Below are 115,343 nucleotides of genomic sequence, written 5' to 3'. Positions count from 1 at the left end.
TTTGGAGCCAGGTTCAATAATGGCGTTACGCCATACCCAACCGAAGTCAGGTAGTAGTTTTGCATTTCTTTCAGGCTTATCACCGGAGTGTTATTATGAAACCAGTTTCCCTGCCAGATAATTGAAGGTTCAGCAGGATACCAACGCATGACACCATCAATTTCAACCCGGTAATTCTGATCAGGGGAAATCCCGCCATGAGCTCCAGGCCAGCTAATGCATCTGTCTGGAAGGAATTCCACCATTGTGCCTGAGTCATAGACGACAGCATCCGGTTGATTTTCCTTGATCATTTCGGCGATTTTCTTATAGTCAAGCTTCAGTCCATCGGCTTTATAGCCATCAAACCAATACTCATCAATTGTGCCGTACTGTGTACTCAGCTCGGTAAGTTGCGCAAAATAATAATCTCCATAATCGGAATATTTATCCGAACCTGAATTTTCAAAATGCTTATCAATTATCGATACATAAATTCCAAAATAAATGCCTCCCTTGTGACAGGCTTCACTCAATTCTTTAATAACGTCTCCTTTTCCCTCTTTCCATGGCGAAGACTTTACAGAATGATCTGTTGTTTTGGTTTGCCAATTGCAAAAACCATCGTGATGTTTTGCAGTAATTACAATCCCTTTAAATCCGCCCGCTTTTGCGGCTTCTACCCACTGCTCAGCATCAAAATCTTTAGGGTTGAATTTTCCTGGATCTTCCAAGCCATACCCCATGTGATCATCGCTAGGGTAAAAAGTCTTCATTCCGAAATGAGCAAACATGATATACTCGGCTTTATGCCATCTCAACTGAGCCTCATGGGGAACCGGCAAAAAAGGTTCTGGTGGAGACACACTCTTTTGACATGCCGCTATGCTTAAAATACTTATTAGGATAATAGTAAGTCTGATTAGTTTAATCATGGTCTTTAAATATTTAATTTGCTTATCGGATACGGCTATTGTAAAACTGTAAATTCACCATTCAGGCGGATATCATCCGATGAACTGCCAATTTGAATTTCAAAACTACCCGGTTCTACGACTTTTTCCATCTCCTGATTCCAAAGGCTCAACTCTTCAAAGTCAACGGAGAACTCGACTAGCTTAGATTCTCCAGGCTGTAACTCAATTTTGCTAAATCCCTTCAGTTGCTTCACAGGCGTGGTTACAGAACTAATCTTATCGCGCAAATATAACTGCACCACCTCTTTTCCTGCTCTATCGCCTGTATTTTTAACCTTAACAGAGAGCTCTACAGATTGGCCATCCTTCACCTCTTTGGTTTTAATAGTAAGATCAGAATATTCAAAATCAGTATAACTTAAGCCATGCCCAAAGCAAAACAGCGGCTCGGGTGATGAGAAAACATAATCGCGCCCGGGATCTTCCGGAGTCCCTCTACGACGGTAAAGCCCTCTTCCTGATGGTTTATAGTCATAAACCGTTGGAATATGGCCGGCACTTCGAGGTACTGATACTGGCAATTTCCCCGAAGGATTTACCTTCCCAAATAAAATATCTGCGACTGCATGTCCTCCCTGCTCTCCGGGATACCAGCCCTCTACGATGGCCGGAATGTGTTCTTTTTCCCATTCAATGGAATAGGGACGACCGTGAATCATAACTAAAACCACTGGCTTTCCTGTTGCTTGAATGGCTCGAATCAGCTCTTGCTGAACCCCTGGCGGATTCAATGAAGCACGATCCATACCTTCACCACACGTATTGTGCTTATCCAATTTCTCATTGCCCCAGCCAACTCCAGAGTAAATTAAACTGGTACCACCAATGGCCAAAACCACCACTTCACTATTCTTTGCCGCAGCAATCGCCTCTTCAAATCCGCTTTTATCCAAGTCTGTAATGCCGCAGCCTCGGGCATAATTGATCTCTACTTCATCTCCAACCAACTGTTGTATCCCCTGCAAAAGAGTCACTCCATAGTCATTACTTTTAGTAACGGTGTAATCACCAAATTGTACCTGATCAGCATTAGGCCCAATCACTGCGATGGATTTGATCTTATTCTTATCCAAGGGTAACAGCTGATCCTCATTCTTTAACAATACGACAGACTCTTCAGCCATTTTCCGGGCATGAGCGATGTATTCTGGAGTATGGATTTGTTCCTCACGTTTTTTCGACACTTTAAACGGCCGATCGAACATACCGGCTTTGAACTTTGCCAATAAAATGCGCCTTACAGCAGTATCTACAACCAACTCATCCATTTCTCCGCTTTCTACAAGCGTTTTTAGTTCGCCATAAGCAGACCTTCCAGGAGCTTCCAGGTCAACCCCCGCTGTAATGGCACGGCGAGCAGTTTCTTTCTTATTGTCACTTACCTTATGGAAATTCTGCATCATATTGATGGCCGTGTAGTCAGAAAATACATACCCCTTAAAACCCCACTCTTCTCTGAGAATATCGGTCAATAGCCATTGGCTGCCATGTACTGGCACTCCATTCACCTCATGATAACCCGGCATTATGCTGTAAATATTTGCTTTCTTTATCGCATCCTCAAATGGTTTGAAATGCAGGCTTCGCAATTCGTGCTCTCCCATCACGGCTGGCGCAATAAAAATACCGGATTGAGGAATTCCACAGCCCACAAAATGCTTTGCGGTACACATCAACCTATTCTCAGGTATCTCTGTTTTTGTCACTTCTGGATCTCCTTGCATCCCGGTTACAAATGCCACCCCCATTTTAGATACCAAATAGGCATCTTCACCATAACACTCTTCAATTCTGCCATAACGCGCATCGCGTCCTAAATCGAAAAGAGGAGAAAGAGCCTGGTCAACGCCGGCCAGTGAAGCTTCCTTCGCTATAATCTCGGCCATACGGTAAATCAAATTTGGATTCCAGGTACTGCCTTGCCCTATCGCCTGAGGAAAGATAGTGGCCCCCAAGGCCATCTGCCCATGCAAGCATTCTGCAATCTGAATGGCAGGGATCCCCAGCCTGGTATGCTTACGTAGGTAAAGATCTGCAGCTTCTGAGAATTTAGCAATCTTTTCGTGCTCCACAAAAGGACTCTCAAGACAACCAATACTTTGTCCACCAAACAGTTTCTCCAGCGATTCTTCGGTTACTTCTCCCTTCTCATCCAGCTTAAGCTGATTGAGACTTTTCATGGATAACTGATCGATTTTCTCGTCCAGTGTCATCCGGGAAAGTAGATCGGTTACTCGTTGCTCTGCCGGAACCTTAGGATCCTGGTAAGGATATTTGTTTTTCTGAGCTGATGTGTACAAAGAAAATATGCATAACATCCACAGAAACAATATTGTCTTAATTCTTTTTTTCATCTTATTTAAATTAATTCTTCTTTTACTCCAACTAGTTTTCATTCCAAAGGACTATATCCTTTTTCCGGCTTTCAGGCTCTACATCTAATTCAATCACTGCCCCATTCCTAATCACTCCTGTAACAGTCGTATTTTTAGGAGCATGGAGTTTAAATTCAACATTCCAGTCTTTCGGCCATGCCGGAGTTATAATAATCTTTTCCCCTACAGACTTAATCAACATCTGTTGCAATGCCGTTGAAGCCGAACCACCATTATCATAATCAGGAACCCAATCATTTTCAGCTTTCCAGAAGTAAGGATACCGCATAGATTCATTACCATTCGTAAAATGAGCAACAACATCCTCTTGGGCATCCTCTGCAAAACCAACATTAGCCGCATGAATTGCATCCTGATACCAACACTTATTGCTTTTAATGCGACGTGTAAGATACGTATTCCGAGCAAGCTCTAATTCAGGTTGCCCGACACCATACAAAGCATATGGAAATACGGGATAAAGACTTGGATTTTCCTGATTAGATGCTTTACCGTACTCTTGAGCCGGTGCAATTCTCCTCACTCCGTCAATAGTATCAAATGGTAATTCGATCAGTTCTGTCAATGTTCTCCCCCATTGTTCCCGCATCTTTTTTGTGGTTAAGGTTTCCGATAAATTGACTAGGCGGGGTAAAACATAGCGTAAACCACCTATAATTGTACTCGGATTTCTCGCCCCCCAATATGTTTCAACTGCATGGGTTGGATAATATTGAATTTTACCATCTTTTCTTTCCCAATGTTGGTCAAAAAAAGTCATTATCTCAGAGGCGACAGGAACCAGGTATTCTTTTGCAAAACAACTATCTTGAGTATAATCAAAGTAGTCAAGCATCATAGCGCTTAGTTCAATTCCATTGTCCCAATAATTTTTCATGTAGGGATTATTCGGATTTGGAAACGATGCACTCTTTGGAAGCTCTCCTTCCGCAGGCTTTTCTTGTTGATAATAGAAGCAAGTATTACTATAAGTCCCCCAAAAGTATTGCGTTTCAGGGAAAAATGCCCCCTCGTGCCCATAGTAAGTTTGTGTTCTGTATTTTGCCAGTTCAAGGGCATTTTTATACATATCGAAAAACGGCATGATTAAATCTTGATCGCCACTTGCTAGCATTGGCCAATACAAATGACGATTGTTCTGAAACCAATATGCACCTCCCCATCTACGATAATCCGGGTCAAATGAGCCTTCCGACTGTCCAACAGTAAAGATTCCACCATTGAATTTTACAGGCATCGTTCCTCGTCCCGACGCAGCCAACTGATACCGTTGATGAATATATCCAGCCGTTACGGCTTCTGCTTCTTTATTGCCTGAAATAAAAATACTACTACGCTTCCAGAATGAGTGCCACCAGCCACAATGCTCTTCATAGGCATCGCTTAAATCTTTGGCTTGAATTTCTTTATCCAAAGACTTAATATCATTAATCCACTCCTCTTTTGTATGAGTTACTTTTGTCAGGCAAGTGATCGAAACATGATGTTTTTTCTGTGCTGTAACAGATTTGAGTTTATTCTTCTCCCGTTTCATATTTTCGCCTGAAATCAAAGCTCCAAAAGTCCTGTTCAAAAGCGGATCTTTATTCTTCTCCAGATAACCTCCGAGTTCTTGCCCTTTCAACGTAACCGGGTAGATTGATTCGGCATTACGGTGAAACCAAATCAAATCGTCCATTTCCGAGGACTCTGGCACAATTTCATCGGCAAAAAGCTTTGGGTTGAAATATTTGAAAGTTCCCATATCTGAGAAAGGAATAAGATCAGCTCCTGATCCTTGGCGGTTCTCTTTTCTCCATAAATCCAAATTAACCTCACACTCTGATGCATCACTTCCCTGAGTTTCTATATGAATAACCGGATTGTTTGCATCTATCCAAACTTTCAAGCTGGTAAACTTCTCATCATTTCCTAAACGAACTAAAAGTTGACCATTAACAATATCTAACTCTTGCTTAAAAGGGGTGTTCAAGCTCACCTCCTCAGGAAAAGCTTGAACACGGACCATCCCCAACTTGAGCAAACGTCCTGCTTCATCCCAGGAGTCGGTATGGCTCAATAGAAGGACCAATTCTCCATTTTTTTGTATCCAAACATTGGCACCAATCTGGCCATTTCCAATCGGCACTGAACCCAACTCATTCATCCCCGGGGAGTCCCATAAAACATTGTACGATCTGTATTTCTCAAGAGTCACATCTTTTGCTTTCTTATGAGAGCACCCTGAGATAAACATTACAATGCAGAAAAGGACTAACTTTATCGATAGCACTTTTATAAAATTCATTGTCTTATTTCTATTTAATTTTTATATCCAAAAGCCTCAAATTCAGCCAGACTAAATGAAGCTTTGTTTTTGCCAATGATCCGTAAATAACGATACGGCTTGGGATGATTCAAAAACACTTCCCACATATTGCTGCACTTTGTATCTGTTTTATAAAAAGATACAACTTCATTTTTAACTGCTAATACCGTGTAATCTTTGAATGAAGGATCGTTGGACGCCTGAACCTCATAACTTGAGCGGGATGCCGGCTCAAAACGATCTTTGACCGGAATAATCACCAATTTTTCCAGCACATATTCTGATTCCAGATCTACCTGGTACCAAGATTTTCCCTTGGCATCAGCTGCCGTGTGCCAATACGTGCCCCAATTATTATCATTGCCATATTCTGCAAGATTGTCATCTTCCTCAGAAGAAACTGTTACCGGCTTATTTTTTAGTAAACTTTCATGTCCGTAGCTATGTGCAGCCAAATCCTGATAATCTTCTTCCAATCCGGCATTTTCCATAATGGCTAAAGCGGAATCGGGCCATGCGTTATTTCCAATGTAATGATAATTGATCAACTGCGCACCTCCAGCACTGGTACATGGAGCATCACCGTAATTACTGTCAAAAATCACCCGATCAGAGCTTGACATCCAGGCCCTGCAAACATGCTCGGCATGAGAATCTTGGCTTACATTGTGCTGCCAACGCGAGTCGTTGCTCCAGTTATCAGCATAGAAAACATCCATCACATTACGACTGGAATACACCACATAATTTTCTTCAACCAGGCAATTCGGATAGTAGCCATGAGTGTATAGTGTTCCTCCATCACGAATACCCCACTTGTGCATAGCCGAAGAACGCGAAAGTAAATTCCTGCGGTAAGTCAAACGTCCAATTCCGGGATGATGCGTGGGCTTATCTCCAATACGAGCATGAATTCCTGCATAAGCAATATCCGAAATGTCGTTGTTTTCAATGATCACGTCGTATGCTGCAAAGGTATTGATAGCGCTGGCCTGGTAATAATCACGTCCAATGTTGCGCACTACATTATTTCGTATCAGGGTATGCTTGCAGATTGTATTATTAGGACAAAGTAATTTGTTAGTGTACCACTTTCCAGTGGATATGGCTGCTGCGCTCAAATCGTAGAAGTAATTCCCTTCAATTCTTGTTCTATGTGCCCCTTCGTAAGGCTGAATACCACACGATCCCAGATGTCGAAAAACTGAATTTAACACCTGCACATCGTCAGTGTAGTTTAAAATAAGCTGGCCTGGCACTTCAGAATCATACTCACCTGTAATTTCAGCCTGCGATCTGCCCAGCATGTGCTTTTCAGGGTAAGTCCAGTTTCCATGCTGAAAAATGAGGCCATCAAATACAATATTTTTAATTCTTGCTTCGGGAGTTCCATTTAATTCAATAAGGCCTTCCACTACTGGCACATAGGCTTCTACCTTTTTCATATTTTCCCATGGCTGAGGGAAATAGTATAGTTTGTTTTCGGTGGTGTTCAAACACCACTCCCCGGGCTCGTCAAGCTCCTCAATGGCATTTACAATGTAATGCCCCATTGCGCCCGATGCATCTTGCCAGGTAGTCCACCACTGAAAATCAGGATTTGGCAAACGAAAAATATAGGAACTGTCTGTTTCAATTATTTCTTCGACTGAAATTTGCATCATTTTAAAAACAAGCAAGGCATGCAAACTAATATCTTTTACATTTGAATAAGATTTCGGCATGTCGACTTTACTAAACTCAATACCATCCAGCTTTTCTTCAGTTTCCGGGTCATTCCACCAATGCCTTGTGGGATGATTACTGATTTCGGAACGCACTTTACCCTTCTGGATATCGCCAGACTTAGGAGCCGTTATGGACCTAAACGGCTTGTTCGAGATAGCCTGCTGTGCACGAATGCCATTGACATATAGCTGTTTAAAATAGGGAGCATAACCTTTTTCTTCAGAAACATCTGCAACAAAGTAGTCTTTTCCTGAAACCTTTTTCCAGCCCTCTACTTTGCGACCTCCACAAATCACCGGTTTTTCATTAGTAAGGTTCCGGTAAATTATCCGGTAGCCATTTGATCCTGAATCCTCTGAACGAAATATCACAGTTTCATCCAGCTCATAACGTCCCGCAGCAAGATAAACATAGAGGTCCGACTTCATGTTTTTATTCAGTTGGTGCTTACGGATATAATCTCTTGCCCCTTCCAATGTTCTTAGGGCCCTTTCAGGGGTTAATCCATCAGCAGAATTATCTCCTTCCGGGCTAATGTAAATGGCCCTCTGCTTAATAAATTCAGATTCTGCTTTTCTGGCATTTAAAGCATTACAAGTCAAACTTGTGGTTAAAATGCTCAGTCCCAAACAGACCAAATATTTGCAATAATAAAATTTCATATACTTCATTCTTTTTCCTTAGATCAAACTTGATTAGGTTAATCATAAACAACAAGAGTTTACCTCTTAAATTTTGCTCTTTGTTGACTGTTGGATTTTTATTGTCTATTACTTTTCTTATTCTAAAAATTATTATTTCCAGCTTCTTTCGGCTTAGGAAAAGCCCTTATTGAACTATAGCGTTTATAAGTCTCAAATATTCCTTCGTCAGATCCAACCATGCGAGGATCTCCGGTTCGTATCAACTCTTTCCGAAGCTCTTGCTTGAGTTTTGCTCTGATTGAACTATAATTCTTATCTTCAATTAAGTTATTCAAACAAAAAGGATCTTCTTTGATATTATAAAGCATCTCTTCCGGCTGCTTCTCAAAGGCTAAATCAAAAAAAGGCCTGACCTCTTTTTCTTCAAAATGCTCAACTATGTAGGATTTTGCAGGACTTCCGTCCACATCAGTAAAAGCCCAATCACTATGATGTTTTCCTTGCTCATCAATACCATATAAAGGAAGAAGCTCATTTTCCTGGTCGGGATTCAAACGCTGTGGAGCACCAGCTGGCCAACGATCCGGTTTCATATTCCAGACATATAAGAAGTCGTTATTGCGAATAGCTCTTTGCGGATACCCCAAGTTTTTCCAACGTGACGAAGAGTGCCTTTCTCTTCCAGAAAATGCAAATTGTCGAGAACGATCAACCATTCCATCCTTATCTGAAGTCAATACTTCTACAAGGCTTTTACCTGTTACAGGCATCATCCCGTCTGCAGTGGTTTCAGTCAGTTCAAGTATAGTAGGTGCAAAATCGATGAATGAAACGACATCTTCCACCACGCGTCCTCCTGGAAATTTCTGAGGATACCGAATAGCCAAAGGAACATGAATACCGTATTCAACACATAAAGCTTTAGCCCGGGGAAAAGGCATACCATTGTCTGATGTAACAATAATGATGGTATTTTCAAGCTCGCCAATCTCTTCCAAGTAATTTATCATTTTTAGCAGTTGCTTATCAAACCATTCTATCTCCATCGCATAATCAAGTATGTCTCCACGGATTTCTTCCGTATCTGGCAAGAATCCGGGAACCTGCACATTCTCAAGCTTTTTGCCTGATCTTTTCCAAGCCCCCTTTTCATACACACGATGAGGTTCATAGCCACCATACCAGAAATAAAAAGGCTGGTCATCTTTTCGGCCTGACATAAATGCTTTGAAATTGGCGTAATAGTCTATTGATGACAGTCCAGTCGTTTCTTTTTCAGTCGCATCATAAGCAAGCTGATTAAATCCCTTTCCTGCAGCATTTTCAATCCGAAAAGAATCTTCTTCTATATGATTACGATGATACTGAAAAGGCGCAACTCCTTTACCGGTGTAGCCTGTCAAATATCCATTATCCGAGAGTAAATCAACAAATGGGACATACTTATCAAGCCATCCGGAAAAATGCTGACCGGATTGTTCATTTTGCCAATGATGCCGGCCTGTCACCAGCGAACTCCTTGAAGGCGCACATCCCGGAGAACCGGCAATGCAATTAGAGAAATAAATCCCCTCTCGAGCCACTCGATCAAATGCCGGAGTTCTTACAAAAGTGCATCCTGCAAAGCTTGTATGAGCAAAAGACTGATCATCACTAATCGCAATAATAATATTTGGTCGCTTCGCCTTGCATTCCTCAACTGTTGTTGTACAAGCAACCATCAAAAGCATTCCTGATATTCCTATCGTTCTTTTCATTTCCTTTTATGATTAGATCTCCATTATTCCAAAATCCATTTTAAAATCCTTAGAGCTCACCTTTTTCTTGATACTTAAACCAGTCATAATACGCCCAAGCTGTTGACTTTTCGCCATTGCCTGATGCAAATAATCCCACATAAGGACCGGTATAACCACCACTTACATCGGCGCTCATAAACCGACTATCCACCGAAGCTATCGTGTGATAGTTTGAAGAACCGTTTTCTGCATAACTGAATTCATAAAAGGTTTTCTTACCTCCGATTTTTAGTTTGATGGATCCACCTTCAACAGGTATTTCCGCTTCACGGTGAGTAATGCTTCCGATACGGTACTCCAGAACGAGATATTGTTGATTATTCCTTTTTTGAAGAAATAAATCGTAATGGTAATTATTGCGCGACATAATGCAAATACCGGCAGTTTCATTGTCAGCTTTTGGGGCAAATACCAGTTCCGTTTCTGCACTAAAAGACCAATGCTGAATGCGGCGTCCCACAAATGTGATTTCACCTAATGCATCGCTTAATGTCCATTTTTCGCCCTTCAGAGCCAGAGATCCTTGCTTGTTATCCAGCGAGTAATTTGATGCCACAGGATTTCGAATGTAATTCCATTCCAGACCAAGCTCTTTTTCATCAAATTCAGTCAATGTGCTTTTTTCAGGAAACGGTTTAAGAGGCAGTGTGGGTACATCCATTTGTGCGGTGGCCACACCTGTCTCATTCACCACCGGCCAGCCATTTTTCCATTCTACAGGAACCAGGCTGGTTTCTCGTCCCAGCACCGGACAGTTACCAACTGTTGGCCGGATACAAAGAAAAACCATCCACCAGGATCCATCGTGAGCCTCTATCAGATCACCATGCCCGGTACCCTGGATCACGTCATAACTATTCCGCGCAGTCAGGATGGGATTATGCGGACAACCTTCATAGGGACCCCATATATTTTTACTGCGGGCAATGGTCACCTGATGATTATAAAACGTTCCACCCTCGGCCGTCATCAGGTAATAATAGCCGTCTTTTTTATACACATGAGGAGCCTCGATGTACTGGGCTCCACTCCCGGTCCACAGCATTTTTATTTCAGAAAGGATTTCTCCTGTTTTAATATCAATTTCTGATTGATAGATAGCCCTTGCATCGTCAAAAGAGGTTGCCCGGTTGGACTGAAAATACACTTTACCATCGTCGTCCCAGAAAAGAGAGGGATCAATACCTGATTGATCCACATATATTGGATCAGACCAGGGACCTGCCGGATTAGTGGCTGTTACGTAAAAATTGGCATTTTCATTTCTGGAAATCATTAGCGTGGTCACCATGTAAAACACACCATTGTGATACCTTAGTGTGGGTGCATAAATTCCTTGAGAAGGCGTCACCTTTTCAAATGGCAATTGGCTCTTGCGCGTGAGGCAATGCCCGATCTGGTTCCAGTTGATCAGGTCTTTACTATGAAAAACAGGCACCCCCGGAAAATATTCAAAGGTGCTGCTTACCAGATAATAGTCATCGCTCACTTTGCAAATACTGGGATCGGGGTAAAAACCTGGAATCACCGGATTTTTATAGCCCTGCCCAAACGTTAAATAGGGAAATATTAACGCAAAAAAGACGATAGTAATAAGTGTTATATTTTTCATTGTTTCAATACTGATTTATAAGGTGCTTTTATGCCAGCCTCTTTCTTAATTTGCTCAAAATCGACCTTTGCACCGGAAAGCTGAGGCTGCTCCCATTGAAAAGTCAAATTTGTACTTTCAGGGTTTAGTGCACTCATTTTTTTATCTTTGATGGCTTCATCAAAAATCAGCAACTGATCAACACTGTATCGAAGACAGTTCGCTCCCAAATGTGCCACAACTAACTTTCCATTACCAGGCTTTCTTGTTTTTGCAATTTTCTTTTCTACCACAGCGCCATTAACATAGAAGCGAAATATTTTACTATCATAGCTAATGGCAAAACGGTTTTGCGCATCTTCTTGCAAATCATTTTCGACAACCAATTGGTGATTGTTTTCTTTACCTCCTCCCACATTGAGATATGCAATAGCTTTGCCTCCTTCAACGAGCATTCCGTAATAACCATCAGCATCTGACTTTCCATTTTTACTGAGTACCCATTGTCGTTCGGTCCATCCACTCAAATCCAAAAAAGTAGATGGAAGCTTAAAATCTGCAACAATCGTAAATTCGCTATGATCGAGTTCTGGGCTATGAGCAAAAACAGGACGTTCTATATCCCAGTTAAAGTTGTTATCTTTCCATGTGAAATTCCATGGACCTGTTTGGCGGGCAAAACTAGTTACCTTACCACTCGTTTTCCCAATTACATTACGTTCAAAATAAATATATCGGCTATGAGAGTCCATGCCCATGCCATCCACCACACCATGTACATCTGGGCCTTTTACAATCTGGTCAATAAAATTCTCCTGTAATATGGTTCCCCGGCTAGCTCCATTGTTGTAATAACCTGCAGCATCTCCCATCGTTTGAGATGTATGGTGGATGTAATTACCAATAAAGCGGTTATTAAAATTATAAGTCTCCACATGATCTGTCCAACACCAACCGTTACTGATACCACTGTTCCCGGTATAGCCAATCTCACAATGCTCTATCAAATTATTGTGACTTTGCATCACACACAATCCAACAGCTGCCGGATGTACCTTGCCGCCATCGTGGATGTAACAATTGGAAATGATATTGTAACCTGGAGCCAGGTCAAAAGGAATACGATCTTTCACCACATTCCGATCGGGGCGTCCCAATAACAAACCACCACCTCCAAGATCAAACATCTCACAACCTTGCAGTTTGATATTAAAGCAACGTTCACCAATTCTCATTGCATAGGCACCCACATGATTGAAACGACAGTTCTCAAACTGAATGTGCTCAGCGTTCACCAATTCCACCGCCTGACCTGACCTCGGTGCCGCCTGTGCATCCGTATAGCCGCCTCTTGGATGATCGGGGAATTGTGGCAGCCCTTTTTGAATCTCTTGGGGCCATTGCGGAGTCATATCGTAAATACCTAAATTGTAACGGGCATATTTAAAGCTGATGTTCTTAAACGAAAGGTATTGTACTTTCTTCAATGAGTCCCCTTGGAATGACATAAACTCATTCAGGTAGGGAGCATAAATTTCCATCGTATTCGGGTCTTCGCCTTCGGCAGTCAGGTAATGCACTTCTCCTTTCTTCCCATCGAGGTACCACTCCCCCGGCTGATCCATAGCTGCCGGAATATTCTCAACGCGGTAGCGCATCTCCTTTCCGAAGGTGCCGATGGGATAACGACAAGGTGAATTAAAATAGACGTCCTGCTTTTCTGTATCTATTTCGCGTATGGTTTGCCAGGAACTCTCCCAACTGTGATAAGTTAAGATTTCAGCCTCATCCCAATTTTCCCACTGTTGAATATCGCCTTTCCTAAACTGAAAACCACACCGGCTTTCCCAATATTGACCTGGCTGTTCTTCTCGCATTTTCTGATTCCAGGTATATTTCCCAACACTATCAGCATATTTAGTGAGTGGACCTTTTGTTTTTAAGAATCCTGCATTGGGAATCCGGGCGCGAGTCAGCCGTTTCTCTCCCGCAAACAACTGTCTGAAATACCAGTCACCACTTCTTACTTCTGGCACGGAGGCTACCCAGTGATTATTCTTCACCTTTCTCCAATTAGTGATTTTTCGCCCGGCAGTGATGAGCACACCGTCTGGTTCAGCTCCCTGAAAAATGACCGGTCTATCTTTTTCACCATTATCCTCTGGAGTAAAAACCAGGGATTCATCTAAGGTATATTCACCCGCTTCAATCATTATACGGACACCTTTATCAGGCAAACCATCTTGAGCTTTTAACTCCCTCACTAGTTCCTGAGCCCGCTTAATGGTAGCCACTGGTTGTTCCTTACTGCCTGCAGCATTGTTATTGCCAACAGGTGACACATAAATATTAACCTGCGCGATAACGCTCAAATTAATTAAAAACAATAGTGCAAATCCTACTATCTTTTTCATAGACTTTTATTATATGAATATCTGATATCCCTACTCTAGAACTTATTTACATAAAAAACGATCCTCAATCAGTCACCCGTGCATATACTTCACAAGGCTTTCCTGTTGATTCCGGAGCCAGCTTAATCTTTATCTGCATGGCTCGTATTTTTTTAGCCCAAGGTTCCTCCAGCCATATATTCTCCACCACAAAACAATCATGATCTTCACATTTTTTATCAAAACGAATATGCTCTTCTCCATGTTGACCAATACCACATCCATCGATTAAAATAAACTGTGGGGTATCAGCCAATATGGCTTCAAGTACATGCTCATCTAAAAACGTTTGTGCTTCGCCATATTCCTTTGTCCCATAATTGTACTTCGCCATAGCTCCAGTATAAAGCACTAACGCTTTATTCTTGAAACTATCAAGAGCCAGATCTTCTTTTGCTGGCATGTGCTGGCGGCAATCAATTACTTCTGCAGCCACTTTGTATTCTTTTTTCTTAGGTTCCTTTGTATAACCGTCGATATGTGTACCTACATGCCCGATGGCATTCACAGCATCGGACTGATTTTTTGCCCATTGCATGGCTGGGTGATTATCTGATAGCTTAATATCTATTTTTATTGTTTTTTCCATTAACCTAGCCTTTATTATTATCGACATCTTCCTTCATTTCTGCTCCCAATCAGCCATCTGAAAGACCTCAAAATACTTGAGCGAATCCTTACCTGTGATCTTCATCATCATCCAAGCACCTTCCAGCCAAGAAGATGATTCACTAATAGGATTGAGCTGATTTTTCAGATCGAATTCTATACTGTACAAGGGATTCATAGGCCCCCAACAGTAGTAAAATACTAAACCTGCCCATCTTTTGCCGTTTTCTTTATTTATTATGATCCAGTTTTTGTTTTGTCCGCTCTACTACTCAGCACTACCGGGCCCCCTGAACTACTTTATTCTAAAGTTTTGAATAACCACATCTTCTCTTCTACTTTCAGGAGACACGATTAACTCAACTATTTTCCCATCTTTCAGTATTCCTTCAATCGTAGTATTCCGGGGAGCATGCAATTTAAAACTCACATCCCACTCTTTTGGCCAAGCGGGGAACAGGTATATTTTATCTTCAAAACACTGCATGAGCATCTCCTGCAAGCCAATCATTCCACTTCCGCCCCAGTTATGGTCGGGTACCCAGTCGTGCCCGGGGCCCCAGAATGTGGGAAACCGGCGTTGGGAATCCTGCAGCTTCTTCACGTTGTACTCCGCGGCTTTTTCCGTCATTCCCATCCGCGCATAGAAGATGCCATCCTGATGCCAGCTGATCACCATATCCTTGGGAAACTTGCCATGTTTCCAGGTATTTTGGAAAACCGTCATATCATCTTTTGCCAGGGAAAAACGGTTAAACGGGAAGAGAGGATAAAATTGAGGGCATTCCACGTTTTGATACCTGCCCCATGACTCAGCCGGTTTTAATACCAGGTCACCTTCAATATCATCGTAAAAATAACCCGGCAACCGCTTCAGGTATCCCTGGAAGTACGCTTTCTCTTCACTGGAGAAATAATTGCCTTCCAGCTCCAGGATTGAACTAATACAGGCGTGCAATCCAGACTCCAGATCGCTTGGATTTTTGGCACCACGGTACGATTCACAAGAGGTAGACGGGTAAATCACCAGCTTCCCTTTCTCATCCAGTGATCTTCCATTGCGTATCTGTTCCCGTTTTTGGTAGTGCTCATCAAAAAACACCAGGGCAGATTTGATGAACGGAATATAGTCAGAGATGTCATTCCCGGAATACCGGTGATATTCCAAGATCATATAGGCGTGTTCGACCTGCGACTCCCAGTGGTAAGAGATGGCTTGATTAGCCATGACACCGATTTCTACGAAGTCATCATAACCTCTTAACGCATTGGCACGGGGATCTCCAAAAGGGATTTCCTCCCCTCTTTTGCGATGACTCTCCCCCTTCCATCCATAACCGGCTCCAAGCGCCAAACCGGGCACATTCATGTACTCCGAGAAGACACCTCCCCCGTGTCCAAAATGTTTTTTCACACGGGCTTCTGCCCCGCCGAGTCCTTTGCGGTACAACTCGAACTGTGGAAGCATCGCCTCAAAGTCGCCGGTTTTTAGTAGCGGCCAATGGAGTAGTCGCTGGTTTTGGGCAGTGAACACTGCTCCACCCCAGGCCCGCCAATCGGGACCATAAGCCCGGCTTTTGTCCACCAGCGAAGGATCGAAGGTGAAATTGCCACCATTGAATTTGCTGGGATACTCGCCATATGCATTACACCCCAGCTGATAGCGGAAGAGCTGGTAATTTCTTCCGGTCTGCCACTCCCTGTTTGCCGGGTCCGGATTATCCGGAAATAGCCGAATCCAGCTTCGTTGCCAATACTTCTGCCACCATTGTACAGTCGACCGAAACGCTTCCTGATGGTCATTTTCGACCTCTTTTACTAATCCTTGTAATTCTCCGGTCCATTGATTTAGGTTCTCTGCCTGATCTATATGAGTGGCAATCATCAGACGATGCTGAGTTTCGGGGGTAGTACTTTTCAGTTTCCAGGCCCTAAAAGGCGTAAGGGCATAGATCCCATTCTCTGTCCCGGCAGGCGCAAATCCCTTACCAGTCATCATTCCTCCAAAAGTACGGTTCTTCAGATCATCCACAATCTCATCCTGATACTCTTCCAACTCCTGTTGTTGAATCAGTATCTCCGGTACCAGCTTCTTGTTAGGATTACGGTGATAGAACAGTACCCCTTCATCCTTAAAAAAGATATTGTCCTTATGGCGAATGATTTTTCCGGGATAACCTTCCAGGTTGAAACAGGTAAATCGCTCACGCGAGGGAGCTGGTTTCAGTTCATGATCTTCGGTACGCCAATTTTCGTACGAGGCTGTCACATCAACCGGCACATTGGCATCTACATCCACCCTGACAACCGGACGCAGCACTTCCACCCAAATTCGTATCACCGCTTCAACCATCCCCTCATCCGTTTGCCCTTTTGCGTTAATCTCAACATAACCATCTTTGAGTTTGAGCTCCTGAGAAAAGAAGGTAGCATTTTTAAAGGGATTGGGCTCAAGCCGCAAGCGCACGCGACCCAACTTCAGGTATTCACCATTCTCGCTAAAACTGCCGCTACGCTGCATGTAACAGAGCACATCACCATCTTCCACCCAAACATTACAACCGATGTCTCCGCCCCCAACGGGCATCGATTCACTACTATTCCTGCTTTGTTCTGTCCAGGTAATGTTATAATCGTCCAGACTGCCTGATTGGCATTGTCCTGTTGTCCTCCCCAAGCCTACATACAAACAAACCAGTACTAACACTTTAAGTATTTTCATCAATTATGTTTTTTAAGGGTAATACTTTCAAATATACTTGTAGTAAAAAAGAACCTCTCCCCTTCAAGTGTTTCTGCCTTCTTCCCGTTCCGGGAAACCTGCACTTTGTTTCCGGGCCAGGGATTTAGGACATTACAGATCCTTCCCTTTTCGCTTAATATGTCGATATATAAAACCTCACCGTTTTTAACTTCACTGGATACAAGGAAGGCTCCCCAGATTCTCAAGTTATAAAACGAAGCATCTTTCTTTTCGGGCCAAACCGAAAATACGCGCAATACTCCACCATGCCCCATGCACAACATTTCGTTAATGGTATTTGGCACAGTACTGAAGTTTTCAATTCCGTGTGGGTTGTTCTGCTGGAAACCATTGGGATAAGTATTCTCAATATACTTATGCATCTTGTTTATAATCGTATCTGGGTTATAGCCGACTCTCACTGCGGCCGGAAAGAAGCTGTTAGATCCATTAAAATCAATCCAGCGCTGCATTACATCAATCGTATTGTGAGCAACCTGAAGCAATTCAGGATCACTGTCTAATCCGATCTGTCCGGCAGGATAAATATGCTGAATACCCAGAGTATTGCCTCCCCACCAGGCTGTACCTTTTTCTGTGTAGCGAAAAACCTTTTTTCCTTGTCGTTCCTGGTAAGTATAATCTGACAGATGATCCTTAACATATTGCCAATTGTCGGTGCGTTCAGCATCAACTTCCAACTCTCTGCTCATATCTATGGCCGTTTGCATTACCATTCTCACCATTCCCAATGAGAGAATTGGATTCATTGTCCCAACAGTGCCTTCATGAATTGCATCGTTATAAATCACATAGCGGCCGTCCTCAAAAGTTAGGTAGTTCTCCCAGAAAGTGGCGACACCTTTCACAAATGGATATACCATTTTGGTAAACTCCAGGTCATAGGTGTAATAAAACTGCATGGCCATGTTTACAACACAGTAAGCGGAGTTACTTCTTTGTCCGAAGAATAATCCACCTTCTTCTTCATTTCCATCTTTAGTATAATGTCTAAATTTCTCCATCAATTCATTACGCCTGGTGGTCTCAATCCCAAGGGGACCTGCTCCTACTGGCAACATGATTCCCCCGTCAATCCCGCAAATTTTTTCAGAATAATATTCACCCCTTTCTTTTTGGGCAAGAAGCGGGATTATACAAGGAGTAGCCTGCTCAATGTGATTGGAAGAAAACAAGCCATAGAAAGGTGCAAAATGATTGTAGTTTAAATGATAATCACCATTCCAATACGGGCGTTCTTTGGTGATAGTAGTTCCAAAGATGGAAGGTGGAAAGTCTTTATCGCGGCTAAAACAAGCCATGCTATAATTCGACAAGTAATATTGCTTTTCAATTAAATCATCATGGATGTCCACGTAAGACTTTGACCAGAAATCCCGCCACCACGCATGGTGTTTTTTTTCTATTTCTTTTAATGCAGACTTATTGATAACTGCAACACGATCAATAACTGTCTTAACGCAATTATCGCTTTTAAAATTGCTGGAAAAGGCACAGGCGATGATTACCTTTTTACCCGGGGCAAGTGTAAATGTGTTGGAAGGTTCATTCAGAATGTTCATGGAAATGGCTGATTGTGTAGGGATATCTACATCCTTTTCAAATGCACGGGATATCCACATAATGCCATCTTCCTCAATGCCAGTCTCTTCTTTCGCAGGAAATTTATTATCCAATGGTGGGTTGTCAATGATCTCATTCTTTCCAGGCAATAAGAGGTTAATTTTTCCATTTACCTTCTGATTCCCTTTCAGACTTAATTGAATAATCATCAAATCTTCGGCTGCCGAAACATAAGTACAGTAATTCAATTCTGCATCATTCTTTTTAAAGATAGAATAAGTTTTAGCATCATAAAGGTTTTGTTCCAGATGATAAGTAGCTCCGGTAAGCTCTGGAATATCGATTTCGATCTTTCCTAATACAGCAGGGAATGACTCATTATATCCATTTTTTAACCTCCAGAAATCATTCTTGGCAATATAATAAACTTGCTTTTCCGGTCTACCGGAAATGGCCACACCGGTATATCCGTTTCCAAGTAGCGGAGCATCTACGGAATACGGAACTGGTATTTTTCGGGGTGGGTCAGTAAAGACTATGCGGTAATTTGCGTCAAATTCTTTTGCTTTCTTATTTTCTACCGACTTCTGCCCAACGCAAAAATTGCAAAAAACTAATAAAAGACCACCTATAAATAAACTCTTTTCTATCATTATTAAAAAAAACCAAAATCAATAAAATAAAAGTCTTGAAACCTCAAGAAAACTAGGTTTCAAGACTTTAGTTCTACAAGTATCAATTAGTTTACATAACCCGGATTTTGCTCTAAAACAGCTTCCGAGTTACGTTCAATTTCACTGTAAGGAATTGGATATAACCCATTATGATCTTCAATGGTCTCACCACTATACGGATTATATTCTCGGGTACGCTCTACAAGCATCCCTAAACGAGATAATGTAAGTCTGCGCTGTTCAAAAAAGTCTAGTTCACGCATCCGCTCATCCAAAATATAATCAATATCTACATCTCCTTCAGCTACCGGTGTAGCATTGGCTCTGCCGCGCACCTCATTGATATCATCGGCCGCCTTATCTTTTTGACCTTTTCCCAAGTATGCCTCTGCACGCAGCAGGTACGTTTCGGCTATACGAATCATGTAACGATCCCGGTAAGTTGCCCCTGCAGAACCAAACATGACACCTGTTGCAGGGTCCTGAATCACCTCTACGGGATGATCTCCTTTAGTGGTCAACTTTGTTGGATAAGCAAAAAACCATCTTAACGTGTCATTTTTACTTAGATCGAGGTTTTCACTGACTTTTAGACCATAATAAGCTGAATTGGGATTATCAAAGACCCAATCGCGCTGTATATTGCGGCTATGGTTTCGAAGGTCGTTGTTCCAATCACTTTGCCAGATTTCATAGATATAGTGATCTGTAGGTCTGACATTCCCAATTCCACGTCCACCATTCTTAGATGTTGGGCCAACAAACCCATTGACCCCGTCCGGGTCTTTTAAATACCAGTAAAGGGGTACAATAAAGCGTTCGAATTGAGATGCTGCATTCCAGTGATTCTTGGAGCCACCACCACCTGGTATATCAAATTCAATCTGAGTGACCCATATACCTTCCTTGTTCCCTGCTGAGCGATTCTGGTTGTTCCGCTGAAATAAATCCCAATAAGGATCTCCATCCTGATCAGCTTTAATACCAAAGCGTTCTGTCATCAAGGAAAAATTAGGATCATCAATCACTTTGGATGAAGCGGCAATGGCGTTATCCCAATCTTTTTGAGCCAAATAGATCTCAGTGAGCATGTGATTGGCGGCTGCCTGACACAAACGGCCTTCAGCAGACACATTCGATATTTTGGGCAAGTTAGTCGCTGCAAATAGAAAATCTTTTACGCATTGAGCCAGAACCTCTTCTTTACTATTACGCACAAAGTCCCTTTTTGGAGAGCTGATTTCTTCCGTTACAATAGGCACTCCACCATAAAAGAAAGCTAAAGTACGATAAGCCCAACCACGGAAAAACCGTGCTTCTCCAATATGCTCGTTTTTCTCATCTTCCGTTAGATACTCAATATCTGAAATGCGATTCAAGATCACATTACTTAGATAAATTACCCGGTACATATCTCGCCATCTGCTAGATACAATTCCTGAAGTAGGCGTTAACGAGGAAGGGTAATCCCCAAATGCCCTTGTTGCGGGATTAATTCCTCCCATAGCCAAGTCCGTCCCAAGATGAATATCTTCTCTACCTTCATGCCCATTATAAAACCCCCTTACAGAACCATATATGCCATTCAGCGCAGTTTCTATGTGTACTGGTTTAGTATAAGAGTTCTCAGGACTGTAAAAATCCAATGGCACCTCTTTAAGCACCTCCATCTCATCACAGCTAAACAATTGCAACGAGATTGCAACAACAAATAAAAACTTTAAATATTTCATGCTATTTTTTTTCAAAAGATTAAAACTGCAGGTTTACACCTATAGAATAACTTCTCAATACCGGATTAACAGCCTCATCACTGATTCCTTTTCCTAGTTCTGGATCATTTCCTTTCCACTTGGTCCAGGTGTGCAGGTTCTTTCCACTGACATACAGTTTCAGACCTTTGATATATCCTTTAAACAGGTGTTTGTCGAACTTGTACGACAACGAAATATCCTGCAAACGTATAAAGCTTCTCTGCTTATAAGTATTGGGGCGTATTTTGGCAACATATTCCAATGCAGGATATTCAGCTCCCGGATTCTCGGGTGTCCAATAGTCCCACTCTTTAACAATATTCCAGTTGGTGATATTGTCACCACCAGACCATGCTCCAACATAAGGGGTATTCTTGCCATAGTAATAGTTCTTACCCCCTTGAATTGAATTGACGAATACACGCAACGACCAGTTTTTATATCTAAACTGGTTTTGAATACTGAATCGATACGCGGGTACGGTATAACCAATGATATCCCGGTCATGAGCTGCAGACACTTCTCCATCGGGAACTCCATCGGGTCCGGAAAGATCAACCAATCGGTACCCACCCACATTATAGCCACTGGGTACCTCATCTCCAAGCTGGTAGATACCATCAATCACGTAATTATAGATGGCTCCTACTGATTTTCCAATAAATAAGCCACTATCAATCAGGTCATCTTCTTTACCATCGCCATCATCATCTTTACCTAAAATAGAGACTACCTCATTACGGTTCAGTGCAAAATTTACAGTTGATTCCCAGGCAAAGTCAGAGGTTTTCACATTCAGCGAAGTAATGGATGCCTCAACTCCCCAGTTAGCTATTTCTCCAATATTTGTAAATACCTCTTCAAATCCGGTCATATAAGGAATCCGGATTTTATAAAGCTGATCTGTTGTATTTGTATTGTAATACTCAATATTACCATGCAGGCGCTGATTCAATACACTAAAATCAAGCCCCAGGTTCAGACCAGTAGTTGTCTCCCATTTTAGCTGACTGTTGGCCAACCTTCCGATAGCAATACCAATTGCCGAAGGACCGCCGTCTCCAAACACATAGGAATTTTGAGAATTTACAGTCGCCAATGTAGAATACCTGCCGACGGTACGGTTTCCGGTTTCACCATATGAAGCTCGCAACTTCAGGAAATTGATCCAATTGGTGGACTGCATAAAATCCTCTTCACTAATGACCCATCCAAAGGCTGCGGATGGAAAGACGCCAAACTTATTGTCCTCACCAAAGCCGGAGAACCCATCCCGGCGAACGGTTACGGTAGCCAGGTAGCGGTTATTCAACTTATATTGTAAACGTCCCATGGAGTATAAACTGTTTTCCTCCCAGGCTCCCGAGTTAACCCTCATTTTATCAACTGAACCTGCTTCCAGCTTATTGTATCCCAAATCAGGATTCACAAATACACCGGAAGAAGATGCTGTCCCTTCATATTCACGTGACTCGCGTCCATACACCAATGTTGCAGAAACATCGTGAATATCGTTGAATACCCTGGAGTAGTTCAGGATATTATCAAAGGTCCAGTCATAGGCCGTACCGTAATCCTTGTTTCCACTGCCGGCAAAACTCTCTCCTGCCGGATTAAATCCAAACTTACGACTGGAACGGTAGTTATGAGAGAAGTTAAAACGGTATTTCAATCCTTCTACAAATGGCAATTTGATCTCTCCATTGAAATTTGCAAACAGGTTTAAACGTTTGTCAAAATTGGTCACCTCAAGACGCTGCAACGGATTCGTAATGGAACCAGCTTGCGGGAAATAATCCAATTCGCCTGTTTTCGGGTCGTATGGGGTTACCACTGGAGAGTGCAGATAAGCGGTACGCATATCAGGAGATACGCCACTGTTATCTGCAGAGGTAACATACGACTGTAATCCCAGCTTCATCCAGTCGGTAATCTGGTTTTCAAAGTTAGCCCGAACGGTCCATTTCTTGTACTTGTCGTTAATAATATACCCTTCTTGCTCAGTAAACGAACTTGACAGGTAATAGTTGGTAAGCTCAGTCTGACCGCTAACGCTCAGGTTGTGGTTCTGGATATGGCCGTGATCGTTGGCGATCAAGCCATACCAATCGGTATCATAACCGTCGTCAAAATATTTTTTCACACCTGAATGACCAAGCTTTAACGCCACGTCAAAATCGGGATTTACTTGTAAATAGTCATCTCCCATGCGACTTTCCTGCCAATACACATCTTTTATTTTCTGAATATATTCAGACCGGTTAAGCGGTGTCATCCGGCTTGCGGCTTTTTGTATCGTATAATAAGAGGAGTAGCTAAACTGTGGTTTTTCCCCTTTTTGGCCTTTTTTAGTAGTGATGATCAGTACCCCATTGGCTGCCTCAGAACCATAAATAGCTGCAGAACTGGCATCTTTCAGAACATCTACCGACTCGACATCGTCGGGGTTGATCTCCCCTAGTGGACCACGATAGATCACTCCATCTAGCACAATCAGAGGAGAGGAACTGCCACTTAGTGAGTTTGTTCCACGAATACTTATTCCTGGATTTTCCCCAGCATCATTGGTAATGCCAACATTCAAGCCAGGAACAGAACCTTGTAAAGACTGCACAATATTAATGTTGGGCTGCTCGCGAAATGCTTCAATATTGGCTTTCACAACCGCTCCTGTAAGGTCACTTTTCCTAGCGACCCCGTAACCAATAGCCACGACTTCTTCAATTCCAATGGCATCCTCTTCCATCGTAATATTGAAAGATGATTGGTCTGCAACCTTTTTTTCGACGGTTCTCATTCCAACAAATGAGAAAATCAATGTTGAATTAATCGGAACCGTTGACAGATTAAAATTACCATCAAAATCAGTAATCGTTCCCATTGTTGTTCCTTTTATCACAACAGAAACTCCAGGCAAAGGACCTCCCGAGGCATCTTTGACCTTACCTTTTACATCGATTTCTTGTTGCAAAAAATTATCGAGATTAGCATCTGCTTTTGAGATTGCAATGTATTTATCAAAAGTCTCATACTTCAGGTTTAGTTTAGGTAAAAAAGCATCCAGAATTTCGTCTACGGTTTTATTCTCAACATCAATACTCAGGAGTTCTTTGTTGTCAATATCTCCACTTTGGTAGAAAAAGTGAATGTCAGTCTTATTCTCTATTTGCTCTAAAAGTTCAGCAACAGACATATCCTTCATACTAAAACTCAGCTTCGTTCGCTGTGCTAAAGCGTTTCCTGCAAGTGTTTGCATGGTCGCCAGTAAAAGCAGAAAAACGGTAATTCTCATAATGCGTAAGAATTTCGACAACCTATACAGGTTGCAACAATTAAAAGTTTTTTTCATAAATTTGAGATGTTAGAAATTAATACAAATCTTCGGGCAGAAGATTAAACTCTAATTAACAGGGTCGGGAAATACTTCCAATATTTTCCGATCCTTTCTAGTTCACATAGGCTTCTTTTTTAAATGAATAATATTCGGTTTTTCGTGTCTTATTGTAATTGTATACTCTAAGTTTGACGTAAATTTGAGGATATCCAAAATTTGATTAATTGGCTTGTTTCTCAATATTGATCCAGAAAATTTGATTTCTTTTGAAGCTTCATCGTCAAACTCAATAAAGACATTATAACAACGCTCTAAACGATCAGCAATATCAGCCAACTTTTCATCTCTGAACAGCATAATTCCTTTTGTCCAAGAAGTATAGTATTCAACATCAACAGATTGCACATCCAACTCGTTGCTTTTTGAATTGTAAACGGCATTCTGATTAGGTTTTAATTCCACGATAGATTGACCTTTATTGGTCTGCAAATTAACCTTTCCCTCAATCAGCGTAATATTCACTTCGTCCTTATCATTTAAAGCTTCAATATTAAACTGAGTGCCAAGGACTTTCACAGTAAGATTTTCAGTCATTACACGAAAAGGACGACCCAAGTCATGTTCTACATCAAAATAGGCTTCTCCGAACAACTCGACATCTCGATTCTTTCCAGTAAAGTTTGACGGATATTTAAAACGAGTGCCTGAATTCAACCAAACATGTGTTTGGTCTGGCAATATTACTTGGGCATTTTCTCCTAAAGGAACAATTACTTCGTTAACGGCAAGTTCTTGATGAGAACCTTCTATGAAGTAGATGGACATTCCTCCTAGAATAAAAGCCAATGTAAAAACAGCGGCATATCTGAATACCTTTAACGAAAGCATTCGTTCAACAGATCGCTTTCTTATACTTTTCTGTGGTAAGTCATCATAATTGCAGAAAGAGGCATAAGCCCAACAATTCTTAAGTCGATTATACTCACTTCTATTCTCGGGAGTTGCTTCAATCCATTGAATGACTTCTTCTAGTTCTGACGGATTTGAAATTTGATTTAGTGTATATTGTTTTAATTTTTTGTTGTCCATGAACAGGTGTTTGTAAGTAAGTACGGTTAATGGTTATTTACCCTATCAGAAAAGAAGATTTTTTTTCATCTACACACCAATGAACTAATAGTCTGCACACTACATGCAATAAAAATTATCATCTAATTTCAGTGGCTATATTAGAAAGAGTAAGAATGGAAGGTAATGGTGAAGAGATTTTCGAAGCAATTTGAGTGCTTTTGAGATATTGGCCTCCACTGTTTTCTGAGAAATATTCAACTCTTTTGCAATCTCTCGGTTCTTTTTATTCTCATTGCGACTCATCTCAAATATCAGCCTTGTCTGCTTCGGAATCTGTCTTAGTGTTTTATCTATAATCTCACTAATTTCGTTAAAGGCAACCGGAGATGTATCTAAGTCACGAAGTGCTCCTTGGGCGATAAGTAGTTCCCTATATTTTAATGACCTTTCATGTTTCTGCATCACCTTAATATGATCAATCTTCTTTAAACATTGATTTTTACATAAAGTATGTAACCAAGAGGAAAGATTTCTCACCTTGGAAAATTTATGATGATCTTCCCATATATCAGAAAATACATCTTGCACAACATCCTGAGCCACCTCATGATCATTCAAATAGTGTCGTGCAAAATAAAATAGACGGTTATAGTACAATCTAAATATTACTCCGTAAGCCAGTTGGTCGCCATTAGATAACTTCAGTAATAACTCCCTTTCTTTAAGAGTACTCAAATTGATTCAAATTTTGCATCAAAAAAATGAAGCTGATTGATAAAAAACGCAATACAATTAAACAGTATCTTCATCGCTGAAGCATAAAAGCATAGTATTAAACACAACTTAGTTTAGTCTACTTTTCCTGTTGCTTTTATAGCATCCATGCAATCCTATTTATAGACGAACAAACTTAAAGGGGCAGGTATTTGAAATCAAGTAGGATTTTTTCGATTTATAATACTATTTTCACATTCAAAAACGCAAAAGAATGGTATGAAAATGCTATATGAAAAAGTTTCAATTACTCCTGAAAGTTTAATTATCACTCGTTGGAATAAAAGTCAGCACTTTATGATGCCCATGCATTTTCACGATGAGTATGAGCTTATCTATATCGAAAAGAGCTTTGGAACAAGATATGTTGGTGACTCTATAGAACCTTTCAAGGAAGGAGATTTGGTATTGGTAGGGAGTAAACTTCCGCATACCTGGCAAAACAATGAAATTTTCATAGAAAATCCAGCGACGCACCCTGTCAGAGCTGTAGTTATTCAGTTTGGATTGGATTTTGTTAGCTACATCAATTACTTTCCGGAGTTTCAGCATATTTCAAGCATGTTGGAGTTGGCCCAACGGGGGATTTCTTTTTCGGATGAGGTAGCCCAAAAGAACAGGAAAGCTTTAACTCAGTTACCTGATGCGAAATATGGATTTCACCGGCTAATTTCCATCTTAACAATACTGCATAATCTTGCAGCCGATCAAAGTTCAAACTTGTTAGCTTCATCTTCTTTTCAAAATATCGATAAAAAAAGCTCTCTCAATCGAATTACTCAAACCCTTGATTATATAGCCCGAAACTATACTCAAAAACTAACGCTAGATGATATTGCAAGCAAGTTTAACATGAGTATTTCTGCTTTTTCTAACTTTTTTAAGCGCAAAACTGGAAAATCAGTCATCAACTACATCAATGAATTAAGAATATCAGAAGCCTGTAAATTGCTTTCGCAAACAGATAAGAATATTGCAGAAGTGGCTTTTGAATGCGGATTTAACAATCTCTCAAATTTTAATCGCACTTTTAAAGGAATTACAAGTAAAACGCCAAAAGAGTATCGACAGCTTTGGTCCAGCAGTAGTTAGCAGGCAATAACAGATTGCAACGAAATCTAAGGGGCAGCTTAAGAGTGGTGGTGATCGGTGGTCAGAAAGTAATTAAGAGGTCGCCTCACGTTGTTCGCGATGATGGTAAGCAAGAGATGGATAATGTAAACTACTTACTGACACTTTCCGAAACAAGTTCGGAAAGACGCTTAATTATGGGTAGGTAGCATTAGAAAATCAAGTCCCCACTTCTCCGAAGGTGGGAACTCTACTTTGGGAGCTTTTCTGAGTTCTAATCTAGTAGGGAGAGAAAAGGAACTACAAATTACAATCTTGCAATAAGATGGTGATTTCGCGAATGCCTTTTACGATTGAACTTGCCGATAAAGTTGCTCCTGAAATGGCCTGTACTTCGTCGCCATAGTCTAGATCTCCGCCATCGTAACCATTAAACTGCTTTAGCCAGCGTTTTGAGGTAATTTCATTTCCGTGATCAGAGAAGTAGGCTGTAACGTTCACCAGCTTGACTTCCCGGTCTTCGTTGTAATAAACCAAGTAGTTAAACTGATCATACCGGCCTTTTCCAATTGCCGACACGACAAAGCCAGTTGGCTTTCCTGCTTTGTATACCCGCAAAACAGACTCGACTTGTTCTGTTTGGAGGCACTCTGCTGTTGATACTTTCTCGAACTCCAAGTCTGAGCGGTCAACATGTAATTCTTTCGACAACAGTTTAACCAACTTCTTGGATGTTGCATCGTCAGCTCCAAAAAGCTGAGCTTGACTCGTTGTCATCAACAACAAGCCAAGCATTGCTATCATTATCTTTTTTAGAACCATATCCCAATTCCAAGGTTCAATTGTGTTTCAAAATCATCGGTGGCTTCATTGCCAAACCACTGCATGTCTGCTTTTAGGACAGCGCCTTGTGCCAACCACCAACCAATACCAGCGGTGATATCAGTACGGTCATAAGCCAGGTTCTTCTCAATTCCATCTACTGCTTTGTGCGTATTGTACTTTTCGTAGCGAACAAAAGGAACCAGTTTTTGCTCTGTCTTTTGGCCATTCAACAAATCGTAACCAGCTTCCAAATAGTAGCCAAATAATTCGCTGCCAACGTCTTTACCCGTAAAAGCATTGTACTGATTGGTATTCGATAAAGAAGCATAATTCAATTGTCCACGGAATACCCAACCATCGATTGAATAACGTCCGTCCAATCCAACCATGTTCATCCCAATAACTGAGGAGTCAGCCTTGGCTTCTAAAGCACTGTCATCTTTAGCAATGCCGTCGTAAAGACTGGTTTGTGTTTCGCCAAAGTAACCACTCAATCCCAATTTCAACCCCGGAACTCCGTAGTAGTCAATCTTGGCTGATAAGTTTGGATGTGTCAAAATAGACTCAGCTCCTTTTTGGCGTCCTTTACGGAAAGCATCGCTCCCCCGCAAAATACCTCCATCATCATAGCTCTTAAATCCATTCACCACATACAGTTGGTATTTCAAGTTCAGGTTCTGCACATTTCCAGTGAATCCAGCACCAATTTCACGCCAGGTTGAAGGAACAATTTTGCTATCCAAATTCGGACGCTCTACCCCATTATAAGTAGCTGGTTCATGGTATTCATTAATGATCCCCATTGGAATCAGCAACAAACCTCCTCTGAAGTTTAACCAAGGATTAATGCGGTAATTCAGGAAAGCTTGCTCAACATACACCTCTTTTACGTGTTCGTATTCAACCTCAGTAACAAACTGAGTCCGGTCATTAAAGCGATAAGCAAACAACATGACCAAACGATGAATGTCCATCTTACCATTCTGATGAACATCTGACGAAAGCGGCTGATTATAATCAATTTGAGCATATCCGCCAATGCTTAGTTTACTTTCAGAGTTCAACAACGACTCGGCTGCATTCTGCCCGTTTACATACGATGCTGTTATCCCAGCCAGCATCAGGATAAGTAATAATCTCTTTCTCATAGCAACACATTAAATAATAAATGATTAATGTGCGCAAAAATAAATTCACAGGTGCTGCCTCACAATCCCAAGATGTTGGTATTTTTTTATTTGGAATGAGTTAAGCACCGCCCCAGAAATACTCATTCAAAAAGCTGTATACGAATGACTGATTGGGTTTCAGGCATAATTTTAAATCGGTTGTCTATGCGGTGGCCAACTACCCAAACAACCTTTCCTCCACTGTATAAAATCCAACTGTTTTCTTTCTCCGGAATGGAGAATTTTTGATCGATGAAGAAATCACTTAACTTTTTAAAACCAGTCATTCCCAAAGGTTGAAAATACTCGCCCTGCTCCCACTTTTTTATGACTAGCGGAAACTCCAGACAGTCCAGGTCAAGATCTGCAATTAAACGATTCTTTGAGAACTGAAACGATGAATCATTGGTCAATTGCTGAAAACTTAATCTTATAGGAGTAGCAATTTCTAAGCAATCTTTTTCGATGTAGTAGCGCGATAGCGACTCCTCTTCACGCGGAGTCAAAATAAAATAGCTCCGGTCTTTCACCAGGCGATGAGTTGTTGAGTAAAACACTTTTCCTGGCTCAGCATAAAGTGCTTGGTTGATTTCCTGCACCAAGTCAGCTGTAAACCCGAAAGACTTTAAAGTCTCGAACAGCAGGGTTTCCGGGTAAGAAGAGGCTTTTAAATAATCGATTGCTAAAAAGCAATGCTTTCCCTCTCTGCTTAAAAACTGGCTTTGTTCTTCTGCTATTCGGGCATTAAAAACCAGTTCCGTTTCTTTTAAAATAGCCGCTGTTTTTGCGGCATTCACTTTAAAAGCTGGATTAATGGTTTCCAGTAAAGGCAGCACTTGATGGCGAATCAAATTCCGTTGGTGAATAAACTCTTTGTTACTTGAGTCTTCACGATAAGGAACTTGCTTTTCATTGGCGTAAGCTACCAAATCATTTCTCGAGGCAAATAGCAAAGGACGTACCAATCGTCCTTTCCGGGGATGGATACCAGATAAGCCTCGAATCCCTGTTCCCCTACTTAAATTAATTAGCATGGTTTCAACCAGATCATCTTGGTGATGTGCCGTTAACAGGTAATTGTATTGAAGCGAATCAAGTAGTTCATAAAACCATTGGTAACGCAATTCCCGGGCCGCCATTTCAATTGATATCCCCTCCTGAACGGCGAATTCACGTGTCTCAAATGTTTGGACAAATAGCTCGATGCCGTGTTCTCCACAATAGTCGCGCAAAAAGGTTTCATCGCCATCCGATTCGGCACCACGCAATTTAAAGTTACAGTGCGCCACAACAAAGTCATGCTCCATTTGACGAAACAAATCGAGCATGACCATTGAATCACAACCTCCACTAACCGCTAGTACCAGCCGGTCAGTCGAGGTCAGCAATTGTTCGTGGGCAATATTGTTTTTAAGTTTTTCAAGCATCTTTTAAGTAAACCACTTTTTCGCAAATCCGGATGACTACTTCAACAGCTTTAATCATTGATCGAACCGGAACATATTCGTACGGTCCGTGAAAGTTATGTCCCCCGGCAAAAATATTAGGACAAGGCAAACCCATGTAGGACAAGCGAGAACCATCGGTCCCTCCGCGAATTGCTTTGATCTTTGGCGAAATACCCAGTTCAGTCATTGCTTCTTCTGCCAAATCAACAATGTATTTAACGGGTTCAACCTTTTCGCGCATGTTGTAGTATTGGTCAACTTGCTCTAAAACAACTGTCCCTTGACCAAATTCTTCATTTAAGAAACGGCAAGCCAGCTCCATTTGAAGCTTCCGTTTCTCAAATAGATCTTTGTCGTGATCGCGTATAATGAAAGTCAAAACGGATTGTTCGACACTTCCTTGAAATCCGACACAGTGGAAGAATCCTTCATATTTCTCGGTGTATTCCGGACGCTCATGCGCCGGCAACATTTTCATTAGTTTTGAACCAACTTCAATGGCATTAATCATCTTGTTTTTAGCAGCCCCCGGGTGAACGCTTCTTCCGTTGATGGTTACCTTAGCCATGGCAGCATTGAAATTTTCATATTCTAATTCGCCAATCTCACCACCATCCAAGGTGTAAGCAAACTTTGCTCCAAATTTTTCAACATCGAAATGGTCAGCACCTTTCCCTACTTCCTCATCGGGCGTAAAACATATGCGAACTTTTCCATGTCTGATTTCCGGATGAGCAACCAAATAAGCCATAGCAGTCATAATTTCAGCTAATCCGGCTTTATCATCGGCTCCCAGCAAGGTTGAGCCATCTGTAGTAATAATTTCCTGTCCAACGTAATTCAACAAATCGGGAAACTGAGCTGGTGACAAGGTTACTTTTTCATTTAATACAATATCTCCACCTTCGTATTTCCGAATTTGAGGTTTAACGTTCTCCCCGGAAAAATCAGGACTGGTGTCCATATGTGCAACAAAACCAACCACAGGGCATTTTTCTTCGGTATTGGCAGGTAAGGTAGCCGTCACATATCCATTGGCATCTTTCTCAACTTCCTGCAAACCTATTTCCTTCAATTCGGCAACCAGTTTGTCTGCAAAATCCAACTGCCGTGCTGTACTCGGAAACGTCTTACTTTCCGGATCCGAAGTGGTATACTCTTTTGCGTACCTAATAAATCGATCAATTACTTTTTCCATATCTTAAACATCATCTGAGTTAAACTTAAAACCGACGCGTTTGCCAGTTCTTATTTTAGAATGGCTGATTTCAACCTTCATTTGTTCCACTGAGGCAATTTTCACCTGATCGTATGGTGGAACAAGTAGGTCAAATTCAACCGTATATTGAATGGCAGTTTCCAGTATCTGCCTTAAAACCTTCTTGGTAACTTCATCAATTCCAAAATCTTTAACCAACTCACCAGACTGGCGTTTTCCTTCAACAAAGAAGTGGTTTTCCTGATTAATGAAAATGCGGGCAATCAAATACCCTAAGTCCTGCAAACGGTTGTACTTAAAGGAATCTGACAAAAAATTATAAATATGAATGACGCCACAGTATCCGTTTAATGGAGCTTTTTTGATATAATCTAATTTCCAAATGGGGTGTTCCCGGTTGAAAACAAAAACATTGGAGTGCATGCTAAACACCAATAAATCTCCAGCCAAACGAAATTCAGCCTCGAATAAACCTTTCTCATGAAATTCGGGAAGAATCTCCTCGGCTACCTTTCCATCCAAAGCGTCCCGGAATTCATCAGCCAATTCTTTCAATACCTCTTTTAGTAAATTAAAGGAACTTAAGGTATTGGTATAAGCCAGCTGCTTGACGTTTGATTTTGTTACAAGTTGTTCGTAGTGCTTCTCGTTGTTTGATTTTCCCATTGGGTTAGATTTTCCATAAAAATAAGAAAAGCAGCCAAAACTGACTGCTTTCATTTATCATGTTATGCGAAAAATCTAGTAAGCTAAAGCAAATAATACGCGTTGGCTTGAAGGTTTTCCTGAGTAAATACAAGTTCCCTCTTCTTTTTCCCCATCAAATGGGATACAGCGGATTGTTGCTTTCGTTTCTTCTTTAATCCGTTGTTCAGTTTCAGGAGTACCATCCCAGTGGGCTAAAATAAAGCCACCTTTGTTTGTCAGTACTTCCTTAAACTCATCGTACGTATCTACTTTCGTTGTTTTCTCGGTTCTAAAATCGAATGCTTTTTGGAAGATTGTCTTTTGGATTTCTTCCAGTAGGTCTGCAACATATTGATCAATGTTCTCCAGGTTAACAACCTCTTTGGTCAGCGTATCGCGGCGGGCAATTTCAACCGTGCCATTCTCCAAATCGCGCGGTCCCAAAGCCAGTCTTACAGGAACGCCTTTTAGCTCATATTCAGCAAACTTCCAACCTGGTTTTTTGGTATCCGAGTTATCATATTTAACCGAAATTCCTTTAGCTTTCAGCTTATTAACGATCTCTTCAACTTTTTCATTGATTGCTTCCAGCTGCTCTTCTTTTCTGTAAATTGGAACAATAACCACTTGAAAAGGAGCTAACTTTGGAGGCAACACCAAACCATGGTCATCAGAGTGAGCCATAATTAAGGCACCCATCAAGCGAGTAGAAACTCCCCAACTTGATGCCCAAACATAATCTTCTTTTCCTTCGCGAGTCGCAAATTTAACATCGAATGCCTTAGCAAAGTTTTGACCCAAAAAGTGCGAAGTCCCCGACTGTAACGCTTTTCCATCTTGCATTAGGGCTTCGATGGTATAGGTTTCCAGAGCACCGGCAAAACGTTCGTTAGCTGATTTTGCACCCTTAATGACGGGAACAGCCATGAAGTTCTCGGCAAAGTCGGCATAAACATTGACCATCTTTTCAGTTTCTTCCAAGGCCTCTTCACGAGTTGCATGCGCAGTATGGCCTTCTTGCCACAAAAACTCAGCAGTACGCAAAAACAAGCGGGTACGCATTTCCCAACGAACAACATTTGCCCACTGGTTACACAAGATAGGCAGATCGCGATATGACTGAATCCAGTTTTTATAGGTATTCCAAATAATGGTTTCTGAGGTCGGACGAACAATCAGCTCTTCTTCCAAACGTGCATCGGGGTCAACAACAACACCTTTCCCATCCGGGTCATTTTTTAATCGATAATGAGTAACTACGGCACACTCTTTGGCAAACCCTTCAACATGGTCGGCTTCCTTGCTAAAAAACGATTTCGGGATGAACAACGGAAAGTAAGCATTCACGTGTCCGGTTTCTTTAAACATACGGTCCAACTCGGCTTGCATTTTTTCCCAAATGGCATAGCCGTAAGGCTTAATTACCATGCATCCCCGCACAGCAGAATTCTCGGCCAAATCGGCTTTTACAACCAATTCATTGTACCATTGAGAATAATTTTCACTTCTAGGAGTTAATTCTTTAGCCATATCTTTTCTTTTGGTATGGTATTTGCTTCTTTTGTATTGAAATTTTGAAGCTACAAAGTAAATAATTTATTTTTAAAGATACAGGAGGTCTAGTTATGAAAGCAAAAGTTACACTCTTCTCAGCATTAACACTACTGCTGGGAGCATGTTCTACCGGGACATATGTAACCGACAGGTACGATGACATCTATTTTACTCCCGGTGATATTCCACCTCCAGCTGTAGTTGAAGAACCCGCAGCCAATGCACGAAACACCCAAGTGATTTCGCAACAGCAGGTAATTACTGAATTGGAGGAGAATGAAGATGGTTCAAGAACCCTTAAAAATTACGTTTTTGAGAGTGACGAGCCAGAAGCTGATCATTTGGTCTACGATATGGATAACATGGAGTTATTGGGTTCTGATACCACGATGTATGAAAATGATGGAGACGTTGATTACGTAATTAACAATTATTACGATGCGGATGAGTTGGATTATACGTATCGCATTCGTCGTTTTCACCGCCCTTATTTTTACGGGCCTTATTACAGTAGCTGGGGATATAATTCATTTTATTACGATCCATTCTATTATGATCCTTGGTATGATTCATTTTACTATGGTGGTTATTACAGTTACTACAACCCTTGGGGATCTAGTTGGTATAGTCCTTACTTCTCTTTTGGGTATAACTGGTACAGTCCTTATTACTCATGGGGACATCATCACTATTATGACCACTACTGGGGACACAACCACTCCTACCCGATTTACGATTCAAGCCGATATGAGTATGGTCATCGACGCTCAAGCTATAGTAATGTAGCTCGACGCGATGGATCCTATTCTTCAGGAAACCGGATTTCATCCAACAGTGGTAATCGTAACAAAAGCACTTCGACCAATGTTGGTAGTGGAAGACGTCCTGGATCATCCGTTGTAAGCAATAGCGGACGACGCACAACAGGTCAGGATCGTAACACCAAAAATGCAACAATTGTCAATAAGCGAAGAACAACCGGAAGCCAGGTTAGTAACTCTGGACGCAGAAGTATTACCAACAGTTCGGTCAATAATAACAGGATAAAAAGTACTCAGCGTACTTATCAACCCAGAACCACGACTACTTCTACACAGCGTCGGTCGTATACACCGAGTTACAGCAAACCACGCACGGTAACCCGTTCTAGCTATAATAGTAATAATTACAGCAAACCAAGAACTTCAACTTATACCAAGCCGAACACAACAAAAAGCTCTCGGACCAGAAGTTCTTACACGTCACCAAGAAATTCATCGAATAGCTACAAGAAAAGCTACCGATCAAACTCAAGCTATAATAAAGGGTCCAGCCGAAGCAGCACTCCAAGCTATCGTTCGACCTCACCTAGTAGAAAAAGTAGCGGTAGTAGCTACCGGTCATCTTCTCCAAGCAGAAGCAGTAGCAGTGGAAGCTTCCGTTCAAGTGGAAGTAGTTCTTCGAGAAGTAGCGGCAGCTCATCAAGTGGCAGTGGCAGTTCACGTTCAAGCAACAGCGGACGTAGATAATTGAAATAGAAACACAAATTGTTTATACAAATTTGATTCAGCTATGATAAGAATACAGTATATGGTTGTTGCCTTATTATTACTAGGCTCAACAGCAATGGGACAGAATTTGGTGGATGGACTTCGCTATTCTGATTATAGAATTAAAGGAACTGCCCGCTCGGCAGCAATGGGAAATGCCTTTGGTGCTTTAGGTGGTGACTTTACCTCGGCAAGCATTAACCCTGCAGGCCTTGGAGTTTATCGCAGTAGTGAGTTTGTTGTTACTCCTTCGTTTGGCAAAACAGATGTTGATGCCACCTACTTGGGACAAACAACCAATGATTCGAAATACAACATCGGATTACCCAATGTAGGTTACGTGGCTACTCTGAAAAATAATTCAGGAGGTTCCGTTGTTGGTTTGAGCTTTGGGGTTGGTTACAACCGATTAAACAATTACAACATGAAACGCATGATTAGTGCCAGCAATGCAACATCTTCAATGTTAGATGAATTTGCTCTTAATGCTGATGGATATCTTGTTGATCAATTAGATCCATATTATGAGCAACTAGCTGCTGATACAAAATTGATTTATACAGAAGATGATGGTCCCGAAGGAATTTATAGACATGATATGCAAAAGTTTCCTTATACAGATGATTTGACAAATTATGAACATGATCAGCGCAAATCTTTTTCTCAAAAAGGAGCTATTGATGAGTTTTTGCTGTCTTTTGCAGCTAACTTTAACCACAAATTTTACTTAGGGGCAACTGTTGGTATTCACGATGTGAATTTCAAAGAAAATACAAGTTTATCTGAATATGGCAATGCACAAATCCCTATATTCAATAACTACTCATTCAACACCTATTTAAACACTACAGGTACTGGATTTAATTTCAAAATTGGGGCTATCTACAAGCCAGTTGATGCACTTCGCTTAGGCGTTGCTTTGCATACCCCAACATTCTATAATTTGCATGATGCTTTTGACAATGCCATGTTCTCTGATATTGATTTTGGAGAAAAGAACTATTCTGCTTATTCTCCTCTTGGAGATTATGACTATGATTTGACGACTCCGATGAAAGCTATATTCAGTGCAGCTTATGTTATTGGGAAATCGGCCATTATCAGTGTTGACTATGAATATGTTGATTATTCAACCATCAAACTAAGCGATGGCGGTAATGGGTATGACTTTTTTGATGAAAACCAAGAAATCAAAAATGCCTACCGATCAGTTGGAAACCTTCATTTGGGTGCTGAGTATCGGGTGAACTCGCTCTTCAGCCTTCGAGCTGGATATGAGCACTTCCCATCTCCTATCAATGCGGAATATCAATCGGCTGATGGAAGAACGGATGACGCTGTAGCATCAACGATTTCTGCAGGACTAGGTTTTCGTCAAGGGGGCTTCTTTATGGATGCTGCCTATAAACACGGATTTGACCGCAACTATGCAGAAGTATACTCAGGCTCAGATTTGGCACAATATGAAATTACCAAAGACCAATTACTGTTAACTATTGGGTTTAGGTTTTAAAAGATAAACAAAAGAATAAGAGTACAAACGCCGGATTTTTTCCGGCGTTTCTTTTCTTTAAGAATAGCATAAAAGAGCGTCCCACCTTAGCTGATTAACCTGGTTATTCTTGCCCTGATTTCGATTTCTGCTACAGCAAATTCTGAATAGAGACTAAAAATAGTTATCAATATATTTAACGAAATTGTTTATAAAATTTGACATAGGATTCCCCTTTTGCCGTTAAAATGTTGTAACTTGTCTTCACCAATTAAATAAGAGAATGGTCAATTTTAAGCAAATAAATTATCATCAATCGTTACTGCTTTTCAAACAAGCAGATCATGCTGGCAGACGCCTAAAACTTGGTGAATTGACGACTTCTCAATGGTTGCAAAAAGAGAATATTAACCTGGATCAGATCAAGGATATTTCCAGAAACTACCCCGATCTTAAAATTTTCATTATTGGCGAAGGAGAATCAGAAGGCTTTTATATTTATTCGCAGAAACAAGAAACTTGTTTTAAATTTGAAGGCGAATTATCTCTTTTAAAATAGCCAATGACTGATATTAAATTCCCGGGAGAAGATCCCATATCACAAGGAGTATTTAACTACCATTTTCATCGCGACAATTCCCCAATTCTTATTCATTCTGACGGTTTTGATACCGACGAGGTGCTTCCCTCCTACTTTTTCCGAAGTTACAATCAAATGCCCAAGCTGGAACAGAAAGCGCTGGATTTGGCTTATGGGAAAGTGCTTGACGTAGGAGCCTGTGTTGGTTGCCATTCAAACTACTTACAAGAAAAAGGACTTGATGTAACAGCCTTGGAGCGCTCTTCTCTTTGTTGCCAGGTTATGAAAGATCAAGGCATTAAACAAGTACTTCAGAGCGATTTTTTCCAGCTTGAACACAACCAGTTTGATACCATCTTACTTTTAATGAATGGAACAGGCATTGCCGGGACTTTGAATCGCCTGGGCGATCTGCTTCAAAAATTGAAAAGCTTGCTAGCTCCCGGAGGTCAAATTCTTATTGATTCCTCCGACTTGATTTTTCTGTATATGGAAGATGATGGTTCGGCAGTTGTTGACTTGGCCGCAGAAGAGTATTATGGCGAATTAATTTTTCAAACAGAGTACAAACAGCATAAAGGGTTATCCTTCCCATGGTTATATGTTGATCCTGATTTGCTAAAAGAATACGTTCAAAACAATAAGCTAAAGGTAAAACGAGTTTTTAGAGGTGACCATTACGATTATTTAGCTCAAATAACCCATTAAAAACAGAATTTATGACCAGTAAAAGCTATCGAAAACTTACTCAAGCAGAAATACAACAACTCGAGATAAACAATTCATCAGCTGATAACTGGGATAACATTCAAGTGAAAGATGGCTTTGATACTAAACGTGTCTATGCCTGCCATTTTAGTGGCGAAAATCGCATTGGAGTGCTTGCCGGATCGATGACTTTCTTCGGACAACTTGAGCGCCCATGCGGACTTTACCATGCTCATTTTCACAATTGCACAATTGGTGATGATGTTTACATCAACCAAGTCAAGAACTACATTGCTAATTACGACATTGAAGATCATGTATTAATTGATAACATTGATCTTTGTGCAGTCGATGGAGAATCAAGTTTTGGGAATGGCATCGAGATTTCTGTACTAGATGAGACTGGCGGCCGCAAAGTTATGATGTACGATAAACTATCGGCACATATGGCTTATATCATGGCATTTTACAAGCATCGGACAGTTTTTATCGAGCGTATTGAGCAAATGATTCTCCACTACACGCAAGGTGTTTGCTCCGCTAGAGGTTTTATCGGGCACCATGCCAAAATCACCAATTGTCGGGAAATCAAAAACGTAAGGATCGGGGCTCATACGCTTGTTGATGGAAGCAGTCAAATCGAGAATGGCACGATCAACAGCAATGAACATGCGCCCGTTCGTATCGGTCACGATGTAATTCTGAAAAACTTCATTGTTTCGTCGGGTGCTGTAGTTACAGGAGCTGCCCTTGTCGCCAACTGCTTTGTAGGACAAGGCTGTGTTTTAGGCTCTCAGTATTCAGCAGAAAACTCCCTGTTTTTTGCCAACTGCCAAGGGTTTCATGGCGAAGCATGTGCGGTATTTGCCGGGCCTTACACGGTAACCCACCACAAATCGACCTTATTGATTGCCGGCATGTTCTCATTCTGTAATGCCGGAAGTGGTTCAAACCAAAGTAACCACATGTACAAACTTGGCCCCATTCATCATGGGATTGTGGAGCGGGGATCAAAAACGACCAGTGATTCCTACTTGTTGTGGCCAGCCAAAATCGGTGCATTTACTCTTGTTATGGGGAGACATTATAAAAACTCCGATACCTCAGATATGCCTTTCTCCTATTTGTTAGAGAATGATGATGAGAGCTGGTTAGCTCCGGCCATCAACCTGAAAAGTGTAGGCACTATTCGTGATGTCTTGAAATGGCCGCGACGTGATAAACGCACTGATCCACACAAAATGGACTGTGTAAATTTCAACTTACTAAGCCCATTCACCATTCAGAAAATGGGCAATGCCATTCATAAGCTAAAAGAAATCAAAGCGATATCGGGTGAAACCACTGCAGTTTTTTCTTATAACAATACCAAGATAGAGCGCCACGCGTTAAACCGGGGATTGAAGCTGTATCACCTGGCAATCATGAAGTTCATTGGTAATTCAATCATCACCAGATTGAATACCTGTTCTCTGAATACAGCGAATGATGTCAAGGCCTGCCTGCAACCCGACTCTCAAATAGGACAAGGAGACTGGATTGACCTTGCCGGATTGATTGCTCCCAAGCATGCCATCGTTGAGCTTTTAAACCAAGTTGAACAAGGCGATATTCAGGAGTTACAGCAGGTTGAAGATTGCTTTTATTCGTTACACGATAACTACTACAATTACGAATGGAACTGGACAGCCAACTTTGCAGCAACATATTTCAATAAACCGCTTACAAGTATGTCCATTGAGGAAATCATTCAAATTATTGAAGAGTGGCGTAAAAGTGTAGTCGCCATTGATAAAATGCTTTATGAAGATGCTAAAAAGGAATTTCGATTGGAAGCGATGACTGGATTTGGGATGGACGGAGATCACAAAACCAAACAGTTGGATTTTGAAAGCGTCAGAGGAAAGTTTGAAAGTAATGATTTTGTCAAGGAAATTCTAACGCACATTGAACGAAAAACAGCTTTGGGAGAACGTGTCATCAAGCAATTAGAACAGGCCAATAAGAAGGCTTAAGTCATCACACATCAAATCGCTATATCCTTCTACTAATAAGTTTACTTCTGATACAATTAATAGAAGCGCTTGGGAGCACAACAAATTTCCTTTTTGTCGTATTCCTAAAGTCTTTGAATTCTTTTCTATTTTCATATACGAATTTTCGTCGCTTTTAACCATAAAAAAAAGGACCTGCAATTTTACTTGCAGGCCCTTCAAATTTACCTAAAACATAACTCTACTTTGAGAACTAAATTTTTGCTTTCTATTTTGCTAGATCTTTGATTCTAATGTTGCGGAATTTCAATTGAGAACCGTGTCCCAAGAATCCGATGTAACCAGAATTACGTTTCAACCCAGGGTGGTTTTTGCCGTCAAGCGTACCGTTTTTACTAGCTTCTTTGAAGTTGCCATCAACGATCACTTCGCCATTCAGGGTAATTTTCACATCATCACCTTTTACAATCACTTCCTGGTAGTTCCATTCGCCAAGAGGCTTTAAAAATCCACGTTTGGCAGTGATAACACCATAAACTGAACCGTGGTATTGATAAGGCTTCAAGTTCGCATAAATAGCAGCCGTATTATCTAAAATTTGCAATTCTTTTCCGAGGTAAGCAACGTCACCTTCCAGAGGTGCATGAATTCCCAAACCATTGTTGGCTCCTTCTGTTAATTGGAATTCAAAGCGGAAAATGAAATCTGAGTATTCCTTTCCTGTATACAGGTTACCACGGCTTCCCTTTTGTGGACGAACAACCAATTCCCCGTTTTCTGCAACATAGTCGATTTTGTTACCAATCCAGTTATCCAGGTTTTCACCGTTGAATAGCAATTCAAAGCCGTCAGCTTCTTCTTCAGCAGTTAGCGTAACAGTAGCAGGACTCAACTCACGAACATAAATGTTACGGAAAGCCAGGTCAGTACCGTGTGCTTGAAGCTCAATTGCTTCTTCTCTGAAGATTGGTAAGCTACGATCCCAATAGTTTTCCAAAGTAACATTGTCAACCACTAACTGCCCATTTAAATAAACAGTTACTTTGTCATCAACCATTTTGATGTAGAATGTATTCCAGTCACCGATAGCATTGTCAGCTAAAACCAATGGCTTGCTAGGGTTCTTTTGGTTGTTGTACAAACCTCCACTACCTACTTGAGCACCAACATCAACACGAGCTGTATCCCAAATCTGAACTTGAGGAGTTCCACGAAGATAAATTCCACTGTCACCGTCTTTGGTAATTCTCCAGTCGACAATCATTTCGAAGTCGCGGTACATTTTTTTAGTACACAGGTTAGCGCCTTTGCCATTGAACACGATTGATCCATCTTTTACTGACCAGTTTTCGTGCATCTTTTTATCAGCTTTAGCTTGCTCTTTTGCCAATTGGGCAGGAGTCATTTTTGAGCGGGCAATTGGATTTTTCACCAAACCTTGCCAGCCAGAAAGGTCTTTTCCATTGAAAATAGACACATAGCCAGTTTCCATAGGCATTTTATCCAAGTATTCCTGAATGTCAATTTTGAAATACTGGCTATCTGGTCCAGTAATCTCAGCTTTTACTTTCTCCAATACTTTGCGAACAAATTCTCCAGTCAGGCCATTGTTTTCACCAGCTGATGGCAAGGCAATTCGCATAGCCGACATGGATGCTACGCCAGCCAATTTGCTATCATCCAAATACTCTGAAACAAAAACTAACGACAAGAATGTCTTTACAGAACCAACAGCACGAATAATCATTCCTTTTTCCTGATCATTATTTGCTTGTTCCATTGCTTTCTTCAACCAGAGTAAACGTTGGTCAGCAGGAATTTGACCGTTCTGTGCCAATTTTACGTAGGCTTTAAACACATCGTCGTGCTCAGCTTTGAAGCTATTGCTTATTAAGACATCAAACATCACTGGCAAAGCGGCTGGCGATGTCCAGTTAATCAATGCAGCAAAAGCAGCCTCTTTCTCAGATGAGCTTCCACTTTTTAGGATTGAGGTTACGTTTTTCAACGCATTTTTATCTTGCAAGAAAGGAAGAACAGGAATCAGCTTTTCTTTAGCTGCCCCTTTCATTTCATTCAATACATATGAAGTCGCTGGCTTGTTATCAGCTTGATATAAGTTAACAATTGCTTGCTGTACGGCCGTAACTTCCGATTTATTGTTTGTTGACTTTATCAAGCCAATCAAATCCCCAATATTGTTATTGGCTGCAACCAGTTTCAATGCGGCATAGGCTTCTGCTTTTACATCAGACGAGGCTGATTGGCATAGCTTCTTAATTTCATCAAAGTGTGCTGAAGCTCTGCGAGCGCCCAATACTTGAATGGCTACAATTTTAGCCTCACTATTTAACTCGCCCATGGCATCAACGACCAAATTGGTTTCATCAGCAGAACAACTATTCAAAAGTGATGTTTTCACTTGAGCCAATTCTGCTTTGTCGGTTGCTTTTGCTAACTGAGCCAATAATGCAGGAACTGCTTTTTCCTCCTGGTTCAGTGCCAAAGCTTCGATTGCTGCCAGACGAACGACTAATTCTGATGAATTAAGTGAAGGCTTAATGGCTGATTCCAATACGCTATTTTGATCAGCATCAGCTAAAAAGTTCAACAATTCAGCTTGTGTTTCAGGAGCAGCTTTGGGCAAGTAAGCAACCCAAGCATCAACTTGAGAAGCCGTACGGCCATTCTGTGCTAATGTTAAAACCGCATTACGGTAGGCTTTGTCACTATTATTCAGTTCTTTTTGAAGCAATTTTAAAGCACCTTCTTGCTGGTTGTTCTGCAGCACTTTCAAGGCTGCTGAACGGAAATGCAATTGGTCTGCTTGTGTTGCGTCTTTCAAAATTTTTGAAGCAAATGAATTACTCAACTTTACTTCGCCGTTAGCAGCTAGTTGAGTGGCGTAATCCAAATAAGCCATTACACGTTCGGCATTTGGTACCGTATAGGTAAAACCTTTAGCAGCATTCTTAAATACTTTAGCCGATGCTTTTCCGCCAATCTGTGCCAATGCCCAGTAAGTTTGATCTAAAGTCTCGCCTTCGGCAGCACCTACCAAGTTAATCAACTTTGCTTCTGCTGGTTTATAAGCCAACGTTCCAAGTGCTTTAACCATGACAGCTTGCTGCATGCCACTTTTACCATCCAAGTTATTCAAAACAACAGCTGCAGCCTCATCTGTTCCCAGTGAAGTTAGTGTTGCTATGGCAGGACCGTAAAGGTCTGCATCGTTTACGTATTGTTCAAGTGCTTTAATTGTAGCAGACTCTCCACAATAAGCTAAGCGGCGAATAAAGAAAGCTTTAACTTCCCGATCATTAGCTTTATCGATGGCTTTTAGCAATGCTTTTTCAACCATGGCTTGCACGCGGGCATTGCCTGGAGCACCTGCATATTGAGCAAGTTCAGCAACAGCGTAGCGTACCTGCGTATCATTGCCAGTGCCAGGAGGAATAATCATTCCGCAGAAATGATCAACGCCTGTAGCGCCCAGCTCCAGGATTTCAAGCATCAGGCGGTTGGTTTCCTTTGTATTTTGTGCTGGAAACTGAGCCAAAAGGTCAACTACTTTTGTATCCAGCGTTCTTTTATCCTGAGCAAAAGTCGGTACTGCCAGCCAAGCGGCTAACAATACGGTGATAATTATTTTAAAACGATGTTTCATTCTTTATTTTATTTAAAATCAGAAGGGTATAAACAAACGCCCTTCCTTGAACGATGTTTTTAAATTACTCCTTCATTGAATTAAATAGACCACTCTCCTCGCATTGGTTGGTTGATCAGTCTATTGGCTTCATCATCGTTGATGAACTCCTGTTTTACTGGATCATATTCCAAGGTACGTCCTAAGCGCAATGCAATGATTCCCATGTTCACAATGGTTGCCGAACGGTGTCCGTTTTCTTCGTTCAAAGCAAACTTCTTACGCGTCTTCACAGACTCAGTGAACGTGGTAATTTCAGGATCTGGATCAGGTAAAGTATCAATCAATCGTTTCAAATCTGGAATGTCTGATTTGAATCCTTTGTAAATTTTACCGTTTGGTCCTTCAATGTAAGGGGCATTTTGGTCTTTGTTTTCACCGTCCAAAATGATTTGGCAACCATCGTCATAAGTAAACGTGATTTTACGCCAAGTACCGATTGCATCGTAATGCTGTTGTGGTGCATCCACTTCAACTTTTACCGGGCTGGTGTTATCTTTTCCAAGGAAATACTGAACAGGGTCGATGTAGTGCTGTCCCATATCTCCTAAACCACCACCATCGTAATCCCAGTAACCACGGAATGTTTGGTGAACACGGTGACGGCTGTAAGGTTTGTAAGGAGCAGGTCCTAACCACATGTCGTAATCCAATTCTTCAGGAACCGGTTGTGGCGGAAGATTGGTCTTTCCAACCCAGTAGAATTTCCAGTTAAAGCCAGTAACACCACTAATGGTTACTTTCAATGGCCATCCAAGAACACCGCTTTCAACGGCTTTTTTAATCGGTTTAACAGGCGTGTTCAAACCATAAAAATTGTCTTTGAAACGGAACCAGGTATTCAAGCGGAACATACGTCCGGTTGCGTTGATCGCTTCAACAACACGCTTTCCTTCTCCAATGGTGCGTGTCATTGGTTTTTCACACCACACATCTTTACCAGCTTCAGCAGCCATTACCGACATAATTCCATGCCAGTGCGGAGGTGTTGCAATATGCACGATATCGACCTCAGGAAGTTGCAATACATCGCGGAAATCGGTAAATGTTTTCACATCATGCTTAACCAGTTTTGCAGCATCAGCGAGGTGCTTCTTATCAACATCACACATCGCGACCACACGAGTTCCTTCGTAACCGATGTGCCCACGTCCCATACCTCCAACTCCAATAATGGCTTTGGTTAATTGGTCACTTGGAGCAAGATAGCCCGGTCCTCCAAGCACGTGTCTTGGAATAATTGTAATTCCAGCTGCTGCAATCAAGGATTTCTTAAGAAAATCCCGGCGATTCTTCATTTCTTTTCTCATTCGTTAGATTATAGAATTTGGTAATTATTAAATCATCTGAATTTCAGGAGTCCAAATAAAGGCATTGGGGTATAACAACAGGGGTAATAAATGGGGTAACACGAGAGAAAAAAGGTAAAAACATGCTTCTACAACATGTTTTGATCAAGATAAGCGAAGCTGGTCAAGCTAAATTTTCAAAATAGCCTTTAGCATATTCTTCTTCAATCGGACGAAAAAGCTCTCCTTACAAAACAGAGAAACCGTTTCTTGATTGAAGAGCTCATTGCATTCTTTTAGCTGAACGAAAATGCTTATCGACTGGTTAAAATTTTGAAGTCTTTAGGGTAGTCTTCCTGGTACATTTCAAAATACAGTTTTTTGAAATGATCGTAAACGGAACGAGCCAATCCCAGCTTGCCGTCCTGAGTTAGGATATTCAATTTTTTCTGCAGAGCCGGTTCGTTTAGTGGATCGTGCAAGCTAATGACCTCGGCCACCTCGTAGATTAAATCGGCATGTTTTTTCTGATCCAGTAGTTGGAAAAGTTTTATTCCTAAATCAATAATCCGATCGCTTGTTCTACTGATGTACGGATCCAGCCACGACTCGTTCATATTTGGTAGCAAGGAGCCTTTTTTCAGAATGGCCAGCAAACGAGGAAGTTCGGTTTCTATTGCACTCAAGTCGTTTGCTTGTTCCAATCTTCGTACGCGACACAATGCATCGGCATAATCTGAATAGCAAGGCTCATCAATTTCCAAAAACCAAAGTTTATTTTGAAAAACCAGGCGAATATGAGAACAGGATGCCAATACGGTTTTCAGGTTTTGGATATTGGTTCCACGGGTATTCTTGGCTTTTTGCGGGCTCATCCCTGGCCATAAAATACCGGAAAGCTGTTTGGTTGAGATTCCTTGCTGTCCATCAACACTATGCAAAAAGATCAGGATAAATAGCTGCTTAAGCTTGGGCGATAGTTTTAACGCAAGGTTTTCATTGGTTTCATTGATCAATTTCAGTCCGCCAAAAAAGCTAACTTTTTCCTGAAACGTCTGGGATGGTTCAGGTATGACCAACTGGGGTTCTTCCTTGCTGTGTTTTTCTCTTCGTTTTAGTAATTGTTGGCGTACCCGAATATAGTTGCGGAATAAAATCCAAAGAACCAGGAAAAACAGGGCCGCCCAAGCCCAATAATAGGCATATCTTTTTGGTTCAACCTGAGTTCCCGTATATTGTTCCAACATCTCAGCATCACTCAACTCACGCTCCCATATCTTTACCTCATCCATGTATCCCACAAAGAATTCTTCCCACAAATTATTACCAATCAGTAACGTGTAATCCGATTCTTTATATGGATGAACCAATTGTTCTTGCCCCACCAATTCCCCATTGACATAGAAACTGATTTGATTGTTGTATTCTGAATGAACCAAGCCGATAAAAGTCCATTGATCTACAGGAATCTTCACGTTTTTATTCCAATAGTCTTTTACTCCTTGCATGGTATAAGTTAAACCGCCATCATGGAGTTTCATGACAAAATCACGTCCCTTCCCTAAGATACTGTTGTTATTATCCAGCTCCGTTGGTTTAATCCAAGCTGTAATCGTGAAGTTTGGATGCAGAATTGTTCGACTTTGAATACCGGCATCAAGATAAGCCCGATCTTCAAACCAGGCGACTCCTCCCCTTTCCGGGTCTTCAACAAACCGAACACCATGATTCAGAATGTCTTCATTATCTGGGCGCTTTGTGTTGTAGATCTCCCCATTTTTGAAAATGAAATGATCCGTTAAGCCGTAATCGGCCGCTAATTTTACAGCTTTAAAAAGCTTTGGAAAATGCAAATTGACCGGAGAATCCATAATGATATCTGGAGAAAACTGATACCCCGCTTTGTACGGAACCAGATTGTTGACTCCACCTGCTGGAATTGGGAAACTAAAACAACCATTGGTATTCCGTCCTGGATATCCTTTCCAGTTGACATTTTCCAGCGGCTTTTCACCATCTAAAACAACACCGAAAATCTTTGGGTGTTTATTTAATGCTGTCACCAAGTCTGCCGTTTGTTCCCAATCAGCATAGTTCGCTGAAAGGAAGTTTGGCATTTTCCCGGATAAACGCCACAGTTTCATCAAACTAGCCAACGCCCCTTCTGTTTGATGATCGATTCTTAATTGGAGCAGTTCATGTATTGTAAAGGCCTTTTGATGTGTTAAGGTATCTTTTTCCCATTGTTTTAAACTCATTTGATCCAACTGATCAGGAGTGATCACAACAAGCTTGTTCGACGTTGAAAAAGAAAGTTCAAAATCCGCAATAACCGGGATTAGCTTCTGTTGTGGGAGCGAACGGCTAAGCTTGTTCTCCAAAAAAGAGCTATTCGCACTGTCGATTTGAAACGCCAACGGTATTTGGGCGGCAAAGAGTTTATCCATGTCGCTTTCTTCAAAAGCATGATGATCAACTAATAAGAATGAATTCAGCCTGAGGTCTCGGCGTAAACTGTCCGATAATGCATCGAATTTTACAATTTCAGCTTTTAGAACTAGTGGTAGTACTAAAAACAATAGGCTGAGAAGGTTTTTATATGCTGGTATTCTATGGTTCAACTGTTCCAAGTCTAGTTTATTCTAAAGAAATCTGTTCGCCTCGATTCGCTGATCCGCTTTAAAAAAATCAGAAAAAAGGCATTTCTTCAAATTAAACTGTAAATATAATAAAAGGGAACATTACCCACAGCCCAAAAGCTGCGAAAACAGGAACAACTTACTAACATCAACTTTTGAAAGTTTTTTGGACAGAACCAATTGAGCTTTCCTCTTCTCAGTAAAATCATAAACACTCATCCTCTGTGGAAATCAAGAAAACAAAGACAAAAAAATCCGACTAACCGTAAACGTGTTAGCCGGACTCTATAAAGAAATCTTATTTAGATTCGAAAAATTAACCTTTCGTTTTTAATCTCATCAAATCTTTGGTTCCTGGAAATCGTAAGAACCTGATTCGCCATCTCCTTTGTATTCCAAAACAAATACTGCGATCGAATCCGTATTCTTTTCATTCAGGCGGACGAAATAATCATACTTGCCTGTTTTTTCCAACTTCAGTGATTGATTGGGCGAAGCAAGTGGGTAAACCTTCGCGATTTCCTTGTCTTTAGGAACCTTTACCGTTAAACCACCTGTAACCGGCACATTGGTAACCAACAGGTAAGTTTTACCACTGGTTCTGCTTTTAGTAAAGTATCCCCAATTCTGTTCATCCAAGCCAGCATAACCACAATCGTGAATTGCCTCCCCGTTTTTCTTCATCCATTTGCCAATATCGGCAGCCCGCTCAGTTTCTTCCGGGCGAATGTTGCCAAGTCCATCGGGGCCAAAGTTCAATACGAAGTTTCCATCCATTGATACGCAGCGAATAAGCATTTCCAACAACTCATTGCTACTTTTCACATGTCCTTTCCAATTTGAATTATAGCCCCACTGGTTTTCAGGGATGGTCATGACACAATCCCAGTCATTACCGTTCAAAACATCAATATTTGCCGGGATCTTACGCTCCCATCCTTGCTCATAATCTCCCATCATGTCGCCATTGGCATCAAAGTGGCGATTGCCTTTTTCATCAGCCCGAAAGCGACTGCCGATAATCAAACCGGGAATCATTGAGCGCAGTTCTTTTCCTAGCTCATCGGCAAATTCTGCTTGTTCAACCCAAGCTTTATCCCAAGTACCGTCAAACCACAAACCTTTTGTTTCAGGATACATGTCGAGCAGTTCCACCAATTGGTTGCGTGTAAACTGTTTGAACTCTTCGTAAGCCGGACGTTCATCATCGCTTTTAATTTTGCTGCGATAGCCCGGATGATTCCAGTCGATAATTGAAAAGTACAAATAGACATCAATTCCTTCGGCAGTATAGGCTTTTACTAAATCACCTACAATATCTTTTTTATAAGGTGAATTTTCAATAGTATAATCGGTGTATTTACTTGGCCACAAACAAAATCCATCGTGATGTTTTGTGGTAATAAGCATATATTTGGCTCCCATCTCTTTGGCTTGACGGGCCCATTTTTTTGCATCAAAATCTTTGGGATTGAATTGTTTGTACAACTGATCGTACTCATCGCGTGGCATCTCATTCCACGCACGAATCCACTCTGCAGCGCCCGGATAAGCTTTTCCGTTCCATTGTCCTCCGGGAATGGCATAAACACCCCAGTGAATGAACTGCCCCAGCCCATAATTGCGCCAGGTTTCCATCATCGCATCTGTGCGTCGCCCCAATCGGTGTGCGCCATGCTCCAATGCAACAGAAGCTCTTTTGGGCTTTTCATAAAATTGACTGTAGCTCGGAGTACTTAATCCAATTAAAAAGATTACTAAAAAAAGAATAACGTTTTTTCTCATAACTAAAATTTTACAAGCGATCTATCTATTTGATTAATTGATTATTTATTTTAGGTTATCGACTATTTCCTGATGTTGCACAGGCTGTTATTTAGCCAAGTTTGTCATTTCAAAATATCAAGCCGAATCAATTGCTAAACTAAAAGCAAACGAAGCAATTTCGAGGTGGTTAATACAGGCTCAACATTGCTTCGTTTGTGTTTATTCATGATGAAAGTAAGGAATTGGGTTACTTCTCTAATTTTATTTTACGATTCAATGCTTCTAAAAAATAGTAATCAGCATAGTTCAGAGGAACGTCAATTTCAGCTCCATGAGGAATACTTCCAACTGAATGCATTAAAATAAAATTTCCGTTTTCGCCTAGTGGTGCACGATAAGCATCACTTCCCAAGCTATGCATAATTTTGTCAGCCCAACCTTTGTAAAAGTCATAGTCGGTATAGCTTGCCATTTCGTACAAAGCCGACGCCATAATAGATGCGGCAGATGCATCACGCGGCGTATTTGGAATTTCTGGCACATCAAAATCCCAATATGGAACGAAGTCTGTTGGGAAATTCTTATGGTTGATTACGAAGTTAAATGCTTTCTGTGCTTGCTCCAGGTATTTAGGATCTTTTGTTTCGCGATAGCAAACAGTGAAACCATAAATTCCCCAGGCTTGGCCACGTGCCCATGCTGACTCGTGGGCATACCCTTGAGCAGTTTCCCTGGCACGTACCGAACCATCTTCAAGACTGTAATCCACAACGTGATAACAGCTGTAGTCCGGGCGGTAGTGGTTTTTGATCGTGTTGTCGGCATGCTCTACAGCCAAATTGTAGAAGCTTGAATCGCCACTTAACTTGGTTGCATTAAACAACAGTTCCAGGTTCATCATGTTATCAATAATTACAGGGCACTCCCATCCTCTTTGGGACTGCCAGCCACCAGTAACATTCCACGATTGAATGACTCCCGCTGTTGGACGGAAACGTGTTGCCAATGATTTTGCAGCCTGAACAATTACATCAGCATATTTGGGGTTTTTAGTCAAACGATAGCCATTTCCAAAGCTACATTCAATCATAAAACCAACGTCATGGTGCCAAGTCAAGTATTTTACTGAGTCCAATGCTTCCGTATATTTTTGGGCATAAGGCAACCAATAATCATCACCTGTTAACTCATACGTTTGCCACATGGAGCCTGGGAAAAAGCCGCTGGTCCAGTCTTCCCGGCGGATGTAACGAATCTTGCCATCTTTAATGGTCCTTGGATTCAGTACTTTGCCGGAAGCTTCAATTTTTTCAACTTGTAATTTCTGTTGAGCGGTAGCAAACTCAATATTTTCATTGATAAAGTTCGACTCTTCACCTTTCTGCGGTTGACATGCAACTATGGCAGCTCCAAGCAGTAAGGCAGCAATACTGTTTTTCAATTTCTTCATTTGTTCGTATTTATATATTTCAGTAATAAAAAAATCCTGAGCTTTAATCGCTCCGGTTGATCTTCCGAAGCATCAAAACTCAGGAAAATATTTTTGTTGTTATTCTTCTACTCGTCCAGGCTGACGTCTGCCAGTTCCTTCTGAGTTGGTTAAATCATCGCCCAAATCTTTTCTGGCTTCTTCTGCTAAAGCTTCCAATTCAGCAAGCTTTTCCGGATAAAATTCCATGACATTGTAGCGTTCACCCGGATCACAACGTAGGTCATACAAGCCTTTTTCGATCAAGGCATTTTCAGGTGTTTTCCCGGGTTGTCCGTCACGCCCTGGGATATTGTTCTCATAAGTACGTCCGTGGTGCTCAAACACCAGTTTCCAATCACCTTTACGAACAGCTTCCAGGTTATTTCTTCGGTAATAGTATAAGAAGCTTGTTCTTGGGTTAGTGCTAAAATCACCTTGAATTAACTGGCTTAAATTAACTCCATCAATCTTTTTCTCAGGCATTGGGCTTTCCGCCAATGTTGCGATGGTCGGTAAAATATCAATTCCCGAAGTCAGGTAATTGCATACCGCCCCTTCTGGAGTTACGCCTTTCCATTTCATTACACAAGGTACGCGCTGGCCTCCTTCAAAAGTAGTTCCTTTACCTTCGCGCAAACCACCAGAGCTTCCGGCATGGTTTCCATAGGTCATCCACGGTCCATTGTCCGAAATCACAATGACCAACGTATTTTCGGCTAAATTAAGCTGCTCCAAGGTCTTATTAATTTGACCAATACTCCAGTCAATTTCCATGATCACATCGCCAAACAAGCCTTGCTCTGATTTACCTTTGAACATGTCTGAAACAAAAAGCGGAACGTGTGGCATGGGATGTGCCAGATACACAAAGAATGGATTTTCTTTATTCTTTTGAATGAAATCAATCGTTCTTTTGGTAAAGTTCTGAGTAAATTGTGATTGATCCGGATTTTCCTGAATCACTTCATTTCCTTCAAACAAAGGAAGTGGCGGATAATAGTTCTTATTAACCGGATGATTTGGCCACATATCGTTGGAGTACGGAATTCCAAAAAACTCGTCAAATCCATGCTGAAGAGGCAAAAACTTTTCGCGGTGTCCCAAGTGCCATTTCCCAAAAGCAGCTGTCGCATAGCCTTTTTCTTTTAGTAACTCAGGAATGGTTTGCTCATCTGGATTTATGCCGATCGTAGCGCTGTGGTCCAGAGCTCCATGAAACCCGACACGGTTCGGATAACAGCCGGTCAACAATCCAGCCCGCGATGCGCTACAAACAGCCTGCGGAGAATAGAAATGTGTAAAAACAATCCCCTCGCCTGCCATTTTATCAATGTTTGGAGTCGTAAAACCTGTAGCTCCATTCAAAGAGACATCTCCATACCCCATATCGTCCATGTTGATAAGGACAATATTGGGAAGACGATCGGTTTTCGGTTTTTCGGTAGTTGCACAAGAAGCCAAGCCTGCAATGGCCACGCAACCAGTAATAACTGCTCTCATTCGTTTATTTTTTGTATGATATTTAGATATTCAGACATTTTTGATCTTATCAACAAGCTTATTCAGGTTGAACAACAAAAGAGTAAGTTCCTTTTGAACGAAGTTTTGTTGCCGTAAAAGTTAATCGATAAAGGCAATCACCCCATACTTTCGACAATCTTGGATCGTCCAACGAGATCCGTTCAATCGTAGGCTTAAAGCCTGCTGCATCATATTTCAAACTTACGTCTCCTCCTTTTGCATGAATCAAGACAAGGCCCGACTCATCAATCTGAGGTCTTTCACGTGTCAAAAAATTGACTTGGTTATAATCTTTAGCTTCTTTCAATTCAAAACGATCAGTTATTAAAAAGCGCTCTTTGCCTTTGAAAGAATAAGCCCGATTCCAGCTTTTTACGGCAGCTTCGTCCGGATAAGCTTGTTCCAGATTGGCTGAGAATTGTCGTTTCCCTGCATTAAACTTAACCGAGCTTGCTTTATACTTACTTCCATACTTTTGCGGAACACCATTGATCACTGGCAAGTTGTGGTAGTTACTTTGCATGGTCCAAATGGAGTACCGCTCGCTACTAAACGTTTGGCGGGTGTATGTTCCAACTCCTGCATCAACCAGCACCGGCTCGTTGTTGTAGTACAAAATGAATGTTCCCGCATCGTTGTGGTTGTGACTTTCATTATTGAATCCGCCTTTTCCAGCAAAAAAGAATCCGTTACTTTGGCGCATGTAGCAAAACTCCGTTTGTGGATACCACACTGAAGCTTCAGTATCTAGTGAGGCTGTTGTTGCTTTCAAGTCTTGGAAGATGGTTAAATTCTCCAAGGTGCGAAAAACATCTCGCCCATGTGATAGACGGGAAGGATTGTTTTCCCTTTGATAGAGGTAAGCAGCAAACTGCTTCAGCAAATCGCTGTCAACTGCCTGCCCATAGCGAAAGATGGTTCCCATAGGACCTCCACCTTTGGCTGATGCATCCGCAAAGTTGACTACCCAGCCGTTGCCAATATAGGATTTTGCAATGTACTCGCCCATATTGCGGATTTCAGGCTCATCAAAAAGTGTTACCTCTCCTCCGGTTGCTGTAGTCAGCAAGTCAAGGTAGTCAAATAGTTTGCCGGCAGCATGTCCCCAGTAGGAAGGACCTTCTTCACAAGCACCATCGGCATTGACATAGTTGATGAATTTATCGACAGAAACCATGGTTCGGTGAACGGCTTCAGCTAATTTTTGTTGATCATCTTCAATCAGCAAAAAAGTAGCCAGCACATTTGAATTACACCATGGATTCCAATTATTTACCATTGTTTTTGGAGTGGCATGAAAAGCTTGCCACCAATAGTTGTCTCGTTCCATATAAGGAACCATAATGCGCTCACGCAAGTTGTCAACCAAACGCTGATCAACCAACGGATTTACTTTATCCAATTCATCTTTTAAGAAATAATGAACCCAGGCCAACATCGAGGCAACATCGCCAGCAGTTAGGTCAATCACCTCTTCTTTATAAGCAGGAAGCGATGTTTTAATCGACTGAGCTCCATAAAAGTGCGCCGAAAGTGCCCACGATGTCATTTCACAAGAAAGCCAAACTCCATTGACAATCTGATCAACAAAACGCCCTTCTCCTTCAGCAAGTTCAGCTAGAAAAAGAGCTGCCAAAGCGTTGTTATTTTCGCCAAATGGTTTTTGCATAATATTGCGGTTACCACTTCTCTCAAATTCGAGATAAGCCGTAGCAGGAACAACGTTCCACTCATAATCCAGATAAGTCTCACCTTGGCGAATCAACTCTTCTTTCAATCCGGTGGTTAGCTTGTCCCATCCGGCACGGTCAGCATAATCAGGATAAGTGACCCACTTTTTAGCAGGGAGTATGCTTTGTTTTAGTTGGCTCACGCCAGCTTCTTTTTGTAATAAATCTTTCTGCTCCCATGCGCTGGCTGAAAAGACAGTTAGAAGAAAGCAAAGTAGTAAGGTAGTTGTAGTATATCTCATCAGTTAATGAATTAAAACCAAGATATAAGAAACAAAGTTAAATCACTTATAATTCTCACATCATAAATATTAAGAGTATTGTTTATTATTTTTTCATTAGAGGTTCTGGATGCTCATTAATGTCAAACGGATTGAAATAATATAATCCAGCTTCTTTGTACTGTTTGAGGTGCGGCTTCAAACGTTCCAGAAAATCGGTGTAATCCTTTTGACCTTTATCGGACCATACCGATTCGGCCATTGCAGCCAAACGTGGAAACAGCAAGAAATCAAACCGCTCAACCGAATCCACCGTTTCGGTCCAAAGGTTAGCTTGAAAGCCAAGCACTAAATCCTGATCTTTTGCTGCAACCGGAAGCTGGTCAATCGAAAAGCTATAAACACTTTCCAACTGGTTAAAGCCTCCAGCCCAGCGTCGTCCTACTTTATGATCGGGGTGTTGTACAAAATCAAAATAGAGCGGAAGACGAGGACAGATAACTGTTTTATGTCCATTTTTCAAGCTCAACTCCAATTGTTTGGGTTGGTCGTGTCGCCACCAGAAAATAATGCTGTTATCCTTTGGTAAGCCTGCATTAGCCATCTCATCCCAAACCAATACCTGGTTATTCATATTTAAAATAGAATCGGACATCCGACGCATGAATAAGTCTTCAACGGCTTTCAAATCAGCCAGTTTTTCAGTCTTCATCAATTGTTGAACGGCAGCGTCAGTTTTCCACTGTTGATTTCCGAAACTTACTTCGTCTCCGCCAACATGAATCATTTGCGATGGAAAAAGAGCATCTACCTCGCGTAAAACGTTGGTTAAATATTGGTAAGTCCCCTCTTTGGCTGGGTGAAAAGTAAACTCAGGGTATCTTTCGGAGCCGCCACCACTGAACTCTGGATAAGCCTTGTTGGCTGCAGTGGCATGTCCCGGCATATCGATCTCCGGAATAATCACAATGTGTCGTTCAGCGGCATAAGAAACAATCTCTTTAATCTCTTCCTGTGAATAGTATTGGCAAGCAGCATTTTTATCAGACTTATTGCCAATTCCACCAACTTCTCCTAGTTTCGGATAGTTGAGAATTTCCAAACGCCAACCGGGCTCATCTGTCAAATGCCAGTGAAAGCGGTTTAGCTTGTAGTAAGCCATCCAGTCGATTAGTGATTTGACTTTCTCCGTTCCAAAAAAGTGTCGGGATTCGTCCAACATAACACCACGCCAACCGAAAGCTGGCTTATCTGAAACGCTTACACAAGCAATTGATTTACTTTGACTGTTGTTAGCCAGCTGCAGCAATGAGATTATGCCGTAAAAAGCACCTTCTTTTGTTTCTGCCTGAATCTTTATCTGTTCCGGAGTAACATCCAATGTATACAACTGATCATTATTCAATTTCGTTTTCTCCAGTACAATTTCGGCATCCCGGTTATTTTCAACGATGGTGCTCGAAAGCTTCTGATAACGGAGTAATTCTTTTTGCAAGAAGTAAATCTCCTCGGGAAAATACGTTGAACTCAGAATACGTAAGCCTGCATGCATTTTAAACTGGCCTTGTCCCATCGTTGATGAAGTAGGTGCAGGAATTATATCGGCTGTTTTTTGAGCCCAAAGTGGCTGAATTATAACTGATAGAAGTAAAATGAGAAGTAGTTTTTTCATTGGTAAAATGTTTAGTCGTTTTAATAGGCAAAAGAGCTTAGGTCGCTCCCATAAAATCAAAATCAATTATTTACTTTTTCTTGACTGTTCGAAGATAATTAAAAGAAGTGAAATCGATTGCACAATCACTGTATTTTTTAACCAGAATCGTTCAATAGCACTTTTCAAGACATTCGATGTCAACATAATAAATGAATCTACTCAAGGAACTTTCTTAGAATGTTATTTGGCTAAAATTGGGGTGGATGATGGGGCTTTAAACACAATTGCTCCCTGATTCAAATAATTTAAGAATCAGGGAGCAATCAAGCAGGCAGAGATTAGTCTGGAATAAAACGAGTTTTATAAATTCAAATCGTTTGTTCTAACCTCCTGAAGTTTATGTTTTAGCTTTTCTTTGAAGTCGTCAACAACCGTTGCGTAAGCTGGATTTTCAGCTAAGTTGGTGAATTGTTGCGGGTCCTTTTCCATATCGAACAACTCAATGCCCGATCCGGCATCTTCATCGTATTGAATGTATGCCCATTTATCGGTTCTAAGAAGAAATGATTTTCCTCCTTGAGTCACCGAAAAGGCCATATCCCGAACCGCATGCTCCGGATTGTCGAGTGTTTTGGCCAAGCTTTTTCCTTGCAAATGCTCGGAGTATTCCAAGCCAGCTAATTCTGCAATGGTTGGATATAAATCAACCAATTCAGCAAAGGAGTGACAAACTGCTGGTTTTTTTCCTGGCACTTTAATGATCATAGGAACACGAACTGACTCCTCGTGCAAACTCACTTTCATCCAAAAGCTGTGTTCTCCTAAATGGAAACCATGATCAGACGTAAATACCACAATTGTGTTATCCTCGAGTCCTTCTTCTTCCAGCGTTTTTAAGACTTTTCCTACCTGGGCGTCCATGTACGACACGGAAGCATAATAAGCAGCAACAGCTTTCTTCTCCTGTGTTTCGTTCATCTGTCCATTCACGCTGGTAACATAATTGATGCCTCGCTTTGGAATATCGTCCCAGTCTCCTTCAACTTTACGGGGCAAATTGACCTCTTCATGTGGGTAAGGATCAAAATAGTTTGCCGGAGCAACAAAAGGCACATGAGGCCTTACAAATCCAACGGCCAGGAAAAAGGGATCATTCTTGTGCTCTCGTATTAATTGGCAAGCTTTCTCTGCAGTTCGTCCATCAGAATGCACCAAGTCATCACCATCAGCTTTAACAATGGTCATCACATTCCCTCCTTTGATGGGAAGCGTTCCATCTGGATTTCCTTGGACAAGCTCACCTTCACCTGGCGCTTTCCATTCTGGCCCTTTGCTATTGAATTTTTCAGTCCATGAAGCTGGATCATCTTCTCCGTCACTCCCCTTTTCAATGTCAATAGGCACTCCCATATGATAGATTTTACTCACCCTTGCCGTGTAATAACCGTTATCGCGAAATAACTGAGCCCAGCTTTTCCGGTCCGGTCCAACATTCTCCCTTCCGCTAACGTAACCATAGGTCCCTGTTGCACTCGGGTAATAGCCAAACATCATGGAAGCCCTTGACGGACCGCAGACAGGATATTGTGAATAAGCCTTGGTAAAGCGTACTCCTTCAGATGCCAGCTGATCAATATTTGGGGTCTGGCATGCTTTATTTTCATAGGACGAAGCAGCTGTTGCCGTCAGGTCATCGCTGATAATAAAAAGGACATTTGGTTTCTTCTCCGTTTTTGAGCAACTGCCAAGCAATAGCGCAAGGCCAACAAAAGCAAGCTCTCTTTTCATTTTGTATGACGTTATATGTTTATAATAGATTTTTAGCTATTCGAATGATTTCCACTTTGACAACTGTATAGAAACTGGCCAATACTGAATCTTCAAACACACTCTTTTTGCACCGAAACATCCTCATGAACTCCTGCTTACTTGAATGATAAAAGCAGATTCAGGAGGAAAAATTCAAAATTACAGAATTATCTGAGTTGTTCAAGCTAATAAAAGTTCAATATCTGGGCAGATTAATAATATGCCTCCATGTAGCGTTGAATTCAACTTATAGAAAGGTGATTACTAAAATTATCCAATACGAAAAAGGTAAAAAAAATGAGTACTACTTGAGGCTTCTATTTTTTTGACACCCTCTAGTAGTACTCATTATAAATGGCTTATAAATCTAAAACTTCCTGTATTTGAAGTCTAACAATTGATTAGCCTCGGGTTCAACAAATTTTGCCGATGCAATATCCCAATGCAAAATCTGATTAGGGAAACGGTTGGCAATAACTCCCAACAAAATAGACTCTGTTAACCGTGCAGCATAAGTAAACGGAGCACTGCACTCATCTTTTCCTAAGCACGCATCAACAAACTGGTGATAGTGGTCGGCTTTAGGGATGTCCGGGAAGTCGATGGGTTCGTATTTTCCATTGACAATCAATTTCGGGTAATCCCAGTGAGGCAAGAGCAAGTTTCCTTTTTCACCGATAAACATGGCCCCCTGTTCCGGGAGCTTTTCATTGTTGGGCAGCTCCAGATCTTTGTGTTTCTTAGGCGCTCCAGGACCATCATACCACACCCACTTTAAACTTTCAGTGGTGTATTTCGTTCCCGGAAATTCGTATTCAACCACATTGTGCTCGGGATGCCCAAATCCGGTTGGCTTACGACATTTGGTTTTAATGGTTCTTGGTACATCCAACTCCAGTGCGGTATAAGGCGTATCAAAAATATGAACTCCCATATCGCCTAAGGTTCCACAGCCATAATCCAATAACTTACGCCAATTCCCCGGATGGTAAATTTTGTCTTTATACGGGCGTTCAGGCGAAGTGCCTAACCACAAGTTCCAGTCCAATGTGGATGGAACTGGATCGCTTCCTGTTGGAGCAGGTCCGTCGTATCCCCAGTTTTTAGGAGACCAGGCTCGTACGGTATTTACCTTTCCAATAATTCCGGATTTAATTAAAAGAGCCGCTTTTAAATACATGTCACTGGAATGGCATTGAATCCCCATTTGAGTGATCAGCTTATTGTCTTCGGCATATTTACGCATCGCCCGAGCCTCTGAAACATGGTGTGTCAAAGGTTTCTGACAATAAACAGGCTTACCCATCTGCATGGCCAGCATCGATGCCGGTGCGTGTGTGTGGTCCGGTGTTGACACAATAACCGCATCAATAGCATCTCTCATCTTGTCAAATAGCACCCGATAGTCGCTGAATGTTTTGGCATTGGGATGCAATTTTTTGGCAGCAGCCAACCGAACAGAGTCAACATCGCAAAGGGCCGTAACTTCAACCTGCGAATGCGAAGCAATAGAACCCAAATCGGAATTCCCCATTCCGCCAACACCAATGTGGGCAGTTCTTAGTTTACCATTTTTGGCCAGTGCCCAAACCGATGAAGGCAATAGGGTAATTGAGCCGAATGCGGCCGCTCCTTTTAGAAAATCTCTTCTTTTCATGTGGTTTAATTTATAGTTTTCTGATTTTGATGTTTCTGAACTGTGTTAGTCCACCATGGTCTTGTAAACCAATATGGCCTTTTTTTGCCATTCCATAAAGCGGTTTATCCTTCCATTTGCACTCGCTTTTTAAAGTTTTCCACTCATCAGTCCATAACTCATATTCAACCACTTTCTTACCATTCAAAAAATGCTGTACCTGGCTTCCTTTTACAACGATGCGCGTTGTGTTCCACTCATCAATGGGATTAACTTCAGCCCCTTGAGGCGTATGCATCGCATAGTTGGCTCCGGAGTATTGGCTATCGTCCAATTTGGTTGGCCATCCCTTATCGTCAAGTAACTGGTATTCTGGCCCTGTTTCATAAATCTTTTTGGTGTCGCCTTCCTGCACACGAATAAAAACACCGCTGTTGCTTTTCGGAGCAATTTTCCATTCCAAGTATAATTCAAAGTCTTTAAACTGCTTTTTGGAAATAATGTCGCCACCATGGTCACTTCCTACTCCTGAGTTATTTAAAATACCATCAATGACTTTCCATCCTTTAACGTCACCTCCTTGAAAAATTTTCCACCCGTCAAGGTTTTTTCCGTTAAAGAGTAACTCCCAGCCTGCCTTCTTTTCTTCTTTTGTTAATGTGTTTAATCCTTGCGCATTGCTCAAGAATGTTACAGATAGCAGGACTGCTACTAAAAATACTTTTTGCTTCATTTAGTTTATAATTTAGTTTTATTGATTAGAGGTTTATTGCTAAAACCTGTTAAATACTTCACACCAGGCGGTGTTTAACTGCTAAAAGTATTAATCTTTTTTTTGAGTATTAAATTTTTAATCAAATAGATTTTGGTCAAAATTTATTTACCAAGGTCTTAATCCTCCAATTTCAAACCAAATTCGACAAATTCCTCAGCCATTTTAAAATGACTTATATACTTCTTTTGTAGCAAGAAACAGCACTTACGGGCTTGGAAAATTAAACGAAGAACGAATATGAACTCCCAAAATGACAAAAAAACTGCAAGGCTTTTGAATATCAAACCTTGCAGTTTCTGAAAAAGCAACACCTAACTATTGCTTAAGTTATTTGAATCGATTGCACCAAACCCCTGCGAACAGCTATTCCCAATTAGAGTTTTGTTCAATTGCTGGATTCTTTGAAATAACATTTACAGGAATTGGGTGATAATAGTGTTTGTTTTCATCAAAAACACGGTTCTCAAAGTCGGTTCCTGCAAACACATCAATGTAGTTTTTTCCATCAACATTGACTGTTTTTACCCGATCACTAATATCTGCAAAATGAGGATCGTTGCGATCTGACTCTTCGAAACGCATTCCAAGAACTGGCAAGGCCAATCGTTTTCCCCATTTCCAGCGCATTAAATCGGTGTAACGTAGTTGTTCGAAAGAAAGCTCAACACGTCTCTCACGACGAATTTCAACAAGCAACGAAGAGATGCCTTCATCAGCATACTTTGGATCCATTGGAGGATTCAGTGTTAAAGCAGGCATAGCCGCCCGTTCGCGAATAACATTAATCGTCCGATCCAAATCAGCTTGAGTAATTGTTCCTAACTCAGCTTTAGCCTCAGCAAGGTTTAATAAAACTTCTGCATATCGGAACAATGGAGCATCATGGTCTTCTTTGCCATAGCCTTTTTTATCTTGCTCGGCAATGTAATACTTAATCGCATGATAACCAGTTGTTGACTTATTCCCTTTCATTCCATCAAGAATTGGGTATTCATATTGATCCTTGTTAAAGAAGATGTCATGCGCCTGACGAGGATCTAAAACTGTTTGTGTTAAACGCGGATCGCGATTAGTTAATACATCCTCAATGCTGTTGTCGTTATATACAGCGCTTAATCCAGTAGGAAGAGCTGTTCCATCTGCCTCAAGACACAAATAATCATCCACTAAGTCTTTGGTAACACCAACAACATTAGCCATAATATATCCGCACAAACGATGCCCTAAGACTCCTGTTTGATACTTACGATAGAGGATAACTTCATCGTTTGATGCTAAGTCTTCGCTGGTAAACAAAGTCGTATAATCCGTCGCTGGATTTCCGGTGTTGTGTATTGCGTACTTGTTTAGTGCCATTAAGTCTTCAGAAGCTTTTATAGCTTCATTTAGGAATTTCTCATGATCACCTAAATTATGATATTTACGGAAGGTTCCTTCGTATAAACAGATACGTGATTTCAAGGCCAAAGCAGCTCCTTTGGTAATACGACTAGGACTATCACTATCCCAATCCAAAGGCAAGTATTCGCAAGCTTTATTGATATCTCTCAACACAGAATCCATTACCATCTTCCGAGGCATCCGCTCACCGTACAGCTCAGGAGAATCAGTGTTTAGAGGTTCTGTCAAGTAGGGTACATCTCCATACATCTGAACTTTATCCAGATAAAACCAAGCTCTAAAGAAATAAGCTTCTCCAGCATATTCATTGATGATTGTTTCATCAGCATTTACCTTCTGATAATTCTGAAAGAAAACATTGATTCTTCTTAATACACTCCATTTCCAACCACCACGACCTGCATCATTGGGAACAACTTCTTGCCCAGCTGCAATTTTTGTTGCCCATTGATGTCGCGATGACATTGAAGCCATGTTATCAGATTGTGCTTCAAAAGCAAAAACACTGTGGGTATTACTGGACCAAGCTCCGTTGGTAAATCCCAGCAAAAACATGTAGTCGTTGTTATTGCCGGCTTCGTTGTAAATCCCGTTATTATACGTCTTCAAGTCATTTGCTGTCGTCCAAAAGCTATTGTCATTCAGGTCATGAGTTGGCGTGCGATCTAAAAAAGAATCGTTGCAAGAGCTCAATACTGCTAAGCCACTCAATACTAATCCTATATTTTTTATTATTTTCTTCATCTTATTTGAATTGCTTGAGTAATTTAAAATGTTACGTTAACACCAACAGAGTAAGTTCGTTGAAAAGGATAAAGCATCGCTCCGTTACCTTTTGCTGCTTCAGGGTCATAAGGTCCTTTAATGTTAGAGTGTTCCCAAAGATTTTCGCCACTTACAAATACTGAAGCTTTAGCGACGCGAATTACGTCAAGCCAATTTCGAGGAATGTTATACCCCACAGAAATACTCTTTAAGCGGATGTAAGAAGCATCTTGCATGTATTTGGATTGCTTTTGTCTGTTTTTTGTTTCCCGAGCAATTGGACGAGGGAAATAGGTATTTGGATTATCTTCAGTCCAAGTGTCTGTCAAAAACCAAGTTTGCGTATTGTAGTATTGTGTAGCAACAGGCCAAAACTCTTCAGAACTTGGCCAGAAATCACGTTTCCCAACTCCTTGCAAGAAGAGGTTCATGTAAAGATTTTTGTAGGTAACATCGGCTGTAATACCATACTGATAGCGAGGAGTTGTATTCCCAACAACTTTTAAGTCGCCATGATCCTCAAGCGTATTTTTACCATTATTCACAAAGCCATCGTCATTTCTATCAACATATTTGATATCACCGGCTTTCCAGTTAGCTCCTAACTTTGATTGGTCGGCATGACTAGCAATATCTTCTCCTACAGCAAAAAAACCTTCTGTCTCATATCCCCAAACTTCACCAATCTTTTTCCCAACATAATGATCGCCTAAACTGTTGGTTGGATTATCGTACTTGGTAATTTCAGCCTGTGAGTCAGACAAAATTACACCTAGTCCGTATGAGAAATCCTTACCAATACGATCTTTCCAGCTTACAGATAGTTCCCAGCCAGTTGTCTGAAGTTCAGCCTTATTGGCAGGAGGAGCACTTGTTCCTAGTAGTTCAGGGTATTCTACCTTAACCAACATATCAGAAGTGGTTCTTCGGTACCAGTCAAAAGAGGCATCTAAACGCTGATTAAGCATAGTAACATCGAAACCAAAGTTAACAGTAGAAGCTTTTTCCCAAGTTAATGAATTGGATACCAAACCAGCAGGATTAATTAACAAGTCTTGCTCTGTTCCGAACAAATAATTACCTGCAAAACCTGATGCCATAAATGGGATATAAGGGTAGTACTTGGTATTGCCACTCCATGTTTTAGCTGTTAACAGTTGGTTTCCTAGCAAACCATACGATCCTCTGACTTTCAGGTTATCCAGCCAACCTCTGGTCGATTCCATAAAAGCTTCCTCGGAAAGTCTCCAAGCCAGTGAAAATGAAGGAAGAAAAACAAAACGATTATCTTTGGGGAACCGAGAAGTTCCATCGTAACGTCCGTTAACCTCGACTAAGTAACGATCATCGAAGATGTAGTTTGCACGGAAGAAACCTCCGCGTAAAGCCCACTCATAACCAGACTCGGCAACCTGCTGATCGCCTACTCCCAGGCTTAAAGAAGGCAAGTTTTGAGATAGCAATTCCCGACGCAAAGCAGAAAAAGAGCTATATTGTGTTAACTCTTGATTGAATCCAACCATTCCCTTCACATAATGCTTTTCTCCTAATGTTTTTTCATATTGAGTCCATGCATTAAACGAAGAATAGCTTTTATCCCGACTGATTTGCTTGTAAGAGTTGTTGTTCGTATTTCCTTCTGTTTCAACGAAACTTGTTGTGATCATGTCAATCCGTTTGCGATGCTCTGAAAAACGGTCCATTTTCCGGTTATAGGTAAAATCAATCCGAGCAGTCCAGTCTTCCATAATATCCAAGTCAGCACTAACGCTTGCCCAAATATCATGCGTATTACTCATATCACGTCCTCCCTCTTTCAACAAGGAAATTGGATTTTGATCATCAAAATATTTACCGATGAATGGATCATACTCAGGGAAATTAGGATCGCCGAGGAAAGGTGTTGCTATACGAACAGGAGAAGAGAATACCATTTGACGGAAAACATCGTCTTTATACTTATGAGGTTCATCCTCTCCTACATAATTATATAACAATTTAAATCCAAGCTTCATCCAATCGTTTGTTTGGTTCTCAACACTCAACCGTGTATTTAAACGTTGATATTTATCTTCTGCATAACGAATGATTCCTTGCTGTTCAACAAACCCAATTGAAGAATAAAAACGAGTTTTCTCACCTCCGCCCGAAACATTGATGTTGTGTCGATGTGAAAGTGCCGAATTCTTCATCATTAAATCAACCCAGTTGGTATGACCATAAAAGCGATAGGTTCCTTGGATAATTTCGGACTCAGGATTGTTTGTTGGGTCTTGTGCCCAAGCCTTCATCCCTTCAATATGATCATCTTCGAACATGACACCGATGTTAGCATTCAGCAAGGCCTTATTGATAAACTCCGCATGCTCATAGCTTGTTCCTACCATGTCTGGTAAAACCGTTGGTTTCGAAAAAGCCACATTCCCTGAATAAGAAACCGTTGTTTCTCCTTCTTTACCTGCACTTTTTGTGGTAATTAATACGACTCCATAAGCAGCACGAACACCGTAAATTGAAGAAGCTGCCGCATCCTTTAAAACGGATACATTGGCAATGTCGTTGGGATTTACCAAGTCCATGCTCATTTCAACTCCATCAACCAAAACCAAAGGACCTCCTCCGTTTATTGAAGTTGTACCACGAACATTAATGGAAGCTGAATGACCAGGTTTTCCACTTTCTGGGGTAATTTGCAAGTTTGGAATGGCTCCCTGAAGTCCACTGGAAGTTGTCGTAACAGGACGTGATTCAATTTCGTTTGCGAAATCGATTGTACTCACCGAACCGGTTAAGTTGACTTTTTTCTGTGTACCATAACCAATGGCAACAACTTCCTCAATTCCAATAGACTCTTCAGCAAGCGTTACATCAATTGTCGAAGTGTTACCAACAATTACTTCTTGTGGTTTCATTCCAACAAATGAGAAGAGTAAAGTACTTCCTTCAGCTACATTTGACAGGACGTAATTTCCATCGAAATCAGTGATTGTTCCGGTTGTCGTTCCTTTAATGATAACAGTAACGCCAGGTAGTGGCGCTCCTGATGCATCGCTAACGTTCCCCTTCACTTCCATACTTTGCTGAACATCAGCGGCTGTCTTTGCAGGAGACAAAACAATTTGCCTGTTATAGATTTTGTAAGTTACATCAGCATCTTTAAACAAGGCTTGCAGCGTTGCTTCCAGACTTTGATTTTCCAGTTTAACGTTGATCTTTTGCGAAACATCAATCAAACTTCCATTATACAGAAAATAATAGTTCGACTGATCTTCAATCGCTTTCAGTACGTTTTCAAGTGTCGTATTTTCTTTCGCTAAAGTGAAGCCTTTGGTTTGCGAGTAAGCTCCTGTGGCAAGCACCTGAATAGCTGAAAACAAGACAACAAATAGTGTGACTTTCATTTTTAGGAAAATTTTTTGAGGAGAAACCAAGGTCGCTCCTCCCCCATAATGGGAATGATTTTTTTTCATAAATTTGTACCTATTAGATTATTAAATTGATTAATCCTGTGCTACCAGGATTTTTCCAAAAGGGAAAGTGTCCAGCTTTCCCTTTTTTCGTTATTTGTTTATTTTCTTCCCTTTCTTATAATTACTTTTCGCTTGGCAAACGACGAATCGTCAAGCTGTTTATTATTGATTATTTGATATTCGATTGGTGAACTAAATTTAAGCAAGCGGAGTGCTTCTTCCAGCGACTCATTGGTAAATGTCGCTGTAAAGAAATACTTGTTTAAGCTCTCATCATCGATAATAATCTCAGCATTAAACCAATGTCCCAATCTACGGGCAACATCTCCAATACTATCTTTATGGAATAGAAGTTTTCCGTCAATCCATCCCAAGTGTTTTTTACTGTTTGCTTCAGTATAAAAAGTTACCTTATTACCCGATTTATCTGCCACTATTTTTTGCCCTTGGCTTAACTTTCCATAACTCATTTCTTTTCCCCCCTCTATGGCAATCAAATCCACTTTTCCAGACTCAAGAAAAGTTGTCATCTCACGATCATCCGGATAATTACTGATGTTAAAACTGGTCCCCGTTGCTTTAACAGCATAATTTCCAACTTCTACATAAAAGGGATGACTCTTATCGGACTGAACTTGAAAGTAAGCTTCGCCTACCAGTCTTACTTCCCGTTTTTTGCCGGAAAATTCTTCAGGATAGAATAACTGACTTCCTGAATTAAGCCAAACTTTGGTGCCATCACTCAGCTGAATTTGAGAACGTACACCAAAGGCCGTCTCTGTTGATTTTATAATTTCTTGATTAAATTTCGGCTGTCCCATGAAGATCCAGATGCTCGCTAGTAAAAGCGGGACTACCAAGACTGCGGCTACACGCTGAAATCCGCTATAAAGCTTTCGGATAGCGCTCGTTTTCCCCATTCGCGACTTTAGCAAGGCTAAATCTTTGGATGTGTCAATCTTTTTCATTGCCTGCAAGCGCTGCGAATAGCTGTAGACTTTGCGTACTTCCTGGTATTCTGTTTCGTGCTCTGTAGATTCTTTGCGCCAACAATCCAGTTCTTCTTGCTGCTCCTTACTCTGGCTTCCAGAGTACTCCAACTCCATTAAACGGTATATCTTGTTTTTCTCTTTCAACGAATCGTGCTTTTATCTGTAATGACGACAACTCTTCGATTTCCCCCTACGCCCAAACAAGAAAAATTGTTCTTTTTTATTTATAATCGATCGTCTGATTTTTAGATGTCAGAATATCAGATATTTGTTATACCTATATTTAGACCGGTTTACTTAAGCATCTCGATGAAGTAAAAACACCTAATCATCAAACGAATACAAAGTCAATGAACGACGATCGTTAGTAGTCTGCAAGTAAATTCATTTATTGCAAAGACTATTTAAAAAAATGAAAAGCTTCGAACAAAAGGAATAATGGCAGATAATCTTTTAACTCAACCTTCAATATCCGCAAAGCTTTTGTCATTTGATTTTCAACCGTTTTCTCAGAAATATCCAGTCGCTGCGCAATCTCCCGGTTTTTAAGCCCTTCGAAACGGCTTAACTCAAAAACTTCACGACATCGGGCTGGCAATTTTCCTAAACTTTCATCAAAAAGCGTTTGCAGTTCCGAATAGATGTACGCATCAATAGACTCTTCGGGGAGCTCTTTTCCTTCCAATTCAATATTTTTCCCTTGAGATTTATTCTTCTTCAAATAATCCAGACTCTTGTTTTTTACGGCGACAAACAAATAGGACCGCACCGAAGAGTTTATGCTAATTTTCTTTCGATCGTTCCAGAACTTTAGAAAGACATCCTGAACAACATTTTTAGCTTCTTCTTCGGGCAGTGAAAACATATTTTGTGCATATACACAAAGCCCTGGATAGTAATAATTGAAAAAGAAATCAAAGGCATACTCCTTGCCTTGGCTCATTTCTGCAAATAGAAATAGCTCTTGAGTATGTTCTTTCATCTCCATCGTACAAGCAATTTAGGGCGTTAAAAGTAGGTTTATTTTAGCGAAGACACAAAACGAAGTATCATGACCAGTTTGTTGTCAATGCTTAAGCGCTTTTTAATTCATTCCCATAGTTCTCGTGAAGTCCTTAATCTGACTTTAGCAGATTATCTTTCAAGTATCGTTTTTAAGGGGCTCCTTGTTTTTGATTTGACTCTATAATCTGAGTTACTCTTTTTTTACTTAAACAGAAATTCTATGAACTCTATTTATTCCAACCCACATTATTTTTTATGTTTTTCAAAATATAGAACCAAGTTGAATATTTTGTTTTAAAGACCTATTTTTATCTATAAAAGAACAACTTACAAGACGAACAAATAAAAAAAGTTAACTAACATAGGAATTACGAAACAAATAATACTTATTTTTTCAATAAGGAAACTTCTTCTTTAAACAAAAAAACCGGCAAGCTCTGCACAAGCTTACCGGTCAAGTTCAATAAAGCCCAATAGGGCTCCATTATTAACCATTCAAATATAACAAACTATGGCAAATGTTGATGATTACAACCAAAAACTGGAAGCCATTCAGGCCATTCCAGATGAAGAAACTCAAGTCCCAACAATTCCTGTTGATGTTTACTTACAGGAAGCCGAAAACCTCTACCACTGGAGCCGTGACGACCAGGAGCAACTGGCAACAATCGGAATTACTTCGGAGCAAATAGAGGATCTCCCGGTCAGAACAGGTGCCTGTCGAGAAACTCAATCCATCTGGTTTAAAGACCGTTATTCACAACAAGAAGCCCAACGTGATTGGTCACGACTCTCTCCGCAAGCCTATGATCTTCGCAATGAACTGCTCCATACTTTCCGCTATGCTTATCGTAAAGATCTGGTAATTTTGGGGCGTATTTCGGCTATTGCTGAAGGTGATGGACATGCTGATATGATCCAGGATTTAAACGACTTGGCTGTGCTTGGCCGTGAAAACCAAACTCCACTGGAAGCAATTGGCTTCGACCTCTCGAAATTAGACCTTGCAGCAACTAAAGCCGACGAAATGGGGAACCTATTGGGCTTGGCTAACGGCGATAAAGCCGATCAAAATCAATCGAAATTATTGCGAGACAAAGCCTATACTTATTTGAAAGAATTGGTTGATGAAATCCGTGATGCCGGGAAATATCTATTTTGGCGAAATCCCCAGCGTTATAAAGGGTACATTAGCCATTACCGAAAAAACCGACGTTCAACAACAGCCGATGAAGAACCGGCACTAGGCGAATAACACTAGTTTACAATTCTATTTTGAAATAGTCTAAAATACTGGAAGAAAGCAACAAAAGCCAATCCGAACAGTCAAAAGATGAGGAATGATTCCGTTTTTTTCAGGAATGATACCCCACCTGGCTGGAAAGATTGGCTTTTTAGCTGGAAGAATTGACAAAATGTCTTGGAAAGCCCCCTCCCACCCCTGGAAGAACACCTCACACAGCTGGAAGAAGGCGAAAAAGATTAGGAAGAGAGCTTTTAATAAAAAAGCTCAGAATTAAGTTAGTGCTTTCTGATGAAACTTACCTGATGCCCTGTCCACAATTTCCAGAATAATTACAAAAGGCTTCTTGTTATTTATCTTATCAGGAATAATAAAGTAATCAGTAGGGCTTATTTGCTTTATTTCAAGTGACTCTACCTGCTTCGTAATTAACGAAGCTTTCTTCAGTGTATGGCTTTTGGGTAGTCTTATTTTGTATTTTCCTAATACGGGGTTATTAAACACTGTCATGTAAACTTTTCCATTTTTTTCATTATAGGTATAATAGCCCCAGTCTTGTTTTTCAAGGTCAGCAGGGCCACAACCATATATAGCTTCGCTATTTACCTTCATCCATTCTCCAATCTCTTTGGCAACTTCACGTTCTTCTGGCCGAATATCACCATTACCCATAGGTCCAAAGTTGAGCAAAAAATTCCCGTTTTGAGAGGTACACTGCACCAACATCTCGATCAATTCCAATGGTGACTTAACATGACTGATACTCCAGTCTTTATGATATCCCCACTGGTTTTCAGGAATGGTCATGCAGCACTCCCAGTCACGGGTTAAGACTTCCTTGTCTGTCGGATTGGGCAAGCGACGTTCATACCCAGATTCATAATCTCCCATTAAAATCCCATTACTGTCAAAATGTCGACTGCCGTGTTCATCAGCTCTCATTCGACTGTTTACAATCAAACCTGGACGTTTGTTTTTCAACAATTTTTCCAACTCATACGAAAACTGCCCACTCTTTTTCCAAGAATTATCCCATGTTCCATCGAACCACAAGCCTTTCACTTCTGGATAGCGGGTAACGAGTTCAACTAACTGGTTTTTAGTAAACTGTTTTAACCGTTCAAATGCGGCTCTATCTTCATCACTTTTAATATCGTAACGCCAATCCGGATGATGCCAGTCTAACACCGAGTAATAAAAATTTACATCTATTCCAACTGCGGTATAAGCATCAACAAACTCACGTAATAAATCCTTCTTATATGGCGTATTCTCGATGTCAAAATCAGTATACTCGCTGGGCCATAAACAAAATCCCTCGTGGTGCTTAGTAGTAATGGTTACATACTTTACCCCCATATTCTTAGCTATTGCAGCCCACTCTTTGGGATTGTATTTAGGAATATCAAACTGGTAAATTAAAGAATCCCATGTTGACGTTGCTATTTTCGCTGAACCTCTCAAGAACTCTGAGGCATACGGATAAGTTTTTCCTTCCCATATTCCTCCGGGAATCGCATATAATCCCCAATGGATGAACTGTCCAAAACGATTTTCACGCCATTTTTGCATGGCTTGATCCTGACGAGGCAGACCATTATACTGACCATATTCTACATCTTTTTTTATATCCTGAGCCATTGCCCCTGCAATGGTTAAAATACTTAGAACAACAATTAAAATATACTTTTTCATTATTTATTAATTATTACGATTGATATTTTCATTCCTAAAGTCCAAAATATACAATGTGATTCGAGGACTCTTCTCCTTCTCATTTCTTTTCTCCATTATGATACCATATAGTCTCAACTTCAAATATTTCACCGAGTTTCTTCACCAAAGATTTTTATTTTGTTTTCGTCCAGTTTAAACTCAACGTTCTTAAAAACACAGCACATGCCTACTTCGCATTTTACCAAAATCAACAAATTGCCCCGCTTTCAAAAATAACAGTTGCCCTACATTGAAGTATCCCCTGACAGCACTTATATTCGAATGATTTTCGATAACAACCTACAGAATTTCGTGCATTTTGGGTTGGTTAGTCTCTGAGATAAATTCGCTCTACCATTTTATTGAACCTCTAATAGATTCTGATTGATAATAAATATTGGCATCAACACCGTATTTGATTAGCATTAACTTCTAGCTTGTTTTTTTAAAAAAAGACATTTGACTCATTCTTCATACAACATAATCCTTTATTAAATAAAGGCTATCCAATAGTCAAATTATGCTTTTACCAAAATCAATATTCGAAAAACTGATCCCAATTTGATCACAAAAGACATATTTGGATAGCCTTATACGATGATAACATCCTAGCAACTATTCGTACAAGCTACTGAGTAACAGAGTTCCATCCTGGATTTTGCACCAAATTTGGATTTAATACCAAATCTTCCATAGGAATGGGAAATAGATATTGTTTGCTTTCGTCAAATGCACGACCGTTTGGTAAAGTTTGTGCATAAGGCATAATGTAACCTTCGCTGCTTAAATAAATATCTTTATCCACTACAACCGTTGGAAATTGATTTTGAACAAATTTCATTCCTTCAACAGGAATTTCCAGAAATTTTCCTGCTTTCCATCGCATTAAATCATCCCATCTAAAGTTTTCAAAAGCAAGTTCAATCCTTCGCTCCCTACGTATTTCTCGTAACAAGGGAGATGGTACATAGTCACAATATCTGCTGTAGTTACTATCCATTACAGGATCGGCCGGAATATTATCGATCGATAATGCAGGCATATTCACCCGTTGTCTGATAACATTTACGGTGTTATCAATAACATTCTGAGAACACTCGCCTAATTCATATTTAGCTTCAGCATAGTTTAGCAATACCTCAGCGTAACGAAATATAGGACATGCCTGTTCGCCCCTTGTAACTCTATCCCAATCGGCAGGATCGTTAAGCCACCATTTTGCAATACGGTATCCCGTAGGACATTTATTTCCAGAGAGTCCTGGCAAATTTGGTAAGGGGGTATTATTAGCCCCCATTACACCTGAAGCAAGTGCATATTCTCCGAAACGACAGATAGTTTGTGTTAAACGTGGATCTCTGTTCAACATTTCAGCCTGAATCGAATCTTTCCCTTGGAACAATGGACTTACAGAAATAGGTTTGCCATCGGCACATAAATATTCGTCAATTAAAGAACGGGTAGCTCCCCATTTTTCACGAAGGTTTTGCGTGTAATACCTACTAAATGCAGCTCCTAAATTATCATCAGCACTATAGTCCTTCCATAAAATAATCTCAGAATTGCCACTATAAGAATATTGGGCAAAAAGGCTATTGTAATCGTCATCAACACTAGCAGACTCGTACAGGTTGTACTCTCCTGTCATTAATGCTTCGCATGCTGATGCTGCCTCATTCAAGAACCTGATTCCATCTAATCCCAAGTCAGAATGATATTTCCTGTAAGTTCCTTCATATAAGCCAATTCGAGTTTTCAAATGTAAAGCTACATCTCTATTAATACGCCCCGGTTTTTCATCGCCTTTTACCGGCAGGTATTCAATTGCCATGTTCATTAAATGAAGTACAGAATCCATAACCTCTGCTCTTGGAGTTCGAGCTGCCATTACTTCACTTGAATTTACTTCTACCACGTGGCTCAGCCATGGCACATCTCCAAAAAGTTTTACTTTCTCGAAATAGTCATAAGCCTTAAAATAGTACACTTCGCCGAGATATGCTTTAATCTTATCAAACTCAATATCTCCTCTGTTGTAATTATCGAGAAAATAATTCAGTCTTCTTATATCTGAAAAATTCCAACCACCGCTGCCACTTGCGCCGGTAATATAACCGATATACTCGTTGGCGGCCACTTTCTTATAATTTTGTGGAGCCGCATTATCAGTTATGGCATCGCCGTACGGAATAGTGGCCTCATTATACCCCCAGGGCGACATGGATCGGTAAGCCCAATCATAACTAAACCCCCTGATATAAGTAGCATAAAGATTGTTACAGTAGAGCTCCAGATCTGTCTCGGTTTCCCAGAAGTTTTCATCATTAATATCATCAAGCGGATATCGTTCCATGAAATCATCATTGCAGCTGTAGATTAATAGCGCAAGAATACTTATTGCAATTATTTTTATTCTATAGTTCTTCATGATCATGTTTTAATTAAAAGGTTAGTTGGAATCCAATGGCATAAGTCCTTAATATAGGATAGTCAGCCGATAATAGCTCGGGATCATATACATCAGGAAGTTTTGAAAAACTAAATAGATTATTTCCTGAAGCATAAACTCTGAGTTTACTGATTTCCAGCTTTTGCAATACCGATACCGGCAATGTATAACCAATAGTTACATTTTTAATTCGCATATACGCTGCATTTTGCAAAAATCTTGTTTGTGGTTGTATATTGGCACCTTTCGCTTTATAGGCCGGATATAAGGCATCTCTTCTATCGGGAGTCCATGAATTGTTATAAACTTCCCAGGTACCGGTACCGGATGCGATCTGTCCCCAGAATAGTTTGTTGCTAATCCAATAATCGCGCTTTGCAACCCCTTGTAGGAAAATATTCAAATCGAAATTCTTAAAAGCTAAGTTTGAATTTATACCAAAGCGGTACCGTGGTGTACTGTTTCCGATAATTTTCCTATCACCCGGATCATCAACCGTGCTTGATCCGTAACCAATTTTAGTATCATCTTCATCCAGGTTTTTATAACGAACATCACCCGGATACCAAATTCCAGAACTGATATCACTTTGGTCTGGTGCGACATCAATCTCTTCCTGCGACTGGAAAATTCCTTCCGTTTCAAATCCCCATATCTCCCCCATCATTTGTCCTTCGTAAAGGCCACTTAGCAGTTTGTTGGGGTTTCCTCCAAACTTTGTTATTTCAGTTTGATAATCAGACAAAACCAGTGAAACATTATACCTTAAACCATTACTAAGTTTATCGTTCCACTGTATGGTCATATCCCAACCTTTTGTGGTAAGCTCTCCCGAGTTTTTCGTAGGAGCTCCTGTGCCCACTACTGCAGGGAATTTATCGCCGGCAACAAGGATATCTCTCGTTTTTCGTTGATACCAGTCGAAATTGACAGCTAGTTTATCAAATACAGTTATATCGGCTCCAAAGTCGACAGTAGTGGCTGTTTCCCATGTCAGATCCGGGTCAACCAATCCGGGAGGAGTGACCCCCATTGGTCTCATTCCTCCAAACATATGTTTCACCTCTGCTATAGAACCATAAGAAGGGATATAAAGGTAATTCGACACATTTTGATTCCCCAGACTGCCGTAGGAAGCTCTTAGTTTTAAGTCATTAACAACTGGCTTCATAAATTCTGCAAATGGTTCACTCGAAACTCTCCACGCCCCGGAAAAAGAAGCAAAGAATTTAAATCGGCTGTCCTTTGGGAAACGGGAAGTCCCGTCATAACGGCCGTTTGATTCCAACAAATATTTCCCTTCATAATCGTATTTAATACGATAAAATCCGCCTCTCAGTGCCCACTCCGATGCTGCATCAGAGGCATATTCATTCCCAAGTGTTTGGCTGATGAAAGGAATATTTGGCGTAAGAATGTCCTCCCCTTTACCCATCAGGTAGTCGTATTCATACCACTCCTGGTTAAAACCAACCAACATATAGGCATTGTGCTTATCTACTGTAAAACTGTAGTCGGTAAACGCATTTAAAGTATACTGATTGGTGTGCGTGTAATACCTGGTAATCGAGCTAGGATCGGTATGTACAGTGGTAGGGGCATCCCATTTGAATTCAATTCGGGTTAATAACGGGATAGCTTGTTTCCGGTTATAATTATACGACTTATAGGAAGCTTCTCCTTTTATATTCCAGTTTTTCAGCGGGTTAATAGTAACAGATGACGATAATACTGTCGTTTCTTTTTTTGTCTGGTTACTTGAGCCGTAATCCATAAACGAAAGTATGTTATCTGTATACATCTCTCCTACGGGCGAATCCTCGGGAGTTTTAATTGGCATGTTAATATTCCTTTCCGGGTTCTGCGACATGGCAATCCACCATCCTCCTTTTCCGGCTGGTTTTACAGGCTCCTGGTAACTCCAGTTACTATACGAGGTTTTCAGATCCATACTTAGCCATGAATTCACTTCCGAATTCAGGTTTAACATCACATTGTAACGTTTACTTTTATCGGTATTTATTCTATAAATTCCATCTTGTTGCTGATACCCTATTGAACCGTAATATCCGGTTTTTGCAGTTCCTCCAGAAACACTAAGGTTGTGCTGCTGGGTTGGAGAGAAATCCTGCAGTGCTTCTCCGTAAACATCCGTATTCCCTACCCAAACGATATGACCTCCTGAATTCATATAATAGATTGGCTCGGTACCGGGATTATCCATGTAGGCCCTAACCTTATCGCGTTTAAGCAAAGCATCTGAACTTGGTGTTTTATTCTCCAACTCAACTGCTTTAATTCTTGCATATTCAATAGTATAGGCATCCAGCAAATCGGGAACTGCTGTAGGTGATTTCCATTGAAAAGAGTTGGAATAATTAAACCGTGTTTTACCCCCGTCACCACCTTTTTTAGTGGTAACCAGCATAACGCCATAAGCCGCACGCGCACCATAAATAGCTGCTGAAGCTGCATCTTTGAGTACCGATACGCTTTCTATATCTTCCGGATTTAACTGATTAAGATCCATTTCAACCCCGTCAACCAATACCAGAGGTTCTCCCAATTTAAATTCCAAATCATTGGAATTTGGTTTCTTTCCAAATGAAGTACCTCCCCTGATATTAAATTTAGGCGTTGTTCCCGGGCTTCCGTCTGAAACTGAAACGTTTAGATTTGGGATTACTCCTTGTAAGGCCTCACCAACACTGGTTACCGGTTTATTCTCAATATCTTCGGAAGAAATATGAGCAACCGCCCCGGTTAAGTTTATCTTTTTCTGAGTACCATAACCTACAGCAACAACCTCTTCAATGCCAATAGCATCTTCTGCCATTGTAACATTAAACCTCATTTGATTCCCGATTACAATTTCCTGGGTTCGCATTCCTACAAAAGAAAACACCAAAACTCCATCAGCAGGGACATTATCAATGGCATAATTACCTTCAAAATCTGAAATTGTGCCCCGTGTAGTTCCTTTTACAACAACTGTTACTCCAGGAAGCGACTGCCCGGATGAGTCAGTCACCTTCCCTGTAACCGTTCTATTTTGCTGTAGAACACTTTTAACAGACAATACTACCTGACGATCAATAATTTGATAGCCAACATTAGTGTCTTCAAAAAGTTGCGTTAACACGGTTTCTATTTTGGCATTTTTTACTTTTAGATTTGATTTGCGACTAACGTCAATCAAATCTCTATTGTATAAAAAAACATAATCACTCTGCTGCTCAATTTCATAAAGAGCGTCTTCAACGGATGTATTTTTCATATTTAAAGTAAGTTGCGTTCGTTGGGCATATCCCACAACGGCAAATGTTTGAAATACGAAAACCAGCAATAATACTGTAGTCAGTTTCATAATGCGTAAGGCTTTTCTGAGGTTTTTCCTTAAGGACAAACCATTCAATTCGTTTTTTTTCATAATTTAGTCGTGATTAATTCTTACAATTAATTAAAAATCAAATGATGGGATGCGGATAATGTTAGGGCATTATCTGCATTTCTTTTTTTACATAGGCTCTTTTTTATAATTACTTAATTGCATTTACTTTTACAATTCCTTTTATATAATCTCCCTCTTTATTGAAATACCCTTCTGTATATTCCATTTGTATGGGAGCTGTTAATTCCAATAAATGAAGTATTTTTTCAAAGTTCTCATTGGTGAAGGTGGCATCGTACTTAGCTTGACCTAAATACTGATCCTCCAGCTGGAATTCCACGTTGTACTGTCGCTCGAACACATTAAAAATTGCTTGCAAGGAACTCGCTCGAAATACAAACTGACCATCGCGCCAAGCCAGATAGGGTGCTAAATCTTTTTTCTCAATCCGAATTGATTTCTGTTCCCTGCTGAATGAGGAGACTTCTCCTGGCGTTAAATATTGTTCGGTGTTATTCACCTGCAGAGCCACACTTCCAGTCTCTAAAGCAACAGTAACAGTGGGCTCTTCGCGATATGAGTTCACATTAAAACGGGTTCCATAAACTTTTACTGAAGGGCCAAAATTCTCAACAATGAAAGGTTGTTTTCTTTTTTGCACTTCAAAAAAGGCTTCGCCTTCTAATTGTACCGTTCTTGAATTCGAATTAAAAACCGGAGAGTACGTTAAATAGCTATCGGCATTTAACCACGCTTTTGAACCATCTGGCAATTGGACGACTGTTCTGGTTCCCTTTGGCGAATACACGGTAACATCCTGTCCCGATTGGTTGGACGCCAATGTGGTATAAGCTGATTTCCAATGCTCTTGATTTAGAAAAAGCCAACCGGCAGCTAACAGCAAAGGAATAAAAAGGACCGCTGCAGCCCGAATTAAAATAGAAAGACTTCTGCCCTTTCTTTGACTTTGAGCCTTGCTCGTTTGATTAAATGTTTTTTGTCGGAGGTAGCTTATTTCCAGGTCAGAAATAGCCGATGAATTAAAAGATAAGGTTTTAACTAATTTGACAGCCTCATTAAATTCACCCTCATTTTTGAGATGACCTGCTTTCCATCTCATCCACTTTCCCTCGTCCTCTGGTTGCTTTCCTTTTGCCCAGCGAATAAAGCTGGTATCCGAAATCAACGCTTCAACTATCTGCTCATCAAATTTGCTCATTTTCTCACTCTTTGGTTATAAAGAGTAGAAATCGTGTTTTTATACTCAATTTTTTCAAGGAAAATTAACGTTTTCTAAAAATAGCGAATAGAAACACCTCTAAATCATGCACTTCACCATCTCTAAAAAGTGTTATTTTTTTTCGAATTTTTTCGAGAGCTCGAAACAGTAGATTCCGGACAGATTGAACATTCATTTCTAAAACCTTGCCAATTTCTGAGAATTCCATTTCATGTTTAAAGCGTAACAGAATTACTTCTCGTTGGCGATCGGTTAATTCATCGAGACACTTAATCAGCTGCTGGCTAACAGCAGCCCCACTCTCCTTATCAACAAGAAAGTCTTCTTCTGAAAAGACAAAACTTTCAATTGGCGTTTCTTCAATTGAATTGTTTTTACGGAGTTTTTCTACTCGCCGAAGAAGCTCTCGACGTAATGAAACAAATAGGTAAGCTTCAATATTCTGAATTTCTCTAGGCCTCTGCTTCTGATCACAAAGTTCGGTAAACAAGTCTTGAATTGTATCCTTTACCAATTCAGAAATTGGCACAAGTTTCATTCCGTAGAAATATAAATCACGGAATTGCTTTTCGAAAATGTCTCCCAAATAATCTGAATCTGAATGCCCCATCTGCTCCCTTTTTGCTGTAGACAAATATAAATATATTCTGAAATTAGCATTCGACTAACTACAATTGACAAAAAAAAGCTGATCATACCTTTCGTATGACCAGCTTCCTATCATGAGGTTATTTTATTCGCTTACAACTTTTTGCTTTCAGCATCGAAGCTTTTAGCCGTTCCATTTTTAAATGGTACCAGGAAGAAACTATAGTGATTAGTCTTCTGCCCACTTATAGTATACTCTTTTTGTGGACGAGCTCCCCAGCTGTTATCACCTCCAAGGCCACGTTGTCCTAGATCAATATTCAACTGAACCAAGTCGCGCTCTTTAATATCATTGATGTGCTTACTTCCGTTTACTTCCGGAATTCCGTCAATCCGGAACTCAGGCTCTACTTCGCTGTTTCCTTCATAATCGATCCCTGCAGTTGTATCGAAATCTTCGTTAAGCATATGTAGCGCGCTCATACCCAATCCACTTTTAGGTCCATCGGCAACAACCAACAAGCCACGTCCCTGATCGTTGCTAAGTGCCCACCAAGCAACATCAGTACGGTAGCCATTCTCCTGAGGACGCACGTAAGGTACGTACTGCTCGCGAACCGTTGATTGGTACAAATCAATGAAAGTAGAAGCTTTCCGGTCAACATAGTTTTCCCAAGGTCCACGACCAAAATAAGTCAACTGATTGTAGTCAGCTGGTAGTTGCATGCGCATTCCTACACGAGGAATATCAGCTTTATAATCGGTTGTATTTAGCGTGTTTGAAATTTTCACGACTCCTGTTCCGGCAATTTCATAAACACTTTCAAAGGTAGTATTCACTCCAGGAAGCTCATAAACAACAGTCATTTTAACTTGGTTGTCAGCTAGCTGATCAAGCTTCAGCTCTTTAACAGTCGAGAATAGCGATGCCTTTTTCCATTCCTGGTTTTTGAATTGCATCCGGTTTCCAAAGTCATTGTCAGTTGGAGCACGCCAGAAGTTTGGCTTAGGTCCTTTACCGTCCAACAACAGCTCGTTGCCATCCACTTTGTAAGAAATTAGACGGCCTTCCTTGCGGCTAAAAACCAAATTAAAACTATCGTTTGAAACAACAACCTGTCCTCTTTCGCTCTTAGCAGTAACTGCAGGACCATACTCTCTGGCAACAGGCTCTGCTTTATACAATTTTGCCAACTCAATTTGCTCATGTGCCACTTCAAAACCTGCTGGCAATAAGCCCCAAGCTTCTTTTAGCTGAGCTGACACATGCACAAAATAGCGTGTATTTGGCTTAATATTTATATCAGCAAACGAGACACGGATCATTTTACCGACATGAGGTTCAACGTCCACGTCATCAAAATCAACCGTTTTTAACACTTGCCCGTCAGCTTTAATCTCGGCTTTAATTACGAACTTATTCAGATTGGTAAAGTCGTACAAGTTTTCAAGATAAACGCGAGCTTCCTGATGACGGTTAATACCTTCAAATTTGAAATTGATAAACTCGTGTGCTTTTTTCACTTCGTAAAGCCCAGGTTGCGGTGAACGATCCGGGAAGACAATCCCGTTATTCAAGAAAGAATTATCGGTTGGCATATTTTCGCCATAATCGCCTCCATAAGCATAAAAGCGCTCTCCTTTTTCATTGGTCTTCCAGATAGATTGATCCACCCAGTCCCAAATAAAGCCACCTTGCAGATTATCGTACAATTCAATAACATCCCAGTAGTCCTGGAAGTTCCCCGTACTGTTTCCCATCGCGTGAGCATACTCACTTGGAATGTAAGGACGATCTGTTTTGTGCTTTCCAATGTATTCAAAGAATGAAGGAGAAGGATATTGAGGAACGATAATATCGGTATTCCAATCCATATCTAGAATGCTACCATCGTAGTCTTTGTAAGGACGCTCATACTGAACCGGACGTTTTTGTGTATCAGCCGCTTTCATTGCTTCGTATCCGGCGTAGAAGTTAACACCATTTCCGGCTTCATTTCCCATACTCCAGATAATAACCGAAGGATGGTTTTTATCACGCTCTACCAAACGTACCAAACGATCAACATGAGGATTTTCCCACTCTGGCTTTTTAGCTAACGAGTGTTTTCCATAGTACATTCCGTGTGATTCAATATTACCTTCGTCAACCACATAAATACCATGCTCATCGCACAATTCGTAAAAGCGCTCGCTGTGAGGATAGTGGCTTAAGCGTGCCGCATTAATGTTGTTTTCTTTCCACAAGCGAATGTCTTTCATAATTAGTTCTTCGCTTACAACATGGCCGGTTTCCGGATTGGTCTCTTGCGTATTTACTCCTTTTAAAGTTACGCGTTGCCCGTTAACCAACAGCAAGCCATTTTTGATCTCAACTTTGCGGAAACCAATTTTTGAAGCGATTGCTTCCTGGGTATTTCCTTTTTTATCTTGAAGAGAGATCAATAAGGTATAAAGATTAGGGTGTTCGTTACTCCACTTTTCTACCTGTTCAATCTCTTTCTCGCCCATTGAAATGGATTGCTCACCATTTCCGGCAACTTCAATTTCTTGACTTCCTTCCAGAATTGACGAGCCATTCGCATCTTGCAACTCATAGTTTACACGAACTGCCGTTGCTTTCTTTCCGTGGTTCTGCAGGTCTATATTCAGGTCTAAAATTCCATTTTCATAGCTGCCATCCAACACGGCATTTGTTTCAAAATCGCGCACGCGTACTGTTGGCTGGGCGTATAAGTAAACGCTGCGTTCGATTCCGCTAATACGCCAAAAGTCCTGGCATTCCAGGTACGAACCATCTGTCCAGCGGAAAATCTGCAATGCGATGGTGTTTTCACCTTTTTTTAAGTAAGGAGTTACATTGAACTCAGCAGGTAACTTACTTCCCTGCGAATAGCCCACATACTCTCCGTTTATCCACACAAAACCTCCGGACTTCATTGCTCCAATGTGCAGGAAAACTTCCTTTCCATTCCAATCTTTTGCGACAGTAAAGTTGCGACGGTATGAGCCTACAGGGTTGTAGTCATGAGGCACCTTTCCCGGATACTTGGGATATATATCATCAACAAACTCCATTTCAGCTGAAACAGGAGCTTTGTAATCCGAAAATTCGTATTGGTGGTTGACATAGATTGGCACACCGTATCCTTCAACTTCCCAGTTTGAAGGCACTTTGATGTTATCCCAGCTGTCAACATTTTGGGAAGGATCCATAAAGGTTAAAGGACGATCTTTAGGAGATCGTACCCAGTTGAATTTCCAAACTCCATCGAGATAATGCCGAGTACTGGCATCTGTTGCCTTTTGTGTTAAGGCTTCTTGTTTACTGGGGAATGAAACAAAGGAGGCATGGGCTCGTTCTTTGTTTTCACTAATAACATTGATGTTTTCAACGTACCCCCACACGTTTTTTACAGGATGTTTCTCTTGCGAGAAACCGGTTGAGCTTAGTCCAACCAGAGTAATCAGTAGTAGTAAGTATTTCATGTGTTAAATAATTAAAATATAAAGCAAAGTTCTATTTGCTTTAAGGATAAAACCATTGATACATTATTTGCAAATATGATATTTATTGTTCGATGCTAAAAACCTTGGACACTATTTTCAAAAAACAGTGCCCAAGGTAATAAGTAAAATTTGGTATCCGATTATTCGGCTACCAGAAAATTAATAGCTGTAATTATCAATTTTGATATCTGTGAATTTCTCGTCGCCTACTTTACGGTAGTTTATCCTAAAATGGTTCCAAGATTGAGGATAACCACCAATATTGTTATTCAGGTAAACAATTTTTACCGGGTGAGTGCCTTTTGCCAACGCAATCGTCTTATTATTTCTTGAGAAACGCTTCACTTCTTTATCGTTGTTAATCAATAGCTCATCACCAATAAAGAATTGATCAAAGTTGGTTTGCATCTCATAAATTCCATCTTCTGGAATGGTAATGTAACCTTCCAAAATTGCTCCTGTAGGATTAGCTTCTTTGTTAATCGTTGGAAGGCTCTTGCTAGTAACAACAATCTCTTTCCAGCTTTTTACATTATCCAAATCAGCTACAGCGATAAAGGTTCCTTCTGCATATTTACCTTTTAAGCCTGTACCAGTAATCTTTGCGTCAACTGCCGGCTTTAGAGTTTGTTTTTCAACCTGAATTGTTCTCACCTTACTCATCTTGCCGTGGTTCAATACGGTGCGAATTTTTACAGTTGTATTCTCTGTAAAAGTCAGAGGAGCCTCATAAACAGTTGAATTTGCATTCGGCTCAGTTCCATCAGTTGTATAAACCATTTTCACTGGACGAGTCGTTGAAAAATCTAAAGTAGCCTGATCTGTAAAGGCAACAACATTTACAGGACCTTCAGGAAGTGGAATATGATAGTTGATGTTGTGGTAGTCTAAACGCTCAAACTGAGGGTTCATACGAGTCAAAAAGTCTTCGTAGTTTTTATTTGCTGTCTCTGTCCAGCCCACTTCTGCTAAAGCGATAATCCGTGGATAAATACGGTACTCGAATAACTCAGGAGTGTACATATACTCAGACCAAACGTTTCCTTGGGTTCCCAAAACATGCTTAGCCATGTCTCCTTTTAGGTCCGCAGGAACCGGATTGTAACCATATGACTCTTCTAAAGTAGTGTAGCCACCAATAGCAACCGGTTCAAAGCGGCTGTCGCCTTGATAGTGGTCAAGGTAAACCCAGTTTCCTGGAGTCATCACTACATCGTGTCCCTGTTTGGCGGCTTCAATTCCACCTGCTTCTCCACGCCATGACATAACGGTTGCCGAAGGAGCCAATCCACCTTCCAGGATTTCATCCCAACCAATCATTTTTCTGCCATGAGCCAACAATACTTTTTCGATACGTTGTACAAAATAGCTTTGTAGTTCGTGCTCATCTTTTAAACCTTCTTTGCGCATTCTACGCTGACAATCGGGGCATTCTTCCCAACGTGTTTTTGGGCACTCGTCACCACCGATGTGGAAATACTCGTATGGGAAAAGAGGCACAACTTCATCAATCACATCTTCCAGGAAGTGGAATGTTTCTTCTTTTCCGGCACAATATACATCAGGCTCAACACCCCAAACATTGCGTACTTTGAATGGGCCTCCAGTACAAGAAAGCTCTGGGTAGCCAACTAATGCAGCCAAAGCATGTCCTGGCAATTCAATTTCAGGAACAACATTGATGAAACGCTCAGAAGCGTATGCCACAACTTCTTTGATTTCTTCCTGCGTGTAGTAACCACCGTACTCTGAACCATCACCTTCGGTGCGAACACCACCAAGTTCGGTTAGTTTTGGATACTTTTTGATTTCGATGCGCCATCCTTGGTCTTCAGTTAAGTGCCAGTGGAAAGTGTTCATTTTAAACATGGCCATCACATCCAGTTGTTTTTTAATAAAATCAACAGGAACAAAATGACGACAAACATCTAAGTGCATTCCGCGCCACACAAAACGAGGAGCATCTTTTATTGTAACACAAGCCATTGTCCAGTCAACATCACTCACCTGAGTGGTCCTTTCAATTTCAGCAGGTAACAATTGTAACATGGTGATCAATCCATAAAAAGCCCCACGTTCAGTTGCTGCTTTAATGGTCACCCCTTCTTTCGCAACTTCAAGCTCATAAGCCTCATCGCCCATGCTTCCTTTAGCCAACTCAACTGCGATGAAGTTTTTAGCAGGCTTTTGCTGAGCCACTGTCAATTCAAAACCAGCAGCCTGCTTAAAGCGCATGTTTACCAGGCCGGCAGTCGAATTTAACGCCTTGTTTTCAGGAATTACAAAAGTCGTTTTAGCATTAACTGTGAATGTCCCCTCTGCCTTAACTAGCTTATTTGGCTGAGGAACAACAGCTACTTGCGGAACTTCCTTTTTTCCTGTGCTACAAGCCGCCAAGACCATCGCAGACACCAGTATAAAAAAGTTGATTTTTAATTTTTTCATTTCGAAACTGATTTAATTTATTAAGTGTGTATCTAATCATACTATTCAAAAAAGGCCTCTGCTACTTGAGACTTTTCCATTATGCTATTTCAGGGGTTATTATTGGCTAAGCTGTCCCCAGGATCATACAACGACAAATATATTAAAACTCATGTGTTCGAACACATAATTTTCGCAAAAAGCGTAGTTCAAATCGTAGGTTAATTCAAGATAAAAAGTGATTTAGCAAAGGGATCAGGCAGCGGGACCATTTTCTATCTTTTATTAGGAACAAAAAGGAAAGCGCATAGCGCTCGACTTGTCCGAATCTTCTTCAACGTTATAAAAAATTACCAAACAAAAAAGGCCGCTAGTTAGCGACCTTCTCTCAGTATTTTTTGTAATCAATTAACTTCTGATTTTGTGTCCTGAAACTCCATAGTAAAGGATGTACACGAAACAAGGAATACAAATCATATAAGCGTTTTGTGCTCCAAAAGAGTCTTTCAACAATGCAAAAGCAGTTGGAATTATAGCACCACCAACAATTGCAATTACCATTAAGGATGAACCTGCTTTGGTAAACTTACCCAAGTCAGTCATTGCAAGCGGCCACAATGCTGGCCACATCAAAGAACATCCCAAAGCCATAAAGGCAATAAAGTAAATTGAATATTGCTCAGGAACCGCTACCGTCATTACCGAGCCAAATAAAGCCAGGTAAGCACAGATACGCAGGGCTTGATCTTGCGTAATAAATTTGGGAATAAACAGAACTCCACAGATGTAACCGATAACCATTCCAATTGGAGCAATCCAAGCATAGTACTCCGCATTTGCCAAACCTAAGCTGGTTGCATAATCAACCAAAGTTCCCAACGAAATTGTTTCGACACCGACGTATAAGAACAAAGCCAACACGCCTAGTAGCAAGTGAGGAAATTGCCAGATTGATGTTTTGTTTGCAGCATAAGGACAATCATCGACACTATCTTCATCTTCACCGGCTGCCTTAACTTCAGGAAGAGGAGCTAAAAGCGCAATAACTCCCAGCAATAAGAACACACCAATAATAATCATAAATGGCAGGTTGATATCAACTAACTGCACATCTTCGACGTTTTTACCAATAACTAAAGCCAAGAACAGAGGAGCAATAGGCCACGCCAATTTATTGGCAATTCCCATAATACTCATCCGTTTAGCCGCACTTTCAATCGGTCCCAAAATCGTGATATATGGGTTAACAGATGCTTGAAGGAAAGTATTTCCCATACCGCTAATGAAAGAAGCAATTAAAAACAGAACAAGACTTTCATTTTTAGCCGATGGAATAAACAAATAAAAACCTAGAGCAAACATCAAAAACGAAAGCGCCATGGTTTTTTTATAGCCAATTTTCCCAATTACCAATGAAGCTGGATATCCAAATAGTAAAAATGCAGAGAAAGTTGCAGCTAATACAAGGTAAGATTCAGTAGAAGAAATGCCTAAAGAAGAATTCAACAATGGAATCAGGTAACTATTGATTCCTAAAGCAAATCCGATGGCAAAGAACATCACTCCAATAATAATGATAGGGATTAGATAATTTTTCCCATCATTGCCTGATTTGTTAGTCATAGTCAAAATTTTAGATTTATATGTGGTTACTAGTTTTGCAAAACCGCAAAGATATATTTTTACAATGAACTTTTCGTTCTATTTCCACACATATTGTACGAACACGCAATTATCTCTAAAAGTCACAAATAGAGACAATGCCATACATATCAGAAGGTTAACGAGAGACTCCTTTTTAAACAAATGACAACTATTCTAACCAAAACTCTTATTATCAAAAAGATACCTTTGTACTTCTTTTTCACAGAAGGAACACACTTTTTCCAAAGAATAAGTAACATTTCTCTACTTCGAACAATAAAGCTATCTTAGACAAATTTTAGTACACAAGAACAATTAATTTTAGACCAATGAAATTAGAAATTCCACGCCTGGAAGCACCAATATCAGGCCCAGAAGCAATTGCTCAAGTTTTAAAAGAACAAGCAGCTACCCCACTAGCCTTTGCTCCTTGGGGAAAACCAGATACAATACATGATGTCAATTTTAAGATCGCTCATAACGATGCGTATATTTTTCTTCATTACACCGTCCGCGAAGATGAAATATTAGCGCGTTACAGCCGCCACAATGAGCCGGTTTACACGGATAGCTGTGTTGAATTCTTCATTATTTTTGATGGAGAAGAAAACTATTACAACTTCGAGTTTAACAGCCTGGGAACTTGCCTGTCAGCTAATGGACCAGATCGTGAGAAAAGAGCATCTCAGAGCGTAGAGCAACTCAGCAAGATAAAAACACAAACTAAAATTCAACGTCTCAATGGACAAGAATCTCCTCGCTTTGAGTGGCAGCTAAGTATACAGCTTCCAATTGAACTTTTCGGAAACAGTCAGCTGAGTAAATTGTCGGGAAAAAATGCGCGGGCAAACTTCTACAAATGTGGCGACGACCTAAGCAAACCCCATTTCTTAAGCTGGAATAACATTGAGACACCACAGCCTGATTTTCATCAGCCACCTTATTTTGGAGAAGTAGTCTTTTTATAATTTGGACTCAAATACAAAAAGAAGTTTCATAAATTTCCCTAGCCTTATTTGACTCAAAAATCATGGAGCAAAAAAGACCCAGAAGGAACGTTGTTCGAATTAAAGATATTGCTAAAAAGGCCAATGTATCAACCGGAACCGTCGACCGCGTATTACACAACCGTGGACGGGTTTCGGATGAAGTGAAACAACGTGTCCAAACCATTGCGAAAGAACTCAACTATGAACCCAATATGTTGGCGCGAGCTTTGGTTTCCCAAAAAGAGTTCAATATTGCAGCTTTAATTCCAGATGCAGCTTTGGACGAATTCTGGGATGGTCCAATCCGTGGTATTGCAAAAGCAGAATCAGAACTGGCTCAATATGGGGTAACGGTCACCTATCATATTTTCAATCAGTTCGAAGTGGAGTCATTTAAAAAAGAAGCTAAGGTCGTTACGGAAGGAAATTACGATGGTATACTGGTGGCTCCTGTTTTTTATCGGGAGTCACTTGCTTATTTAAATGAATGGAAAAGGCAGGATATTCCCTTTAACCTTTTTAACACACACATTCCCAATTACGATCCACTATCATATATCGGGCAGGATTCTTATCAAAGTGGCGTGGTTGCAGCCAAGTTGCTGCATTATGGATTTACTGGAACAGAGCCGGTGAGCTTTGTTGTGGCACACATTGATGAAGATGTTCCAAACTCCTCCCACCTGATCCGGAAAGAGCAAGGGTTTATGGATTATTTTAAGGAGCAGGAAGATAAATTCAACCTGATGCGGCTGGAACTTCAAAACAGCTCGGACAAAGCTGCTTTCTACAAAAAACTGGATCAACTTTTAATTGATGTTCCTTCAATTATTGGCTTTTTTGTAACCAACTCTAAAGCCTATACCATTGCCGAATACCTCAAAAAACGAAAAGACAAGAAACTTCGGTTGGTGGGCTACGATTTACTTCAGAAAAACCTGACTTTCCTAAATGAGGGAGTTATCAATTTCTTGATCAACCAAAACCCTAAAGGACAAGGTTACTTTGGCATTCACTTTCTGATTGACCATTTACTTTTTAAGAAGAAAGTTCAGCCAATAAAGTATCTCCCACTGGATATTATCACTAAAGAAAACCTACACTATTATGTAGAATCTGAGATTTAATTTTGAGATTCATTTATTTCAGCTAAAAAGAAACAAAAATACTCAATCGATTTCTTCTAAAAAGACGTCGTACATATCAGAAACAATATCTATAATCAATAATATGAACTGAATGGAAAAGTAATAAATAAAGAAGCTGATAATATGCAGCTTGTATGTAGATACAAAACTAATGTATTTTCCCAATCCAAAATTTAAATTCAAAAAAGCAGAAAAGACAATAACTAATAAAGAAATTAATATCGTGTATGAAATTTTGGTGATCAAATGCTTTGAAAAACGCAAATATTTTTTCAAGTAATAGAATTCACTTAAAACTTCTTCGTTCTTAGTTTCCTTGATCTTTTTCGCTTTATCTACAATTACAATGATCAAGCTAAACAATAGCCCTGCAAATATTGAACAAGTGGTTAATATACTTCCAATTAGAGATGAGCTTGAATCAAGTATGTTATCTGTAAAAATCAAAAAAATAGCTACTAATCCAGGAAACAGATCAAATACAAATATCTTTACGATTTTTTTAATAGTTGAAACATCCCCAGTATCTTCAGTATAGAGTGCTTTATGGGCTTCTTTTAATATCTGTTTAACCTTGATATTCATCTACCGTCGCGTATTTTTCTTCGAGTAAAAGCATCTGAAGTTGCTGATTACAAAATACAAAAACTTTATCCAGATCAGGGTATTCAGAGCCCTTTTTCTTTACACTTTCAGGAAGTACAATTGTAGGCCGAATATTCAATAAATCTGATAGTTTTGCCTGAGTAGAAGTATTAGTAATAGGATCTCTGTATCTAACATTTGCTATATAATCGTTGGGATCCGTTATTCCTAACTCTGATAAATCGATAAAAAAGGGATTCCCCCTTTTACTCATTTTGAAATGCTTCTGAAACCATGAAAAAGGCATTGAAATTCCAGAAACACTAAGCTTAAACTTTGCTTTTTCTGATTCATGCAGAGCCTGATTGAATCTTTTTCTATCTGCTGGACTTGTTCTGTCTTTTATTATATCCATCCCTATTATGACGCTCTCTTCCATAAACATCTCCTTGATTGGTTTAGGGACTTTCGGCTCCTTACCCCTCATAATATACCCGTACTTTCCTAAGAATTCATGTAGATGTTCAAAAAAAGGCCCAGCTATCCCCCTGTTAACTTCACTGTAGCTTTGCAGCATGATATAAGCATAATTCGTATCAGCAGGAATCCAAAAATGAAAATAGTAATCTAAATTAACTACGTCATCCACTCCAACATCCGTTGAATCTCTTTTATAGTCAGAGTTTGGTTTAATGTACTGTTCTATGCCAGTCGGGCCTCCTTGAAGAAAACCATAAATTAAGTTTTGATTGCTTTTAGTGTAAATCTTTTCTACTATAGGTGCAAATGATTTTGTTCTTTTCCTATTCTTAGCAAACCTGCCATTGAAAGACTCGATATACCCTTTGGCAAAAGCAATATAAGGATCACCACTTTCGGTACCATTTATTGCTTTAATTCTATTAAGTAACATTTCATTCGGTACATCTTTTTGTTTTGTCATCGAAGGCTTTAGGAGAACCTTCCAGATATGAAGTTTTAACGTATGTGCCATTAAAAAATATTTAATTGAATTCAAAACTACAAGTTTCAAATGAAACATATGTTTTATTCTCAATAAAATATCCACTACAACAGAAATGTTCTTTGACATATCCTTAATTAGATATCCAAACGCAGATCAGTTTCAAATTCACATCCCAAAACAACCAAATTAGAAAATAGAGTCTGTCTGTATTGATAAAAAAATGACAATCCGCTTTCAATAAGCAAATTGTCATCAGAGAATGTCGGGATGACTGGATTCGAACCAGCGACCCCTTCGTCCCGAACGAAGTACGCTACCAGACTGCGCTACATCCCGATTTTGAGCGGAACAAATGTACAACTTTCGTCACAAATGTTCGAAAAATTCAAAGGATTTCTTGTCGCTTACAAGAAAAAACTCCCTACTAAAAAAATTAGACAGTTGAATTTTTTAGTTCAATTTAGTAATTTGTATAGCAATTCACTTAACCCTCAAGCTTATGCAAATTAAAAATCTCATTAAAGAACTTCCCTGGCATTCTTCTCGAGTATGGAAAAAGCGGGACCTTCGCCAGATCAATAAAATCATTATTCATCAGGAACTGGGTGAAAGTTCAATCGAAAATGTAAATACTTATCACATTTCGGTTAGCCCCCAAAATCACATCACGCCTAAGGGATGCCCGCACCTGTGTTATCACTATGCTATTCGAAAAGATGGTGAAATTATCCAAGCCAACGAGCTATCCGATATTGTTTGGCATTGCAAAGGTCAAAATACCAGTGGAATTGGAATTATGCTACAAGGAAACTTCTCTGGTCCGGGATATGATATGGGCACCAGTGAACCAACCTTAGAGCAAATAAAATCAACCAATGATCTCGTAGACTTTCTGCTTGAAAGTCTCCAGCTAAACTCTAGCGATATTTTCGGACACTATCATTTCGGGAAACCGGCCTGCCCAGGCTTTGTCATGCAAGAGTGGGTTGAAAACAAGCGTGGGCATCTAAGTGCACAAGAAAACCCTGAAAACATTGAAAAGACAATCCCTGAAATTCAGTCTCGTCTTAATGAACTGGGTTATAACTGTGGAAAAGCAGATGGCATTATCGGAACAAGAACCCAATCTGCAATTCGTCGATTTCAAACCGACAATCAACTTATCGCAGACGGCATTGTTGGCCCTCAAACCTGGTCTAAACTGTTAAAATTAACCCTAAAGTCATGAATAAAAAAAGCAATATCAACCAAGAAGAATTCTACACCATCATTCAAAAGGAATTTTGGTTGAAATGGTTCTCCAAACTCATGTTTACGCTCATTTCCGTCAAGTTATGGGGATTAATTGCAGGAACCTGGGTCTCCACCTACCTGTTAATCTGTCATAAAATGGTTGAAGTTGGCGGTCAAACCTACGAATTAGGAATCAATGGAGCACAATGGGTAACCTTCAATACAACCATTTGGGGATTAATATTTGGTATGAAAGAAATCTTCCGGGTGATGGATCAGAAAGACCGCAACGATGAGAAAATCATCAAGGAAGATAATAAAACACGCGAGGAACTGGCTAAAATTACAGCTAGCACAATGCAATCAAATGCCACTCAATCCAATTATACCGCCGAAGGTAAGGAAGTTGTAGGCGATGAACCCAATTAAACAGCACTATGGAAAAGAATATCAAAGTTATCATTATTGGGGTGGTCATTTTAGCGGTTATTGGCTCGCTGATTTTCGTCAGCTTCAAAATTGAAGGCCCCGGGACATTAATAGGTGGCCTTGCAGTTTTATGGGCAGGAATGAAATCTAAAATATTTGGAAAGAAAACAACCGAAGAAAAGATTGAGCAAATAAAAGCCGACCATAACCTAAAACGCGAAGAATGGGAAACAGCCCGGCAAGAATATGATGCCAAATTCCGCTTGTTACAAGCAAAAATGCAATACATTGACTATAAATCGGCTTTACTCTCCGAAAAAATCAACCATTTGGATGACTACCAAAAGCAAAAGTTGGAAGAAATCGACCAAGCGAATAGCGATCAACTTCTGGAAATGCTAAATGAAAGGCCTTAACTCTTCTTTCAATTTAAAGACAAAAGTAGTCGTCTAATTAGCTGTCCCTCTGCTGAAGCAGAAATAAGCTTCTATACAAACTTTCTATTATTGATTTTAATTTCCAATACGATGAAACAAATTCTTATTCTAAGCTTTGTCCTTTTAACAGGCTGGTCTGCTATGGCACAAAGTAGCAAAGTCAATCCCGGACAAACGTATACCAACAATACAAGTGATACAGTTTATGTGATTCCTTCCCAAAAGGTTAAATCACTTCTTAAGAGTGCTGTTGCCAACGAAATAAACGAGCAAAAACTCGGGCTTTACCAGCAAAAAATTAGCTTGTTTGAAGAGCGAACAGCACTTGCTGACAGTGCCATTACCATCAAAAAACTGGAAGCTAATTATTGGCATGATCAGCTCCTTCAAAACGATCTAAAACTGGAAAACCAGCAGATAGAAAACCTAAAGTTGGTTGATGAGAAGAACCGTATTCGACAATCCCGCGTGTACTATTTGGTTGCTGGTCTCGTTGCAGGAGCAGTTATTGTATCCCTTTAGTTAATCATTCAAGAAGCTTTCCAGGTAACTGTAGCATGAAGTTAATTTTCCTTTGTCTAAAATGGTTGCTCGTTCAATTATTTGATGGTGATCGACACCAAAAAGCGAGGGAAATACCTCATAATATAAATCTCTGGCAAAAGTGCGAGAGGCATCGAACGGTAAAGCTGCCGGCAGGTTATCTACTGCAACTACCGTAACATGTTCTTTGGATGAAAAGGCTTCTTTTTCAGAACAACTTTCAGGCTCAACATCATAAAAAGGAGCTTCAATTTCGGTTGTTCGAAGGGTTGTTGGAATTGGGCCTGGCACATCGCAACTAATATCTGAAATCAATGAAATAGAAAAGTCTGAAGCAAGTAAATCCTGCTTGGTGAAAAAATCAGGCGATTGTTGATTCCAAAAATGGCAAGGAATAAATACGTCTGCGGATTTAGTATATGGCAAAAAGCTGGAATGATACAACTGTGGATGCTCGTAAAAATGGAGATTGCTGTATGCTTGTCCGTCCGTCCGCTCAACGTAGTCCTCTGGATCCAAACGGGTAAATACCGGATGATCATAATCCCTCAATAAGAAATCATGAGGAAGCACTTCTGGAATACCCAAATGTTTAATAATCTCTAAAGCGCCTGAAGCCACTCTCCCACCCCCGGTAATCAAAAATTTTAACGGAGGTAGTGGAATTGCTTTTAACTGACGGTGCAAATCATTCAAATCTGTGCATTCCTCTGGCCCAGGTATTTCCATATCACAAAAACGTTTAGCCACTCCTAGTAGTGCATAATAGGCACCAACCACGCCCGCCCAAAAACCAAAGGCTACCAAACGATCATTGTGTTTGTCAACTAAATATTCGTAATCAATTAAGGTAATTTTCTTTTGAGCCATCAACCGAAAAAACTCCTGATTGTGTGATTGTTCTTTCGCAACATGAGCAAACATCAGGTAGGTTTTCCCCTCAATAAGCGCCTCGTTTGCGACCTCTTTAACACCAATCAACAGATCACAATCTGAAATATCTTCTACAACAGGAATGCCTAATTGAGCATATTCTTCATCTTTATGAACTCGTAACGAACTGGGTTGAACGACAATATCAATGGTAGGATAATTCTGCTTAATCCACGCTGCTGTTTCCGGGGTGATAGCTACTCTACGATCTTTCCATCGCCGGGTCTCTCTCAAAATGCCAATCTTCATAATTCTCTTTCTATTTCACGAATTCTAAAGATAACAATTATCTTCTTATTCAGAAGTCAGCTTGCTTTCTAGTTCATCAAATGCTATTCGTTAAAACCACCGAGAATAAAGCGAGAGAAACTATCGTAAGTTTGTGGTTTTGCCAAAATTTATTGTAATTTTGTCGTCCCTCGATTACCGGGGCTGACTGGTTTTGACAGCGGGTAGAAGAGGTATGTAAGCATGTCGAGCTTTGGTTGTTGGCTCGAAAATCTTAATGATCAAACTTTTAATTGGCGAAAACAATTACGCTCTTGCTGCGTAACCGAATCACAGTAGGTTAACTGCTTAATCCCGGCACAAGGTGCTGGGACAGGACATCGCCCGGATGCTATTGCCTTGAGGCTATCCGGTTCGGCGGTGCAAAAAATCGAGGCTAGTTAAGTGCTCGCTTCGCGCACTAAGCGAAACTTTAGAAGATAAGGTAGTGGTCGGTGGCCTTGATCCAGCTACTACTCGAAAATTAAGTCGGGGCTAAACATGTAGAAAGCATATGGCTTCCTCGTTTGGACCGGGGTTCGATTCCCCGCAGCTCCACTGACGCTCATCAATGCATCAAGCATTGGTGAGTTTTTTTTTGATTTACTTTTATCCGTTGAATATTTCACGATACAACTTTTCAATCACCTTCACTTCCGTTACCTTAAGTGCCTTGAATTCCCTGCTCAGTGCCCGTTTGGAAAGTGTTCCATTATTTTGTTCGAGAAAACGAACCAAGCTTGCAACTAATTTATCCGGCATCTCGAACTGATCATCAATGAATCGTTTGAACTCATCATAGTTGAGAATGTAATTGACTTCCTCGGGGATGATCCGATTAATGGTATCAAAAACACATTCAAACAAAAACTCAGCTTGCTTGGTCGCATCAAAATACCGGTAATAATCAATGGTCTCATTCAACACCCGGACATTGTGATCCGGCGTAATCTCCCAATCAATCTGGTCTAAAACTGGATGAGAATACGATTCCAAAACGTTTCGATATTGATCTATCCGGTCTAAGATCGAAGCTGAAATAGGAAAAATAACACCTTGCTGTGCCAGATTCAGTTTCGCTAAAAGATGATGAATCAGGTAGCGATGAAGTCGGCCATTTCCATCTGAAAAAGGATGGATAAAAACAAAACCAAAAGCAATGCTTGCAGCAGCTAGAATGGGATTAAAAGTTTCACTTTCCATGAGCTCCGAAGCTTCAATCAGTCCGTCCAGAAGCATTTCCACATCTTCCGGCTTAGCCGAAATATGGTCTGGAATTGGATCACCATTCACTCGGTCACGGTCTCCCACAAAACCGCCTTCAGTGCGAAATCCCATGTTAGTAAAGCGTTTGTTCTCAATAATGATTTGCTGCAACCGCAACAACTCTGCTTTTGATAACGGATTTCTACCAGCCTCTCCAATGGCCTTCCCCCATCGCAAAGCGCGGTTTGTTCCAGGGTTTTCTCCTTCAATAGTAAACGACGCTTTTGAGTCTTTCAATAATAAAAAGGATGCTGCGCGTTGCATCACATCTTTATGAATGCCTTTCAGGTAGTTATTCTTCTGCTTCTGAAAGTCAGAAGCAATGTATTGATTTAATTTTTCGGTTTTGGAAATCAACGGGCAAAACTCTGGTGTCCCCGGTAAATTATTAATAATCCGATGACGAGATGATCGTTTCCCTCCTATGGCAAATTGTTTTTTATCATCGATTAGCGACACAAAATTTCCTCGGTTCAAATCCGGAATATCTAATTGATAATGCAATAACCACTCATATAAAAACCAGATCTTGCGACTATACTGGCTTGTTGGTTCAATCCGCACAAGTTCTTTTATCTCATCGGGGCTTAATACGTCAAATAGCTTTTTTAATATCAGGAGGTTTACACCTTCATATTTCAGTGCAAAAACTAGTTGTTTGTAGAGCGTACTATCCGGGTTATATCTGGGAGTAAAAATTTGCCAATTTTCTGTTTGATACTTCCTGTCTTTCAGACTAATTAATGACAGACCAAAGGGAATTGGTACAGGTAAGTTGTAATTATGGATAATCGCTCCATATCCAACCAAATAGCCTTTTTCCGGAGCAACTCTGCCCCGAAAAACAGTTATTTCTTGTGAAAAACAATTACGATTCATATTCATCTACGAAAAACAATTACACCAAATATAGCAGAAAAACAATTACAAATCACGAAAAATAATTATAAAGCAACACAAAACACGAAAAATAGTTATTACAAATAATCAGTTACTTGAAAATTCTATTACTTTTAACCCTCCTAATGGGAGCAATCAGATATACAAAGCAGTATTTCTTTGCTGAGCGACTAACCATCCCATCCATTTTAAATAAAAAAACAAAACAATCCATAAAATATACTTGTTGTTTTTAACTGAGCAACAGGTATTTATTATTGAGTTTTCTTCAGTTGGAAGAATCACTAAAAATGGGGATTTTGACTGTTCCGAATATTTCCTATATTTGCCGAAAAATTACATGTTATAAAACATATGAATTGTATTAAGTTGCAATCAATGATATAATTAACGATCAGAAAGAAAATCAGCTATGAAGTTTAAAGAAGGAATTTGGACCAACACCATTGAGGTAAAGGATTTTGTTACTCAGAATATCACTCCCTACACTGGTAATCATGACTTTTTGGTAGGCCCAACGGCACGTACAACTCGCTTGTGGGACATCTGTAAAGACGCACTAAAGGAAGAGCGCCAAAAAAATGGCCTGCGCAGTGTTGATACGCAAACCGTATCTTCAATGACTGCATTTAAAGCCGGCTACATCGATCAGGAAAGTGAAGTAATCGTAGGCCTGCAAACAGATCAAGTATTGAAACGTGCGATGAAACCTTATGGAGGCTTCAAAGTTGTTCAGAAAGCCCTTTCTGAGCATGGACTCGCACCAAACGAAGTTATTACAGAGAGTTTCAGCAAATACACAAAAACGCACAACGACGGTGTGTTTGACGCTTACACTGACGAGATTCGCAAATTCCGCTCTTTAGGATTTTTAACTGGTCTACCTGACAACTACGCACGTGGACGAATCATTGGAGATTACCGACGCGTTGCCTTGTACGGAATCAACCGGTTAATTGAATCTAAAAAAGCTGATTTAAGTGAGATCCACGGGCCAATGACCGATGCAACGATTCGTTTGCGCGAAGAGGTTTCAGAGCAAATTAAGGCGCTTTACGACATGATCGAGATGGGTAAAATCTACAATCTTGACCTTAGCCGCCCTGCTGAAAATGCTCGCGAAGCTGTTCAATGGACCTACATGGCTTACCTTGCTGCCGTAAAAGAGCAAGATGGAGCTGCCATGTCATTGGGAAGTGTATCTTCATTCCTGGATATTTTTATTGAAAAAGACTTAACTGAAGGTATTATCACAGAGGAAGAAGCGCAGGAGTACATTGACCAATTTGTCATGAAACTGCGCATGGTTCGCCACCTTCGCATGGAAGCTTATGATCAAATTTTTGCTGGTGATCCAACTTGGGTAACGGAGTCAATCGGTGGCTTGTTGATTGATGGACGTAGCAAGGTTACAAAAACCTCATTCCGCTTCCTGAATACATTATACAACCTGGGGCCATCCCCAGAGCCAAACATCACCATTCTGTGGTCGAAAAACCTGCCTCAGGGATTCAAAGATTACTGTGCAAAAGTATCCATTGAAACCTCATCCATTCAGTACGAGAATGATGACTTGATGCGGACAAGTGCGAACTGTGACGACTACGGTATTGCTTGCTGTGTGTCAATGCAGGAGCTTGGAAAACACATTCAGTTCTTTGGCGCAAGAACCAACCTGGCAAAAACGCTGTTATTGGCCATCAACCGTGGACAGTGTGAAAACACCGGCACTCAAATGGTTGACGGTATCCCATCTCTTCAAAACGACTACCTTGATTACGATGAAGTGATCGCGAACTTTAAGCTAGCGATGAAAGAAGTGGCTCGCGTATATAACGATGCCATGAACATCATCCACTTCATGCACGATAAATATTACTACGAAAAGGCCCAAATGGCTTTAATTGATACCAATCCAAAGATTAATATCGCTTATGGTATTGCAGGCCTTTCAATTGTAGCCGATTCATTGTCTGCGATTAAACATGCGAAAGTAAAACCTATTCGTGATGAAAACGGCTTGACTGTTGATTTCGAAATTGAAGGTGATTTCCCAAAATACGGAAACGATGACGATCGTGTTGACTTGATTGCCCGCGACGTAGTCAATCACTTCAATACTGAATTATCGCAGCACAAAGTGTACAAAGATGCCAACCCTACCCTTTCGGTTTTAACCATTACTTCGAATGTGGTGTATGGACTGAAAACCGGGGCTACACCTGACGGGCGTGCCAAAGGTGTAGCATTTGCACCAGGAGCTAACCCAATGCACGGGCGTGACACACACGGTATAATTGCCTCACTTAACTCGGTAGCTAAAATTGATTACAAAGATTCGAAAGATGGTATTTCAAACACCTTGTCGGTAGTACCAAAATCATTGGGATCAACTCCTGAAGATCGGATTGCAAACCTGGTTCGGACCTTGGATGGCTACTTTGGCTCAAACGCACAGCACTTAAATGTGAACGTCTTGGATCGCGAAACTCTGATCCACGCAATGGAACACCCAGAGGAACATCCTCAGCTGACCATTCGTGTGTCGGGATACGCCGTAAACTTTGTTCGTCTAACCCGCGAGCAACAGCAGGAAGTATTGACTCGCTCATTCCACGAATCGTTATAAAAAGGATTTTATCCATATAACTTATCCAGAAGACATGCTGTCTCTTTTTAGAGATGGGATGTCTTCTATTTTTATAGACTATGACCCAAACTGAAAATACACTTTCTGTTCATTCAATCGAATCATTTGGGACGCATGATGGTCCGGGAATAAGGTTGGTGGTCTTTTTGCAGGGCTGCAACCTTAAATGTCTGTATTGCCAAAATCCCGACACCATTAACCTAAAAGGTGGTAACGCGACGGAAATTGAAGCACTCGTAAAACGGGCATGCAACATGAAAAACTACTTTGGCGATGATGGTGGCGTAACCGTCTCCGGAGGTGAACCCATGCTACAAAGCAAAGCACTGATCCCATTTTTCGAGGCTTTAAAAGCCGAAAATATCCATACCAACATTGACACCAACGGTGTCGTTCGCACGCCGGAAGCTCAGAAGTTAATCTCCGAATTATCCGATTTAGTCATGTTCGATGTAAAAGCGACTACTGACGAAGGTTTTCAATCACTAACTGGTGTATCACGCTTACAAGCAATGCTCAGCAACATCCGGCTACGCGAAGAAAGTCAGCGCCCCTTCTGGCTACGTTACGTGCTTGTTCCTGGTTTTACTGATGACGAGAGCTCACTTGACTGGCTGATTGAGCAGTTTTCTGAAATGAACTACCTCGAACGATTTGAAATTTTACCTTATCACAAACTGGGAGAGTACAAATGGGAAGCGCTGGAAATGCAATATCAACTGAAAGATGTTGCTGAAAACACGGCAGAGCAACTGGAGCGCATCGAGAAAAAACTAAACCCTCACTTCAAAAAAGTAATTGTAAAATAAAAAACCGATGAGTTTATATTCACCGAAAGAAATCATCAAAGTTGCCGGCAAACTGGCAATCGACAAAGATTCCTACTCCGCAAAAAAAATCCTGGTTCTTGCATTTATGGCTGGGGCGTACATTGCCTTTGGCGGCTTACTGGCCATTCTGGTTGGTGGCGGGGTACCTGGAATCGCAGCCGAAAACCCCGGAATTTCCAAATTTTTAATGGGCGCCATGTTCCCCGTTGGCCTGATGATGGTAGTCATGGCCGGTGCAGAATTGTTTACTGGTAACAATGCCTACTTTATGCCCAACGTACTCGGCAAAAAGCAAAGCTGGACAGCCCCTTTACGTAACTGGGGCTTGGTATATGTTGGAAACTTCATCGGCTCGTTGTTTGTCGCTTATTTTTTGGTTCATTTAACCGATTTGGTGAGTGCTTCTCCCTGGAGCGAAACTGTACAAAATATCGCCTTAGGAAAAACAGGCAATTCATTTTTTAAAACCTTTCTGAAAGGAATTGGCGCCAACTGGCTGGTTTGTTTGTCGCTCTGGATGGGAATGTCAGCGCAACACACTTCCGGGAAAATTCTGGGCATTTGGTGGCCCGTTATGGCCTTTGTTACAATGGGCTTTGAGCACTCCATCGCTAATATGTTTTTTATTCCACTAGCGATCTTTGAAGGAGCTGACATTAGCTGGACGACTTTTATCGTGAAAAACCTGATTCCAGCAACCCTTGGAAATATTGTGGGTGGAGCTTTCTTTGTCGGAACCCTTTATTGGTACACCTACGCTCGGGATTAGATAAAAAAAATACCACGAAATAAGAAATGGTCGAGCACAATTGTGTTCGACTTTTTTATGGCCCAATCTTAAAAGCGAAATATGTTACAATGCTTTTCAGCTGCTTTTGCCAAGCGTAGTTTAGAAACGCTAACTAACTACAGTTCGGTGTACTTTTTAGCCGTTCCTTTGGCCTTTTCTACAGGATACTTGACTGCATTCTTTTTGATTTTATCCAGTACGATATCAAAAACATCCAACTCATGTTTCTCGGCCAATAAAAAGGCATAAGCCAAAACATCGGCAAGCTCTTCTTTCAGCTTTTCGTAGTTCACCTCACTCAACTCATGCTCTTTCTTCCAAAGAAATAACTCGTTTAACTCTGCCGCTTCAATGGATAAAGCCAGGGCCAAATTCTTCGAATCGTGAAACTGTTCCCAATTTCGCTCATCTCTAAATTCAATTAGCTTTTCAATAACGTCCTTATAATTACTCATAACTCAATTCAAAATTCTTCCGAATTTAACCATATCCCGTGAATTTTACCGGCTCGAAAATAAAAAATCATTCAAATAGCCTGTATTATTGAGTATCCTGTTAATCAAACGATAGTCCTTTCAGTTAGACGCCCCTCTACATAAAGAATTTTAACCCCCTGTATAACAGAGATCATAAAAACACCTACAGGAAGCTAAGATTTAATAACTGGGCGAACAAAATCGTAACAGGGACAGGAAAAAAGCCAACAGGGAGGCTAAAACTTTAACAGGGCCAGTAAACATAGGCTAAACGAGATGAAAGGAGCATCAGCTTTTGCATGCCATAACAAACGTTAACAAGCCTACCGACATTCAAAAAAATGGTTTGGTTATCTTTAAAGTTGATAAGTATCGGAATACTCAAGCTCAAAATAAGACGGATGAATTACACATATAGCGACCAGCTGGATGGCTTTTTTGCCCTTTCACAAGCTCCCAAATGGCTTAAAGCAAACAGCCAAACCCCACTCTCATTCTACAGTATTTTCCTAAACTTTGGAGAAACCATGATCGTGCAGTCTGATTTCTCAAGTTACCAGATAAAGCCCAACAGTATCGTATTTGTAACTCCGGGGAGTTATGTTTCATCCATTGAACCCAAGGATGACCGACATTACCTGATTGATTTCAACCAAGCTTTTTACTGCCTTGAGTTACATGATAAAGAGTTATCGTGCGATGGACTTCTTTTTGGTGCAATGCCAGGCTTGCCCATTCTACATACCAACACCAAAGAGACTGCTGACAACCAACATTTGATTCGATTAATAGAGGAAGAGTTTCAGCAAAACGACAGCACGCAAGGCGACATGTTGCGCCTACTCCTCAAACGGCTTATCATCATCAGCGTTCGGCTGGGCCGTCAACAACTTTTTCGCAACATTGATCCGCCACAGGAGGAAACCGATGATATTCGCAATTTTCAAGCTCTGGTTGAAAAGCATTTCCGCACCATGCACAAAGTGGCAGATTATGCTGACCTCCTTTTTAAATCGCCCAAAACGCTCTCGAACACCTTCAAACGGCTATATGGAGCCTCACCCCTCCAAATCATTCAGGAACGAATTATTTTAGAGGCGAAACGTGAAATGTATTACACCGACAAGCCGATTAAAGAAATTGCTTATGATCTAGGTTTCTCGGAAGCAGCTCAATTTAGTCGACTGTTTAAGAATGTGGCCGGGCAAAGTCCTTCGGAATACCAGGAACAACTCACAATTCCACCATTTTAACCAGAAGTATTTTTCGAAATTACAACCACAAAGCGTTGGATATCGGGTGCAAGAAATAATCTTCTAAAGCACTTTGGGAAATATTGACAACTAGACGGGAAAAACCATCATTCCGCAGCTAGCCTGCAGTAGCCATCTTTGCATTGTACAATTACTCACTTAAAAATGAAAACAATGAAAAAGATTCAAGTCCCTACCAAAGAACAAGTAGATGCAAAAGCACAACAAATTTTCGGTCAGTTGGAACAAAGCCTGGGTATGGTACCCAACTTATATGCAACCATTGGCTATTCTTCTAACGTTTTAGAGGGATTCTTAGGCTTCTCGCAAGCAGTTGCACAATCCAGCTTTACCAAAAAGGAAGGAGAAGCCATTAAGCTCGCAGTTTCTGAAACCAATCAGTGTCAATACTGTACTGCAGCACACACTGCTTTGGCTAAAATGAATGGATTTAGCGAACAAGATACCATTGATATCCGCAAAGGAACAATTGCCGACGAACGCCTAAACGTATTGGTAAATACCGCTCATGAAATCACCAAAAGCCGAGGTCGGATTAGCGATGAAACCAAAGAGCGTTTCTTCGAGCAGGGTTTCGACGAAAAAGCTTTGGTTGACTTGGTTGCCCTTGTAAACCTCACCGGATTTACCAATTTCTTGCATAATGCCACCCAAATTCCGGTAGATTTCCCTGCTGTTCCTGCCATTAATCACCAAGCAGCTTAAACTATTTTGGTCCTTATTTCTTATAAGAATAGAGGCTCCAGCCGAAACGTTGGAGCCCTCAATTTCAACAACAAAGTCAGCCAGCTGGCTTCAGATTTGAAACAAAAAAACATTTCAACCCGATGAAAGCACTAATCGTTTTACTCGTTTTAATAAGTAGCACAACACTCGCCCAAGTGGCCAAATCTCCGGAAGAAGTAAGCCCCTTGCTTATCGGACAACAAGTCCCTGATATTAGTTTAAAATCTGCGGACAACCAAGAACAGCAGCTTCGAAGCCTGGTCGCCGAAAAGCCAACCGTTTTGCTTTTTTATCGTGGCGGATGGTGTCCTTATTGCAATGCTCATCTTTCGGAAATTCAAGAGGCTGAGGAAGCAATTATTGACCAAGGTTACCAAATTCTGGCTATCAGCCCGGATGCTCCAGCTAACCTGCAAACAACTGAAGATGATAAGCAAATCCATTATCAACTATACTCTGATGCCGACGGAACGCTGATGGAAGCCATGGGAATTGCTTTTAAAGCTCCTGAAAACTACCTCGGCTTGCTTGAGAAAAGCAGCGAAGGGGAAAATCAAGGCATTTTGCCGGTTCCTTCCGTATTTGTGATAGACACAAATGGAAACATCGAATTTGAATACGTGAATCCAGATTATAAAACGCGAATCAGTGGGAAGTTACTGCTGGCCATTATCGAAAATCTTCATTAATTATGAGAAAGCGACGGATGGAGTGGTTCCATCTGTCAAATTTGAATTTTTAAATTATCGGGAAATTAAAATTTATCCAGATGAAACATCCAAAAATTTACCTAACCCTAGCATTTTTGCTTTTAAACATGCTCCCAAGTATGGCTCAAAACACACCAACTACAAACGAAAAGCAGCAAGAGAAACTGGTTGTTGTTTGGACCAGCGATGATCCTTACGTTGCATATCGCGTGGCACTCATGTACACGCATGCTGCTAAAAACAACGATTGGTTCAATGAGGTTACCCTCATCATTTGGGGGCCATCAGCAAAATTAACTTCGGAGAACCTGAAAATTCAGGAAAAACTGCATACCATGCAAAAGGATGGCGTAGAAATCAGGGCCTGTATTGCTTGTGCCAATGCATACGGCATTGCTGATGATTTGAAAAAACTGGGCTTTGAGGTAGACGGTATGGGAAAACCACTCACCGACTATTTGAAAGATCCATCAACTCATGTCATCACCTTTTAAAAGACACAACTGAAGGACGCTATTAAACAGCAAAAGGCCATCTCATTTTTAGAGATGGCCTTTCTGTTTCAATTTTTTATATCAGCTAAAAACCTTAATCATTAAATGAGAAATCAGGGGAACTTACCCGAGCCTGATCCAATAAGGCTTTTAGTTCTTTTACCTTTTCAGGATATTGCTCTGCCAAGTTATTTTCTTCTCCCGGATCTTCGGTTACCTTATACAACTCCGTAGTTTTCTTTTCAGGTTTGAACACATTGTAATGAACCAACTTCCAATCTCCTTTACGGATAGCCTGACGTCCGTTCCACTCATGGAACTCCCAATACAAATAATCGTGCTCAGCTTGCGTTTGTTCTCCAAGCAATGTTGGCAAGAATGAAACACCCTGCCCGTTTGTTGGGGTATTCGCACCAACTAGCTCGGCACAGGTTGGCATGAAGTCCCAAAAAGCAGAGATGTGATCGCTCTTGCTTCCAGCTTCAATATGTCCAGGCCATACAGCAATCATTGGCACTCGGATACCTCCTTCGTAAAGGTCGCGCTTATACCCTTTAAGTGGTCCATTGCTATTGAAAAAGTCAGGATCAGCTCCTCCTTCTTTATGAGGACCATTATCTGAAGTAAAGATTACGATCGTATTATCTGCAATGCCGAGTTCCTCCAACTTGGTCATCACTTCTCCCACATGATCATCCAGCAAGGTCACCATGGCAGCAAAAGCCGCATGCGAATCTGGTTGTGAGCCGTAGCCTCCTTTTTTATATCGAGGACCGTCGTCAACTCCTTTATAGTTTCGCTCGGGTTCCAGCTTGCCTCTAAATTTTTCCATATACTCTTCCGGAGCGAACAACTCAGCGTGTGGAATAATCGTCGGGTAGTACATGAAGAAAGGCTTATCCTTATTCTTTTCCAAAAAGCGTAAAGCCTGTTCATGAATCATATTCGGCGCATAAACACCAGTCCCGTGGCCGGCATTTTCATCCAACACCACTTTGTCTTGATTACTCCATAAGTGATACGGATAGTAATTATGTCCCAGCAGCTGGCAATTGTAGCCGAAAAATACATCGAAACCCTGGTTATTTGGGTCGCCTTCAGAGCCCGGAGAACCTAGCCCCCACTTTCCGAAAGCACCAGTAGCATAACCAGCCTCCTTCAACATTTCCGCAACCGTGTAGGTATCAGAAGAAATTGGCAACTGCCCTTCTGGCTCCACCTCTACATTACCACGAATTGGGGTATGTCCGGTATCCTGTCCGGTCATTAACGAAGACCTGGAAGGAGCACAAACCGTACATCCCGCATAATGCTGCGTAAAAAGCATTCCTTTCTGCGCCAACCGATCAATGTTGGGAGTTTTAAACTTTTGCTGTCCGTAACAACTTAAATCGCCATAACCGAGGTCATCTGCCAGAATATAAACGATATTCGGCTTTTGGGACAGGCTTTCTTCCTTGTTCTGTTTTGTGGACTGACAGGCAGAAAGTACCGATAATGAGGCCAGCCCGGTTAAAACAAATTGGTTCATAGTAGTAATAATTTAGCGTAGTAATATTAAAATGAAGGCCTCAAAGTAACGCATAATGACTATAAAAACAAAGGCTCAACCCAATGGATTGAACCTTGCTCTCTATTTTTTTATCTGCTCTGGCAGCCTACTTTAGTTAATCATTTTAAATCGATATACTCGATAAAAACATCTCTGTAAACAGACCTACTTATTATTCTCTGCAAATTCGCGGCCTGCGCGAAGTGCTTTCAGGTTAATCTCAACGATTTCTTCGCCTTTACGGCCAAATACGTTTCGGATACCATCCTCCAGCATTTTAAAATCGATATCAATAAAAGGGCTGGCAGCTCCCAGCATCACCATGTTTGAGGAACGTGCATTACCTGCATCTTTAGCCATCTGATCCGCATCAATAGCTACAAAGCGAGGCTGCTCCTTCACAGCAGCCATCACCTCTTCGTAATCCGGATAATTCGGAATATTAATAAATGGCGTTGTGTTGGTTACCAAGTAACCTGTCTCTGACAAGAAAGGCAGGTAGCGCAGAGCCTCCATCGGCTCAACGGACAAAATAAGGTCAGCAGTTCCTTGCTTAATCAAGTCCGAGGCAATGGGTTTATCCGAGATACGCATGTGAGAAACAACAGCTCCTCCACGTTGACTCATACCATGTGTTTCTGCTTGTTTGATGTACAGGTTATCTTCAAGTGCTGCCGTTCCTAAAGCCGCAGCAATCGATAAAATACCTTGTCCGCCAACTCCGGCTAATATAATGTTTGACTTCATTTTTTAAGAATTTAGAACCAGCATCAAGCTCCTATTTAAAATCTTGTTTCATCAGAAGTTGATAGCCCTGGTTGTTTGTTTTTTTGACTACGAATTAATGATTGGCGTGTCTTTTCAAGTTTCGTTTTCTGCGACTTGCCCGTTGAATACACTCACGACGCGGAATAATAATAGATACTCCTTCATAAGCCAGCTCTTCGCGGAAAAGCTTCACCAACTCTTCGTGGTTCTTTTTCAGCGGTACAATCACCCGGATGTGCTCAGGATCGACTCCTAATCCTTGACAAATGCTTTCAATTTTTCCTTGCGCCGACGAATCCTGACCTCCCGTCATTGAGACAGACTCATTGTCTGAAATAACCACCGTGATATTGGCATTTTCATTGACTGCATCCAACAAACCGGTGATGCCGGAATGCGCAAAAGTAGAGTCCCCGATAACGGCAACCGCTGGAAGCAATCCGGCGTCAGAAGCGCCCTTCGCCATGGTTATCGAAGCCCCCATATCAACACACGAGTTGATTGTTTCATATGGTGGCAAAGCTCCTAAAGTGTAGCAGCCAATATCAGAAAAGACGTGTCCTTTGCCATAGTCAGCCAACACTTCATTCATTGCTTCATAAGCATCCTGATGCCCACAGCCCTGGCAAAGCGCCGGAGGACGGTTGGCGACCAACCCGGGAACGTCTGGTCCGGTTGAAGTGTCTTTTCCCAAAGCTTTCGCAATCAAATCCGGATTCAGCTCCCCATCGCGAGGCAAGCTACCATCCAAACGTCCCTTCACCTGTGTTCCTTTTCCAAAGAAATCTTTCAAGTGTTCTTCAACCAAAGGATATCCTTCTTCCAGAACCAAAATCTCATCACATTCAGCCTCCATTTTTCGAACCTGTTCTTCTGGAATTGGATACTGAGAGATTTTCAATACCGGATAAGGACAGTCACCTTCCGGGTAATTCTCCATCAAATAATTGTAAGCAATACCACAGCTAATGATACCAAGGCTTTTTTCTTCGCCTTCGTAATAGTTATTGTATTTCGATCCTTCTGATAATTTCACAAAAGCAGCCTGCTTTTCGAGCAACGACTTATACCTACGTCGTGCGATACCAGGCAAAAGCACAAACTGACGGGCATCTTGCGGCATAGCTGTTTGATTTTCATCCAAAACCGCTTTACAATCGACCCCAGCCCTGGAGTGAGCCAAACGAGTGGTTATCCGCAGCATCACAGGAACTCCGGTTTTTTCTGAAAGCTCAAAACCTTCACGAGCCATATCGTAGGCTTCCTGCTGATTTGAAGGCTCCAAGACAGGAATCATGGCGAACTTACCATAGTAGCGTGAATCTTGCTCGTTTTGCGAAGAGTGCATAGATGGATCGTCAGCTACAGTTACAATAAAACCACCATTAACACCGGTAATGGCCGAGTTGATAAAAGCATCAGCAGCAACATTAAGCCCAACATGTTTCATGCAAGCCATTGTTCGTTTGCCTGCATAACTCATTCCCAATGCAGTTTCGTAAGCCGTCTTCTCATTCGCCGACCACTTACTATGCAGCCCACGTTCAATTGCTAATTTATTCTCCTGGATATATTCTGTGATTTCAGTTGAAGGTGTTCCCGGATAAGCATATACTCCCGACATGCCTCCATCAATCGCTCCTTGGCCAATCGCTTCAACCCCTAACAATAATTGTTTGTGCATAATTTTGTTTATTGGTTTTGTTTCGAAGTTCAAAATTAGCAGCCCCAGTCTTAGAAACAATATAAATTGTCAGGTTTTGGAAGGAATTCCTTAAATTTTGAAACTTCTTAAAACAAAAACGATGCTGTTTGCCTAATTAAATGGCTATGCTCCTTCATTCATCAAAGAAGGAGAAAAAATATGCTTCAAATGTAATTTGGGTTCAGGAGGAAACGATAAGAAGAAAGAGACTATGAAGGCTGGAACCTTTCTGGCTAAATATAACTAGAAGGAAATTCAAAAATAAATTGGGGAACTGTCAATGTAATCTTATTCTTCCATATGTTGAAACACATCTTCGGGGTAGGTAATGTTAGCTAGAAAAAGACCTTGAGCAGGCGCCGAAGCTCCAGCTAAACCACGATCCTTTGCTTCAATAACTTTGCGAAACTCAGCAATCGACAGTTTTCCCAGCCCTACCTGAACCATGGTGCCCACAATTGCCCGAACCATATTGCGCAAGAAACGATCAGCTTTAATGGTAAAAACCACCCCATGATCTTTCTGCACCCAACGGGCAAAGTAAATTTTACAATTGTTGGTCTTCACATCGGTATGCAGTCGGCTGAAACTTGTAAAGTCAACATAATCGAATAAAACAGCACAAGCCACATTCATCTTGTAAACATCCAGTTCGCGGTTCATATACCACGACGTTTCAAGAGCAAACGGATCTTTTCGTTGATTGATAAAATAATGATAGGTACGCGAGGTCGCATCGAAACGGGCATGCGCTTGTTCCCCAACCTTGCTAATTCGAAACAGCACCAGATCCGCACACAAAAAGCTATTCAACTTATACGTAAAGTCCGGATGATCCAAGCTGTCCTTTTCCGACTCAAAATGAGCCACAAAATAACTGGCATGTACCCCAGTATCCGTACGTCCGGCTCCCATCACGGCAATCTCTTCCCGACAAACTGTACTCAAGGCCTTTTCCAGTGTTTCCTGCACACTCACAGCATTTGGCTGAACTTGCCACCCATGAAAACGAGTTCCGTTATAAGCTAATTCGATGAAGTATCGCTGTTTCAAAATCAAGATTTTTGGCAAATGTAAAAAAGATATCTAAAAAGGCTGAACAGCTAGCTGAAATTATTAATTTTACAGCTCTTTCAGCAAAAGTTAACTTAACACTTTTTAACAAAGTTACATCCTTTTTAGGACTAGTTTGCTGTATTTTCGTGAACCGAAATCGAAAAATAAATAGAATAAATATGGATCAAACAGTTGATATTCGTGAATTGAACGAACGAATCCAAAAGGAAAGTTCTTTTGTGGATTTGATCAGTATTGAGATGAATAAAGTCATCGTTGGACAAAAACACCTGGTAGAAAGTTTATTAATCGGCTTGCTTTCCGGAGGACATATTTTACTAGAAGGTGTTCCGGGGCTTGCAAAAACCTTAGCCATTAATACCCTTTCGCAAACCATTAACGCTGATTTTGCCCGTATTCAGTTCACCCCCGACCTACTTCCTGCCGACTTGCTGGGGACAATGATTTACAGTCAGAAGAACGAGGAATTTATGGTAAAAAAAGGTCCCATCTTCACCAACTTTGTTTTGGCGGATGAGATTAACCGGGCCCCAGCCAAAGTACAGTCTGCCTTGCTTGAGGCCATGCAGGAACGTCAGATTACCATTGGCGACGAAACCTTTAAGCTGCAGGAGCCATTCTTGGTTATGGCCACTCAAAACCCCATTGAGCAGGAAGGAACCTACCCGCTACCAGAAGCACAGGTTGACCGTTTTATGCTGAAGGTGGTTATCAACTACCCTAAAAAAGAAGAGGAAAAACTGATCATCCAGCAAAACTTGCTGAAGCAATTTCCAAAGGCAACAACCATTCTTAAGCCCGAAGATATTTTAAACGCCCGCAATGTGGTTAAAGATGTTTATTTGGACGAGAAGATCAGTAAATACATTGTCGACATTGTATTTGCCACTCGTGATCCAAAAGAATACAAGCTGGAAAAATATGCTGATATGATCGCATACGGAGGTTCTCCTCGTGCCAGCATCAGTTTAGCCCAGGCAGCCAAAGCTTACGCCTTCATCAAACGTCGCGGCTACGTCATTCCAGAAGATGTTCGTGCTGTTTGCTATGATGTTATGCGCCACCGGATCGGCTTGAGCTACGAGGCAGAGGCCAATAACATTACAAGCGAAGAGATTATTACAGATATTCTGAATACCATTGAAGTTCCATAGCAGGAACTAAATTCCAACATCCAAAAGGAATCGGATGAGTGAACTTGAAAGCAGCTTGTGATCAATATTTCATTGCTTATCCGGCTTACTTGGAGCCAATTATTTTGTAGCACGGAATTTCAATTTTGAAAAAATTGTTTGATGGAACACACGGAATTACTAAAAAAAGTACGGAAGATTGAAATTAAAACCCGAGGGTTGAGCCGTAACATCTTTGCGGGTGAATACCACTCGGCTTTTAAAGGGCGCGGAATGGCTTTCAGCGAGGTTCGCGAATACCAGTTTGGCGATGATGTTCGCAACATCGACTGGAATGTGACTGCTCGATACAATAAACCGTACATCAAGATTTTTGAGGAAGAACGCGAACTAACCGTGATGCTTTTGATTGATGTCAGTGGATCGCGGGATTTCGGATCATTGGACAAATTCAAAAAGAACGTGATCACCGAAATCTCAGCCATTCTTTCCTTTTCGGCCATTCAAAACAACGATAAAATTGGGGTTATTTTCTTTTCTGAGAAGATTGAAAAATTCATTCCTCCGAAAAAAGGAAAGTCTCATATTTTACGCATTATCCGTGAATTGATCGACTTTGAGCCGGAAAACAAAGGAACCGATATTACAGAAGCGATCCGTTACATGACCAATGCCATCAAAAAGCGGTGTACTGGTTTTATCATATCCGACTTTTTACAAGACGATCCGGATTTTGACAAAGCGCTGACCATTGCCAATAACAAACACGACATTGTTGCTTTGCGCATCTATGATGAACGGGAAACTCAGCTGCCCCCAATTGGCATGATCAAACTAAAAGATGCCGAAACCGGTGAATACGCGTGGGTGGACAGTAGCAGCAAAAAAGTTCGCGACACCTATGCCAAATGGTGGCAGGACACTAGTCGGCAATTGGATACAACATTCAAGAAAAGCGGCGTTGACTATGCCGAAATCAATACCAATGCAGACTATGTGAAATCGCTGATGACCCTATTCAAAAAGCGAGGTTTAAAAGCATAAATACGAATGAAGAAACTGAAGAACATAGCCATCGTACTCAGCCTGTTTGTTCTACAGGTACAACTGGCCCAGGCACAGCAGATACAAGCCCGGGCTGTTCTGGATTCAACCAATATTCTGATCGGTGATCAGGTTAATCTGCGGCTTGAACTTAGCCAACCGAATAACCTGGACATTGAGTTTCCGGCAATTGGAGACTCCTTGTCTGCTTCGGTCGAAGTAATTGCTCAATCACCGCTCGATACCTTCGAGCTGGATGAAGAAAATCAAATCCGGATTATCCAAAACCTGACCATCACGTCTTTTGACAGTGGTCAACAAGTCGTACCACCCTTTTATTTCAGGTTGAAATACGATAACCTTTACGATAGCATCGAAACACTGCCGGCATCATTTTTTGTACACAGCATGCCCCTAGATACAACCAAAGGGCCTGTTGACATTAAAAAACCCTATGGTGCTCCGGTTACCTTGAAGGAAGTGACACCTTATATTCTGGGAGTTATCCTGATTGGAGCATTGATCTTCTTCTTGTTTTACTACATTCAGCGTCGTCGTAAAAACAAACCGCTGTTTGTAAAACCACCGAAGCCCAAAGAGCCGGCTCACGTCATCGCATTGCGAGAATTGGATCGAATTAAGGATGAAAAGTTATGGCAAACCGAGCACTTGAAAGACTATTATAGTATGGTGTCTGATACGCTTCGAACCTATATTGAAGATCGGTTTAACATTCAGGCCATGGAGTATACTACAGAAGAAACCATTCAGGCTTTTGAACGGCAGAAGGAATTACTCTCGGGGAAATCACTCGAAGAGTTAAAGTCGATTCTTAGCCTCTCTGATTTGGTCAAATTTGCGAAGTACACCCCACTTCCTGACGATCATAACCTGACCCTGATGAACGCCTACTTTTTTGTGAACCAAACCAAGTTAGAAGATAAAAAGCCGACTCCGCCAAAAGATGACCGGGAAGGTGAAGAAGTCGAGTTAAAATAAGTGAGCTATGATGAACGGAGTAACTTTTAAAAATCCGGAGTTTTTTTACCTCCTTTTGGTAATCCTTCCAATGGTTGTTTGGTACGTTTTCAGGTACCGAAAATCGGGAGCCAGTATCCGCTATTCATCACTGAAAGGATTTAGCGGATTAACCAAGAGCTGGAAACACTACCTCCGCCACTTGCCCTTTGTGTTGCAACTGGCGGGCATTGGATTGTTGACAGTAGCACTGGCGCGACCTCAATCGTCCAACAGTTGGCAGGATGTAACTACCGAAGGAATTGACATTGTTATTGCACTTGATATTTCCAGCTCTATGCTGGCACGCGATTTCCAGCCCAACCGTCTGGAAGCAGCAAAAAACGTGGCTACCGAGTTTATTTCCGGACGCCAGAATGACAAGATGGGATTTGTTGTTTTTAGTGGCGAAAGCTTTACCCAATGCCCATTGACAACCGACCATGCCGTACTTATCAATTTATTTAAAGACATTGAAAGTGGCATGATTGAAGATGGAACAGCTATTGGAAACGGCTTGGCAACATCTGTCGCCCGCCTAAAAGAAAGTGATGCCATCAGCAAAGTCATCATTCTGCTAACTGATGGAGAAAACAACCGAGGTGAAATTGCACCGGAGACTGCAGCCGAACTGGCAAAAACATTTGGAATTCGGGTGTACACTGTCGGTGTGGGAAGTATTGGAACTGCCCCCTACCCTGTGCAAACGCCATTTGGTACTCAGATGCAGGATGTAGAAGTCAAAATTGATGAAGAGACCTTGCAAAAGATTGCGGACATCACTGACGGGCGCTACTTCAGAGCAACCAACAATGACAAGCTGGTACAGATTTACGAAGAAATTGACCAGTTGGAGAAATCAAAAATGGAAGTCAAGGAATACAGTACCAAAGACGAAGAATTTGTTCGCTATGCTATGCTAGCCGGACTAGTTTTGGTTACTGGCCTATTCCTGAAAACAACTTTATTTAGAAACATTCCTTAACGCTAGGTAATTATGGAAATGTTCAGATTCGCACATATTGAGTATTTATATGCATTGGGAGTTATCCCAGTGTTCATCATATTATTTTGGATAACACGCCGAAGACGCAGAAAAGCATTGGAGCGTTTCGGGCAAACAGAAGTCATCAGCCAACTGATGCCCAATGTCAGCAAATCGCGACCTGTTGTCAAATTTATCATCTGTCTGTTTGCTTTGGCTTCATTGATTATTGCCACGGCCCGACCTCAGTTTGGCAGCAAGCTTAAAACCGTTAAACGCGAAGGCGTTGAGTTAATCATTGCATTGGATGTTTCCAACTCGATGATGGCCGAAGATATTCAACCCAATCGGCTAGAAAGAGCCAAACGGGCAATTTCCAGATTGGTTGATAATTTGAATGATGACAAAATTGGCTTAATCGTTTTTGCTGGCGATGCTTACACACAGTTGCCCATTACCACCGATTATCCTTCGGCAAAACTGTTTTTAAATGCCGTGAATACCGACATCGTTCCCCGGCAAGGAACAGCTATTGGGGCTGCCATCGAACTGGCTTCGGTATCCTTCAGCCCTCAGTTTGAAGGCAACAAGGCCATCGTCATCATTACCGATGGAGAGAACCACGAAGATGACGCTATTGGAGCAGCAACAAGTGCAGCTCAAAACGGAATCATTGTCCACACCATTGGCATGGGATTACCGCAAGGAGGCCCCATTCCAGTCGTCAGAAACGGACAGCGCGACTATCGGAAAGATAAAGATGGCAATGTGGTAGTGACGAAGTTGAACGAAGAAATGCTACAGCAGATTGCTGCTGCCGGAAACGGGATTTATGTGAGAGCAAACAATGCCCAAGTGGGACTGAATACACTTTTCAACGAAATTGATAAGATGGAAAAATCAGAAATGGAGTCGCTGGTTTATTCGGATTACGAAGACCAGTTCCAGTGGTTTATTGCCTTCGCCATATTCTTGATTTTATTGGATTTCTTAATCCTCGAGCGCAAAAACAAATATTTGAAGAACATCAAACTATTTGGATAATGAAACAGCCAACGAGCAAGTTGGTAAACGATGACCGTTGAACGTTTAAATTGACATCAAATGAAGAGATCATTTATACCATATTTCACATTGATTATTGGCCTGCTGCTTATTGGCATTAGTGCACAAGCACAAAACGAGCGCAAGTTTATACGGCAGGGGAATGATATTTTTGAGCAAGCCCTTAACGATACAACAAAAATTGATACTACCGCGTTTAGTCAAGCTGAAACGGCATACCGCAAAGCATTGGAGAAACGCCCCGATGATTTGAAATGGAATTTTAACCTGGGCGATGCACTTTACAAACAAATGAAGTTTGAACAGGCCACGTCAAAATTTGAGGAAATAGCTGAAAAAAGTGATGATAAACTTGAAAAGGCACGGGCATTCCACAACCTGGGAAACTCCATGATGATGCAGAATAAGCTTGATGAAAGCATTGATGCTTATAAAAATGCCTTGCGAAATAATCCGGAAGACTTGGAAAGTAAATATAACCTGGTGTATGCCATGAACCTGAAAAAACAGCAAGAACAACAACAGCAGCAGCAAAATCAGGATCAGAACAAAGATCAGAATAAGGATCAAAACCAGAACCAAGACCAAAACAAAAATCAG

Annotated in this window: 78 protein-coding genes, 1 tRNA gene and 1 other RNA gene (2 of these 80 cut by a window edge); 27 read left to right on the top strand and 53 right to left on the bottom strand. The window is 40.9% G+C overall.

Translation table 11 applies throughout. The annotated features are described in order from the left end of the window. From BM156_RS09105 to BM156_RS09040, 14 genes are all read right to left on the bottom strand, one after another. Positions 1-914, bottom strand: partial view of an alpha-L-fucosidase gene (locus tag BM156_RS09105; protein WP_093919547.1) — the 5' portion only. It extends 502 nt beyond the left edge of the window; the window shows 914 of its 1,416 coding nt (coding positions 1-914); its start codon is at positions 912-914; its stop codon lies off the left edge, out of view. Between the two features lie 35 nt (positions 915-949). Further along, entirely contained in the window at positions 950-3,310 is a 2,361-nt protein-coding gene (locus BM156_RS09100; RefSeq protein WP_170846914.1) for a glycoside hydrolase family 3 N-terminal domain-containing protein, read from the bottom strand. A gap of 31 nt (positions 3,311-3,341) precedes the next feature. After that, positions 3,342-5,639, bottom strand: coding sequence for a DUF5703 domain-containing protein (locus BM156_RS09095; protein ID WP_093919545.1), 2,298 nt, complete (start codon positions 5,637-5,639; stop codon positions 3,342-3,344). Positions 5,640-5,653: 14 nt separating this feature from the next. Further along, positions 5,654-8,059, bottom strand: a complete 2,406-nt coding sequence (locus BM156_RS09090; protein WP_093919544.1) for a discoidin domain-containing protein — start codon at positions 8,057-8,059, stop codon at positions 5,654-5,656. A gap of 113 nt (positions 8,060-8,172) precedes the next feature. Then, complete coding sequence (locus BM156_RS09085) at positions 8,173-9,789, bottom strand: sulfatase family protein (RefSeq protein WP_093919543.1); 1,617 nt, start codon at positions 9,787-9,789, stop codon at positions 8,173-8,175. Positions 9,790-9,838: 49 nt separating this feature from the next. Beyond that, complete coding sequence (locus BM156_RS09080) at positions 9,839-11,443, bottom strand: glycoside hydrolase family 43 protein (RefSeq protein WP_093919542.1); 1,605 nt, start codon at positions 11,441-11,443, stop codon at positions 9,839-9,841. Continuing rightward, entirely contained in the window at positions 11,440-13,836 is a 2,397-nt protein-coding gene (locus BM156_RS09075; RefSeq protein WP_093919541.1) for a right-handed parallel beta-helix repeat-containing protein, read from the bottom strand. Before BM156_RS09075 ends, BM156_RS09080 begins: the two co-directional genes overlap by 4 nt. 64 nt (positions 13,837-13,900) lie before the next feature. Next, positions 13,901-14,464 carry a cyclase family protein gene (locus tag BM156_RS09070; protein WP_170846912.1) on the bottom strand — a complete coding sequence of 188 codons (564 nt, stop codon included), beginning with the start codon at positions 14,462-14,464 and terminating at the stop codon, positions 13,901-13,903. 315 nt (positions 14,465-14,779) lie between these two features. Next, positions 14,780-17,206 (bottom strand): DUF5703 domain-containing protein, encoded by a 2,427-nt coding sequence (locus BM156_RS09065; protein ID WP_093919539.1) that lies wholly within the window; start codon positions 17,204-17,206, stop codon positions 14,780-14,782. Beyond that, positions 17,206-19,464: a glycosyl hydrolase family 95 catalytic domain-containing protein gene (locus tag BM156_RS09060; RefSeq protein ID WP_093919538.1), complete on the bottom strand. Its 2,259-nt coding sequence runs from the start codon at positions 19,462-19,464 to the stop codon at positions 17,206-17,208. Before BM156_RS09060 ends, BM156_RS09065 begins: the two co-directional genes overlap by 1 nt. Positions 19,465-19,550: 86 nt before the next feature. Further along, the gene (locus BM156_RS09055) at positions 19,551-21,218 is read right to left on the bottom strand and encodes a RagB/SusD family nutrient uptake outer membrane protein (protein WP_093919537.1); all 1,668 of its coding nucleotides are present in this window, start codon (positions 21,216-21,218) and stop codon (positions 19,551-19,553) included. A 19-nt stretch (positions 21,219-21,237) separates the two neighbouring features. Continuing rightward, entirely contained in the window at positions 21,238-24,531 is a 3,294-nt protein-coding gene (locus BM156_RS09050; RefSeq protein ID WP_170846911.1) for a SusC/RagA family TonB-linked outer membrane protein, read from the bottom strand. Positions 24,532-24,690: 159 nt separating this feature from the next. Further along, on the bottom strand, positions 24,691-25,662 hold the full coding sequence (locus tag BM156_RS09045; protein WP_093919535.1) for a FecR family protein: 972 nt from the start codon (positions 25,660-25,662) through the stop codon (positions 24,691-24,693). 135 nt (positions 25,663-25,797) lie between these two features. Then, a complete protein-coding gene (locus BM156_RS09040; RefSeq protein ID WP_093919534.1) occupies positions 25,798-26,379 on the bottom strand; it encodes an RNA polymerase sigma-70 factor in 582 nt (193 codons plus the stop codon). A gap of 258 nt (positions 26,380-26,637) precedes the next feature. Here BM156_RS09040 and BM156_RS09035 point away from each other — a divergent pair, with 258 nt between their 5' ends. After that, a complete protein-coding gene (locus tag BM156_RS09035; RefSeq protein ID WP_093919533.1) occupies positions 26,638-27,510 on the top strand; it encodes an AraC family transcriptional regulator in 873 nt (290 codons plus the stop codon). 279 nt (positions 27,511-27,789) lie between these two features. On the opposite strand, the gene BM156_RS09030 is transcribed toward BM156_RS09035, so the two are convergent. From BM156_RS09030 to proS, 6 genes are all read right to left on the bottom strand, one after another. Then, positions 27,790-28,293 (bottom strand): FMN-binding protein, encoded by a 504-nt coding sequence (locus BM156_RS09030; protein ID WP_139218248.1) that lies wholly within the window; start codon positions 28,291-28,293, stop codon positions 27,790-27,792. Between the two features lie 8 nt (positions 28,294-28,301). Continuing rightward, complete coding sequence (locus BM156_RS09025; RefSeq protein WP_093919531.1) at positions 28,302-29,462, bottom strand: hypothetical protein; 1,161 nt, start codon at positions 29,460-29,462, stop codon at positions 28,302-28,304. A 122-nt stretch (positions 29,463-29,584) separates the two neighbouring features. Continuing rightward, positions 29,585-30,910, bottom strand: coding sequence for a tRNA lysidine(34) synthetase TilS (gene tilS / locus BM156_RS09020; protein WP_093919530.1), 1,326 nt, complete (start codon positions 30,908-30,910; stop codon positions 29,585-29,587). Continuing rightward, complete coding sequence (pepT, locus tag BM156_RS09015) at positions 30,903-32,129, bottom strand: peptidase T (protein ID WP_093919529.1); 1,227 nt, start codon at positions 32,127-32,129, stop codon at positions 30,903-30,905. The genes tilS and pepT overlap by 8 nt, the downstream gene beginning before the upstream one ends. 3 nt (positions 32,130-32,132) lie before the next feature. Next, the gene (locus BM156_RS09010; RefSeq protein ID WP_093919528.1) at positions 32,133-32,816 is read right to left on the bottom strand and encodes a hypothetical protein; all 684 of its coding nucleotides are present in this window, start codon (positions 32,814-32,816) and stop codon (positions 32,133-32,135) included. Between the two features lie 75 nt (positions 32,817-32,891). Then, positions 32,892-34,367 (bottom strand): proline--tRNA ligase, encoded by a 1,476-nt coding sequence (proS, locus tag BM156_RS09005; RefSeq protein ID WP_093919527.1) that lies wholly within the window; start codon positions 34,365-34,367, stop codon positions 32,892-32,894. 95 nt (positions 34,368-34,462) lie between these two features. Between proS and BM156_RS09000 the strand changes: the two genes are divergently transcribed. From BM156_RS09000 to BM156_RS08980, 5 genes are all read left to right on the top strand, one after another. Beyond that, positions 34,463-35,899 (top strand): hypothetical protein, encoded by a 1,437-nt coding sequence (locus BM156_RS09000; RefSeq protein ID WP_093919526.1) that lies wholly within the window; start codon positions 34,463-34,465, stop codon positions 35,897-35,899. A gap of 43 nt (positions 35,900-35,942) precedes the next feature. Next, positions 35,943-37,433, top strand: coding sequence for an OmpP1/FadL family transporter (locus BM156_RS08995; RefSeq protein WP_093919525.1), 1,491 nt, complete (start codon positions 35,943-35,945; stop codon positions 37,431-37,433). Positions 37,434-37,695: 262 nt separating this feature from the next. After that, complete coding sequence (locus BM156_RS08990) at positions 37,696-37,971, top strand: hypothetical protein (RefSeq protein WP_093919524.1); 276 nt, start codon at positions 37,696-37,698, stop codon at positions 37,969-37,971. A 3-nt stretch (positions 37,972-37,974) separates the two neighbouring features. Next, positions 37,975-38,700, top strand: coding sequence for a class I SAM-dependent methyltransferase (locus BM156_RS08985; RefSeq protein ID WP_093919523.1), 726 nt, complete (start codon positions 37,975-37,977; stop codon positions 38,698-38,700). An 11-nt stretch (positions 38,701-38,711) separates the two neighbouring features. Beyond that, complete coding sequence (locus BM156_RS08980; protein WP_093919522.1) at positions 38,712-40,715, top strand: DUF4954 family protein; 2,004 nt, start codon at positions 38,712-38,714, stop codon at positions 40,713-40,715. A gap of 247 nt (positions 40,716-40,962) precedes the next feature. Here the strand turns inward: BM156_RS08980 and BM156_RS08975 are convergent, their stop codons facing one another. The 15 genes from BM156_RS08975 to BM156_RS08895 form a co-directional block, all read right to left on the bottom strand. After that, on the bottom strand, positions 40,963-44,361 hold the full coding sequence (locus BM156_RS08975; RefSeq protein WP_093919521.1) for a DUF1080 domain-containing protein: 3,399 nt from the start codon (positions 44,359-44,361) through the stop codon (positions 40,963-40,965). 80 nt (positions 44,362-44,441) lie between these two features. Continuing rightward, complete coding sequence (locus tag BM156_RS08970) at positions 44,442-45,710, bottom strand: Gfo/Idh/MocA family oxidoreductase (protein ID WP_093919520.1); 1,269 nt, start codon at positions 45,708-45,710, stop codon at positions 44,442-44,444. A gap of 293 nt (positions 45,711-46,003) precedes the next feature. Continuing rightward, a complete protein-coding gene (locus BM156_RS08965; RefSeq protein ID WP_139218247.1) occupies positions 46,004-48,136 on the bottom strand; it encodes a LamG-like jellyroll fold domain-containing protein in 2,133 nt (710 codons plus the stop codon). 531 nt (positions 48,137-48,667) lie between these two features. After that, the gene (locus BM156_RS08960; RefSeq protein ID WP_093919518.1) at positions 48,668-50,113 is read right to left on the bottom strand and encodes an alpha-L-fucosidase; all 1,446 of its coding nucleotides are present in this window, start codon (positions 50,111-50,113) and stop codon (positions 48,668-48,670) included. A 229-nt stretch (positions 50,114-50,342) separates the two neighbouring features. After that, positions 50,343-51,545 carry a glycoside hydrolase family 88 protein gene (locus tag BM156_RS08955; RefSeq protein WP_093919517.1) on the bottom strand — a complete coding sequence of 401 codons (1,203 nt, stop codon included), beginning with the start codon at positions 51,543-51,545 and terminating at the stop codon, positions 50,343-50,345. 99 nt (positions 51,546-51,644) lie between these two features. Next, positions 51,645-53,066 carry a sulfatase family protein gene (locus BM156_RS08950; RefSeq protein ID WP_093919516.1) on the bottom strand — a complete coding sequence of 474 codons (1,422 nt, stop codon included), beginning with the start codon at positions 53,064-53,066 and terminating at the stop codon, positions 51,645-51,647. A gap of 58 nt (positions 53,067-53,124) precedes the next feature. After that, entirely contained in the window at positions 53,125-55,059 is a 1,935-nt protein-coding gene (locus tag BM156_RS08945) for a heparinase II/III domain-containing protein (RefSeq protein ID WP_093919515.1), read from the bottom strand. Positions 55,060-55,144: 85 nt separating this feature from the next. Further along, positions 55,145-56,710 carry a beta-N-acetylhexosaminidase gene (locus tag BM156_RS08940; protein WP_093919514.1) on the bottom strand — a complete coding sequence of 522 codons (1,566 nt, stop codon included), beginning with the start codon at positions 56,708-56,710 and terminating at the stop codon, positions 55,145-55,147. Positions 56,711-57,052: 342 nt separating this feature from the next. Further along, positions 57,053-58,480, bottom strand: a complete 1,428-nt coding sequence (locus BM156_RS08930; RefSeq protein WP_093919512.1) for a sulfatase — start codon at positions 58,478-58,480, stop codon at positions 57,053-57,055. 388 nt (positions 58,481-58,868) lie between these two features. Then, positions 58,869-60,158, bottom strand: a complete 1,290-nt coding sequence (locus BM156_RS08925) for a Gfo/Idh/MocA family protein (RefSeq protein ID WP_093919511.1) — start codon at positions 60,156-60,158, stop codon at positions 58,869-58,871. 10 nt (positions 60,159-60,168) lie between these two features. Next, a complete protein-coding gene (locus BM156_RS08920; protein ID WP_093919510.1) occupies positions 60,169-60,870 on the bottom strand; it encodes a 3-keto-disaccharide hydrolase in 702 nt (233 codons plus the stop codon). Between the two features lie 405 nt (positions 60,871-61,275). Then, positions 61,276-63,057 (bottom strand): RagB/SusD family nutrient uptake outer membrane protein, encoded by a 1,782-nt coding sequence (locus BM156_RS08910; protein WP_093919508.1) that lies wholly within the window; start codon positions 63,055-63,057, stop codon positions 61,276-61,278. Positions 63,058-63,080: 23 nt separating this feature from the next. Beyond that, the gene (locus BM156_RS08905) at positions 63,081-66,548 is read right to left on the bottom strand and encodes a TonB-dependent receptor (RefSeq protein WP_139218246.1); all 3,468 of its coding nucleotides are present in this window, start codon (positions 66,546-66,548) and stop codon (positions 63,081-63,083) included. 98 nt (positions 66,549-66,646) lie between these two features. Continuing rightward, on the bottom strand, positions 66,647-67,684 hold the full coding sequence (locus BM156_RS08900; RefSeq protein ID WP_139218245.1) for a FecR family protein: 1,038 nt from the start codon (positions 67,682-67,684) through the stop codon (positions 66,647-66,649). A 256-nt stretch (positions 67,685-67,940) separates the two neighbouring features. Further along, positions 67,941-68,528 (bottom strand): RNA polymerase sigma-70 factor, encoded by a 588-nt coding sequence (locus tag BM156_RS08895; protein WP_093919506.1) that lies wholly within the window; start codon positions 68,526-68,528, stop codon positions 67,941-67,943. A 528-nt stretch (positions 68,529-69,056) separates the two neighbouring features. Here BM156_RS08895 and BM156_RS08890 point away from each other — a divergent pair. Next, positions 69,057-69,800 carry a hypothetical protein gene (locus BM156_RS08890; protein ID WP_093919505.1) on the top strand — a complete coding sequence of 248 codons (744 nt, stop codon included), beginning with the start codon at positions 69,057-69,059 and terminating at the stop codon, positions 69,798-69,800. A 261-nt stretch (positions 69,801-70,061) separates the two neighbouring features. Here the strand turns inward: BM156_RS08890 and BM156_RS08880 are convergent, their stop codons facing one another. The 8 genes from BM156_RS08880 to gluP all read right to left on the bottom strand — a co-directional run bounded on the left by BM156_RS08880 (position 70,062) and on the right by gluP (position 86,729). After that, complete coding sequence (locus tag BM156_RS08880; protein ID WP_093919503.1) at positions 70,062-71,483, bottom strand: alpha-L-fucosidase; 1,422 nt, start codon at positions 71,481-71,483, stop codon at positions 70,062-70,064. Positions 71,484-72,132: 649 nt separating this feature from the next. Next, positions 72,133-73,932: a RagB/SusD family nutrient uptake outer membrane protein gene (locus BM156_RS08875; RefSeq protein ID WP_093919686.1), complete on the bottom strand. Its 1,800-nt coding sequence runs from the start codon at positions 73,930-73,932 to the stop codon at positions 72,133-72,135. 13 nt (positions 73,933-73,945) lie between these two features. Continuing rightward, positions 73,946-77,383, bottom strand: coding sequence for a TonB-dependent receptor (locus BM156_RS08870; RefSeq protein WP_093919502.1), 3,438 nt, complete (start codon positions 77,381-77,383; stop codon positions 73,946-73,948). 109 nt (positions 77,384-77,492) lie between these two features. Continuing rightward, complete coding sequence (locus tag BM156_RS08865) at positions 77,493-78,563, bottom strand: FecR family protein (protein WP_093919501.1); 1,071 nt, start codon at positions 78,561-78,563, stop codon at positions 77,493-77,495. Positions 78,564-78,627: 64 nt separating this feature from the next. Further along, entirely contained in the window at positions 78,628-79,218 is a 591-nt protein-coding gene (locus BM156_RS08860) for an RNA polymerase sigma factor (RefSeq protein WP_139218244.1), read from the bottom strand. A gap of 107 nt (positions 79,219-79,325) precedes the next feature. After that, positions 79,326-82,661: a glycoside hydrolase family 2 TIM barrel-domain containing protein gene (locus BM156_RS08855; protein ID WP_093919499.1), complete on the bottom strand. Its 3,336-nt coding sequence runs from the start codon at positions 82,659-82,661 to the stop codon at positions 79,326-79,328. Positions 82,662-82,841: 180 nt separating this feature from the next. Next, on the bottom strand, positions 82,842-85,127 hold the full coding sequence (locus tag BM156_RS08850) for a family 20 glycosylhydrolase (protein WP_093919498.1): 2,286 nt from the start codon (positions 85,125-85,127) through the stop codon (positions 82,842-82,844). Positions 85,128-85,514: 387 nt separating this feature from the next. Continuing rightward, positions 85,515-86,729, bottom strand: a complete 1,215-nt coding sequence (gene gluP / locus BM156_RS08845; protein WP_212733467.1) for a glucose/galactose MFS transporter — start codon at positions 86,727-86,729, stop codon at positions 85,515-85,517. Between the two features lie 350 nt (positions 86,730-87,079). Between gluP and BM156_RS08840 the strand changes: the two genes are divergently transcribed. Together BM156_RS08840 and BM156_RS08835 are read left to right on the top strand one after the other, a co-directional pair. After that, positions 87,080-87,718 (top strand): carbohydrate-binding family 9-like protein, encoded by a 639-nt coding sequence (locus BM156_RS08840; protein WP_093919497.1) that lies wholly within the window; start codon positions 87,080-87,082, stop codon positions 87,716-87,718. A 62-nt stretch (positions 87,719-87,780) separates the two neighbouring features. After that, entirely contained in the window at positions 87,781-88,866 is a 1,086-nt protein-coding gene (locus BM156_RS08835) for a LacI family DNA-binding transcriptional regulator (RefSeq protein WP_093919496.1), read from the top strand. Positions 88,867-88,908: 42 nt separating this feature from the next. Here BM156_RS08835 and BM156_RS08830 read toward each other — a convergent pair whose 3' ends face one another. The 3 genes from BM156_RS08830 to BM156_RS08820 all read right to left on the bottom strand — a co-directional run bounded on the left by BM156_RS08830 (position 88,909) and on the right by BM156_RS08820 (position 90,775). Then, entirely contained in the window at positions 88,909-89,472 is a 564-nt protein-coding gene (locus BM156_RS08830; RefSeq protein ID WP_093919495.1) for a hypothetical protein, read from the bottom strand. Next, positions 89,456-90,466: a hypothetical protein gene (locus tag BM156_RS08825; RefSeq protein ID WP_139218243.1), complete on the bottom strand. Its 1,011-nt coding sequence runs from the start codon at positions 90,464-90,466 to the stop codon at positions 89,456-89,458. Before BM156_RS08825 ends, BM156_RS08830 begins: the two co-directional genes overlap by 17 nt. Before the next feature lie 235 nt (positions 90,467-90,701). After that, positions 90,702-90,775, bottom strand: a tRNA-Pro gene (locus tag BM156_RS08820). 163 nt (positions 90,776-90,938) lie between these two features. On the opposite strand from BM156_RS08820, the gene BM156_RS08815 reads away from it, so the two are divergent. The 4 genes from BM156_RS08815 to BM156_RS08800 all read left to right on the top strand — a co-directional run bounded on the left by BM156_RS08815 (position 90,939) and on the right by BM156_RS08800 (position 93,060). Further along, positions 90,939-91,667, top strand: a complete 729-nt coding sequence (locus BM156_RS08815; RefSeq protein ID WP_093919493.1) for a peptidoglycan recognition protein family protein — start codon at positions 90,939-90,941, stop codon at positions 91,665-91,667. Then, a complete protein-coding gene (locus tag BM156_RS08810; protein WP_093919492.1) occupies positions 91,664-92,101 on the top strand; it encodes a hypothetical protein in 438 nt (145 codons plus the stop codon). Before BM156_RS08815 ends, BM156_RS08810 begins: the two co-directional genes overlap by 4 nt. Before the next feature lie 8 nt (positions 92,102-92,109). Continuing rightward, a complete protein-coding gene (locus BM156_RS08805; RefSeq protein WP_093919491.1) occupies positions 92,110-92,517 on the top strand; it encodes a hypothetical protein in 408 nt (135 codons plus the stop codon). A gap of 111 nt (positions 92,518-92,628) precedes the next feature. Continuing rightward, positions 92,629-93,060, top strand: a complete 432-nt coding sequence (locus tag BM156_RS08800) for a hypothetical protein (protein ID WP_093919490.1) — start codon at positions 92,629-92,631, stop codon at positions 93,058-93,060. Here the strand turns inward: BM156_RS08800 and BM156_RS08795 are convergent, their stop codons facing one another. Further along, on the bottom strand, positions 93,061-94,263 hold the full coding sequence (locus BM156_RS08795; RefSeq protein ID WP_093919489.1) for an NAD(P)-dependent oxidoreductase: 1,203 nt from the start codon (positions 94,261-94,263) through the stop codon (positions 93,061-93,063). A 179-nt stretch (positions 94,264-94,442) separates the two neighbouring features. Between BM156_RS08795 and ssrA the strand changes: the two genes are divergently transcribed. Further along, positions 94,443-94,842, top strand: a transfer-messenger RNA (tmRNA) gene (gene ssrA, locus BM156_RS08790). Positions 94,843-94,890: 48 nt separating this feature from the next. On the opposite strand, the gene BM156_RS08785 is transcribed toward ssrA, so the two are convergent. Further along, on the bottom strand, positions 94,891-96,432 hold the full coding sequence (locus tag BM156_RS08785; RefSeq protein ID WP_244525728.1) for a Fic family protein: 1,542 nt from the start codon (positions 96,430-96,432) through the stop codon (positions 94,891-94,893). Positions 96,433-96,859: 427 nt separating this feature from the next. Here BM156_RS08785 and pflB point away from each other — a divergent pair, with 427 nt between their 5' ends. The 3 genes from pflB (at position 96,860) to BM156_RS08770 (ending at position 100,696) form a co-directional block, all read left to right on the top strand. Further along, positions 96,860-99,076, top strand: a complete 2,217-nt coding sequence (pflB, locus tag BM156_RS08780; RefSeq protein ID WP_093919488.1) for a formate C-acetyltransferase — start codon at positions 96,860-96,862, stop codon at positions 99,074-99,076. A gap of 80 nt (positions 99,077-99,156) precedes the next feature. After that, positions 99,157-99,906 (top strand): pyruvate formate-lyase-activating protein, encoded by a 750-nt coding sequence (gene pflA, locus BM156_RS08775; RefSeq protein WP_093919487.1) that lies wholly within the window; start codon positions 99,157-99,159, stop codon positions 99,904-99,906. Positions 99,907-99,913: 7 nt separating this feature from the next. Next, positions 99,914-100,696: a formate/nitrite transporter family protein gene (locus BM156_RS08770; RefSeq protein WP_093919486.1), complete on the top strand. Its 783-nt coding sequence runs from the start codon at positions 99,914-99,916 to the stop codon at positions 100,694-100,696. Between the two features lie 137 nt (positions 100,697-100,833). Here the strand turns inward: BM156_RS08770 and BM156_RS08765 are convergent, their stop codons facing one another. Further along, complete coding sequence (locus tag BM156_RS08765; protein ID WP_093919485.1) at positions 100,834-101,172, bottom strand: nucleotide pyrophosphohydrolase; 339 nt, start codon at positions 101,170-101,172, stop codon at positions 100,834-100,836. A gap of 422 nt (positions 101,173-101,594) precedes the next feature. Here BM156_RS08765 and BM156_RS08760 point away from each other — a divergent pair, with 422 nt between their 5' ends. The 4 genes from BM156_RS08760 (at position 101,595) to BM156_RS08745 (ending at position 104,397) form a co-directional block, all read left to right on the top strand. Further along, positions 101,595-102,446 carry a helix-turn-helix domain-containing protein gene (locus tag BM156_RS08760; protein WP_170846910.1) on the top strand — a complete coding sequence of 284 codons (852 nt, stop codon included), beginning with the start codon at positions 101,595-101,597 and terminating at the stop codon, positions 102,444-102,446. Positions 102,447-102,620: 174 nt separating this feature from the next. After that, positions 102,621-103,172, top strand: a complete 552-nt coding sequence (locus tag BM156_RS08755) for a carboxymuconolactone decarboxylase family protein (protein WP_093919483.1) — start codon at positions 102,621-102,623, stop codon at positions 103,170-103,172. Positions 103,173-103,294: 122 nt separating this feature from the next. After that, the gene (locus tag BM156_RS08750) at positions 103,295-103,882 is read left to right on the top strand and encodes a peroxiredoxin-like family protein (protein ID WP_093919482.1); all 588 of its coding nucleotides are present in this window, start codon (positions 103,295-103,297) and stop codon (positions 103,880-103,882) included. An 80-nt stretch (positions 103,883-103,962) separates the two neighbouring features. After that, positions 103,963-104,397 carry a DsrE family protein gene (locus BM156_RS08745; protein ID WP_244525727.1) on the top strand — a complete coding sequence of 145 codons (435 nt, stop codon included), beginning with the start codon at positions 103,963-103,965 and terminating at the stop codon, positions 104,395-104,397. 94 nt (positions 104,398-104,491) lie between these two features. On the opposite strand, the gene BM156_RS08740 is transcribed toward BM156_RS08745, so the two are convergent. The 4 genes from BM156_RS08740 to truA all read right to left on the bottom strand — a co-directional run bounded on the left by BM156_RS08740 (position 104,492) and on the right by truA (position 109,475). Then, positions 104,492-105,928, bottom strand: coding sequence for an arylsulfatase (locus BM156_RS08740; RefSeq protein WP_093919481.1), 1,437 nt, complete (start codon positions 105,926-105,928; stop codon positions 104,492-104,494). Between the two features lie 186 nt (positions 105,929-106,114). Then, positions 106,115-106,696, bottom strand: coding sequence for an indolepyruvate oxidoreductase subunit beta (locus BM156_RS08735; RefSeq protein ID WP_093919480.1), 582 nt, complete (start codon positions 106,694-106,696; stop codon positions 106,115-106,117). A 94-nt stretch (positions 106,697-106,790) separates the two neighbouring features. After that, positions 106,791-108,401 carry a thiamine pyrophosphate-dependent enzyme gene (locus tag BM156_RS08730; RefSeq protein ID WP_093919479.1) on the bottom strand — a complete coding sequence of 537 codons (1,611 nt, stop codon included), beginning with the start codon at positions 108,399-108,401 and terminating at the stop codon, positions 106,791-106,793. Positions 108,402-108,710: 309 nt separating this feature from the next. Then, complete coding sequence (truA, locus tag BM156_RS08725) at positions 108,711-109,475, bottom strand: tRNA pseudouridine(38-40) synthase TruA (RefSeq protein ID WP_244525726.1); 765 nt, start codon at positions 109,473-109,475, stop codon at positions 108,711-108,713. A gap of 182 nt (positions 109,476-109,657) precedes the next feature. Here truA and BM156_RS08720 point away from each other — a divergent pair, with 182 nt between their 5' ends. From BM156_RS08720 to BM156_RS08695, 6 genes are all read left to right on the top strand, one after another. Further along, complete coding sequence (locus BM156_RS08720) at positions 109,658-110,653, top strand: AAA family ATPase (RefSeq protein WP_093919477.1); 996 nt, start codon at positions 109,658-109,660, stop codon at positions 110,651-110,653. Positions 110,654-110,794: 141 nt separating this feature from the next. Further along, positions 110,795-111,676 carry a DUF58 domain-containing protein gene (locus BM156_RS08715; RefSeq protein ID WP_093919476.1) on the top strand — a complete coding sequence of 294 codons (882 nt, stop codon included), beginning with the start codon at positions 110,795-110,797 and terminating at the stop codon, positions 111,674-111,676. A 6-nt stretch (positions 111,677-111,682) separates the two neighbouring features. After that, on the top strand, positions 111,683-112,675 hold the full coding sequence (locus BM156_RS08710; protein ID WP_093919475.1) for a hypothetical protein: 993 nt from the start codon (positions 111,683-111,685) through the stop codon (positions 112,673-112,675). A gap of 7 nt (positions 112,676-112,682) precedes the next feature. Then, on the top strand, positions 112,683-113,678 hold the full coding sequence (locus tag BM156_RS08705) for a vWA domain-containing protein (protein WP_244525725.1): 996 nt from the start codon (positions 112,683-112,685) through the stop codon (positions 113,676-113,678). Positions 113,679-113,690: 12 nt separating this feature from the next. Further along, entirely contained in the window at positions 113,691-114,722 is a 1,032-nt protein-coding gene (locus BM156_RS08700; protein ID WP_244525724.1) for a vWA domain-containing protein, read from the top strand. Positions 114,723-114,782: 60 nt separating this feature from the next. Next, positions 114,783-115,343, top strand: partial view of a tetratricopeptide repeat protein gene (locus BM156_RS08695; RefSeq protein WP_139218242.1) — the 5' portion only. 267 nt of this gene lie beyond the right edge of the window; 561 of the gene's 828 nt are visible here — the first part of the coding sequence; its start codon is at positions 114,783-114,785; the stop codon falls past the right edge of the window.

It is taken from the genome of Sunxiuqinia elliptica, assembly GCF_900113005.1.
In the GTDB taxonomy this organism is placed as follows: Bacteria; Bacteroidota; Bacteroidia; order Bacteroidales; family Prolixibacteraceae; genus Sunxiuqinia; species Sunxiuqinia elliptica.
This window is presented reverse-complemented; position numbering and strand designations above follow the sequence as displayed.

What these genes read in the sequence shown, in the direction of transcription:
- BM156_RS09100 (WP_170846914.1), bottom strand. Translation starts at nt 3,310, where the DNA reads ATGAAAAAAAGAATTAAGACAATATTGTTTCTGTGGATGTTATGCATA.
- BM156_RS09095 (WP_093919545.1), bottom strand. Translation starts at nt 5,639, where the DNA reads ATGAATTTTATAAAAGTGCTATCGATAAAGTTAGTCCTTTTCTGCATT.
- BM156_RS09090 (WP_093919544.1), bottom strand. Translation starts at nt 8,059, where the DNA reads ATGAAGTATATGAAATTTTATTATTGCAAATATTTGGTCTGTTTGGGA.
- BM156_RS09085 (WP_093919543.1), bottom strand. Translation starts at nt 9,789, where the DNA reads ATGAAAAGAACGATAGGAATATCAGGAATGCTTTTGATGGTTGCTTGT.
- BM156_RS09080 (WP_093919542.1), bottom strand. Translation starts at nt 11,443, where the DNA reads ATGAAAAATATAACACTTATTACTATCGTCTTTTTTGCGTTAATATTT.
- BM156_RS09075 (WP_093919541.1), bottom strand. Translation starts at nt 13,836, where the DNA reads ATGAAAAAGATAGTAGGATTTGCACTATTGTTTTTAATTAATTTGAGC.
- BM156_RS09070 (WP_170846912.1), bottom strand. Translation starts at nt 14,464, where the DNA reads ATGGAAAAAACAATAAAAATAGATATTAAGCTATCAGATAATCACCCA.
- BM156_RS09065 (WP_093919539.1), bottom strand. Translation starts at nt 17,206, where the DNA reads ATGAAAATACTTAAAGTGTTAGTACTGGTTTGTTTGTATGTAGGCTTG.
- BM156_RS09060 (WP_093919538.1), bottom strand. Translation starts at nt 19,464, where the DNA reads ATGATAGAAAAGAGTTTATTTATAGGTGGTCTTTTATTAGTTTTTTGC.
- BM156_RS09055 (WP_093919537.1), bottom strand. Translation starts at nt 21,218, where the DNA reads ATGAAATATTTAAAGTTTTTATTTGTTGTTGCAATCTCGTTGCAATTG.
- BM156_RS09050 (WP_170846911.1), bottom strand. Translation starts at nt 24,531, where the DNA reads ATGAGAATTACCGTTTTTCTGCTTTTACTGGCGACCATGCAAACACTT.
- BM156_RS09045 (WP_093919535.1), bottom strand. Translation starts at nt 25,662, where the DNA reads ATGGACAACAAAAAATTAAAACAATATACACTAAATCAAATTTCAAAT.
- BM156_RS09035 (WP_093919533.1), top strand. Translation starts at nt 26,638, where the DNA reads ATGAAAATGCTATATGAAAAAGTTTCAATTACTCCTGAAAGTTTAATT.
- BM156_RS09030 (WP_139218248.1), bottom strand. Translation starts at nt 28,293, where the DNA reads ATGATAGCAATGCTTGGCTTGTTGTTGATGACAACGAGTCAAGCTCAG.
- BM156_RS09025 (WP_093919531.1), bottom strand. Translation starts at nt 29,462, where the DNA reads ATGAGAAAGAGATTATTACTTATCCTGATGCTGGCTGGGATAACAGCA.
- tilS (WP_093919530.1), bottom strand. Translation starts at nt 30,910, where the DNA reads ATGCTTGAAAAACTTAAAAACAATATTGCCCACGAACAATTGCTGACC.
- pepT (WP_093919529.1), bottom strand. Translation starts at nt 32,129, where the DNA reads ATGGAAAAAGTAATTGATCGATTTATTAGGTACGCAAAAGAGTATACC.
- BM156_RS09010 (WP_093919528.1), bottom strand. Translation starts at nt 32,816, where the DNA reads ATGGGAAAATCAAACAACGAGAAGCACTACGAACAACTTGTAACAAAA.
- proS (WP_093919527.1), bottom strand. Translation starts at nt 34,367, where the DNA reads ATGGCTAAAGAATTAACTCCTAGAAGTGAAAATTATTCTCAATGGTAC.
- BM156_RS09000 (WP_093919526.1), top strand. Translation starts at nt 34,463, where the DNA reads ATGAAAGCAAAAGTTACACTCTTCTCAGCATTAACACTACTGCTGGGA.
- BM156_RS08995 (WP_093919525.1), top strand. Translation starts at nt 35,943, where the DNA reads ATGATAAGAATACAGTATATGGTTGTTGCCTTATTATTACTAGGCTCA.
- BM156_RS08990 (WP_093919524.1), top strand. Translation starts at nt 37,696, where the DNA reads ATGGTCAATTTTAAGCAAATAAATTATCATCAATCGTTACTGCTTTTC.
- BM156_RS08985 (WP_093919523.1), top strand. Translation starts at nt 37,975, where the DNA reads ATGACTGATATTAAATTCCCGGGAGAAGATCCCATATCACAAGGAGTA.
- BM156_RS08980 (WP_093919522.1), top strand. Translation starts at nt 38,712, where the DNA reads ATGACCAGTAAAAGCTATCGAAAACTTACTCAAGCAGAAATACAACAA.
- BM156_RS08975 (WP_093919521.1), bottom strand. Translation starts at nt 44,361, where the DNA reads ATGAAACATCGTTTTAAAATAATTATCACCGTATTGTTAGCCGCTTGG.
- BM156_RS08970 (WP_093919520.1), bottom strand. Translation starts at nt 45,710, where the DNA reads ATGAGAAAAGAAATGAAGAATCGCCGGGATTTTCTTAAGAAATCCTTG.
- BM156_RS08965 (WP_139218247.1), bottom strand. Translation starts at nt 48,136, where the DNA reads ATGGATAAACTCTTTGCCGCCCAAATACCGTTGGCGTTTCAAATCGAC.
- BM156_RS08960 (WP_093919518.1), bottom strand. Translation starts at nt 50,113, where the DNA reads ATGAGAAAAAACGTTATTCTTTTTTTAGTAATCTTTTTAATTGGATTA.
- BM156_RS08955 (WP_093919517.1), bottom strand. Translation starts at nt 51,545, where the DNA reads ATGAAGAAATTGAAAAACAGTATTGCTGCCTTACTGCTTGGAGCTGCC.
- BM156_RS08950 (WP_093919516.1), bottom strand. Translation starts at nt 53,066, where the DNA reads ATGAGAGCAGTTATTACTGGTTGCGTGGCCATTGCAGGCTTGGCTTCT.
- BM156_RS08945 (WP_093919515.1), bottom strand. Translation starts at nt 55,059, where the DNA reads ATGAGATATACTACAACTACCTTACTACTTTGCTTTCTTCTAACTGTC.
- BM156_RS08940 (WP_093919514.1), bottom strand. Translation starts at nt 56,710, where the DNA reads ATGAAAAAACTACTTCTCATTTTACTTCTATCAGTTATAATTCAGCCA.
- BM156_RS08930 (WP_093919512.1), bottom strand. Translation starts at nt 58,480, where the DNA reads ATGAAAAGAGAGCTTGCTTTTGTTGGCCTTGCGCTATTGCTTGGCAGT.
- BM156_RS08925 (WP_093919511.1), bottom strand. Translation starts at nt 60,158, where the DNA reads ATGAAAAGAAGAGATTTTCTAAAAGGAGCGGCCGCATTCGGCTCAATT.
- BM156_RS08920 (WP_093919510.1), bottom strand. Translation starts at nt 60,870, where the DNA reads ATGAAGCAAAAAGTATTTTTAGTAGCAGTCCTGCTATCTGTAACATTC.
- BM156_RS08910 (WP_093919508.1), bottom strand. Translation starts at nt 63,057, where the DNA reads ATGAAGAAAATAATAAAAAATATAGGATTAGTATTGAGTGGCTTAGCA.
- BM156_RS08905 (WP_139218246.1), bottom strand. Translation starts at nt 66,548, where the DNA reads ATGAAAAAAAATCATTCCCATTATGGGGGAGGAGCGACCTTGGTTTCT.
- BM156_RS08895 (WP_093919506.1), bottom strand. Translation starts at nt 68,528, where the DNA reads ATGGAGATGAAAGAACATACTCAAGAGCTATTTCTATTTGCAGAAATG.
- BM156_RS08890 (WP_093919505.1), top strand. Translation starts at nt 69,057, where the DNA reads ATGGCAAATGTTGATGATTACAACCAAAAACTGGAAGCCATTCAGGCC.
- BM156_RS08880 (WP_093919503.1), bottom strand. Translation starts at nt 71,483, where the DNA reads ATGAAAAAGTATATTTTAATTGTTGTTCTAAGTATTTTAACCATTGCA.
- BM156_RS08875 (WP_093919686.1), bottom strand. Translation starts at nt 73,932, where the DNA reads ATGAAGAACTATAGAATAAAAATAATTGCAATAAGTATTCTTGCGCTA.
- BM156_RS08870 (WP_093919502.1), bottom strand. Translation starts at nt 77,383, where the DNA reads ATGAAAAAAAACGAATTGAATGGTTTGTCCTTAAGGAAAAACCTCAGA.
- BM156_RS08865 (WP_093919501.1), bottom strand. Translation starts at nt 78,563, where the DNA reads ATGAGCAAATTTGATGAGCAGATAGTTGAAGCGTTGATTTCGGATACC.
- BM156_RS08855 (WP_093919499.1), bottom strand. Translation starts at nt 82,661, where the DNA reads ATGAAATACTTACTACTACTGATTACTCTGGTTGGACTAAGCTCAACC.
- BM156_RS08850 (WP_093919498.1), bottom strand. Translation starts at nt 85,127, where the DNA reads ATGAAAAAATTAAAAATCAACTTTTTTATACTGGTGTCTGCGATGGTC.
- gluP (WP_212733467.1), bottom strand. Translation starts at nt 86,729, where the DNA reads ATGACTAACAAATCAGGCAATGATGGGAAAAATTATCTAATCCCTATC.
- BM156_RS08840 (WP_093919497.1), top strand. Translation starts at nt 87,080, where the DNA reads ATGAAATTAGAAATTCCACGCCTGGAAGCACCAATATCAGGCCCAGAA.
- BM156_RS08835 (WP_093919496.1), top strand. Translation starts at nt 87,781, where the DNA reads ATGGAGCAAAAAAGACCCAGAAGGAACGTTGTTCGAATTAAAGATATT.
- BM156_RS08830 (WP_093919495.1), bottom strand. Translation starts at nt 89,472, where the DNA reads ATGAATATCAAGGTTAAACAGATATTAAAAGAAGCCCATAAAGCACTC.
- BM156_RS08825 (WP_139218243.1), bottom strand. Translation starts at nt 90,466, where the DNA reads ATGGCACATACGTTAAAACTTCATATCTGGAAGGTTCTCCTAAAGCCT.
- BM156_RS08815 (WP_093919493.1), top strand. Translation starts at nt 90,939, where the DNA reads ATGCAAATTAAAAATCTCATTAAAGAACTTCCCTGGCATTCTTCTCGA.
- BM156_RS08810 (WP_093919492.1), top strand. Translation starts at nt 91,664, where the DNA reads ATGAATAAAAAAAGCAATATCAACCAAGAAGAATTCTACACCATCATT.
- BM156_RS08805 (WP_093919491.1), top strand. Translation starts at nt 92,110, where the DNA reads ATGGAAAAGAATATCAAAGTTATCATTATTGGGGTGGTCATTTTAGCG.
- BM156_RS08800 (WP_093919490.1), top strand. Translation starts at nt 92,629, where the DNA reads ATGAAACAAATTCTTATTCTAAGCTTTGTCCTTTTAACAGGCTGGTCT.
- BM156_RS08795 (WP_093919489.1), bottom strand. Translation starts at nt 94,263, where the DNA reads ATGAAGATTGGCATTTTGAGAGAGACCCGGCGATGGAAAGATCGTAGA.
- BM156_RS08785 (WP_244525728.1), bottom strand. Translation starts at nt 96,432, where the DNA reads ATGAATATGAATCGTAATTGTTTTTCACAAGAAATAACTGTTTTTCGG.
- pflB (WP_093919488.1), top strand. Translation starts at nt 96,860, where the DNA reads ATGAAGTTTAAAGAAGGAATTTGGACCAACACCATTGAGGTAAAGGAT.
- pflA (WP_093919487.1), top strand. Translation starts at nt 99,157, where the DNA reads ATGACCCAAACTGAAAATACACTTTCTGTTCATTCAATCGAATCATTT.
- BM156_RS08770 (WP_093919486.1), top strand. Translation starts at nt 99,914, where the DNA reads ATGAGTTTATATTCACCGAAAGAAATCATCAAAGTTGCCGGCAAACTG.
- BM156_RS08765 (WP_093919485.1), bottom strand. Translation starts at nt 101,172, where the DNA reads ATGAGTAATTATAAGGACGTTATTGAAAAGCTAATTGAATTTAGAGAT.
- BM156_RS08760 (WP_170846910.1), top strand. Translation starts at nt 101,595, where the DNA reads ATGAATTACACATATAGCGACCAGCTGGATGGCTTTTTTGCCCTTTCA.
- BM156_RS08755 (WP_093919483.1), top strand. Translation starts at nt 102,621, where the DNA reads ATGAAAAAGATTCAAGTCCCTACCAAAGAACAAGTAGATGCAAAAGCA.
- BM156_RS08750 (WP_093919482.1), top strand. Translation starts at nt 103,295, where the DNA reads ATGAAAGCACTAATCGTTTTACTCGTTTTAATAAGTAGCACAACACTC.
- BM156_RS08745 (WP_244525727.1), top strand. Translation starts at nt 103,963, where the DNA reads ATGAAACATCCAAAAATTTACCTAACCCTAGCATTTTTGCTTTTAAAC.
- BM156_RS08740 (WP_093919481.1), bottom strand. Translation starts at nt 105,928, where the DNA reads ATGAACCAATTTGTTTTAACCGGGCTGGCCTCATTATCGGTACTTTCT.
- BM156_RS08735 (WP_093919480.1), bottom strand. Translation starts at nt 106,696, where the DNA reads ATGAAGTCAAACATTATATTAGCCGGAGTTGGCGGACAAGGTATTTTA.
- BM156_RS08730 (WP_093919479.1), bottom strand. Translation starts at nt 108,401, where the DNA reads ATGCACAAACAATTATTGTTAGGGGTTGAAGCGATTGGCCAAGGAGCG.
- BM156_RS08720 (WP_093919477.1), top strand. Translation starts at nt 109,658, where the DNA reads ATGGATCAAACAGTTGATATTCGTGAATTGAACGAACGAATCCAAAAG.
- BM156_RS08715 (WP_093919476.1), top strand. Translation starts at nt 110,795, where the DNA reads ATGGAACACACGGAATTACTAAAAAAAGTACGGAAGATTGAAATTAAA.
- BM156_RS08710 (WP_093919475.1), top strand. Translation starts at nt 111,683, where the DNA reads ATGAAGAAACTGAAGAACATAGCCATCGTACTCAGCCTGTTTGTTCTA.
- BM156_RS08705 (WP_244525725.1), top strand. Translation starts at nt 112,683, where the DNA reads ATGATGAACGGAGTAACTTTTAAAAATCCGGAGTTTTTTTACCTCCTT.
- BM156_RS08700 (WP_244525724.1), top strand. Translation starts at nt 113,691, where the DNA reads ATGGAAATGTTCAGATTCGCACATATTGAGTATTTATATGCATTGGGA.